Origin of the sequence: Hymenobacter artigasi, assembly GCF_012275535.1 — a bacterium.
Lineage (GTDB): Bacteria > Bacteroidota > Bacteroidia > Cytophagales > Hymenobacteraceae > Hymenobacter > Hymenobacter artigasi.
Genome location: NZ_JAAVTK010000011.1, coordinates 1 through 115,343, shown reverse-complemented (window position 1 = coordinate 115,343; position 115,343 = coordinate 1). Strand labels below are relative to the sequence as shown.

86 protein-coding genes and 1 tRNA gene are annotated in these 115,343 nt (G+C 62.4%); 40 read left to right on the top strand and 47 right to left on the bottom strand.

Annotated elements, in window-relative coordinates:
• Nucleotides 1-140: 140 nt before the first annotated feature.
• Complete coding sequence (locus tag HBN54_RS16950) at nt 141-857, bottom strand: DUF421 domain-containing protein (RefSeq protein WP_168674412.1); 717 nt, start codon at nt 855-857, stop codon at nt 141-143.
• A 312-nt stretch (nt 858-1,169) separates the two neighbouring features.
• Between HBN54_RS16950 and HBN54_RS16945 the strand changes: the two genes are divergently transcribed.
• Both HBN54_RS16945 and HBN54_RS16940 read left to right on the top strand, forming a co-directional pair.
• Nucleotides 1,170-2,192: a transglutaminase-like domain-containing protein gene (locus HBN54_RS16945; RefSeq protein WP_317170241.1), complete on the top strand. Its 1,023-nt coding sequence runs from the start codon at nt 1,170-1,172 to the stop codon at nt 2,190-2,192.
• A 331-nt stretch (nt 2,193-2,523) separates the two neighbouring features.
• Nucleotides 2,524-6,771, top strand: a complete 4,248-nt coding sequence (locus HBN54_RS16940; RefSeq protein ID WP_168674411.1) for a beta strand repeat-containing protein — start codon at nt 2,524-2,526, stop codon at nt 6,769-6,771.
• A 106-nt stretch (nt 6,772-6,877) separates the two neighbouring features.
• Here HBN54_RS16940 and HBN54_RS16935 read toward each other — a convergent pair whose 3' ends face one another.
• From HBN54_RS16935 to gloA2, 4 genes are all read right to left on the bottom strand, one after another.
• Nucleotides 6,878-7,906: an NADP-dependent oxidoreductase gene (locus tag HBN54_RS16935; protein ID WP_168674410.1), complete on the bottom strand. Its 1,029-nt coding sequence runs from the start codon at nt 7,904-7,906 to the stop codon at nt 6,878-6,880.
• Nucleotides 7,907-8,151: 245 nt separating this feature from the next.
• Nucleotides 8,152-9,117 carry an aldo/keto reductase gene (locus HBN54_RS16930; RefSeq protein WP_168674409.1) on the bottom strand — a complete coding sequence of 322 codons (966 nt, stop codon included), beginning with the start codon at nt 9,115-9,117 and terminating at the stop codon, nt 8,152-8,154.
• A 30-nt stretch (nt 9,118-9,147) separates the two neighbouring features.
• Nucleotides 9,148-10,512, bottom strand: a complete 1,365-nt coding sequence (locus HBN54_RS16925; RefSeq protein ID WP_168674408.1) for an alpha-amylase family glycosyl hydrolase — start codon at nt 10,510-10,512, stop codon at nt 9,148-9,150.
• Between the two features lie 92 nt (nt 10,513-10,604).
• A complete protein-coding gene (gloA2, locus tag HBN54_RS16920; RefSeq protein ID WP_168674407.1) occupies nt 10,605-10,994 on the bottom strand; it encodes an SMU1112c/YaeR family gloxylase I-like metalloprotein in 390 nt (129 codons plus the stop codon).
• Between the two features lie 168 nt (nt 10,995-11,162).
• Here gloA2 and HBN54_RS16915 point away from each other — a divergent pair, with 168 nt between their 5' ends.
• From HBN54_RS16915 to HBN54_RS16905, 3 genes are all read left to right on the top strand, one after another.
• Nucleotides 11,163-12,197 carry a YncE family protein gene (locus HBN54_RS16915; protein WP_317170240.1) on the top strand — a complete coding sequence of 345 codons (1,035 nt, stop codon included), beginning with the start codon at nt 11,163-11,165 and terminating at the stop codon, nt 12,195-12,197.
• A 190-nt stretch (nt 12,198-12,387) separates the two neighbouring features.
• Nucleotides 12,388-13,131, top strand: a complete 744-nt coding sequence (locus tag HBN54_RS16910; protein WP_168674406.1) for a phosphatase PAP2 family protein — start codon at nt 12,388-12,390, stop codon at nt 13,129-13,131.
• A 211-nt stretch (nt 13,132-13,342) separates the two neighbouring features.
• Nucleotides 13,343-13,981, top strand: coding sequence for a phosphatase PAP2 family protein (locus HBN54_RS16905; RefSeq protein WP_168674405.1), 639 nt, complete (start codon nt 13,343-13,345; stop codon nt 13,979-13,981).
• Between the two features lie 15 nt (nt 13,982-13,996).
• Here HBN54_RS16905 and HBN54_RS16900 read toward each other — a convergent pair whose 3' ends face one another.
• Nucleotides 13,997-14,536 carry a GNAT family N-acetyltransferase gene (locus HBN54_RS16900; RefSeq protein ID WP_168674404.1) on the bottom strand — a complete coding sequence of 180 codons (540 nt, stop codon included), beginning with the start codon at nt 14,534-14,536 and terminating at the stop codon, nt 13,997-13,999.
• Between the two features lie 349 nt (nt 14,537-14,885).
• Here HBN54_RS16900 and HBN54_RS16895 point away from each other — a divergent pair, with 349 nt between their 5' ends.
• The 3 genes from HBN54_RS16895 (at nt 14,886) to HBN54_RS16885 (ending at nt 17,020) form a co-directional block, all read left to right on the top strand.
• Complete coding sequence (locus tag HBN54_RS16895; RefSeq protein WP_168674403.1) at nt 14,886-15,956, top strand: NYN domain-containing protein; 1,071 nt, start codon at nt 14,886-14,888, stop codon at nt 15,954-15,956.
• Nucleotides 15,957-16,109: 153 nt separating this feature from the next.
• A complete protein-coding gene (locus HBN54_RS16890) occupies nt 16,110-16,460 on the top strand; it encodes a hypothetical protein (RefSeq protein ID WP_168674402.1) in 351 nt (116 codons plus the stop codon).
• Between the two features lie 188 nt (nt 16,461-16,648).
• On the top strand, nt 16,649-17,020 hold the full coding sequence (locus HBN54_RS16885; protein ID WP_168674401.1) for a hypothetical protein: 372 nt from the start codon (nt 16,649-16,651) through the stop codon (nt 17,018-17,020).
• 157 nt (nt 17,021-17,177) lie between these two features.
• Here HBN54_RS16885 and ggt read toward each other — a convergent pair whose 3' ends face one another.
• Nucleotides 17,178-18,932, bottom strand: a complete 1,755-nt coding sequence (ggt, locus tag HBN54_RS16880) for a gamma-glutamyltransferase (protein ID WP_235955571.1) — start codon at nt 18,930-18,932, stop codon at nt 17,178-17,180.
• 143 nt (nt 18,933-19,075) lie between these two features.
• On the opposite strand from ggt, the gene HBN54_RS16875 reads away from it, so the two are divergent.
• A complete protein-coding gene (locus HBN54_RS16875) occupies nt 19,076-21,124 on the top strand; it encodes an alpha amylase C-terminal domain-containing protein (protein ID WP_168674400.1) in 2,049 nt (682 codons plus the stop codon).
• A gap of 31 nt (nt 21,125-21,155) precedes the next feature.
• Here HBN54_RS16875 and HBN54_RS16870 read toward each other — a convergent pair whose 3' ends face one another.
• Nucleotides 21,156-23,183, bottom strand: coding sequence for a multicopper oxidase domain-containing protein (locus tag HBN54_RS16870; RefSeq protein WP_168674399.1), 2,028 nt, complete (start codon nt 23,181-23,183; stop codon nt 21,156-21,158).
• 850 nt (nt 23,184-24,033) lie between these two features.
• On the opposite strand from HBN54_RS16870, the gene HBN54_RS16865 reads away from it, so the two are divergent.
• Nucleotides 24,034-24,429 (top strand): hypothetical protein, encoded by a 396-nt coding sequence (locus HBN54_RS16865; protein WP_168674398.1) that lies wholly within the window; start codon nt 24,034-24,036, stop codon nt 24,427-24,429.
• 201 nt (nt 24,430-24,630) lie between these two features.
• On the opposite strand, the gene HBN54_RS16860 is transcribed toward HBN54_RS16865, so the two are convergent.
• From HBN54_RS16860 to HBN54_RS16850, 3 genes are all read right to left on the bottom strand, one after another.
• Nucleotides 24,631-26,517, bottom strand: coding sequence for an alpha-amylase family glycosyl hydrolase (locus tag HBN54_RS16860; protein ID WP_168674397.1), 1,887 nt, complete (start codon nt 26,515-26,517; stop codon nt 24,631-24,633).
• Between the two features lie 190 nt (nt 26,518-26,707).
• A complete protein-coding gene (locus tag HBN54_RS16855) occupies nt 26,708-27,178 on the bottom strand; it encodes a YdeI/OmpD-associated family protein (protein WP_168674396.1) in 471 nt (156 codons plus the stop codon).
• A gap of 78 nt (nt 27,179-27,256) precedes the next feature.
• Nucleotides 27,257-28,603, bottom strand: coding sequence for a glycosyltransferase family 4 protein (locus tag HBN54_RS16850; RefSeq protein WP_168674395.1), 1,347 nt, complete (start codon nt 28,601-28,603; stop codon nt 27,257-27,259).
• A gap of 225 nt (nt 28,604-28,828) precedes the next feature.
• On the opposite strand from HBN54_RS16850, the gene HBN54_RS16845 reads away from it, so the two are divergent.
• Nucleotides 28,829-31,303, top strand: a complete 2,475-nt coding sequence (locus HBN54_RS16845) for a glycoside hydrolase family 31 protein (protein ID WP_210428092.1) — start codon at nt 28,829-28,831, stop codon at nt 31,301-31,303.
• Nucleotides 31,304-31,496: 193 nt separating this feature from the next.
• On the top strand, nt 31,497-31,844 hold the full coding sequence (locus HBN54_RS16840) for a hypothetical protein (protein ID WP_168674394.1): 348 nt from the start codon (nt 31,497-31,499) through the stop codon (nt 31,842-31,844).
• Nucleotides 31,845-31,924: 80 nt separating this feature from the next.
• Here HBN54_RS16840 and HBN54_RS23875 read toward each other — a convergent pair whose 3' ends face one another.
• Nucleotides 31,925-32,050, bottom strand: coding sequence for a hypothetical protein (locus HBN54_RS23875; protein ID WP_262888288.1), 126 nt, complete (start codon nt 32,048-32,050; stop codon nt 31,925-31,927).
• A 179-nt stretch (nt 32,051-32,229) separates the two neighbouring features.
• On the opposite strand from HBN54_RS23875, the gene HBN54_RS16835 reads away from it, so the two are divergent.
• The 6 genes from HBN54_RS16835 to HBN54_RS16810 all read left to right on the top strand — a co-directional run bounded on the left by HBN54_RS16835 (nt 32,230) and on the right by HBN54_RS16810 (nt 36,766).
• Entirely contained in the window at nt 32,230-32,610 is a 381-nt protein-coding gene (locus HBN54_RS16835) for a RidA family protein (protein ID WP_168674393.1), read from the top strand.
• 327 nt (nt 32,611-32,937) lie between these two features.
• The gene (locus tag HBN54_RS16830) at nt 32,938-33,294 is read left to right on the top strand and encodes a hypothetical protein (RefSeq protein WP_168674392.1); all 357 of its coding nucleotides are present in this window, start codon (nt 32,938-32,940) and stop codon (nt 33,292-33,294) included.
• Between the two features lie 356 nt (nt 33,295-33,650).
• The gene (gene merTP / locus HBN54_RS16825) at nt 33,651-34,271 is read left to right on the top strand and encodes a mercuric transport protein MerTP (RefSeq protein ID WP_168674391.1); all 621 of its coding nucleotides are present in this window, start codon (nt 33,651-33,653) and stop codon (nt 34,269-34,271) included.
• Between the two features lie 10 nt (nt 34,272-34,281).
• Complete coding sequence (locus tag HBN54_RS16820; RefSeq protein ID WP_168674390.1) at nt 34,282-34,512, top strand: GDCCVxC domain-containing (seleno)protein; 231 nt, start codon at nt 34,282-34,284, stop codon at nt 34,510-34,512.
• 312 nt (nt 34,513-34,824) lie between these two features.
• Nucleotides 34,825-35,376 carry an REP-associated tyrosine transposase gene (locus HBN54_RS16815; protein ID WP_168674389.1) on the top strand — a complete coding sequence of 184 codons (552 nt, stop codon included), beginning with the start codon at nt 34,825-34,827 and terminating at the stop codon, nt 35,374-35,376.
• Nucleotides 35,377-35,650: 274 nt separating this feature from the next.
• Nucleotides 35,651-36,766, top strand: a complete 1,116-nt coding sequence (locus HBN54_RS16810; protein WP_168674388.1) for a mandelate racemase/muconate lactonizing enzyme family protein — start codon at nt 35,651-35,653, stop codon at nt 36,764-36,766.
• Between the two features lie 775 nt (nt 36,767-37,541).
• Here the strand turns inward: HBN54_RS16810 and HBN54_RS16800 are convergent.
• Both HBN54_RS16800 and HBN54_RS16795 read right to left on the bottom strand, forming a co-directional pair.
• Nucleotides 37,542-39,992, bottom strand: coding sequence for a reprolysin-like metallopeptidase (locus tag HBN54_RS16800; RefSeq protein WP_168674386.1), 2,451 nt, complete (start codon nt 39,990-39,992; stop codon nt 37,542-37,544).
• Nucleotides 39,993-40,328: 336 nt separating this feature from the next.
• Entirely contained in the window at nt 40,329-40,745 is a 417-nt protein-coding gene (locus HBN54_RS16795; RefSeq protein WP_168674385.1) for a thiol-disulfide oxidoreductase DCC family protein, read from the bottom strand.
• A 122-nt stretch (nt 40,746-40,867) separates the two neighbouring features.
• On the opposite strand from HBN54_RS16795, the gene HBN54_RS16790 reads away from it, so the two are divergent.
• Nucleotides 40,868-42,463, top strand: coding sequence for an HTTM domain-containing protein (locus HBN54_RS16790; RefSeq protein ID WP_168674384.1), 1,596 nt, complete (start codon nt 40,868-40,870; stop codon nt 42,461-42,463).
• Nucleotides 42,464-42,481: 18 nt separating this feature from the next.
• On the opposite strand, the gene HBN54_RS16785 is transcribed toward HBN54_RS16790, so the two are convergent.
• Nucleotides 42,482-43,642: an esterase/lipase family protein gene (locus HBN54_RS16785; RefSeq protein WP_168674383.1), complete on the bottom strand. Its 1,161-nt coding sequence runs from the start codon at nt 43,640-43,642 to the stop codon at nt 42,482-42,484.
• A gap of 127 nt (nt 43,643-43,769) precedes the next feature.
• On the opposite strand from HBN54_RS16785, the gene HBN54_RS16780 reads away from it, so the two are divergent.
• The gene (locus HBN54_RS16780; RefSeq protein WP_168674382.1) at nt 43,770-44,108 is read left to right on the top strand and encodes a hypothetical protein; all 339 of its coding nucleotides are present in this window, start codon (nt 43,770-43,772) and stop codon (nt 44,106-44,108) included.
• Between the two features lie 80 nt (nt 44,109-44,188).
• Here the strand turns inward: HBN54_RS16780 and HBN54_RS16775 are convergent, their stop codons facing one another.
• Together HBN54_RS16775 and HBN54_RS16770 are read right to left on the bottom strand one after the other, a co-directional pair.
• A complete protein-coding gene (locus tag HBN54_RS16775; RefSeq protein ID WP_168674381.1) occupies nt 44,189-44,827 on the bottom strand; it encodes a flavin reductase family protein in 639 nt (212 codons plus the stop codon).
• Between the two features lie 73 nt (nt 44,828-44,900).
• Nucleotides 44,901-45,308: a MauE/DoxX family redox-associated membrane protein gene (locus tag HBN54_RS16770; protein WP_168674380.1), complete on the bottom strand. Its 408-nt coding sequence runs from the start codon at nt 45,306-45,308 to the stop codon at nt 44,901-44,903.
• 91 nt (nt 45,309-45,399) lie between these two features.
• Between HBN54_RS16770 and HBN54_RS16765 the strand changes: the two genes are divergently transcribed.
• Nucleotides 45,400-45,888 (top strand): hypothetical protein, encoded by a 489-nt coding sequence (locus tag HBN54_RS16765; protein WP_168674379.1) that lies wholly within the window; start codon nt 45,400-45,402, stop codon nt 45,886-45,888.
• Here HBN54_RS16765 and HBN54_RS16760 read toward each other — a convergent pair.
• The 15 genes from HBN54_RS16760 to HBN54_RS16690 all read right to left on the bottom strand — a co-directional run bounded on the left by HBN54_RS16760 (nt 45,872) and on the right by HBN54_RS16690 (nt 64,521).
• Entirely contained in the window at nt 45,872-47,359 is a 1,488-nt protein-coding gene (locus HBN54_RS16760) for a M28 family peptidase (RefSeq protein WP_168674378.1), read from the bottom strand. The genes HBN54_RS16765 and HBN54_RS16760 overlap by 17 nt on opposite strands.
• 86 nt (nt 47,360-47,445) lie before the next feature.
• Entirely contained in the window at nt 47,446-48,816 is a 1,371-nt protein-coding gene (locus HBN54_RS16755; protein WP_235955570.1) for a POT-type proton-dependent oligopeptide transporter, read from the bottom strand.
• Between the two features lie 146 nt (nt 48,817-48,962).
• A complete protein-coding gene (locus HBN54_RS16750) occupies nt 48,963-51,302 on the bottom strand; it encodes a S9 family peptidase (protein ID WP_168674377.1) in 2,340 nt (779 codons plus the stop codon).
• A gap of 185 nt (nt 51,303-51,487) precedes the next feature.
• Complete coding sequence (locus HBN54_RS16745; protein WP_168674376.1) at nt 51,488-53,755, bottom strand: M3 family metallopeptidase; 2,268 nt, start codon at nt 53,753-53,755, stop codon at nt 51,488-51,490.
• An 84-nt stretch (nt 53,756-53,839) separates the two neighbouring features.
• The gene (locus HBN54_RS16740) at nt 53,840-54,943 is read right to left on the bottom strand and encodes a hypothetical protein (protein WP_168674375.1); all 1,104 of its coding nucleotides are present in this window, start codon (nt 54,941-54,943) and stop codon (nt 53,840-53,842) included.
• Nucleotides 54,944-54,985: 42 nt separating this feature from the next.
• Complete coding sequence (locus tag HBN54_RS16735; protein ID WP_210428091.1) at nt 54,986-56,743, bottom strand: DUF885 domain-containing protein; 1,758 nt, start codon at nt 56,741-56,743, stop codon at nt 54,986-54,988.
• A gap of 233 nt (nt 56,744-56,976) precedes the next feature.
• Nucleotides 56,977-58,788 carry a DUF885 domain-containing protein gene (locus tag HBN54_RS16730; RefSeq protein WP_168674373.1) on the bottom strand — a complete coding sequence of 604 codons (1,812 nt, stop codon included), beginning with the start codon at nt 58,786-58,788 and terminating at the stop codon, nt 56,977-56,979.
• A gap of 250 nt (nt 58,789-59,038) precedes the next feature.
• Entirely contained in the window at nt 59,039-59,584 is a 546-nt protein-coding gene (locus HBN54_RS16725) for a hypothetical protein (protein ID WP_168674372.1), read from the bottom strand.
• A gap of 72 nt (nt 59,585-59,656) precedes the next feature.
• On the bottom strand, nt 59,657-60,505 hold the full coding sequence (locus HBN54_RS16720; protein ID WP_168674371.1) for a hypothetical protein: 849 nt from the start codon (nt 60,503-60,505) through the stop codon (nt 59,657-59,659).
• Between the two features lie 92 nt (nt 60,506-60,597).
• Nucleotides 60,598-60,801: a hypothetical protein gene (locus HBN54_RS16715; RefSeq protein ID WP_168674370.1), complete on the bottom strand. Its 204-nt coding sequence runs from the start codon at nt 60,799-60,801 to the stop codon at nt 60,598-60,600.
• Between the two features lie 72 nt (nt 60,802-60,873).
• On the bottom strand, nt 60,874-61,017 hold the full coding sequence (locus tag HBN54_RS16710) for a hypothetical protein (RefSeq protein WP_168674369.1): 144 nt from the start codon (nt 61,015-61,017) through the stop codon (nt 60,874-60,876).
• Nucleotides 61,018-61,086: 69 nt separating this feature from the next.
• Nucleotides 61,087-62,430 (bottom strand): sensor histidine kinase, encoded by a 1,344-nt coding sequence (locus tag HBN54_RS16705; RefSeq protein WP_168674368.1) that lies wholly within the window; start codon nt 62,428-62,430, stop codon nt 61,087-61,089.
• Between the two features lie 251 nt (nt 62,431-62,681).
• A complete protein-coding gene (locus tag HBN54_RS16700; RefSeq protein WP_168674367.1) occupies nt 62,682-63,356 on the bottom strand; it encodes a response regulator transcription factor in 675 nt (224 codons plus the stop codon).
• Nucleotides 63,357-63,381: 25 nt separating this feature from the next.
• Complete coding sequence (locus HBN54_RS16695) at nt 63,382-63,705, bottom strand: hypothetical protein (protein ID WP_168674366.1); 324 nt, start codon at nt 63,703-63,705, stop codon at nt 63,382-63,384.
• 261 nt (nt 63,706-63,966) lie between these two features.
• Complete coding sequence (locus HBN54_RS16690) at nt 63,967-64,521, bottom strand: T9SS type A sorting domain-containing protein (RefSeq protein ID WP_168674365.1); 555 nt, start codon at nt 64,519-64,521, stop codon at nt 63,967-63,969.
• A gap of 1,255 nt (nt 64,522-65,776) precedes the next feature.
• Here HBN54_RS16690 and HBN54_RS16685 point away from each other — a divergent pair.
• Together HBN54_RS16685 and HBN54_RS16680 are read left to right on the top strand one after the other, a co-directional pair.
• Complete coding sequence (locus tag HBN54_RS16685; RefSeq protein WP_168674364.1) at nt 65,777-68,926, top strand: glycoside hydrolase family 3 N-terminal domain-containing protein; 3,150 nt, start codon at nt 65,777-65,779, stop codon at nt 68,924-68,926.
• 201 nt (nt 68,927-69,127) lie between these two features.
• Nucleotides 69,128-70,753, top strand: a complete 1,626-nt coding sequence (locus tag HBN54_RS16680) for a 3-(methylthio)propionyl-CoA ligase (RefSeq protein WP_168674363.1) — start codon at nt 69,128-69,130, stop codon at nt 70,751-70,753.
• 97 nt (nt 70,754-70,850) lie between these two features.
• On the opposite strand, the gene HBN54_RS16675 is transcribed toward HBN54_RS16680, so the two are convergent.
• The 6 genes from HBN54_RS16675 to HBN54_RS16650 form a co-directional block, all read right to left on the bottom strand.
• The gene (locus HBN54_RS16675; RefSeq protein ID WP_168674362.1) at nt 70,851-71,564 is read right to left on the bottom strand and encodes a hypothetical protein; all 714 of its coding nucleotides are present in this window, start codon (nt 71,562-71,564) and stop codon (nt 70,851-70,853) included.
• A 78-nt stretch (nt 71,565-71,642) separates the two neighbouring features.
• A complete protein-coding gene (gene proC, locus HBN54_RS16670) occupies nt 71,643-72,443 on the bottom strand; it encodes a pyrroline-5-carboxylate reductase (protein ID WP_168674361.1) in 801 nt (266 codons plus the stop codon).
• 190 nt (nt 72,444-72,633) lie between these two features.
• On the bottom strand, nt 72,634-73,815 hold the full coding sequence (locus HBN54_RS16665; protein WP_168674360.1) for an acyltransferase family protein: 1,182 nt from the start codon (nt 73,813-73,815) through the stop codon (nt 72,634-72,636).
• A gap of 192 nt (nt 73,816-74,007) precedes the next feature.
• A complete protein-coding gene (nagB, locus tag HBN54_RS16660; RefSeq protein ID WP_168674359.1) occupies nt 74,008-75,927 on the bottom strand; it encodes a glucosamine-6-phosphate deaminase in 1,920 nt (639 codons plus the stop codon).
• A 188-nt stretch (nt 75,928-76,115) separates the two neighbouring features.
• Nucleotides 76,116-77,438 carry a RagB/SusD family nutrient uptake outer membrane protein gene (locus HBN54_RS16655; protein ID WP_168674358.1) on the bottom strand — a complete coding sequence of 441 codons (1,323 nt, stop codon included), beginning with the start codon at nt 77,436-77,438 and terminating at the stop codon, nt 76,116-76,118.
• Between the two features lie 179 nt (nt 77,439-77,617).
• Nucleotides 77,618-80,866, bottom strand: a complete 3,249-nt coding sequence (locus tag HBN54_RS16650) for a SusC/RagA family TonB-linked outer membrane protein (protein WP_168674357.1) — start codon at nt 80,864-80,866, stop codon at nt 77,618-77,620.
• Between the two features lie 476 nt (nt 80,867-81,342).
• On the opposite strand from HBN54_RS16650, the gene HBN54_RS16645 reads away from it, so the two are divergent.
• From HBN54_RS16645 to HBN54_RS16635, 3 genes are all read left to right on the top strand, one after another.
• On the top strand, nt 81,343-84,471 hold the full coding sequence (locus HBN54_RS16645; protein ID WP_168674356.1) for a SusC/RagA family TonB-linked outer membrane protein: 3,129 nt from the start codon (nt 81,343-81,345) through the stop codon (nt 84,469-84,471).
• Between the two features lie 137 nt (nt 84,472-84,608).
• Nucleotides 84,609-86,156 carry a SusD/RagB family nutrient-binding outer membrane lipoprotein gene (locus HBN54_RS16640; protein WP_168674355.1) on the top strand — a complete coding sequence of 516 codons (1,548 nt, stop codon included), beginning with the start codon at nt 84,609-84,611 and terminating at the stop codon, nt 86,154-86,156.
• 136 nt (nt 86,157-86,292) lie between these two features.
• The gene (locus tag HBN54_RS16635) at nt 86,293-87,564 is read left to right on the top strand and encodes a hypothetical protein (RefSeq protein WP_168674354.1); all 1,272 of its coding nucleotides are present in this window, start codon (nt 86,293-86,295) and stop codon (nt 87,562-87,564) included.
• 199 nt (nt 87,565-87,763) lie between these two features.
• Here the strand turns inward: HBN54_RS16635 and HBN54_RS16630 are convergent, their stop codons facing one another.
• Both HBN54_RS16630 and HBN54_RS16625 read right to left on the bottom strand, forming a co-directional pair.
• Complete coding sequence (locus tag HBN54_RS16630) at nt 87,764-89,575, bottom strand: glycoside hydrolase family 10 protein (RefSeq protein ID WP_235955569.1); 1,812 nt, start codon at nt 89,573-89,575, stop codon at nt 87,764-87,766.
• Between the two features lie 210 nt (nt 89,576-89,785).
• Nucleotides 89,786-90,088, bottom strand: coding sequence for a hypothetical protein (locus HBN54_RS16625; RefSeq protein WP_168674353.1), 303 nt, complete (start codon nt 90,086-90,088; stop codon nt 89,786-89,788).
• Between the two features lie 151 nt (nt 90,089-90,239).
• Here HBN54_RS16625 and HBN54_RS16620 point away from each other — a divergent pair, with 151 nt between their 5' ends.
• The 4 genes from HBN54_RS16620 to HBN54_RS16605 all read left to right on the top strand — a co-directional run bounded on the left by HBN54_RS16620 (nt 90,240) and on the right by HBN54_RS16605 (nt 93,698).
• Nucleotides 90,240-91,088, top strand: a complete 849-nt coding sequence (locus HBN54_RS16620; RefSeq protein ID WP_168674352.1) for a hypothetical protein — start codon at nt 90,240-90,242, stop codon at nt 91,086-91,088.
• A gap of 74 nt (nt 91,089-91,162) precedes the next feature.
• The gene (locus tag HBN54_RS16615; RefSeq protein ID WP_168674351.1) at nt 91,163-92,050 is read left to right on the top strand and encodes a rhomboid family intramembrane serine protease; all 888 of its coding nucleotides are present in this window, start codon (nt 91,163-91,165) and stop codon (nt 92,048-92,050) included.
• A 194-nt stretch (nt 92,051-92,244) separates the two neighbouring features.
• Nucleotides 92,245-93,258, top strand: a complete 1,014-nt coding sequence (locus HBN54_RS16610) for a zinc-binding dehydrogenase (protein WP_168674350.1) — start codon at nt 92,245-92,247, stop codon at nt 93,256-93,258.
• Nucleotides 93,259-93,419: 161 nt separating this feature from the next.
• Complete coding sequence (locus HBN54_RS16605; protein WP_168674349.1) at nt 93,420-93,698, top strand: hypothetical protein; 279 nt, start codon at nt 93,420-93,422, stop codon at nt 93,696-93,698.
• Between the two features lie 53 nt (nt 93,699-93,751).
• Here HBN54_RS16605 and HBN54_RS16600 read toward each other — a convergent pair whose 3' ends face one another.
• Both HBN54_RS16600 and rfaD read right to left on the bottom strand, forming a co-directional pair.
• Complete coding sequence (locus tag HBN54_RS16600) at nt 93,752-95,119, bottom strand: FAD/NAD(P)-binding protein (RefSeq protein WP_168674348.1); 1,368 nt, start codon at nt 95,117-95,119, stop codon at nt 93,752-93,754.
• 159 nt (nt 95,120-95,278) lie between these two features.
• On the bottom strand, nt 95,279-96,247 hold the full coding sequence (gene rfaD / locus HBN54_RS16595) for an ADP-glyceromanno-heptose 6-epimerase (protein WP_168674347.1): 969 nt from the start codon (nt 96,245-96,247) through the stop codon (nt 95,279-95,281).
• Nucleotides 96,248-96,325: 78 nt separating this feature from the next.
• Between rfaD and HBN54_RS16590 the strand changes: the two genes are divergently transcribed.
• The 5 genes from HBN54_RS16590 (at nt 96,326) to HBN54_RS16570 (ending at nt 104,535) form a co-directional block, all read left to right on the top strand.
• Nucleotides 96,326-97,204 (top strand): ABC transporter substrate-binding protein, encoded by an 879-nt coding sequence (locus HBN54_RS16590; protein ID WP_168674346.1) that lies wholly within the window; start codon nt 96,326-96,328, stop codon nt 97,202-97,204.
• Nucleotides 97,205-97,284: 80 nt separating this feature from the next.
• Nucleotides 97,285-98,286, top strand: a complete 1,002-nt coding sequence (locus tag HBN54_RS16585; RefSeq protein WP_235955568.1) for a FecCD family ABC transporter permease — start codon at nt 97,285-97,287, stop codon at nt 98,284-98,286.
• A 148-nt stretch (nt 98,287-98,434) separates the two neighbouring features.
• Nucleotides 98,435-98,851: a 6-pyruvoyl trahydropterin synthase family protein gene (locus HBN54_RS16580; protein WP_168674344.1), complete on the top strand. Its 417-nt coding sequence runs from the start codon at nt 98,435-98,437 to the stop codon at nt 98,849-98,851.
• A 105-nt stretch (nt 98,852-98,956) separates the two neighbouring features.
• Nucleotides 98,957-100,069: a lipid-A-disaccharide synthase gene (gene lpxB, locus HBN54_RS16575; protein ID WP_168674343.1), complete on the top strand. Its 1,113-nt coding sequence runs from the start codon at nt 98,957-98,959 to the stop codon at nt 100,067-100,069.
• A gap of 218 nt (nt 100,070-100,287) precedes the next feature.
• The gene (locus HBN54_RS16570) at nt 100,288-104,535 is read left to right on the top strand and encodes an IPT/TIG domain-containing protein (RefSeq protein ID WP_168674342.1); all 4,248 of its coding nucleotides are present in this window, start codon (nt 100,288-100,290) and stop codon (nt 104,533-104,535) included.
• Nucleotides 104,536-104,683: 148 nt separating this feature from the next.
• Here the strand turns inward: HBN54_RS16570 and HBN54_RS16565 are convergent, their stop codons facing one another.
• The 5 genes from HBN54_RS16565 to HBN54_RS16545 all read right to left on the bottom strand — a co-directional run bounded on the left by HBN54_RS16565 (nt 104,684) and on the right by HBN54_RS16545 (nt 109,129).
• Nucleotides 104,684-105,157, bottom strand: coding sequence for a hypothetical protein (locus HBN54_RS16565; RefSeq protein WP_168674341.1), 474 nt, complete (start codon nt 105,155-105,157; stop codon nt 104,684-104,686).
• A 102-nt stretch (nt 105,158-105,259) separates the two neighbouring features.
• The gene (gene clpX / locus HBN54_RS16560) at nt 105,260-106,483 is read right to left on the bottom strand and encodes an ATP-dependent Clp protease ATP-binding subunit ClpX (protein ID WP_168674340.1); all 1,224 of its coding nucleotides are present in this window, start codon (nt 106,481-106,483) and stop codon (nt 105,260-105,262) included.
• 261 nt (nt 106,484-106,744) lie between these two features.
• Nucleotides 106,745-107,461, bottom strand: a complete 717-nt coding sequence (locus HBN54_RS16555) for a ClpP family protease (RefSeq protein WP_168674339.1) — start codon at nt 107,459-107,461, stop codon at nt 106,745-106,747.
• A 175-nt stretch (nt 107,462-107,636) separates the two neighbouring features.
• Nucleotides 107,637-108,959 (bottom strand): trigger factor, encoded by a 1,323-nt coding sequence (gene tig, locus HBN54_RS16550; RefSeq protein ID WP_168674338.1) that lies wholly within the window; start codon nt 108,957-108,959, stop codon nt 107,637-107,639.
• An 88-nt stretch (nt 108,960-109,047) separates the two neighbouring features.
• A tRNA-Leu gene (locus tag HBN54_RS16545) sits at nt 109,048-109,129 on the bottom strand.
• Between the two features lie 204 nt (nt 109,130-109,333).
• Between HBN54_RS16545 and HBN54_RS16540 the strand changes: the two genes are divergently transcribed.
• From HBN54_RS16540 to HBN54_RS16520, 5 genes are all read left to right on the top strand, one after another.
• A complete protein-coding gene (locus tag HBN54_RS16540) occupies nt 109,334-111,532 on the top strand; it encodes a RelA/SpoT family protein (RefSeq protein WP_168674337.1) in 2,199 nt (732 codons plus the stop codon).
• Between the two features lie 3 nt (nt 111,533-111,535).
• Nucleotides 111,536-111,868, top strand: a complete 333-nt coding sequence (locus HBN54_RS23620; RefSeq protein WP_168674336.1) for a CHY zinc finger protein — start codon at nt 111,536-111,538, stop codon at nt 111,866-111,868.
• Between the two features lie 70 nt (nt 111,869-111,938).
• The gene (locus HBN54_RS16530; RefSeq protein WP_168674335.1) at nt 111,939-112,538 is read left to right on the top strand and encodes a Fur family transcriptional regulator; all 600 of its coding nucleotides are present in this window, start codon (nt 111,939-111,941) and stop codon (nt 112,536-112,538) included.
• Nucleotides 112,535-112,885 (top strand): STAS domain-containing protein, encoded by a 351-nt coding sequence (locus HBN54_RS16525; protein WP_168674334.1) that lies wholly within the window; start codon nt 112,535-112,537, stop codon nt 112,883-112,885. Before HBN54_RS16530 ends, HBN54_RS16525 begins: the two co-directional genes overlap by 4 nt.
• Before the next feature lie 233 nt (nt 112,886-113,118).
• Nucleotides 113,119-114,387 carry an adenylosuccinate synthase gene (locus tag HBN54_RS16520; protein ID WP_168674333.1) on the top strand — a complete coding sequence of 423 codons (1,269 nt, stop codon included), beginning with the start codon at nt 113,119-113,121 and terminating at the stop codon, nt 114,385-114,387.
• Nucleotides 114,388-115,343: the final 956 nt, after the last annotated feature.

Sequence of the window (115,343 nt, the reverse complement as noted above, 5' to 3'; positions counted from 1 at the left end):
AACCGTATACGTCTGCTCCGGTCCGACCGCCCCAGGTGGTCTGACCGGTTGAAGCACCACCGATAGTCGTTCTCACAAAAACCGGTCAGACCGCCTGGGGCGGTCTGACCGGCAGGCCCGCTTCAACGGGCTGCTTAACCTCACGCCTCCCTTTTGGCCGTGCACACCGGCACCCACTCCGCGCCCTGGCACACCGGGCAGGTGGCGGCCTGGCCCCGCGCCAGCTCCTGTACGTGGCCGCACTTGCCGCAGGCGTGCGCGCCGGCCGCTGCCACGCGGTGCTGCGATTGGGCCAGCAGCTCGGGCCAGATGGGCAGGCCGGGCGCGGCCTCATCGGGAGCGAAGAAATAGGCGCTGAGGTTGCCGGTCGCTTCCATGTAGGCGCGGCGTACCTGGCCGAGGTGCTCCACCTGCTGCTGGCGCAGCTCGCCGAATAATTCCTTCTGCGTCAGGTTCAGGCTGTCGAGGTTTTTCATGTTGATGCGGCCTTCTTCGATGAGCAGCACGGGCTTGCCCTCCAGCCAGTCGCCGAAGACCGGGAACCACTCGGTGAGGCGATTGAATAGCCAGTACAGGGCACTAACTACCGCAAACACGATGATGACGGGCAGCAGCGGCGTGTCGTGGTAAAACATGGTGTCGCCCGCCGCCGAGCCCAGCGCCAGAATAATGCTCAGCTCGAAGATGGACAGCTGCCGCACGCCGCGCCGGCCCGTCACGCGGAGCGTGGCCAGCAGCAGCAGGTACGTCACCACACACCGAAACACGACTTCAAACAGGAAAGTAGGCGGCGCGTCGGCCGTCCAGAGGATGCGCTGCCAGTCGAAAGGCGTGATGGATTTGGCGAGGAAGAGCATGGAAACGCAGAAGACATGAAACCGTGCTGGTACGCACGGTCCGGCCCGTGGTTGGCCGCGCCGTACCTTTGCCTTACTGCTGGGGTCTGGTCGGCCCCGACTGGCGGGTGCTTATGTAAGCGTCGCGTCGGCGGGCATCGCACGCAGCGGTGGCCGCCGAGAGTAGGTTTCTGGTTTCGCGCTCCTCGTTGCGGGGTTTTAATTCGTTGTCGACTGCCCACGAATTAAAACCCGGTAACCAGTAGCCAGTAACGAGAAACCGGCTTCCAGCTTGGCCGACGCCCGCCAGCAGCGACCTGTTGCCTTGTTGCCGTGAACGTTTCGTTGTTGATTTCCCCCGCCATCTGGGCGGGGCTGCTGGGTGCGGCCGCGCACCTGCCGGGCCTGGGTGCCGATGGCCATAAGGTGGCCGAGCCTCGCTCCCGCACCTTCGTGCTCACCAGCACCGCCACCGTGCCCGTGCCCCCGGCCGGCACCAAAACCCTGGATTTGTGGCTGCCCGTGCCCCACACCGATGCCTCGCAGGACGTGCGCGACCTCAAAATTGAGTCGCCGGTGCCATATAAAATCGAGCAGGGCGAATATGGTACCCAGATGCTGCACCTGCGCGCCGCCACCGTGCCCACGGCCCCGCTGGTGGTGAAGCTCACCGCCCAGATTACGCGCCGCGAGCACCTCAACCTGCGCGCCAACGCCCCCACGGCCAAAGTAGCCAAAGAAAAAACCGACCCCAACCTGGCCCGCTGGCTCGCCCCCGACCGCCTCGTACCCCTCGACCCCACCATCCATCAGCAGGCCGAAGAAGTGGTGGCCAAAGCCGGAGCCAAAACGCCGCTCGAAAAAGCCCGCGCCATCTACGAGCACGTGGTGAGCACCGTGACCTACGACAAAACCGGCCAGGGCTGGGGGCGCGGCGACATCTACTACGCCTGCGACGCCCGGCACGGCAACTGCACCGATTTCCACGCCATCGTCATCGGCTACTGCCGCAGCCTGGGTATTCCGGCGCGCTTCAGCATTGGGCTGCCGCTGCCGGCCGAGCGGGGCCACGGCGAAATCAAAGGCTACCACTGCTGGGCCGAGTTCTTCACGCCAGAAACCGGCTGGGTGCCCGTCGATGCCTCCGAAGCCGCCAAAAACCCCGACAAGCGCGCCTACTTCTTCGGGGCCCACGACGAAAACCGCGTCGAGTTCACCCGGGGCCGCGATGTGCAGCTGACGCCCCGGCAGGCCGGCCCGCCCCTCAACTACTTCGTGTACCCCTACGCCGAAGCCGACGGCCAGCCGCTGGAAGTGGCCCGGAAATACGAGTTTTCGGATATCACGGCGCAGTAGCCGGCATTGGTACTGAAAAGTATGACTGTCGGGCTGTGCATAATAATCAGGCTGCCTGACCCCTGCGCGATAAGAATAATACAGCCCGTCGGCGCTCCCTGAGCATCGGTGGGCTGTTGCGTTGGGGGAAAATAGGGCCGGGGAAGATGAAGGGGAAATGAGCGGAAAATGAATGAGTTAAGAAGGTTAATGCCGGCTTAAACTTTCGTGGCGGCGGGGCATCGAAGGCGGGACCGGCGGTTTGACGGGCTTATCATGCGGCCCTCATGTAGGGGTGCTAACTAGCCGGCCATTGCGCCATCGTTCTGTCCATTTTCTTACATCATTCTCCATGAAAAACCGTTTACTATTTTACTTGCTGCTGCTGGTCAGCATCATCGGGGCCCGCGCGGGCCAGGCGGCTACCATCACTACTTCGGTGCTGAACGGGCCGAACTTCTGCCAGAGTGCCGTGGTGCGCGTGAGCTACACGGTGAGTGGCAGCCTCGACCCGACTAATGTGTTCACGGCCCAGCTTTCGGACGAAACGGGCTCTTTTGCCGCGCCGGTCGCTATTGGGTCGCTGTCGGGCACGGCGGGCGGCACCATCAACGGTGCGCTGCCGGTGGGCGTGGTCACGGGCTCGGGCTACCGCGTGCGGGTAGTGGCCTCCAGCCCGGCCACCATCGGCCCGGACAATGGCCAGGACCTCACCATCACCAACATTGGCACCGTGACGGCGGGCAGCAACTCGCCCTTGTGCGTGGGCGGCAACCTGCTGCTCACGGCTACGACCGTGCCGGGGGCCAGCTACTCCTGGACCGGCCCGTCCGGCTTCACCTCGCTGCTGCAGAATCCCACGCTCTCGAACGTGGCCGTGAACCGCTCGGGCACCTACACCGTGACGGCCAGCGCCAACGGCTGCTCGGCCACCTCATCGGTGAGCGTGACCGTGAACGCACTGCCCAACGCCAGCGTAACGCCGCAGGCCGTGGCCATCTGCGCCGGCCAGTCCGTTACGCTGAATGCCAGCGGTGGTGCCAGCTACTCGTGGAGCCCGGCCGCCGGCCTGAGCAGCACCACCGTGGCCAGCCCCACGGCCACGCCCACGGCCTCGACCATTTACACCGTAACGGTAACCAACGCCGCCGGCTGCGCCAGCACCTCTCAAACCACGGTGACGGTGCGTGCCACGCCGTCGCTCACCGTGTCGCCGAGCCAGACCATCTGCGCCGGTAGCTCAACCACGCTCACGGCCTCGGGTGCACAGAACTACACTTGGAGCCCCAGCACCGGCCTCAACAACCCCCGCGTGGCCAACCCCATCGCCTCGCCTGCCGTCACGACTACCTACACCCTCACCGGCGACAATGGCACCTGCTCGGCCACGGCCACCGTGACCATTACCGTGGAGCCGCTGCCCGCCCCCAGCGCCGGCCCCGACCGGGTGTTGTGCTCGGGGCAGAATGCCCAATTGGGCACCGCGCCGGTGGCCGGCCTTACTTACAGCTGGTCGCCCAGCACGGGCCTGAGCAGCCCCTCGTCGGCGCAGCCCACCCTCACGGGCACCAACACCGGCACCGCCCCGCGCGTTACGGTGTACACCCTCACGGCCGTTTCGGCCAATGGCTGCGTGGGCAGCTCCACGGTGCGTGTGACGGTGAACCCGGTGGTAACGGTGAATGCCGGCACGGCCCAGACGTTCTGCTCGGGCGGCTCGGCCCCCTTGGGCGGCTCGGCGGCCGTGGCCGGCTACACCTATAGCTGGAGCCCCGCCACCGGCCTGGCCAATGCCAGCGCCGCCCAAACCACGGTTTCGCTCACCAACGCGACCGGCGCGGCCATCACCACTACCTATACCCTCACCGCCTCCAGCAACGGCTGCTCGAACACCAGCACCGTGGCCGTGACGGTGAATCCGGCCACTTCGGCCGCCTTCACTTACAACGCGTCGTCGTACTGCCAGAGCAGCGCCAACCCTACGCCTACCATCAGCGGCAACGCCGGGGGCACGTTTACTGCTCCCAGCGGATTGACTATAAACGCCGCCACCGGCCAGCTTAACCTGGCCGCCAGCACGGCCGGCACCTATGCCGTGACCTACAGCGTGGGCGGGCCCTGCCCCAGCACCAGCACCCAGCAGGTAACGGTGGCCACGCCCGGCGCGGCCGGCTTCAACTACGCCAGCGCGGCCTACTGCGCCAGCGGAGCCAACCCCACGGCCACGCTCGTGGCCGGCGCGGCGGCGGGTGCCTTCACAGCTTTGCCCACGGGCCTGAGCCTGAACGCCAGCACCGGGGCCATCAACCTGGCGGCCAGCCAGCCCGGTACCTACACCGTGACCAACACCGTATCTGCCAATGGTGCCTGCCAGGCGGCCTCGGCTACTACGCAGGTGAGCATCAGCGCGGTGCCGGCGGCGGCATTGGCTGTGAGCGGCTCCACCACCTTCTGCCAGGGCAATAGCGTGACGCTGACGGCTAACGGCGGCGGTACCGGGGCTACGTATCAATTTCTGCTGAACGGCCAGGCTATTGCCGGGGCTGTTTCGGCCACTTATGCGGCCACGCAGGGCGGCTCCTACAGCGTGGTCATCACCAATCCCGGCAACTGCACGGCCACCTCGGCCGGCACCACCCTCACGGTGAACCCCGTGGCCACGCCCACGCTGGCCTACGGCGCCACGAGCTACTGCCAGAACGGCGGCAACAACCCCGGCCCGACGGTTTCCATCGCCGGCGGTACGTACGCTTCGACCACCGGCCTGAGCCTGAACGCCGCCACCGGCGCGATTAATCTGGCTGCCAGCGCGCCCGGCACCTACACCGTGAGCTACTCGGCGGGCAGCCCCTGCCCGGGCACGGCCACGGCCAGCATCACCATCAACGCGGCCCCGAGCGCGGCATTTGCCTACGCCTCGTCCACGTTCTGCGCTAGCGGCGGCAGCGCCTCGCCCACGCTTGCGGGTACCTCGGGCGGCACGTTTGCGGCCCCCGCCGGCCTGAGCCTGAACACGACCACCGGGGCAATTGACCCCGCTTCCAGCACGGCCGGCACCTACACCGTAACCTACACCGTGGGCAGCACCTGCACGGCGGTGGCCACCACTGCGGTCACCATCACCACGGCCCCGGCGGCGGCATTCAGCTACCCCGTCACCAGCTACTGCGCGGCGGCGCAGGGCAACGTAGCCCCGGTATTTAGCGGCGGAGCCAGTGCCGGTACGTTCTCCTCCACCACCGGCCTGAGCCTGAACCCGGCTTCCGGCGTGGTGAATCTGGCGGCCAGCCAAGCGGGCACCTACACCGTCACCAACACCATTCCGGCGTCGGGCTCGTGCGCGGCCACCACGGCTACGGCCCCGATTACCATCAGCGCCGCGCCGGTGGCTACACTTGTAGCCGGCGGCCCAACGGCCATCTGCCAGGGCAGCGCGGTGCTGCTCACGGCTGGCGGCGGCGGGGCCGGGGCTACGTATCAGTTCCTGCTCAATGGCCAGCCCATTGCCGGGGCCACTACGGCTACGTATTCGGCCAGCGCGGCCGGCAGCTACGCCGTGGTTGTCTCCAGCGGCAGCGGCTGCGCCGCCACCTCGCCCGCCACGGCCGTGACGGTGAACCCGGCTACCTCGGCCACGTTTAGCTACGCAGCCACCGGCTATTGCCTTAGCAGCGCTACCGCCACGCCCAGCATCGCGGGCACCACGGGCGGCACCTTTGCTTCGACGGCCGGCCTGAGCCTGAACGCCGGCACGGGCACCATTGACCCGGCCAGCTCCACGCCCGGTACCTACATCGTGACGTACAGCGTGGGTGGCAGCTGCCCCAGCAGCAGCACGGCCACCATCACGATTTCGGCCCCGGCCTCGGCGGCCTTTAGCTACGCCAGCGCCTCGCTGTGCGCCACTGGCACTGCTACTCCGGCGCTTGCCACCGGGGCCAGCGCCGGCACGTTCTCCGCTACTACCGGCCTGAGCCTGAATGCCGGCACGGGGGCCATCAACCTGGCGGCCAGCACGCCCGGCACCTACACCGTGACCAACACGGTGAGCAGCGCCGGAGCCTGTGGCGGGGCCACGTCCACGGCCACGCTGACCATCAACCCGCTGCCCACGCGCCCAACGCTCACGGCTCAGTACAACGGCCCCACCACCACGCTCACCAGCAGCGCGGCCACCGGCAACCAGTTCTACTTCAATGGCGTGGCCATTGCCGGAGCCACCGGCCTTACCTATGTGGTGAATTCGACGGCCCAGCTGGGTTCCTATACCGTTACCACCACCTCGGCGCAGGGCTGCACCTCGCTGCCGTCGGTTGCGCTCGTGGTCACGGCCACGGCCCGGCAACTGGCCGCCGCTGCGCTGCAAGTGTACCCCAACCCCACGCCCGACGGCAAACTGACCATCGAGCTGAGCGGCACCCACCAGCCGACGCAGCTCACGGTGCTTAACGCCGTAGGGCAGGTGGTGTACCGCGCCGTGCTGCCCGCCACCGCGGCCGCTCAGCAGCCCATCGACCTGAGCGCCCTGCCCAGCGGAGTGTATCTGCTGCGCGCTACCTCGGCCGACGGCACGGCTACGCGCCGCTTCGTGCGCGAGTAGTTCGGAGTTACCAAACGCCAAAAAGCCCCGTCAGCAGCTGCTGACGGGGCTTTTTGGCGTTTATTAAATACGTGCGCATGACGCTCAGGCTTTTAGCCTAACGCCCCTACGGCACCAGTACCAGCTTGCCGAAATTCTCGCCCGAGAACAGCTTCAGCAGCGCCGGGAGGAAATTTTCGACGCCGTGCTCAACCTGGATTTTGGGCGAGTGCAGCTTTCCTTCTTTAATCCAGCCGGCCATTTCGCGGGCGGCGAGGCCGTAGTTGGCGGCGTTGTCGAACACCACAATGCCTTCCATGCGGGCGCGGTTCATCAGCAGCGAGAGGTAGTTGGCGGGGCCACGTACGCCGGTGGTGCTGTTGTATTGCGAGATGGCCCCGCAGATGATGATGCGCGCCTTCAGCCGGATTTGCTCCAGCACGAGGTCCAGAATTTCGCCCCCCACGTTGTCGAAATACACGTCGATTCCTTGCGGGGCGGCGGCGCGCAGGGCCTGGCGCACGTTGTCGGTTTTGTAGTTGATGCAGGCATCGAAGCCGAGCGTCTGCACGCAGTAGTCGCACTTTTCCTGGTCACCGGCAATGCCGACTACGCGGCAGCCTTTGAGCCTGGCAATCTGGCCCACCACGCTGCCCACGGCCCCGGCCGCGCCGGATACCACCACGGTTTCGCCCGCCTTGGGCTGGCCGGTGTCGAGCAGGCCGAAGTAGGCCGTCATACCCGGCATGCCGAGGGTGGCCAGATAGGCTTCGAGGGGCACTATGCCGGGGTCAACTTTCACGAGGTAGTCGGGGCTGCGCGGGTCGGTGGCCCCGGCTCCCACCACGGCGTACTGCTGCACCCCGAGATTGCCGGTCACGTAGTCGCCCACCGCGAAGGCGGGGTTCTTCGACTCGGCTACCTGCCCGGCCACGCCGGCCCGAAACACGTCGCCAATAGCAATGGGCTTGATGTAGCTGCGGCCCTCGTTCATCCAGCCGCGCATGGCGGGGTCGAGGGAAATAAAGCTGATTTTGACCAGTACCTGGACGTCTTCCAGCGCGGGCACATCGATGGTTTCAATATCGAAATTGGCCGGCTGCGGCAGCCCCACGGGGCGCGAGGCGAGTTTGACGCGGGTGTTGGAGAGGGGCATGTTTTCCAGGGTATGAGGGTGGGAGGGTATGGGGGTAGGAGGGGTGCAAGTTGGGCCGGTCAGGGCTTAACCTAGGTTAGGAAATGGAATTAGGGAGAACAAAAAAGAACGTCATGCCGAGCGCAGCCGAGGCATCTCGCGTGCAATAGTAAACCCAATCGATTGGATTACTACCACCCGCGAGATGCCTCGGCTGCGCTCGGCATGACGTTCTATTGAGCCGTACAACAGGCGCTTATGTCAACCTACTTTGCTGCCGGCACCGCCTGCGCCGTTTCCAGCGTTTCCAAATCTTCGGCCGTGAGGCGCAGCTCGGTGGCTTCGAGCAGCTCCGTGACCTGGCCCACGCTGGTGGCGCTGGCGATGGGCGCCGTCACGGCCGGGGCCTGCATCAGCCAGGCCAGCGCCACCTGGGCGAGGGTGGCCTGTTGGCGGTCGGCCACGGCATCGAGGGCGGTGAGCAGGGCCAGGCCCTTGTCGTTGAGATATTTCTGGCCCACGCCGGCCCCGCGCTGGCTCTTTTGCAGGTCGGCCTGGTCGCGGTACTTGCCGGTGAGGAAGCCGGCGGCAAGGCCGTAGTAAGGAATCGCGCCGATGTTTTCCTGCAGTAGGAGCGGGGCCAGATTCTGCTCGAAATCGGCCCGGTCGTACAGGTTGTAGAGGTTTTGCAACGTCTCGTAGCGCGGGAAGCCGTGTTTGGCACTCGCGTCCAGCGATTCCTGCAGGCGGGCGGCGGTGAAGTTGGATGCGCCGATAACGCGCACCTTGCCCTCCTTCACCAGCTGGGCGTAGGCTTCGAGGGTTTCCTCCACGGGTGTGGTCGGGTCGTCCTTGTGCGACTGGTACAGGTCGATGTAATCGGTTTGCAGGCGCTGGAGCGAGCCTTCCACGGCGCGCAGGATGTAGTCCTTCTTCAGGCCTTTGTTGTCGGCATTCACCTCCCAGCCCACTTTGGTGGCGATGATGACATCATCGCGCCGGCCGCGCTGCCGCAGCCACTTGCCGATGATGGTTTCGGACTCGCCGCCGACGTGGCCGGGCACCCACACGGAATAAGCGTCGGCCGTGTCGATGGCATTGCCGCCGTTGGCCACGAAAGCATCGAGCACGGCGAAGGAAGTGGCCTCGTCAATAGTCCAGCCGAAGACGTTGCTGCCCAGCATGAGGGGCGAAATTTGGAGGCCGGAGCGGCCGAGTTCACGGGTTTGCATAGGAGATATTATTGTGAAAGACGAGCTTTGCTAACCGATAATCAACGGCGAAGGTTGGCTGGCAGCGGGCTCAGCCACCAACACCCGCCACCCGTGCGCCGGCACTACAAGCGGCTGGCCGGGGCTCAGCATCATGGCTTCATGGCTGAATAAATCCCGCCACTGGCCGGCCACGGCGGGCACCGCCCGGGCCTCGGCGGCAATGTTCACAGCGCAGAGCACGGCCGCGCCGGCTTTGGAGCGGGTGAAGGCGTAAGTATCGGCTGGGCCGGGCAGGCGGCGGAGCTGGCTGGTGGGGTCGCCGTTGGCCAGGGCCGCATGGGTTTTCCTGAGCTGAAACAGGCGCGTGTAGAAGTCCTGGAGCGGGAAATCTCCCCACTCGATGGTATCGCGGTCGAAGAACTCCAGCCGGCGGTTCAGGCCTGCTTCCTGGCCCGAATACAGCATGGGCATGCCCGGCAGCAGGGCGGTGAGCACGGCGAAGGGCTGCGCCAGCGGCCCCAGGCGCTCGTACTCGGTGCCGTCCCAGCTGTTCACGTCGTGGTTGCTGGTGAAGTGCATGAGGTACACCCTGGGCGGATATTTCTCGCGCTCGGCGGCCAGGTACGTATCAATTTCGGCCAGGGTGGCGTGGCCCTCGGCAATGCGGTCGAGCAGGTAGTGCAGTCGCAGTCCGAAAGTCATGTCAAAGGCTTTTTCGAGCAGCCGCGTATCGGAGTCGAATTCCTCCCAGCTCAGCCCGCCCGAGGGGTAGAGCTCGTCCCACTCAGCCAGCATGAATACGGGCTTGATGGCATCGAGCACGGGCCGGGCCTCGTCCCAGAAATCGGTGGGTACCAGGCCGGCCACATCGCAGCGGTAGCCGTCGATGTCGGTTTCCCGAATCCACCAGGCCAGGGCCTCGGTCATGTAGCGGCGCATGGCGCGGTTGGTGTAGTCGAGGGCTACCACGTCGGTCCAGTCGGGCACGGGCGGCACCAGCTGGCCGGCGGCGTCGTGCTGGTACCAGTCGGGATGCGTGCTGATGAGGGCATTGTCGCGGCTGGTGTGGTTGGCCACCCAGTCGAGTAGCACCTTCATTCCCAGCGCGTGGGCCGTCTGTACCAGGTGGCGCAGGTCGTCGAGCGTGCCAAACTCCGGGCTCACAGCGAAGTAGTCGCGCACGGCATATGGCGAGCCCAGCGCGCCCTTGCGTCCGACCTCGCCGATGGGGTGCACCGGCATCAGCCACACAATGCCGATGCCCATTTTTTGCAGGCGCGGCAGGTGGGTTTCAAAGGACCGAAAAGTGCCTTCGGGCGTGAAATTGCGAACGTTGACTTCGTAGATGGTGGCGTGGGCCGCCCATTCGGGGTGGGCCACCGTGAAGCGGGCGGCAAGCGGGTGGTCGGGCATTGGAGACGAGAAGCGGTGGAATGTTCCGCTACGCGCCCCCAGCGGCCACGGTTATGCTGAACTGGGTGGAAACGCGCCGCGACGAGTCGAAGCTAGCCCTCGTAAAACTCCAGCGGCAGGCCGTCGGGGTCCGAAAAAAACGTAAACCGGCGGCCGGTGAGCTCATCCACGCGCACCGGCTCGCAGGGCACCCCGTGCGCCGCCAGGTGGCGGATGGCGGCGGCCACGTCGGGCACGGCGAAGGCGAGGTGGCGCAGGCCGGCGGCTTCGGGGTAGCTGGGGCGGGGCGGCGGGGCGGGGAAGGAAAACAACTCCAGCACATACTGACCGCCGATGGCTAAATCCAGCTTGTGCGAGTCGCGCGCCGCCCGGTAGGTTTCGGCCACGATTTCGAGCCCGAGAATTTCGGTGTAGAAGCGTTTCGAGGCCGCGTAATCGGAACAGATAACGGCGACGTGGTGCAGGCCAAGCAGGGGCAGCATGGGCAAAGTTGGGTTGATGGGGCCGGTAATATCTGCAATTGCGGCGGGTTGAGGCGCTCACCTAACTCGGTCCGACCGTTGAACTACGGTTGCGGCCACGCACTTCAGCCCAGCTACAGAATCGGCGGCGACCTTCGCGGCATCGGTTTCATTCTAAGCCCTTCCCCCGTGAAAAACCTGTTGCTGGCCGCGCCCCTGGCCTTGGCCTTTTTCGGCCCCGCCGCCCACGCCCAAACCGCCCCCGCCGCGCCCTACCATCTGCTCAATACCATCAGCATTGGTGGCGAGGGCGGCTGGGACTATCTCAAAGTGGACCCCGCCGGCGAGCGCCTCTACGTGTCGCATGGCACGCGGGTGGAGGTGGTCGACTTGAAGACCCGCAAGCTCATCGGCACCATTATGGATACGCCCGGCGTGCATGGCATTGAGGTGGTGCCGGGCACCAATCGCGGCTACATTACCTGCGGCCGCAACAACACCTGCGTGGTGTTCGATGTGAAGACCCTGAAGCCCATCGGCGCGCCCATTCCCACCGGTCCCAAGCCCGATGCGCTGCTGTATGATGCCTACTCGAAGCGGATATTCATTTTCAGCAACGATGGCGGCAAAAGCACCGTGCTCGACGCCAAAACCGGAGCCATCGTGGGCACCGCCGAGCTGGGCGGCGACGTGGAAGAAGGTGTGAGCGACGGCCACGGCACCATCTTCGTCAACATCGAGAACAAAAGCGAAATCGTGGCCTTCGACGCCAAAACCCTGGCCGTGCGCCACCACTACCCGCTGGCCCCCGGCGAAGAGCCCACCGGCCTGGCCTACGACGCCAAAACCAACCGCCTCTTCAGCGGCTGTGCCAACGAGAAGCTGGTGGTAACGGACAGCAAAACCGGCAAGCAAATCGCCGTGCTGCCCACCGCCAAGGGCACCGACGGCGCGGGCTTCGACCCCGCCACCCGCAACATCATCACCTCCAACGGCTCGGGCACCTTCACGGTCCTGCACGAGGATGCGCCCGGCAAGTACGCGGTAGTGGGCAGCGTGCCCACCGCGCGCGGGGCCCGCACCATGAGCATCGACCCGAAAACCGGCCACATCTATACCGTGACGGCCGATTACGGCTCCACGCCGGCCCCCACCACCGAGAACCCGCGCCCCCGGCCCAGCATTGTACCCGGCACGTTCCGGGTGCTGGAGTTTGGCCGGTAAGATGAGGAATATGGGATTAAAAGAACGTCATGCTGAACGTAGCCGAAGCATCTCGCGTGCCACCACTAATCCTTTTCCTGGCGATTGGATTGCTTGCGACGTGCGGGATGCTTCGTCTGTGCTCAGCATGACGTTCTTTTTTTCGTTGCGCCCGTAACTCAGTATTCAACACAACGGACCTCACTACCTCATGCCCAAATCTTTCTGGTCCCGCCTGCGCCATGCCCTGCGAGCACACAAGATGGTGCTGCTGGCCCTGCTGGCCGGGCTGGTGATGCCTTGGGTGGTGTTTGTGAACGTGGCCGAGGACATCTGGGAGTCCGGCGGCTTTATCGGCGATAAGCAGATTCTGGCGTTTCTGCACGCCCACGCCACCCCGGCACTCGATGGGCTGGCGCTGGCCCTCACCGCCGCCGGCGACCCCCTGCCCATGGGCGTACTGGCCGTGCTCATCACCGGGGGGCTGGCCGTGTGGGGCGTGCGCCGGCAGGCGTGGTTTTTTGGCCTGTCGGTGGGCGGGGCCATGGCCCTGAATCTGCTGGTGAAAGTGCTGTTTGCCCGGCCCCGGCCCGCGCTCTGGCAAAGCCTGAAGCCGGCGTTTTACTACAGCTTCCCGAGCGGGCACGCCATGGGGGCGGCGGCCATGGCCACGGCCCTGGGGTTTCTGCTGTGGCAGTGGCGCGGCCGGTGGCCGGCCTCGGTGCTGGGGGCGCTGTTTGCCCTGGCCGTGGGTTGGAGCCGGGTGTACCTGGGCGTGCATTTCCCGTCCGACGTGCTGGCGGGCTGGACCGGCGCCGTGGGCTGGGTGGCGGGGCTACACATGCTGTTTTCGCCCGATTTCCACCGGCTGCGGCAGTTCTGGCGCGAAACCCTGCACCACCGTTTCCCCAATCTGGTGTCGCCGCCGGATGAAACGCAAAGCGCCCCGGCCTAACAACTTTACCATTAATCGAATCTGGAGTCGTTGCGCCGGTCTGACCGCCCTAGGCGGTCTGACCGGTTGAAGTATGCACGGTTTTGCCCGTACGACAACCGGTCAGACCGCCTGGGGTGGTCAGACCGGCGCAACGACTCCCGATTTCGATTAACCACAAGGGCCTGCCCGCGTTGTTACTTGCCGGTGTATTTTATCGGTTGCCTGCTTCATGATTGCATTCCCGCGCTCCGTTCCAACCACGCCAGCCCCAGCCGCCTTGCGGCTCACTGCGCTGGTTGCGGCCGTCACCTTTGGCTGGCTGGCCTTTGCCGTGCTGCGCTTCGGCGGGTTGCCCTGGGATGCGCCCGTGCTGGAATTCTGGCACCGCCACGCTACCTCGGGGTTGGATAATGCGGCCGTTTTGCTCACCATCATCGGCAATACCTGGCCAATGGTGGGCCTCGGGGTGCTGGTATTTCTGGGGCTGCTGTGGCGGCGGCAGGGGCGGGCGGCGGCGCTGTTTTTCCTCTCGGTGGGTGGTTCGATGATGCTCACGCAGGTGATTAAGCCGCTGGTGGCGCGGCCCCGGCCGGCGCTCTGGGCCAGCATCCGGCCCGAGCACACGTTCAGCTTCCCCAGCGGGCACGCCATGGATACGGCAGCCATCGCCACGGCGCTGGTGCTGCTGGTGTGGGGCTGCCGGGGGCGCGGGTGGGTGTGGCTGATGCCGTTGTTTGCGCTGGCCGTGGGCTGGGCGCGCATGTACCTGGGCGTGCACAACCCGTCGGATGTGCTGGCCGGCTGGGCGGCGGCCGTGGCCTGGGTGGCGGCGGTGCATTGGGTGGCGCAGCGCCGGCCGCGCAAGTAACTTAATGGCTTGTTCTTAAGTTTGGTATGGCGCGTCGGCCTCGAACCACACGCAGGGCAAGCCTTCAACCAAAAATTCTTCCGGCTCCTCGCGCAGGCCAATTTTGGTGAGAATGCGGCGCGAAGCCACGTTGTGCGCGCCGGCGTAGGCGCAGATGCGGGGCAGGTGCAGCACGTCGAACCCGTAGTCGAGCCAGGCCCGGGCCGCCTCGAAGCCGTAGCCCTGCCCCCAGAAGCGCGGCAGAAACCGGTAGCCCAGGTCGTAAAAATCGTGCCGGCCGTTGATGGGGCCGGCCACCAGCTTCAGCCCGGCCCAGCCCATAAACTCGCCGGTTTCGCGCAGCACCACGGCCCAGCGCCCGATGCCGACGGCAGCGTACTGGGCTTCGATGTAGGCAATGGTCTGGGCGCTTTGGGCCAGCGTGCTCACCATTTGCCCGCCAATGCCGCCGAGGTAGCGGTGCACGGCCGGGTCGGAGTCGAGGGCGAACATCCCGGCCGTATCGGCAGGGGTGAGGGGGCGGAAGTGCAGGCGGGCGCTATCGAAAGGCAGCATTGGAAAGGAGTAGTAGCACATGCTTTAGCTTGTGCATCGTGAGCGCAAAGGTACTGTGCTAAATCAACCACCCGCACCGGCTGGTGCGGGTGGCTCTGTACCCGCCGGGCAGCGGGCCGGATTCACCCCCAATGCCGGGCCCGTTGCCAAAGCAGCGGCAAGGCATCGTACCTTCATCCATCTAAAGTGAAAGCCGAGCCGGCAAAATACGGTTCAGGTTATAAGTCCGTCAGGCGGATGTTCCCGGTAGCCACAGCCGGAGCATTTGCTGTTCGGGTGCGTATTGTTCAACTATTCTGGTCTGCCCTCAGCACTGTTTTTTCGTGATAAGACACCGTATTGCTGCACCATGTTGCCCAAACCGACCGTTTCCCCCTACGCCGCCGTTTTCATCGATTTTGAAAACGTCTATTACTTCCTCAAAAACCACTTTCACGACCCGCCCGACCTTAATGATATCTGCCTCGATATCATCCGCACCCTGCGCGAGCAGCTGAGCGCCAAGGGCCTCGACAGCCTCATCAGCTACGCCTACGCCGACTTCGAGCGCCTGGCTACCGCCCCGCAGGGGGCTCTCTACCTGATGGGCGTGAGCACGCGCAACGTGCTGGGCACCGACCATAAGAATGCCGCCGATATGCAGCTCTGCATCGACGCGCTGGAGGTGATGTACACCCGGCCCGATATCGGCACGTTCGTGCTCGTGGCCGGCGACCGCGATTACATTCCCGTGCTCCAGCACCTGCGTCGGCAAGCCCGGCAGGTGCTGGTGGCCGGCTTCCGCGAGTCCGTATCCGGCGATTTGCTCCAGAATATCGGGTCCGCGCAGTTCATCGACGCCCGCGATTTGCTGGCGCCCGAGCGCGTGGAGCAGCTCGAAAAGCGCCGCACCGACCGCCAGCGCACCCTGGAGGAAAGCCGCCGCCTGCGCGAGCAGGGCATGACCGGCGTGCCTTCGGCCGCCGCCCTGGCCGCCCGCGCCGACAGCGCGGGCGAAGCTGCCGTCGTGCCCTTGCCCAAAGTAGCGCCCGTGCCGTCGGCCAGCGCCCCGCGCCCCGTTTTGCCGGTGCCGGCCCGGCCATTCGTATCGCGCGACGAGGTATCTGAATTTGCCCCCGCCCGCCGCCTGGCCACCGACACCGAGCGCCGCACGCTGGCCTTCATGCTGGCCGAGTTTCAGAAGCTCGAAGCCAAGCAGCAGCGCCGCGTGACGGAGCTGTGGCTGGGCCCGTTCATGCGTCTGCTCACCGACGAGCTGCCCGAGCTGCCCGACTACGAGCGCCGCGACCAGCTCAACAAGCTGCGCGATGCCGGCACCATCCGCATTGAGAAGCGCGAGGGTGAGCCGCACCCGTTTTCCGTCATCGTGGTCAACTACAGCCACCCCGACGTGCAGGAGCTGCACCCCGGCGAGGAGTAGCATCGGGCGGCTGCTCAACTCCTTTTGGCCTGAAATGTTTGTTATTAAATCATGTATAAATAAATGCCAAAATTTTGTTCGTCAATAAGTTAACATCCTTGCGGGCGATGGGTTAGTAGGGCATCAATTCACCTAACTAACCTTCTTTTTCCCATGGACAACACCCCATCGCAAAGCAGCCAGGGCACCAGCCAGCTCGACGCTACCCTCAATGCCCTGCAAGGCGGCCTGGCCGCCGCCGCTGGTGCCGCCGGCCCCAATATTGCCGGCTGGATTAAAACCCTGCAAGGCAATACGCAACTCTCGGGCATCAGCTCGGAGCTGCAAAACCTGCATGATTCGTTGCAGAGTGGCGCTTCCGATACCGGAGCCCTGGCCCAAAGCCTGAGCACCCTCGGCGAGCACACCACCAAAGCAGCCGCGCAAGCCACCCCCGATGCCCAGGACAAACTGCGCCAGCTCGGCCAGGCCCTGAGCACGGCCGCCAGCCAACTGAAGGGCTAACCCAACGGCCCCGACAAGCAAACGGGCACTCCGGAGATTCCTCCGGAGTGCCCGTTTGCTTGTCGGGGCTGCCGCCGCTGAATAGCAGTTTGCCTGTTTGGCTGCGTATCTTCGCGGCTGATAGCAGGCCGGTCGGATGTTCCATTCGTGGCCTCGTTGCCGTACCAACCCATCTCTAAATTTGCCCCATGAGCTTTTTCACTGAAGCAGAATCCAGCATTCGCCTGCTGTTCGACACCAACAACGCCGGCTTCCAGGTAGACCCCAGCAAAGGCATCAGCCACCTCGAAAACTGGATTCAGCACCTGCGCAGCATCGACCAGCCGGCCACCCGCCTCATGGTAACCGAACTTGAAACCCTGCGCAACCACATCAGCAGCAACAACGCTGCCGGCATGTCCCAGGCCTTCCAGAACCTCGGCGAGATGACGGCCCAGGCCGCCCTCACTACCCACAACTTTAGCGGCGAAGGCGACAAAGCCCGCGAGCTCAGCCAGAAGCTGATTTCGGTGGCCGGCAACCTGCGCCACATCGCCGGCTCGCAGGTAGCGCAGCACTAAGCTGCGGCTGGAGTTGGGTCGAAGAATCCCAACAAAGAAGAACGTCATGCCGAGCGTAGCCGAGGCATCTCGCGGGTGGTAGTAACTCAATCGATTGGTTTACTACCACCCGCGAGATGCCTCGGCTACGCTCGGCATGACGTTCTTTTGCTAACTGCTAATATCCCAGCGCGGTATCGTCGCCGCGCGGGTCGGCGCCGCCTTCCAGGATGCCTTCGGGCAGGATGTGGATGATGTCGAGCCGGCCCCAGGGCAGGCGCGGGTTGAGGTGGTAGCCGCGGGCGCGCAGCGTATCCTGGGCCACGGGCAGCAGGGCCCCGGCTTCTACGTCGATGATATCGGGCAGCCACTGATGGTGCAGGCGCGGCGCGGTGACCACCTGCTGGGCATTCAGGCCGTAATCAACAATGCCAATGATGCTTTGCAACACGCTGGTAATGATGGTACTGCCGCCGGGCGTGCCGGTCACCAGCGCCACCTTGCCGTTGCGGGTGAGGATGGTGGGCGTCATGCTGCTGAGCATGCGCTTGCCGGGCGCGATGGCGTTGGCGGTGCCGCCCACCAGGCCGTAGGCGTTGGGCACGCCGGCCTTGGCCGAGAAGTCGTCCATCTCATTATTTAGCAAAAAGCCGGCCCCGGGCACCACTACTTTGCTGCCGTAGGCCCCGTTGAGGGTGGTGGTGCAGCTCACGGCATTGCCGAAGGCATCGACGATGCTGTAGTGGGTGGTTTCGTCGCTTTCGTAGCCGGGCAGCTTGGCCCCGGCCGCCACGGCGGCGCTGGCAGTGGCGCGGCCCTTGGGGCGCATGGAGGCGGCCCGCTGGCGGTTATAGTCCACATCGAGCAGCTTTTGCACGGGTACAAAGCCGAAATCCGGGTCGCCAAGGTAGGTGGCACGGTCGGCGTACACGCGCCGCTCAGCTTCGGTGATGTAGTGCACAGCCAGGGGTGTGTGGTAGCCGGCCTGGGCCAGGTCCACGGGCTCCAGCATTTGCAGCATTTGCAGCAGGGCCACGCCGCCCGAACTAGGCGGCGGCATGGTAATCACGTCGTAGTCACGGTAGTGGCCGCGCAGGGGCTCGCGCCACTTGGCCTTATAGTTGTCGAGGTCGGCCTGATTGACGAGGCCACCGCCGCGCTTCATCTCGCTGAGCAGCAGGCGGGCGGTTTCGCCCTTGTAGAAGCCGGCACGGCCCTGGTCGCGCACGCGGGTGAGGGTGCGGGCCAGCTCGGGCAGGCGCAGGGTGTCGCCGGCCTGCCACTCGCCGCCGCCGGGGCGCAGGTAGGCCGGGGAGCTGCCGGGGTTGTATTTCTGGAAATCGGCGCGGTTGCGGTTGAGGCCGGCCGCCTCTTTGGCCGTAAGCGGGAAACCCCGCGTGGCCAGCGCCACGGCCGGCTGCACCAGCGTGGGCCACGAAAGCTTGCCCAGCTGCTTGTGCAGCGTCGCCATGCCGGCCACGGTGCCGGGCGTGCCCACGGCCAGCGGGCCGGCGGTGCTCAGGTCGGGCACCACATTGCCCTGCTTATCGAGGTACATATCGCGCGTGGCGCCGGCGGGGGCCGTTTCGCGGAAATCGAGCGAGCCGGCCGAGCCGTTGCGGTCGCGGTAGAGCAGGAAGCCGCCGCCGCCGATGTTGCCGGCCACGGGCAGGGCCACGGCCAGCGCAAACTGCACGGCCACGGCCGCATCGTAGGCGTTGCCGCCGCGCTGGAGAATCTGGGTGCCGATTTTGGAGGCTTCGGGGTGGGCCGAAACCACCATGGCGTAGCGGGCCAGCCGGGGCGCGGCGGCCTTGGGCGGCGGCGTACCCAGCGACCCCTCGAAGGCCCGCGAGGTTGACGTGACCGGTCGCTCGGCCGAGCAGGCCAGCAGCAGCGCCAGCGGAATGGTCAGGAGACGGTATCTCATCATTGGGCAAAATAACGCCATGTTTCAGCGGATTGCTATTGCCGGACCGAAATTGCCTGCCAGCACGTATAATTTGCCGCCGAGCCGCCGCCGCTGCTGGACCGGCAGTTGCGGCGCGTTACTTTTGGCCCAAACCTTCCCGCATCATGGCTACGTCGAAATCCACTGCATCCGCCGCTTCCAGGGCCCGCCGCCCGGCCCCGCTCGCCCTCGTGAAAAACGACGCCTGGCTCGCGCCCTACGAGCCCGTGCTGCGCCAGCGTCAGGCCCGCCTACAGGCCCGCCTGGCCGAAATCGAACAATACCACGGCTCTTTAGCAAACTACGCCACCGCCCACCAGCAGCTGGGCCTGAACCACGACGCTGGGCGCGGCGGCTGGGTGTACCGCGAGTGGGCTCCCGGGGCCGATTACCTGTCGCTGGTTGGCGATTTCAACGGCTGGGACCGGGGGAGTAATCCGCTGCAAAAGCTCGATTTTGGGGTGTGGGAATTGTTTTTGCCCGATGCCGAGTATGACCAGCGCCTGGCCCACGGCAGCCGCTACAAGGTGCACGTAGCAGCCAATGGCCAGGGCAAAGACCGCCTGCCCGCCACCCTGCGCCGCGCCGTGCAGGACGACGAAACCAAGGATTTCGCCGGCCAAATCTGGCGGCTCGAAACCGAATTCCGCTGGACCGACCAGAAGTTCCGGCCCGCCACGGCTGTTAAAGAGCCGCTGATTTACGAGGCCCACGTAGGCATGGCCACTGAGGAAGGCCGGGTGGGCACCTACCGCGAATTTGCTGAGAACATTCTGCCCCGCATTGAGGCCGACGGCTACAACACCGTGCAGTTGATGGCCGTGATGGAGCACCCGTACTACGGCTCGTTCGGTTACCACGTGGCCAATTTATTTGCCGCCAGCTCCCGTTTCGGCACCCCCGAGGACCTGAAGTTTCTCATCGACGAAGCCCACCGGCGCGGCATTGCCGTGCTGCTCGACATTGTGCACTCGCACGCCGTGAAAAACGAGGCCGAGGGCCTGGCCGATTTCGACGGCTCGGGCAACCTCTACTTCCACAAGGGCGAGCGCGGCAACCACCCCGGCTGGGACAGCAAGCTCTTCGACTACGGCCGCCCCGAGGTGCAGCAGTTCCTGCTCAGCAACCTGCGCTTCTGGCTCGAAGAATTCCACTTCGACGGCTTCCGCTTCGATGGCGTGACCAGCATGCTCTACCATCATCACGGCGAGGGCGTGGCCTTTGTGGGCTACGACAATTATTTCGGCCCGGCCGCCGATGAGGACGCCATCCTGTATTTGCAGCTGGCCACCACACTGGCCCACGAATTCAAGAAAGGTGCTTTGCTGATTGCCGAGGACATGAGCGGCCTGCCCGGCCTGTGCCGCCCCATCAAGGAGGGCGGCGTGGGCTTCGATTACCGCCTGGCCATGGGCATTCCGGACTACTGGATTAAGCTGCTCAAGCACACGCCCGATGAAAGCTGGCCCCTCGGCGACCTCTGGCACACCCTCACCAACCGCCGCGCCGGCGAGAAAACCATTGCCTACGCCGAAAGTCACGACCAGGCCCTGGTAGGCGACAAAACCCTCGCCCACTGGCTGTTCGATGCCGGCATCTACGCCCACATGCACGCGACCGACGGCGACCCCGGCGCGGCGCGGGCGCTGGCGCTGCATAAAATTATCCGGCTGCTCACGCTGGCGGCCGGCGGTGAGGGCTACCTAAACTTCATCGGCAACGAGTTCGGCCACCCCGAGTGGGTCGATTTCCCCCGCGAGGGCAACGGCTGGAGCTACCAGTTTGCCCGCCGCCAATGGAGCCTGGGCGACAATCCGGAATTGAAATTCCACCAGCTAGGCGCGTTTGACAAGGCGATGGTGCATCTGGCCAAAGCCGGCCACCTGCTGGCAGCCGGCCCGGCCGTTTTACTAAAGCACGACGACGAAAATCAAGTGCTGGCCTTCGAGCGTGGCGGCTTGGTATTCATTGTGAACCTGCACGTCGAAAAAAGCCTGACGGATTACCGCTTCTGGGTGACGGAGGAAGGCAAATACCGCGTGGTGCTGTCGTCCGACAACAGCCGGTTCGGCGGCTTCGACCGGCCTGATGAGGCGTTTGAGTACGAAACGTTCGAGCACCAGCTCAGCCTGTACCTGCCGAGCCGGGTGGCGCTGGTGCTGTCACGGGCGTAGGGCATCGCAACGTTGGATGTCAGGGCGGGCCTTATCTGACCAAGGCCAGGCGTTGGCGGTAGCGCTTGTTGTTGATGGCCACCTCGCACACGTATAGGCCGCTGTTCAGGTCGGCGGCGTCAATTTCGAGTTGGTGGGTTCCCGTGGGCAGGTGTTGGGCGGGCAGCTGCAGCACCACGCGGCCAATACCATCCAGCAGGTGCACATTCACGGCCGCGGGTTCGGTCACGGTCAGCTCCAAGGTGGCAGTGGTGGCAAAAGGATTGGGGTATAGCGCGAACGAGCCATTGTCAAAGGCCACCGCCGACGTCGCGCCAGGCAGCTGCTTTTGGGCGTACGCAGCAGGCATTTTGCCCACGTAGAACGGCCGCATCATGTCGTGGTCTTCGTGCGAGAGAATGTGGCAGTGCCAGGCGTACAGGCCTTTCCGGTCGAAGGTGGCCACCAGGCGGGTTACCTGGCCCGGCGCAATCGGGTACGTGTCCTTCAGCCCGGCCTGGCCTGGTTCGGGCGGCAACAGGGGGCCGGTGAACTGCACGTTGGAGAGGGCCGCCGTATGCGGGTCTACCGTGCCCGTAAACGTTCTCGAGCCCAGTACGCGGAAGGAAACCAGGTGCAGGTGAACGGGGTGCGCGTCCTCCGTAAGGTTGTAGATTTCCCAAATCTCGGTGCTGTTCAGTGCCGGGTTTTCCGTAATGGGGTCATGGTGCTCCATTGCTCCCTGCTGCATGGTGCCCAGCATGGGCAGCAGCCGGCCATACTCGTCTTCGCCTTCCACCAGAATTAGCTTGCGAACGGTGGTAGTCGTGGGCACCGGCGGCAGCGGCTTGTGAAAGGAGGCTGGCAGGGGCGTGAGCGGGTAGGCCGCATTGAGCGGCACATCCACCCGGAAGGCCATTATCTGGGCCTCGCTGTCGTGGGGGCCTACCGGGTCGCCATCGGGATAAGGCGTAGCCGCGTCGTTGGTGATGAGGATGGTGCGGCCCCGGAGCGCGGCATTGGAAAAGTCGATGACCACGTCCTTCCGCTCGCCGGGCGCAAGCAGCAGCTCGGGCTGGGCCACGGGCTGTGGCAGCAGCCCGCAGTCGGAGCCAACCTGCCACATGGTTAGGTCCTGGGTTAGGCGCAGGTTGTAGAAGCGCGAGTCGGAGGCGTTGAGCAGGCGGAAGCGGTACTGCCGCGGCTCTACGCGCAAAACGGGCCAGGCCTTGCCATTTACCAGAATGATGTTGCCGAAAAACTCCGGCAGCACGCTCGGGTTTGGGGCATTGGCAACTTCGGGCTCGGAGGGGTAGAACAGCTGGCCATCGGCCGTGAACAGGCGGTCCTGAATGGCCAGGCCAATGTCGTAGCGGCTATCGGGCAGGTGCCTGCTTTGGCGGAGGCCGTTCTCGGTGCCATCGGTGAGCAGGTAAAAGCCCGCCAGGCCGGCGTACACGTTCAGCCGCGTGATGCCCATGGTGTGGTCGTGGTACCACAGGGTCGCGGCCTCCTGGCTGTTGTCGTACGTATAAGGTATGTTTTCGCCCTTTTTGTATTCGGGCCCTTTGTTTTGCGCGTACGGCGTGTACCAGGCATCGGGCAACCCATCGCTGTCCGATTCGGTGTGCCCGCCGTGCAGGTGCGTTGCAATGGGCACCCCCGGCGTGGGCATGTGGGTCCAGGCAATGGAGTGGTCGACGGGCAGCAGGTGGGGCAGCGGCGCACCGGTAGGGCCTACCAGGCGGTTCAGCCAACGTACCTGAATGGATTGGTCTTTTTGGGCGAGAATAGTAGGGCCCGGGTATTGGCCGTTGTAGCCCCACACGGTCGTCAGCAAGGGGTTGCCGGCTGCACTTTTCAGGCCCAGGTCTTGCCGGAACTGAGAAACCGTCATGGTGATGGACCGGTTCTTATTGGCCGTCGCATCAATGACCGATGGAATGGGCAGCGGGCTTACAAACCTGGGTACCGCATTGGGATTTAGCAGTTGCTGCGCCTGAAGCGAAACACTCGCAAGCAGGCACGTAGCCAGCAGTGCCCTGGTCAGGCAGCTGGCTACGAGGCGGAAAGGTTTCATATTGCATTGAAAAATAGGTGAGGAGTGCGTAGGTAATGACCGAAAAATCCAGGCCTGAGCCTGTGCTGGAAAACAACTTATAAGGGCAGGGCAGGAAAGCGGGAGGTGCCAGCCATCGTTTGGCCCGGCCTGGAAGGTCCGGGTGCGGGCACTGCTTTCCCTGTTCAGGCCGTGCGCTTTGCCCCGCGCCGGGTGCGGACGTAAGCCGGCCGGAGTGCGCCTGCCCCGCCGCCACGAAAGGGGATGGCCGGAACTTCCCAGCCCCGGTACTGGGGTGGGCACGGTTAAAACATCACGTGCACAAGTTGAATCAAGCCAATAAAAACCGACTGTCAGTAAAAAAGCCAATTGCTTGCTCTCGGTTGGGGGAGCGGCCGGGGTGGAGCAGGCGCCTTTTGAGCAGCGCGTTGCCAATCTGCGGGGCCAAGGCCACCGTCACATCCCGGTCGGGCGGCGTAATTTGGCCGGTGGCTACGTTCTGCCTACCGCAAGCCCGGGCAGAACTGTCGGTACGGGTGCATGCCCATAGCAAGAGACGGCAGACCGCTTCCATGGCAAATAGCAAAAGGGTTGGATTTGCAATTAGTAAATATACAAATATATAATTTATATTATATTAAACTAAGGTTGATTATACTGGTGTGGGCCCCTGCCGTCGGACAACAGCCGTTTCGGTGGCTTCGACCGGCCCGATGAGGGGTTTGAGTACGAAACGTTCGAGCACCAGCTCAGCCTGTACCTGCCGAGCCGGGTGGCGCTGGTGCTGGCGCGGGGGTAGTTGTAGTTAGCGGAAGGTGTTTACCAATATCACCCTTTTCGTGAACGGTTTCTGTCGCAGTACCTTTCCCTCATGGCCCGCTTAAACGACATTACGCTCTACGACGAATTCCATCCAGCGGAAGGGCAGCGCCAGTTTCAGCAGCGAGCCAATTACATCAGCGGGCTGTACCTGCAGTGTTTGCACGGCTACAAGCCACCCAAAACCACGCGCATTAGCATCACCTTGGTGCCAGACCAACAGCTTCCCTATCCGAGCATGGCAGGCTCCGTGGCGTGCATCTACCAGCAGGTGCATACGCCGACCTACGATGCCTTGCCGGACCCGACCAAGTTGCGCTACTTGTTGGACCGCTTGCACGAGGCCATAACGCACCTGTGCCAGGCGTTTCCGTGGGATGCAGCGGTGTTCGCACAAGCCTACCAGCAGGTGCAGGAACTCCACCTAGAATTACACGAGGTATCGTAAGCGCAGAATAACCCTGCTTTAAGTGAACAATAGCAGCGGCCCGATACCAGAAGATTTCAAGCTGCTGCCGTGCCGGGCGAGTTTACGAAACCCGTCTACGAATCAACGTTTACGAAACGCCCGCTAGGGATGAGTTTCGTAAACTCTCCCGGACCTTTTCGGCGGGCGCTTCTACCGGTAAACAACAGGCGAAACAAGCCGCTACTTCCCCAGCTCCAGCACCATGGCCGTTTTGGCGGGTAGCTGTAGCGTGGCCAGGCTGCTCAGGCTTTCGCCGGTCAGCACATTGCGTGCTTTTGTGAACCCGGCCATGCGCTCCGAGAAGCGGGCGGTGGGCAGGGTGGCGGGCTTGTCAGTGGTGTTCGAAGCGACCATCACCGTGCCGCTGGCATCGTAGCGAAAGTACACGTAGAGGCCCTCCTGCGGCAGGTACTGCATCAGCTTGCCCGAGTGCAGGGCGGGGTGGTCGCGGCGGTAGGTGGCCAGCTTTTTTACGAAATCGAAGGCCTCGTTTTCGCGGGCGGTGCGGCCGGCGGGGGTGAACTTGTTTTCCGCATCGCCGGGCCAGCCGCCGGGAAAATCCTTGCGTACCTCGGCATCGGTGGGGTCCTTGAAGTTCTTCATCAGGATTTCGGTGCCGTAGTACATGCTCGGGATGCCACGGGTGGTGAGCAGCCAGGTCAGGCCCATCTTGTAGCGGTCGAGGTCGTCGCCGATGACGGACAGGTACCGGTCGTGGTCGAAGTTGTCGAGGAAGGTGACGAGCTTGCTGGGGTTCTCGTACACGGCATCCTGGGCCAGGGTCTGGTAGAGGTGTTGCGCGCCGCCGTCCCAACCGGTGGCGGCGGGCGTGCCCACTTCTTTCAGCGCAGCCAGCAGGCCGCCTTCGAGCACGAAATCGAGCCCGCCGGGTTGGTTCGACTTGAAGGGAAAATCAATCTTGTTGCGGGTGTAGTAGGCCTGGTCGATGACGTTGTTCACCGACGACTCGCCGAAGATGTGCAGGCGTGGGTATTCGGCCAGCAGCGCCGCGTTGCAGCGGTTCATGAAGGGCTGGTCGTTATACATATAAGTGTCGATGCGGTAGGCGTCGATGCCGAAGTTCTCCACGTTCCAAAGGGCATTTTCAATCAGGTAGTTGGCCACGTAGGGGTTCTGCTGATTGAGGTCGGGCAGGAAGGGCACGAACCAGCCGTCGAGGGTTACGCGCTTGTCGCTGGCGGCGGCGTGCGGGTCGGTAATGGGCTGGTACTTGTAGGTGGTGTTGGTGTAGGTGGGCCACTGGTGCAGCCAGCTTTTCATGGGCAGGTCCTGCAAAATCCAGTGGGTGTTGCCCACGTGGTTGTACACGGCATCCTGCACCACTTTGAGGCCGGCGGCGTGGGCCTGCTGCACGTAGGTTTTGTAGCCCGCGTTGCCGCCGAAGCGCCGGTCCACGTTGTACTGGTCGGTAAAGCCGAAGCCGTGGTAGGAGGCGCGCATGGTGCCGCCTTCGTTGGTGAGGGGCTGGTCGTTTTCCGTCACCGGGGTCAGCCACACGGCCGTGGCACCCAGCTCCTTGATGTAAGGAAAGTGCTGGGCCACGCCGGCCAAATCGCCGCCGTGGCGGAAAAAGGGATTGGCGCGGTCGAGGTTGGTGTCGCGCATGTCGGCGAACTTGTCGTTGCTCGGGTCGCCGTTGGCGAAGCGGTCAATCATGGCCTCGTAGATGAAATCCGCATCGGTCACGCCCTGACCTTTGGGCGACTTGTCGCGGGCCCGGATTTCCCAGGTCTGCGTCACCGTCTGGCTGCCTTTTTTGCCGATAATCTGTACCCGGCCGGGCTTGGCCGTGGGGCTGATAACGAGGTCGAGAAAAGCGTAGTTGGGATTTTCAACGGTGTTGGTTTTCACCAGCTTCACGCCGGGGTAGCTGATGCTGTAGGCCAGCGTGCCTGCGCCGGGACCGTGCACGAGCACCTGCACGCTGGGGTTTTTCATGCCCACCCACCAGTTGGTGGGGTTCACGCGGTCGATGGCGGCAGTTTGGGCATTGGAGAGGTACGGCAGCAGGGCCAGCAGCGGCAGCAGCAGGAAGCGGCTTTTCATATCGAGAGTTGGTGGGAAACTGACGGAGGAAATGGGCAGGAATTTAACCAGATTAAGCACATGACGCGGGTCGCCTCACCCCCGGCCCCTCTCCTGCGGAGAGGGGAGCCTGAAGACTTCGCCCGGTTGCTGACGACTGGCACCCCTCTCCGCGGGAGAGGGGCCGGGGGTGAGGTGACCCGCGAACAAGTCATGGGCGCTTGCGGCCCTGGCCCAGCAATTCTATGGTTTCGGCCAGGCGGTGGGCGCGGGTTTCGGGGCGCTTGGCGCCTTCAAGCCAGCGCACGAAATCGCGCTGGTGGGTGTAGGCCAGCTTAGCGAAGTAGGCAGCGGCCTGGGGGTTTTTGGCTAGCTGTTCGGCGAGGTCGGTGGGGGCTTCCATCTTGCGCTCCACCACATCACGCGAGAGGGTGACGCGCACCGTGTCGCCGATGGTTTTATCCACCGCTTTGCGAATTTGCTTGAGGACGTGCAGGGCGTGGTGGCCGTCGCCGAGGGGCGTGATGCTGCCCTGGTAGGGGTAGCCGTCGAAGGTGACCTGCACGGGCACCCGGCCGCGCGTACCGAATACCTCGGGCACCGAAAAAGGAATAACGACGAACACGCCGCCATCGCCATCGCCGGCTTCCAATACGGCTTCAAATTCGTGTTCAGGCTGCATACGGGGCGGAGTTTGGGGTTGAAAAAGGGCTTGTTTCAGCAAAGTAAGCCATTCCCCTCCGAAGCCGCTGCTGCGGACTCAGCCTGCTGCCACTTCGCCCAGCACGCGTTGCACGGCGGCATCGTCGGTGGCCGCCACTACGCGCACCTTGCCGGCGGCGTCCTCATACAGGGCCAGCAGGCGGTGGTGCAGGGCCTCATCGGGCACCAGCACGAGGCGGGCGCGGCGCATGGCCATGCGCTCCATTTCGAGCTGGTAGCCGTGCTCGGCGGGGTTGGGCAGGTCGAGGGCCAGGCTGGCGAGGTAGAGCACCAGCGGCCGGCCCGAGCTGTTGCGGATTTCGAGCGCCGCCAGCCACGCCGGCCAGTTGGGGGCGTAAATCACCCCAAAATCGGCGGTGCGGCCCCGTACCAGCTGCGCCGCCTGCCGGGCATATTGAATCATGCGGAAGTTCAGGCCGTCGAGGCGGGGGATGAGCACGGTGGGTGCCGGGCGGGGCGCGGCGAGGGAAGCGGTTTCCGGCGCTTCATCAGCCGCCGCCGGAGCGTCAGGCACGAGGTCGTCTTCCGGCGCCGACAGGTCGGCGGCTTCGGCCGCGCCGATTTCAGCCGTGGTTTCCTCAAAAACGGCCGGATGCTGCACGGCTGGCAGGTCCGGGTCGGGGTCGAAATTCAGGTCGCCGGCCTGCGGGCGCTGCCGGGGCCGGATGGTAGCCCCGGCCGACCCGAAACCGGGCACTGCCGCCGTTGGTACCGCGCCAGTGGCCTGCGCTGCCACCAGCGGCCGGGGCGGGGCGGGCGGTGGCGGCGGGAAAAATGCCCCCGAACCCGCCCCCAGATACGGGGCGGCCGGCAAATGCCACTGGCCCGCCAGCGCGGGCGCATGAATGCCGACAGGCCACTGGCTGCGGCCGGGAGCAGCGGCCAGCATGCGGCCCGAAGGAGCCAAAGGCTTCGCTGAAGCGCCCGGGACAGTCGGCGCGGCTGCTTCCGGAGCATCGGCGGCGGCCAAATCGGTGAGGCCAATAATGCGCGACTGTTGTGCCGGTGCGCTCGTTTTGCTCTGCGCTGCCAATGTGGGCAGCAGCTGTATGCCCGGCCGGTTTACGGCCGCTTCCAGTGCATCGACAGCGGCTTCTGAAGCGGGCAAAACAGCTGCGGCGCTATCCGTAAAAGTCTGTTCTTGAATGGGGTAATGTGCGGAGGTAGCTGCCGCTTCCGCGGCTTTCGGCGCGTTGCTGGCGGCGTTTTCCACCGGGGCTTCGCTGGCCGGCAGATGCGGGTACACGGCCAGCACCGGCTGCCGGGTGGCCAGCTGGTACACCAGCGGCAGGGTGGGGGGCAGGGCCGCGCCGCCGAGCACGGCCACGGTGGGGTCGGCGTCGTCCCAGGCCAGCAGCAAAACGGAAAATTCGGGCGGAGTCATGGGCAAAGCGGGGAAGGAAATTCATTCGGCCAGCCACTGGAGGGAGGACGCTTGGCCGTGAATTAACTCCCAATGCTACGGCAACGGGCCCGCATTTGCCGAAAAAACCCGTTTGTGCGGCGCAGAAAAAAGTAACTTGCGTGCTTCACTAATGCCTTGCCGGCCCGGCCGGTCTTTTTTTAACCGGTTTCATCCCGGTTTTTGCCTTCTGCTTAGAATTACTTTATGGATACCACGATTCAGGAAAATAACTACATGGTAAACGACCTGGCGGCGCAAAGCCACCAGGAACATTATCCCGGCGAAATTATCCGGGCCGACGAGCTCGACGGCCACCGCTTCCTCTTTAACTGCCAGAACGGCGTGCGGCTCTTATTGCACGTCCTCAGCGACAAGATTATCCGCTTCCGCTACCTCACCGACGGCCCGCTGAACCCGGACTTTTCCTACGCCGTGCCCGCCGATGCCACCACCCGGCTGGCCCCGGCCACGGTCGAATTCCGCGAAAAGCCCGACCACTACCGCATCACCACCGAGCGCCTCATCTGCATTGTGCAGAAGGAAAACCTGAAGGCGCGCGTGCTCGACCGCTCCGGCACCATCCTGAGCGACGACGAGAAGGGCTTCCACTGGGAGTACGACTACGACACCGGCAACGACATCGTGAAGATGAGCAAGCAGGTACCCGCCGGCGTGCACTACTACGGCCTCGGCGACAAGCCCGACAACATGAACCTGCGCGGCAAGCGTTTCACCAACTGGGGCAGTGATACTTACGGCTACGTGAAGGGCTCCGACCCCCTCTACAAGAACATCCCGTTCTACCACGTGCTGCACCAGAAAATCGCCCACGGCATTTTCTTCGATAACACCTTCAAGGCCAACTTCGACTTTGCGGCCGAGCGCGCCGACGTGACCAGCTTCTGGGCGCAGGGCGGCGAGCTGAACTACTACTTCATCTACGGCCCCACGCTCATGGAGGTGACCCAGGACTACACCCTGCTCACCTGCCCGCCCGAGCTGCCGCCCCTCTGGACGCTGGGCTACCACCAGTGCAAGTGGAGCTACTACCCGGAGGCCAACGTGAAGGAAATCGCTTCGGGGCTGCGCGACCGCAAGATTCCCTGCGATGCGCTCTACCTCGACATCGACTACATGGAGGGCTACCGCTGCTTCACCTGGAGCAAGGCGCACTTCCCCGAGCCCAAGCGCATGGTGCAGGAGCTGGCCGCTGACGGCTTCAAAACCATCGTCATCATCGACCCCGGCATCAAGATTGACCCCGAATACCCGGTGTATAAAGAGGGCGTGGCCAACGACTACTTCTGCCGCCGCGCCGATGGCCCGCTGATGAAAGGCTCCGTGTGGCCCGGCCTCTGCAACTTCCCCGATTTCACCGCGCCCCGGGTGCGCGAGTGGTGGGCGGGGTTGTTTCAGGAGTTGATTCAGGACATTGGCGTGAAAGGCGTGTGGAACGACATGAACGAGCCGGCGGTGTTCGAGAAAGGCACCTTCCCGCCCGATGTGCGCTTCGACTACGACGGCCACTCGGCCTCGCACGCCAAGGCCCACAACATCTACGGCATGCAGATGGCCCGCGCCACCAACGACGGCGTGAAGCGGTTCAGCTTCCCCAACCGGCCCTTCACCATCACGCGCAGCACCTACAGCGGCGGCCAGCGCTACTCCTCGGGCTGGACCGGCGACAACATCGCCAGCTGGGAGCACCTCTGGCTGGCCAACATCCAGTGCCAGCGCTTGAGCATCTCGGGCTTCAGCTTTATCGGCTCGGATATCGGCGGCTTCATCGACACGCCCACCGGCGAGCTTTACGCCCGCTGGATTGCCCTGGGGGCTTTCCACCCATTCTTCCGCACCCATAGCTCCGGCGACCACGGCGACCAGGAGCCCTGGAGCTTCGGCGACGAGGTGACCGACTTGGCCCGTCACTTCATCGAGTTGCGCTACCGCCTGCTGCCCTACATGTACACCGCCTTCTGGCAGTACGCCACCCACGGCACGCCCATGCTGCGCCCGCTCACCTTCCTCGACCAGAACGACACCGAAACCTACCTGCGCATGGCCGAATTCGGCCTCGGCGATAACCTGCTCGTCTGCCCCATCACCCAGCCCGGCGCCGACGGCCGCTGGATGTACCTGCCCCGCGGCGACTGGTTCTACTACTGGACCGACACGCCCCAGGCCGGCGGCAGCGAAGTGTGGGCGGCGGCCGACCTCACCCGCATTCCGCTCTTCATCAAGGCCGGCGCGGTGGTGCCCATGCAGCCGGTGATGCAGTACGTGGGCGAAACCCCCGTCACCGAGCTCACCCTGCACGTGTACTACAAAAATGGCACCGCCGAGAGCGTCCTCTACGACGACGGCGGCGAAGGCTACGCCTATACGGAAGGCCAGAAAACCGTGCGCCGCTTCACCGTCACCGGCTCCGCCACCGACCTCGTCCTCACCCAGGCCATCGAAGGCGACTACGCGCCCAGCTACGCCACCTACCGCGTGGTACTGCACGGCGTGGCCGGCACCATCGAAGTGACGGCCGACGGCCAGGTTGCGGAAGTGACAGAAGCTACTTTGGAAACGGGGCTGACGCTGCCGAGTCTTGTGGTGCCCGTCGGCTTCGGCGAGGTGCGCGTGAACGTGGTGCCGGCGGGAGCAGGGAAGGGGGAGGTACCGGTTGTTTAACCAATGGCGCTGCCAATAGACGTGTACCTATTCTGCCTAAAGCCTTCGCGGGCACATACAGATGAATCAAAGAATATGGTCTTTGCTGGTAATCTCAAGCTGCTTATTAATAACGGTGGCTTGCAACTGGATATATAAGACGGTTAGCTTACAATTGCCTGACCGCTACCAAGGGTGGATTTGGGTTGTACCCGTGCCTGATTCTCTCACTTCCGCTGTACACCTAACAGGAGAAGTTTACTTGGTCAGCGATGAAGGGGTAGTTTACCTGCCTGCTTCGGTGATGAAAGGAGTCAGCCGGTATAGCATCTGCCAGCACGGACAAGACTTAGAACCGCTGATGCAGTATTCTGGCGTTTCGATAGACAATGTAGCTAGTGGTGACCGCCGCTATGTCCAGTTTTATTTGCCACCACCAGCGAACCGAAACATCGTAACCAAAGAATACTGGCGGGAACAGATGAGTAGTATTGAGGAGCAGAAGCGGGATAGAATGAAGCAATTAATGACCTCTGGAAACCTAAGATTTTACTTTCAATAGCTTTCATTAATTAGGATAAAACCAAAACAGGGCACCCCACGGGGTGCCCTGTTTCGTTCCCGCCCACCCGGCCGCTCCGCCTAGGGCGGCCCCAGGGCGGCGGGCGGTGCGGCCGTGTCCGTCACCACGTAGTCCTGGTACTTGCGGGCGTCGGTGGTGGCGTAACGGGCCTGGCCGCTGCCGTTGCTTATCTTCGGAATGGCCATGCCGCTGAAATAACGTAACTATACATGGCCCGCACTTAGCCTCGCAAGCGCCCCGCTTCGGCAGGTTTCCCGAAGGGGTGGAGCGTCCAAAGCGCTGGTTCCCGAAACCCGCCGACGCGCCGGGGAGGCACCCGAGGCAACTTATCCGACCTGAACCTCTCGCTTTAGCAACCAATCATATGACCGCCAAGCAAAACTTCAGCACCGCGAACGTGCCCCGCTCGACCGACGTATTTCCGCACGCCGTGGTCGCCAACAACCTCATCTTTGTGTCGGGCACCACCGGCATCACCCCCGGCACTGGGCAGTTGAGCGCGAGCTTTGAGGAGCAAGCCCGGCAAGCCTTCCGAAACATCAAAACCATTCTGGAGGAAATGGACAGCAGCCTGGATAAAATTGTGAAAACAACGGTGTTTATGGTGTCAGGAAATGATTTCAGCATTCTGAACAAGGTCTACCAGGAGGTTTTCCCAGACAATGCGCCCGCCCGCAGTACGCCCCAGGTAATGCCTTTCCCAGCCGGAATCCTGATTTCAGTCGAGTGCATTGCGCTCGTGTAACATTCAGCGCCCTTCCTGCTGGCGCGCGTCTGCGATGCGCTGCCCACTGACTTCGAGCCTGTGGCTCGGGCATTGAGCGGCAGCACCAAACGTAACCATAACCCGAGCCACAGGCTCGAACCCAGTGGGCAGCGCGTCGCAGACGCACGCCAGCAGGAAGGGGCGGGGAAGGGGGAGGTTGCGTAAACTTCTTGAAATATTAAATCCAAATAATAAAAGGCTTTTTAAGTATAGTGGATGCCAGTTGGTACCTGAATAAAGAATTCGACGTGCAACTTTCAGGCTGTTTCGCAAGTCAACGAGATAGAACGCCTTACCTCTTTTTTTATGGACTCGAAACCCACTCGATTTGCTTATTGGCTGCTCGGCAGCCTGTGCGCTATGGCAGCCGTGAGTTGCAACTCCGAAAAACAAGACCCTGACCCCAATTTGGTGGCGGTGCGCTACGCCCAAACCCAATGTGCCGACCGTTGGGGCCAAGCTCAGGGCACCCAACAACTCATAACTGTGGCCCAAACCTACTTGGCCCAGCAGGGCCTAACGCTGCATCAGCCTTCTGCTAGCGTCAAAAATGCTGGCATGGTTTGCAATGCTTGTTCCTGCACCACGGGCTTGGTACTGGAGGGAACGGTGCAATCCGCCGATTTGCCGGCCGTACTCGCCTTAGGCTTTAACAAACAATAATTAGCCTTGGCTAGTACGCTTCAGCAAAGGTCAGCCACCCCCAAAGAGCCAAAACAGGGCACCCCACGGGGTGCCCTGTTTCGTTCCCGCCCACCCAGCCGCTCTGCCTGGGGCGGCACCGGGACGGCGGGCGGGGTGGGCGTGTCCGTCACCACGTAGTCCGTGTGCTGGCGGGCGTCGGTGGTGGCGTAGCGGGCCCGCCCGGCCGCTGCAGCGTTTTACCTTCTGTGCATCCGGGCTGCTGACAAGCTACCTTAGAAATCGACTTGACCCTGCCCGACCGCGTGGAGTCAAATACCTGCCGGTGTAGCAGCTACTTTTGATTCTTCGCACCGCTCCCAACCTGACTCTCACCCATGGACAATGCCCCCGCTCGACCGTCCAGGTCACTGTTTGGAGCCGGTCTGCTGGCCGCGCTGGCTTCCTCGCTTTGTTGCATCACCCCGCTGCTGGCCGTAGTGGGCGGGCTTGGGGGCGCTGCCGGTGCCTTCGCCTGGCTCGAACCATACCGCCTATACCTAGTGGCCCTGACCGTGGCCGTGCTCGGCTTAGCCTGGTACCGCCAGCTGCGCCCCGCCCCGGCCACCGATTGCTGCACCGTGCCCGCCCAACGCTCCGTCCTGCAGTCTACCGGCTTTCTGGCTGCCATCACCGGGCTCGCTGCCGTGCTGCTGGCCTTCCCCTACTACGGAGCCATGTTTTATCCCGTGCCTCCGCCCAACGCCTCCATTGCCACTACCAACGGCACCGTCCCCGCCTGGCAAACCCGCACCTACCGCATCCAGGGCATGACCTGCGAAGCCTGCGCCCATCACGTCGAGCAGGCGGTGCAGCAAGTGCCCGGCGTGCAATCGGTAGCCGTATCTTACGACCAAGCCACCGCCCAAGTACGTTTCGATGCTGCCCTCGTGCCGCCCGCCAGGGTCGAAAGCGCCATTAACAGCACCGGCTACCACGTTTCAAACCCTCCTCGCTAACCTCTTCCCCATGGCCCCGACTCAGCCGGTTACCCTCACTTCGGTGCTCACTTGCCCTGTCTGCCAGCACGCGCAGGCCGAGCAGATGCCCACCGACGCCTGCCAGTGGTTCTACGAATGCACCAGCTGCCACACGCTCCTCAAACCATTGGCCGGCGACTGCTGCGTATACTGCTCCTATGGCTCCGTACCCTGCCCGCCCATCCAGGAGCAAGGAAAAGGTGCCTGCGGCTGCTGTTAATTGATTTCAAAAAAGGGCACCCTACGGGGTACCCCACGGGGTGCCCTGCTGGCGCGCGTCTGTGACGCGCTGCCGCCTGGGTTCGAGCCTGTGGCTCGGGGGCTGGTTGCGTTCGGTTCCGTTGTCCCCTGCTGGCGCGCGTCTGTGACGCGCTGCCCACTGGATGCGAGCCTGTGGCTCGGGCATTGAACAGCGGCACCGGACGGCACAATACACCGAGCCACAGGCTCGCATCCAGTGGGCAGCGCGTCGCAGACGCGCGCCAGCAATGTGCTTAACTTTCGCCAAACTCAACGACTAGCCAATAGCCATATGTCTGATAAATACACGCCGCATAACCCCGATGGCCTGTATTTCCTGACCTTGACCGCCGTGGATTGGGTCGATGTGTTCACCCGCAAAGAATTCAAGCAAGTCATTGTCGATTCATTGCGCTATTGTCAGCAGCACAAAGGGCTGGAACTCTACGGCTGGTGCCTGATGCCATCACACCTGCACCTGCTGGCCCGGGCCGCCGAAGGGTTCAAGTTGGGCCCGATTATCCGCGACTTCAAAAAGTTTACCACCAAAACCATTGTGCGCCTCGCGCAGGAGGGACCGGAAAGCCGGCAGGAGTGGCTGCTTTACCGGTTTGAGTATGCCGCCAAATTCCTGCGCCGACTGGAAGCCCATAAGATGTGGCAGGATGGCAGCCACGCGATGGAGTGCTACACCTTAGCGTTTACCCGCCAGAAGCTACAATACATTCATCAGAATCCGGTGCAGGACTGGAGGGTTGCGGAAGCCGAACATTATTTGTTTAGTTCGGCTGGCGCGTATGCTGGCGTGCCGGGAATGCTCGATGTTTTATTTATCGACCGATAAGCCGGTAGGTTTCACCCTGCTGGCCCCTGCTGGCCCCTGCTGGCGCGCGTCTGCGATGCGCTGCCGTCTGGCATCGAGCCTGTGGCTCGGGGTATTGTGCCGTCCGCTGCCGCCGTTCAATGCCCGAGCCGCAGGCTCGATGCCAGACGGCAGCGCGTCGCAGACGCGCGCCAGCAGGGGGGGACTCTCCACCGCCAGCAGGCCCAGCAGGGAAACTCCGAAAGCGCAATCCCGCAGGGTTGCTTTATCCCGCCCCGGCCCCGTCATTTGCCCCATGCCCGGCACCACCATCCAAGCCATCAGTATCTACAAGCTGCTTGTGCCGTTGCGCGAGCCGTTCGTCATCTCCCTCGGCCCGCTGCTGGCGGTGGAGAATATCATCGTGGTCCTGCGCACGGCCGATGGCCACGTCGGCTACGGCGAGTGCAGCCCCTTTCTCACCATCAGCGGCGAGAGTGTGGACACCTGCTTCATCGTGGGGCAATATTTTGCCCCCGCGCTCATGGGCCGCGATGCGCTGGACCTGGTCGGTAATTTGGCCGAGCTGGACCGCATCATTTACGGCAACAGCAGCATCAAAAGTGCCTTCGATATTGCCCTGCACGACATCGCGGCCCAGCATGCGGGCCTGCCGCTCTATGAATTCCTTGGTGGGAAGAACAACAAAGTTCTCACCACCGACATGACCGTGAGCCTCGGCCCACCCGCCAAAATGCAGGCCGATGCCGTACGCTTTCAGCGGGAGGGCTTCCCGGCCATCAAGGTGAAGCTGGGCGGGAATTTGGAAGAGGATGTGGCCCGGATTCGCGCCATCCGGGCGGGCATCGGCCCCACGCACCCGCTGCGCATCGATGCCAACCAGGGCTGGGCGACGGCCGATAACGCCATTGCCGTGCTTCAGGCGCTGGCCGGGTTCAACATCGAGCATTGCGAGGAGCCCATTCTGCGCCAGCATTTCATGGAACTGAGTCGGGTGCGGGCGGCCTCGCCCATTCCCATCATGGCCGACGAAAGCTGTAGCGACGAGCACGATGCGGCCCGCCTCATCCAGCTGCAAGCCTGCCAGATGCTGAATATCAAGCTGGGCAAGTCGTCGGGCTTCCATCGGGCCAAAAAAATAGCGCAGCTGGGCCAGGGCGCTGGCCTCACGCTGCAAGTGGGCGGCTTCCTCGAATCGCGCCTCGGCATGACGGCCGCCGCCCACTTGGCCCTGAGCAACCCGGCCATCCAGCACTGCGATTTCGATACCCCACTCATGTTCACGGCCGACCCCGTGGTGGGCGGTTTCCGCTACCGCCCAGGCGGCGTAATTGAGATGCCCACCGGCCCCGGTCTGGGCGCGAGTATCGACGCAGCCTGGCTGCGTCGCGCCGAGCAGGTGCATTTTTGATAAGCCAGCCCCGCTCCCGGTTTATTTCAACTATTCCCCAGGCTGTGTTACCTCGGCCAGTGGGGTCAGGCAACCCTACTGCCTAGCACGTTGAACGAAATAAGCGCCGCGTTAAGCCGCCTGCTGAAATAGTTTATATAGATACTTGGGGATTTTCAGAAACAATCCCCGGCGGGCGTGGCTTGAGATAGGTGTGCTATTTGCAATGACGTAACTGGCAATAAATCATCATTTTTCAAATAGGCATGCTAAGAAAATTCAAACTGTCAGAATTGGTTATTCTGTTTCTAGTCGTGTTTTTGATATTCGTGTCGGAGTACTACTACGTGGTTTTGAAGGACCATGACCGGGCGCTGTTTATTGGGTTATGGCCCCCAACCATGTTGCTGTTTCTGGTCTACTTCAACTTGAAAAAACAACAATAACATGGATAACGCCGACATTTTTCTGTTTACCCTATTGGTGGTTCCCGCGTTTATTGTTTTTGCATTCCTTACCATCCGGGAGTTTGCGCACGCTGGCGAGAGCGACTTCAAACCCGATTCTGATAAGCGGCTCAAGTAGCTACCTGGCCGCGCCGATGGAATAGAAAAAAGCAGGCCGTGCCTGCCAAGCCGCGCAGCAGTAGTCTAATCCTGCGTGGTACGACAACTGAAAAGTCGTCGTACCACTATCGGTAATGACCACGGTAACAGCAGGGACGTGTTTAGTGGTGCGACGACCAAAAAGTCGTCGCACCATTTCGTTTCAGTTAATAGCATTGACTGAAAGCCAATTAGTTAACCATGAGGCGCACGGCGGTGCCGTTGCCGCGCACCACGTACAGGCCCGGCGCAAGGGCCGCCAGCTCCAGCCGAAGCGCACCACTGCCGGCTTGCGTAGCCGACAGGCGCACCCGGCCGGCCAAATCCAGTACCTGCACCAGCTGGCCGGCCACAAGGCCCGTTACCGTGACCGTGCCAGCGGCCGGATTGGGCCACACCTGCAGCTGGGCCGTCGCGCTGGCGGGCACGGGCACGGTGCGTACCGGCGACAGGCTTTCGGGGCCGTTGTTGTCCACCTGGCGCAAGCGGTAGTACACCGTGGGGCCGGGGTAAGTGGCCAGGGCCACATCATCGAACTGATAGCTGCGGGGCGTGCTGCTGCTGCCCGTGCCGGGTACCCAGCTCAGGCGGCGGAAAATCGTGCCATCGGCAGAAGTCTCGATGGCAAAGCCGGAGTTATTTTTCTCCGAAGCGGTGTGCCAGTTCAGGTGCGCCGTGGGGCCGTGGGCTTCGGCCGTGAAGGCCGTCAGCTCCACGGGCAAGGGGCCTGCCAGGGTGATGTTGGCATTATTGATGGCAAAAAATACGTTGTTCAGCCCCTGAATTTTGATGCGACCCTGGGTGGTGTTCACATTGGGGAGTTGCACCGATTGGGTGCCATCGTTGGGCGTGCTGGCCAGCAGCACGGTAGGGAAGGTCAGGCCCCCATCAGTCGAGAAAAGCACCTGCACATTGGGGCAGCTCACCGGAGCCTGGTCGGTGCCCAACACGCTCCAGATGAGCGTATAGGGGCTGCCGGGAGCCGCCGTGAGAGCCGCGGCGGGGGCCGTTACGGCAAAGGGTCCGGCCGAGGCCACGGCCAGGGTCACGTTGGCCCCCGTCACGCCGCTGCGGTTGTCGCGCGCCGTGAGGCGGAAATTGAGGGTGCGAGCCACCTGGGGCAGTATTTCGCCCAGCGAGGCCGTGTTGGCCAGCAGCGATGCCAGGTTGGGAAACGTGCGCACCGGGCTGGCCACGGGCGCAAAGCTGCGGAACAGCGGCGGGCCCGAGGCATCGGTGGCCGCACCGGCCAGGCCGCTGGCATTGCCGATGTCCAGCTCTTCCCAGGAATAGGTGAGGGCGTCGCCGTTGGGGTCGGTGCCGCTGCCGGCGAGGGTGAAGGGAGTGCCCAGCGGAATGGTGTAGGTGTTGCTGGCCGGCACGCTCAGGCTGGGCGGCTGGTTACCGGTGGCCGTGAAGCTGCCGCAGTTCAGGCTGGGCACGATGGCACTCAGGCTGCCGGCGTGAAAATAGTTGATGCCGGCGCCCACGTTGTCGGGAGCGCAGCGCGAGTCGTACGACATAATGGTGTTGCCCGCACCAGGCTCGAAGGCTAGCGTGGGGCTGCGGTTGTTGTTGCCACAGTTGCCCTGTTCGCCATTAAATGTATGCGCGGAGCCGAGCTGGTGGCCTATTTCGTGCGTCGTCACCGTGGTCATAAGCGCGGCCGAGCTGCCGGTGGAAGCGCCACTGGCTTTGTATGTGTTGAGACATGCCACTTTCAAGTAGGCGATGCCCGAGTAGCCGCCGCTCAGGTACCCCAGCACATGCCCAAGGTCGTAGTTGCCCGTTCCGATGGCGTTGTCCACCACGGTCTGGTTGTTGTTGGCCAGGCTCACTACGTCGCCGTTGTTATAGGGGTCAGTAGCGGCGTTGGTGAAAATGAGCTGGTCGTTGTTGCTCACCAGCTGCAGGCGCACGGCCAGGTCGCGCTCATACACCGCGTTCAGGGAGTTCACCAGTGTTACCATGCTGGCCAGGGTATTGGCCACGGTGTTGCCTCCCAGCTGCTGGGTGTACTCGCCGGTGGCGGCCATGGCCAGCCGCAGCACGCGCAATTGGCTGCCATATGGCGCGGGTGGGGTGGGCGCGGTGCCCCCAGCGGGCCGTTGCACCCGGCCGGGCACCGGCAAGGCTCCGCAGGCAAACTCCGGCAGCGCGTCGGGGTGGCTCTGGTAGCGGTTGGCGGTACCGGGGTCGGCTTCGATAACGATGGTGCTGGTGAGATTAAGCACCTGGGCGTGCATTCCGGCGGGTGAGGTTTCGAGGCGCACTGAGGCGGTGGGCTCGTCGAGCCCGTGCCCGGCGTAGGTGGCCAGCTGCGGATAGCGGGCCGCCAGCGCGGGGGCCATCACCGGCACTTTGGTGAGGGCGAAGCGGTGCAGTGTGCCGTCGGGGTAGGGCAGTTCCAGGGTGACGGCGGCGGCGGGGCTGGTTTCGGAAGGCGCACTGGCCAGGCGGGCATCCAGCTGCGCGGCATCGAGGGTAAACCAGCTGCCGGAGGTTTTGGGGGCCACGCCGCCATTGCGGGCGGCCGGGGCTGGCTGCCACAGTGGGGCCGGGGTTTGAGCGCTGCCCACCCGGGGGCATAGCAATAGCGCAGAAATCAGCGCAAAATAAATCTTGCCGTATCGAAAATCCATATTAATCAAGCGCAGGCCGGGTATTATGCGATAGCTGTACAGTACAAAACCACTATTGCGGGTTAGTCCTGCCAAATGAGGAGTAATATGGTGCAAAATACAAGTCGGGAAGTGAAATGACGCTGTATTTGCATAGCAGGTACGGCATTTTTTCGCTCACTGATACGCACTAGGCAGGTTATTGGCCGGCTCACTGTCAAGGCGCCTATTTGCAAATAAATATATATTATATAATATATTTATTTATTGAAAAAAGTCAAAACACTTCCTCGTTCAGGGCCGCCCTGCCAGGCCAATGGCAGCATTGTGGTTGCGGGTATATTGGCTGGGTTCGCCTCATAAAAACCGCGTTTTCAGGGCCGGCGTGGGCAGCATGCAGCTTTCCTGCCGGCCAAACCAGCGGTAGCGGTGGCGGGCCACGAAGCGGTAGGCGGCATCGCGCCAGGCGGCAGGCAGCACCCGGCCCAGGCCTGCCACCCGCCACACGCCGCCCAGGCCCTCGGCAATGCGCAGCACGGCGGCCGAATGCGAGTACAACTGCCCGCCGCTCAGCAGCAGCACCGATTCGGGGTCGGCGACGACGGCGGCCGGCGTGAGGCCGTGGGCCAGCAGCAGGGCCCGGCCGGCGTCGCTTTGCAGGGCCGCGAAGCGGAAATGGCCCGCTGGGTCGCGGCGGATAACGAATTGCACAAAGCCGTTGCAGAGGTTGCACACGCCGTCGAACAGGATGGTATCGGGAACAGAATCGGGCATGGCGTCGGCGAAAGATGCAGTGGTGGCTGCTATACTAAACGGGCGGTCCGGGCCAATGTTAACGCAACCCGGCAACTGCCCGTTAAGTAGCGGCCGGCCTGCTACCGGCCAGCCCACTTGCCATGAGCCAAGCCCTGACGCCCGCGCCAATCCTTACGCATGCCGAGCCATTGGCTCACGTGCCCGGCCCTACGGGTTTCTGGGGAGTGCTGCGCCGGCCGTTTGTGCTCGATTTGCGGGCGCTGGCGCTGCTGCGCATGGCCACGGCGGCCGTGATGCTGCTCGATTTGGCCATCCGCAGTACCGACCTGGAGGCGCACTATGCCAATATGGGCGTGCTACCGCTGGCGACCCTGCACGCGCAGGTGTGGTCGGCCTATCAGTTTTCGCTGCACGCGGCCAGTGGGCTGTGGCAGGCGCAGGCGGCGCTGTTTTTGCTGGCGGCGGGGCTGGCGGGGGCGCTGCTGCTGGGCTACCACACGCGGCTGGCCACGGTGGCCTCGTGGGTGTTGCTGGTGTCGGTGCAAAACCGTAACCCGCTCATCGGGCAGGGGGGCGATGATTTGCTGCGCATGCTGCTCTTCTGGGGCATGTTTCTGCCTTGGGGCCGGGTGTGGAGCCGGGATGCTCGCACCCGGCCGGCTCCGGCCCGGCTCGACTATTTCAGTGCCGCTACGGTGGCCTACGTGGTGCAAATCGCGCTGCTGTATTGGTGCACGGCACTGCTCAAAAACGGCCCCGAATGGACCCAGACCGGCACCGCACTCTACTACGCCTTCAGCCTCGACCAGCTGCTGTTGCCCGGCGGGCGGCTGCTCTACCCGCACCCGGACTTGCTGCGCGGCCTCACCTTCGCCACCTATTACATGGAGCTGCTGTTGCCGTTTGCGCTGTTTCTGCCGGTGGGGGTGAGGTGGTGGCGGTGGCTGGTGGTGGGCGTGCTGTTCGGCTTTCACCTCGGCATTAGTGTCACGCTGTACGTGGGGCTGTTTTTTCTGATAAACATGGCCTCGCTGCTGGGCCTGCTGCCGCCCGGGCTGCTAAACTGGCTCGCGGGTCGGGCAGCTCCGCACGCGGCGCGGGCCGCCGGCTGGCGCATGCGGCTGCCGGCCTGGCACTTGCCGTGGCGCCTGCGCCTGGAGCGTACCCGCGAGCCCTCGGCCGGCAGCCGGCGGCTGGTGCGTGCCGGGCGCGAAGCCTTCGTGGCTGTGGTGCTGGCCTACGTGTGCTGGTGGAACCTCGACGATGTGGCCGTGCTGCGCCCCACCGGCAGCCTGATGGTGGCCCCGGCGCGCTGGTTCGGGTTGCTGTTTCGGGTCGACCAGCACTGGGGCATGTTTGCGCCCGTGGTGTTCAAGGATGATGGCTGGTACATCTTCGACGGCACCACCGCCGCTGGCCGCCACCTCGACCTGAACCGGGCCGGCGCGCCCACCCGCTACTCCAAGCCCGCTGCGGTCGTGTCGCTGTTCAAAAATGACCGGTGGCGCAAATACTCCGAGAATTACCTCTTCGTGAGCAATGCCTGGATGCGGCCCTACTATTGCAACTACCTGCTGCGCATCTGGCACGAAAACCCGGCCCACCCGCCGCTCACGCACCTGTCCATCGTGTACATGAAGGAAGTTTCGTTGCCCGATTATCAGGTGGCGAAACCTGTGCGCGAGGTGCTGTGCGAGTGCGAAACGGAGTTAGGGGAGGAGCTTGAAGTAGATTAAGTTAGAACGTCATGCTCATCAGGCCCACTGCTTGAGGTACTGAAACACCTCCGGATGCGTGAGCAGGCCGCCGTGGTGCTGCTGGTTGAACACGGCCGTGCGGACGCTGGCCCCGGCGGGCATAGCGGCTTCATCGCCGAAGGTGGCGTGGCCCCGGGCGCTGCCGTGGCCCACCAGACCATCGCCGAAATACTCGCGCAGGGCCGAGGGCCGGGTGGCGCGCAGCCAGGAACCCATCAGGATATGATATTGCACGCCGGGCAGCGGTGGTACGGGCGTGCGCGGCGGCGTAAGGTCGTTGGCGTGGGCATTCTGCCAGTCCTCATCCACCAGAATGGAGTAGCGCAAGTCCTTGATGCCGTTGCTGCGCTGGTTGAGGGCCTTACTAAGAAAGCGGGTGGGAAACAGGTTGATGCGCTCCAGCAGCCGCGCCGTGAAGTGCGAGTTCTGCTCCAGCCACGAGCCGTCGTTGGGCGTGCCGATGAGGAAAATGGAGCGCAGATGCGCCAGCCAGGGGGCGTTATGAGTTGAGAGTTGAGAGTTAGGAGTTAAAAGTTGATTTTCTCTCGACTCTACTGATTCTGTTGCATCAACTCTTAACTCTTCACTTTTAACTCTTAACTCACTTCCATAATGCCCTGCCGAGCGGATAATCAGCCCGCCCATGCTGTGGCCCACCAGCACGAGCTCGCCGATGGCGTCGGGCCAGGTATTCACCAGCTCGGTGAGGAGGCGGTTGAGCTCGCGGCCGTTTTCGGAGAGGTGCAGGCCGGAGTTGAAGCGCAGGTAGAGGGCGCGGCTGTGGGTTTCTTCGGCCAGGCGCGGGCCGTAGCGGCGGCTGCCGGCCGGGTCCTGAAACCCGGTTTGCCAGATGAGCTCATCGCCCATCAGGCCGTGGATGTAAACCACCGTTTTCTGGCGCGGCTCGATGAGGTGCAGGTCGGCCACGGCCACGTCCTGCCCGCCCCGCCGGAAGCTCATCCGGATGGCGCGCGGGTCGAAGCGGGCCGCCAGCTGGTCGCCAAGCGCCCCATTGAGCACGGGTAGGAAAAAATGCTGGTGCGCCTGGCCCACGCGCACCGCATAGGCGGCCCCGCGCACGGGCAGCATTGCAGCCCGCCCCACGGCCTCCAGGGCACGGCGGAAGCGGGAGGGCGGCTTGGGGTCAGAATCGGACATGGGCTGGCGGGAACACGCGGCGGCAAGATGGAGTATAACCCGAAAGTAGCGCCGCCGTCGGTATTGCGTTGGCCTTCCGCCCGAAATCAACGTACTTTGCACTACTTAATTCCAAGCACTACATTTCATGAAGCTTTCTCACCGTCCCGCCCTGGCCCTGTTGCTGGGCACCGCTTTGGCGGCCTCGCTCTCATCCTGCGAATACCACTGGAGCCCCGGCAAAAACCCGCAATTCAAACACGGTTTCACCAACGCCCCCGGCTGGCATAAATCGGACGTGGACCGCGACAGCATCAACAACCAGCAGCGCGTAGAGCCCGCCACGGGCACCGGCTCGGCCGTAGCCATCAAAAAAGGCTCCGTGAAGGAAAAGTTGGACTCGGCTCCGGCCGGTGCCAGCGCTACCTCGCCCCAAAATGCCAGCGGCCAGATGGGTTCGGTAGACCAGACCCAGCCAAAAAACTAGTTTTCGGCGATTGCCCGAAATGCAAAAAAAGCCCGCTGCCATTATGGTAGCGGGCTTTTTGCGTTGAATTGCGGGTGGAGCTAAGCCGGGCGCTCGGCCACCGGCAACTGCCCCACGCGGGCGTAGCCGAAGCGCACGGGCGGCAGCACGGCGTGGTAGCCATCGAGGCCCGAGATGGCGGCCGTGCCGGCGGCGGCCAGGTCCAGCGTGCCATCGGGGCGCAGCAACTCGTCGCGCATATAAACGTGTTCCACGGTGCCCACCAGCAGCACGGTGCCGTTGCTAATGTGGTGCTCCTCCAGCAGCCGCAGGCCGATGCTGACGGCACTTTCGGCCACGTAGGGCGCAGAGAAGCCGTCGCGGTATTCGGCCGTGAAGCCGCAAGCATCAAACTCCGAAACCGTGTCCGGGAAGTTGGCCGAGGTGTAGTGGGCCTGGACGGCCAGGGCCTCGGGTACGTGGTTGAGGGTGTAGCAGCCGCTGCTTTTGAGGTTGGCGTAGGTGTGGCGCGGCACGGTGGTGGGGCGCGTGATGATGCCCAGCAAGGCCGGGTCGGAGCCCAAGTGCAGGGCCGAGCTGAACACGGCCAGGTTGGTCATGCCATCGGGCGCAGCGGTGCCCACCAGGTTGGCCGACTTGAAGCCCGGCAGGCCGTTGACGAGGTTGAGGCGGTAGACTTTTTCGAAGCCGGCAATGTCGGCGGCAGTGAGGTGGCGCATAACGGGGAGTGGGAATTGGGAAATGGGGAGCGGGAACAAGACCCATTTAATCGCACAAATGTTCAGGTGATTTTCAGTGGGCCGCCGGGCGGTCCAGGCACAGGCGGTTGTGCTGGCAATGCAGAATCAGTGCGAAAATAAACAGGCCGTAAAGCATCTGCGTGCCCACCGTGTCCCACTGCTCCAGTAGGCTGCTGCCAAAAACCAGGCTGGCCATCATCAGCATAGCCGCTGCCAGCGCCGGGCGCGTGAACAGGCCCAGCAACAGCAGCCCGCCGATTGCGCCTTCCGCAAAGGGCAACACCGTGGCGAAGATTCCCACCAGCGGCGTGGGCAGCGGCGTAGCCGCAAACTGTTTCAGCAGGCCCGTCTTGAAGCCGGCCAGCTTGGGCAGGCGCACCAGAAAGTGCGTCAGGAAATTTACGCCCAGCAACAGGCGGCCCAGCACGAAGGCCAGCTCAGGATTGGTCAGTTTTAGCATGGTTTTCCATACGGCCCAAAAGGCAAGAAGGTGGGCATGGCGAAATTTTGCTGGCACCAACCAGTCAGACACCGCCTGCTACATTTGGCCAATGGACTGCACCTGCTCCCAATTTCTGCCGCTGGCCCTCGACCGCCGCAGCATCAATAAGCGCATCAAGGCTACGGCCGCAATTCTGAAGCCGCTGACGCTGCTGGCAGAACATCCGGCGCTAAGGCTGAAATTATTCCAGTGCCCGCACTGTGCCCAATACTGGCAAACCGGCTGGGAATGGAACCTTGGGGGAACTGAGTACGCGTACCACGTGCCCATCATTGAGGTGGGTACGTGGCAGCAGGAACCCTACCTACAGCCCGCCGCGTGGATGATTTACGGCGCTATGATGGAACCTTACTACGCCAAAAACACGTTTGAGCCCAGCGACAAGCCCTGCCCGGTGCCCGGGTGCCCGCACCGGGCCATCCGGTTCAGCGGGGTTTGCGAGCAGCACCACGTCGAGCAACTGCAGCAGTTCGGGATGCTGCCGAAGCGGCCCGTTGGCCGGCTGTTTCCCCCTTATGGCCCTACCGTTCCAGCTTGAAGCCGGGCTCCCGCGCGGGCGGCGCGGTGCGGTTGGCCACGGCCCAGCCGGTGAGGTACATCCACTGCGTCATGCGCGTAAGCTTGGCGTAGTCGATGCGGCTGGGCTCGTCGCGCGGCGTGTGGTAATCTACGTGCAGCAGCGAAGTGTACATAATGGACGGGATGCCCAGGCGGGCGTAGGGCAGGTGGTCGGAGCGGAAATACCAGCCCTCGGGGTGAGTAGGCTTGTCCCACTCGGTATCGAGCTTGAATTTGGGGCCGGCTTGGTTGGCCGACAGCGCGGTTTTTACGAGGTCGGAAGAATTCATGTGGGGCGGCGTGCTGCCCAGCAGGGCGGCGCTGTCGGCCACGTTGCGGCCCATCATTTCGGCGTTGAGCACGGCCACGATGCTGGACTGGGGCACCGTGGGGTGGGCCGAGAAGTAGGTGGAGCCAATCAGCCCGCGTTCTTCCGAGCCCTGGTACACGAACAGGGCCGAGCGCCGGCCCGGCTGCTGCTTAAACGCCCGCATGATGGCCAGCAGGGCCGCGCAGCCGGTGGCATTGTCGTCGGCCCCGTTATAAATCGAGTCGCCGGCGATGGGCGCACGCACGCCGTCGTGGTCCTGGTGGGTGCTGAAGAGGACGTATTCCTTCTTCAATTGCGCGTCGGTGCCGGGCATCTTGGCCACGATGTTCACTGAGGGGTACTGGAAGCTTTCCACTTTCAGCTCAGTCGTAAACTGCTGGCCGGCCTGCTGCACCCAGCTGGCGGCGCTGGCCGGCAGCCATATCACGGGCGGGGTATTCACCACTTTGGTGCTGGTTGCGCCGGGCAGGCTGTAGCGCCCGCGCTCAAACACATGGCCCCAATGGTCGTAGAGGGCCTGCGAGGCCGCATCCGAAACAAATACTACCGCCACCGCGCCGGCTTTCACAAGCTCGCCGGCCTGCCCGGCAAACTTGCCAAACACGTAGCGCCGGTAGCTGATGCCATCGGTGGGAGCACCCGCAATCTGCACGGCCACGGCCTTGCCCTTCACATCAACTTTGGCAATCTCCGCCGCCGAGCCGGTGCCCACGTACACGAGCGGGGCCGTGATGCTGGCGTTGGTGGGGGCCGTCACGGCGCCGTCTTCGTTGAGCTTAATCTCATGGGTGCCAATGCGCAGGGTGCTGGCTTTGCTCAGGCGGGTGCGCTGCAAGTTGAACCACTGAAAATAGGTGCCGTCGTCGCCGGCGGGCAGCATGCCGGTGGCCCGAATCTGGTCGGCGAGCCACACGGAGGCTTTCAGCTCATCGAGGGTGCCGCCCTCACGGCCCCGGAAATGGTCGCCGGCCAGCGCAAACAGGTCGCGCTTGATGTCGGCTTCATGGATGGCGCTTTCGGCGTTCTGGGGCTTGGGGGCAGGCTTCTTTTGGGCTGAAGCAGCCACGGGAGCGGCCAGGGCTAAGCCGGCCAGCATCAGGGAACGGATGTTATGGAGCATGTAAGACGAAATATGAGAAAAAGCAGACAAGTAGCCGTGAAGATAGGGGCGTAGTCGGTTCATGCTACCCCTGGCCGGTGTTCCGGTTAGGCCCCGACGTATGTTTTCTCGGGCAGCCGCGCCGCCACCAGCGCAAACAGCGTCACGTTCACGGCCATCAGCCCGGCCGTAAACCAGTAGAAGTTGGCCCCGTGCAGGCCGGCCAGCCAGCCGCCCCGCGCAATGCTGCCATTCACCAGGCTCAGCCCGAAGTTGGCCGCCGCAATGGTGAGCACCCACAGCGACGTGGTGAGGCTTTTCAGCGAGCGCGTGGCGTGGGTGTAGGCATATTCAAGCCCCGTGATGGCTACCATGATAACGCCGCCCACCAGCACGCAGTAGGCCAGAATCTGCCACCAGGCCGAGGGGTGGCCGCCGGCATCTACCCGCGTTTGAATAGCGCCCACGATGAGCACGCCCAGCGTGGCAATGACCATGCCCGCGCCCATGCGGCGCAGCGGGGTAGGCTGCAGCCCGCGCCGGGCCAGCGCCGGATATAGCTTATACGTGAACAGTGGGTTCAGCCCGATGCCGAAGATGATGCCCGATAGCTGCAGCTGCTCGGCCAGAGGCCGAAAGCCCGGCCACAACTCGCGGTTCAGGTGCGTGGCCTGCAACACCCATTCCGAGGAGCTTTGCTCGTTCAGTATCCAGAGCACCGGCACGAAGGCGAATACCACGCCCACGCGGCGCAGGGCGGCCCGGTCTTCGCCGGCGCCCAGCACCTTGCGCAGGCCGGCGCGCAGGCCAGTGGGCGGTACCCGCACGTAGCGCCGCCGCCCGGCCCAGAAGGTGAGGGCCGCCGTGGCCATCAGCAGGCCCGGCACACCGAAAGCCACAGCCGGCCCGAAATGCTGATAGAGCAGCGGCGTGAGAATGGTGGCCAGCGCCGCCCCCACATCAATGCTCATCTGAAACCAGCCGTAGGCCTTGGGCAGCAGCACCGCGTTGGCTGGCGTGAACTGGTCGCCGAGGTTGGCCGTCACGCTCGACTTGATGCCGCCCATGCCCATGGCCACCACCAGCAGCCCCAGCCGAAAGCCGCTCAAATCATTGTTGAAAGCCGAAAGCAACACGTGCCCACCGCAGTACAGAATCGACAAATAAAGAATGACGCGATACTTACCCAGTACCCAGTCGGCCAGCAGCGCGCCCACCACCGGCAGGGCATAGCCGAGGGCTGAAAACGAGTGCACCAGCGCGTTGGCCTGCGCCTCGGCCCCGGCCGTGAGGGCCGCGCTGTGCGTGGGGTTGAAAAACTGCGCCACCAGAAACGTGGGCAGTATCGTCATCATGCCATAGTAGCTGAACCGCTCGGCCACCTCGCTACCGATGATGAACGGCAGGGCGCGCGGGAAGCGTACCGGCGCGGCCGTAATGGAAGATGCAGGAGCGTCGGCAGCGGTGGAAGGCATCATGAGGCAAGGCCAAAAAACAGGGAACGTCATGCCGAGCGGAGCCGAGGCATCTCGCGTGCAATAGTAAACCTAATCGATTGGATTACTACTACACGCGAGATGCCCCGGCTCTGCTCGGCATGACGTTCCTTTTACTATCCGTTAGTCTACTGCACCACGTTGCGCGGGTCGGGCCGGGGCTTCATCTCATAGTCGTGCGGGGGCTGCAGGCCGGCCAGGTTCTGCACGAAGTAGTCCCAGCGGCGGCGCGTCATGTAGGGCGAGTAGGTGCCATAGCCGTGGGCGGCGTTCGGGAATACCACCAAGTCGTAGCTCTTGTTGGCTTTGGTGAGGGCTTCCACCACCAGCAGGGTGTTGGCGGGCGGCACGTTGTTGTCCATCAGCCCGTGGGCCAGCATAAGCTTGCCTTTCAGGTTCTTGGCGAACGTGGCGTTGGCCTGGTTGTCGTAGCTGGTAGTGCCGTCGGCGTTGGTTTTCATCAGGCCGATGTAGCGCTCGGCCCAGTCGTCCTCGTAGTTACGGTTTTCGTGGTTGCCTGATTCGGAGATGCCGACTTTGAAGAAATCCGGGTAGCGGAACATGGCCGCCGCCGTGGCGTAGCCGCCGCCCGAGTGTCCCCAGATGCCAGCCCGGTCCAGGTCGATGTACGAATACTTTTGCGCCAGCTGGCGCATGCCGGTCACCTGGTCCGAGAGGGTGTTTTCGGCCATGTTGCCGTAGCAGGCATCGTGGTAGCTCTTGGAGCGCAAGGGGTTGCAGCTGCCTTCAATCACGACCACCACGAAGCCCAGCTCGGCCAGCGCCTGGTTATCGCCCCGCGCCGCTGCAAACGACCAACTGCCCACGCCGCCGCCCTGCGGCCCCGGGTAGATGTAGTTGATAATCGGGTACTTCTTGCTGGGGTCCAGGTTGGTGGGCGTGAACATGAGGCCGTACAGGTCAATCTGGCCATCCTGGGCCTTCACCGTGATGGGCGTGGGTGCCTTCCAGCCGGTGGCGGTGAGGCGGGAAATGTCGGCTTTCTCCAGCGTCTCAAGCAGCTTGCCATCGGCCCCACGCAGCACCGTCACGCCCGGCTTGTCGGGTTGCGAATAGGTGTCCACGAAATAGCGGCCCGAGGGCGAAAGCATCACCTGGTGGTTGCCGGCTTCGGGCGTGAGCAGCGTGAGGTTTTTGCCATCGAGCCCTACGCGGTAGAGGTGGGTGAAGTAGGGGTTGCCCGGCTCGCGGCCATCGGCCAGGAAGTACAGCTGGCGCTTCTGCTCATCCACGCGCAGCAGCTGCGTCACCACAAAATCACCCTTCGTAATCTGGTTCTTCACCTTGCCGCTGCCGGCATCATACAGGTAAAGGTGGCCCCAGTTGTCGCGCTCCGAATACCAGACTACTTCCTTCGTTTTGGGCAGGTAGCGCCAGTTGATGTCCCCCTGGCCCGATTCGTACTGCGTGGCCACGGTTTCGGAAAACACGTCGCGCACTGCGCCGGTGGTAGCATCGGCCACGCGCAGCTTCTCCTCCTTGTGGTCGCGCGAGGTCGATACGAAGGCCAGCTGGCTGCCGTCGGGGCTCCAGTCCACGTCGTCGAAGGTGCCGCTGCTCGAAATGTCATCGGACAGCGAGCCCCGGTGCTGGTCGGGGGCCATCTGCAAGCGCACCACTTTCGGGTTGTTCACTTCCACAATCACCCGCTCGATGGTGGTCACGTCCTTGTCGCCGGGCAGCGGGTACTTCCACGATTTGAGGGTGGGATGGCCCACGTTGGTGCTTACCAAGTACATGTCGCCCACGGCGCGCTGGTCCTGCCGGAAGGTGGCAATTTTGCGCGAGTCGGGCGACCAGCGCAGCACCGGCTTGTCGCTGGTGGTCCAGCCGGCGTTGTCGGTGGCGTAGCCGTAGTCTTTGGCGCCGTCGGTGGTGAGCTGGGTGCTTTGGTTGGTTTTGGTGTCGCGCACCCACAGGTTGTAGTCCTTGATGTAGGCAGCCAGCTGGCCGTTGGGCGACTCTATCTCGTTCTCGGCGTTGGCGTCTGGCTTGGCGGCGGGCGTGGCCTCGGGGCTTAGCTGGCCGCTCGCTACGTTATACTTCCAGCTTTTGCCATTGGCCGCGAAGGAAATGGTCTTTTCATCGGGCGAAAACGCAAAGGTGCGGAACGGCAGCCGGGCCGCTTCGTAGGTTTTGCCGGTAGCCGAGGAAAGCGCGGCGGCCAGTTTGGCCTGGTTGAAGGCGGCAGTGCGGGTTTTGCGGGCCGGGTCTACGAGGATGAACTCGCTGCCATTCGCCGTGAGCACCCGGTACCAGAACCGGTCGCCCGCGAGCCAGTTGGGCTGGCCGGCGCTGTGGTCCACCAGCGGCTGGGTGTTGTAGCTCAGGAAACGTTCGGCGCGGGCGTAGTCCTCGGCCGTGCGGGTGGGCAACTGCTGGGCCACCGCCACGGCCGAAACGAAAAAGGTCGCGGCCGTGAGCAGGGCCGGTACATACTTGTGCATAGGCTTTATTAGGAGCAGGCTAAAAGTTGAAATCATCAGGCGCGAAAGGTCGGCGTTTGGCCGGGGTAGGTTGCTTTAGTTGCGAAGCAGGAGGCAGGCCCTGCACTCTACAATGGACAGCAAAGTGGCAAAAAGAAAGCCCCAATAACGGGGCTTTCCTGTGATAAGCACTGACCGACGCTCGGCTACTTATGTTGAACCGGCATCCTGGGCGGCACATCCGCCGGCTTGCCGGGGCCCGGCTTGCCGCCGGCTTTGGCTTCGGCCATCGGAAAGCCCCGCTGCTTCATGAGCGCGTCAATCTTCGGGTCACGACCCCGGAAGGCGCGGTAGCCGGCGGCCGGGTCCACGGTGTTGCCCACGGTGAAGACGTTTTTGCGCAGGCGGGCGGCCACGGCCTTATCATACGGCCCGCCGGCTTCGGTGAAGGCGCTGAAAGCATCGGCCGCCAGCACCACCGACCACAGGTAGGAGTAGTACCCCGCCGAGTAGCCATCCGAAGAGAAAACGTGCGAAAACTGCGGCGTGCGGTGGCGCATCACCAGCTCGGAGGGCATGCCCAAGCTGGCCAGGGTTTCGCGCTCAAACTTGTCAGGGTCAATCTTCTGTCCGCCGGCCAGGTGCAGTTTCATGTCGATGAGGGCGCTGGCCAGAAACTCGGTGGTAGCAAAGCCTTCGTTGAAGGAGCTGGCCTTGTCGATACGGGCCACCAGCGCCGCCGGAATGGGCTGGCCGGTCTGGTAGTGCAGCGCAAATTTATTGAGCACCTCGGGCGTAGCCAGCCAGTTTTCCAGCAGCTGCGACGGGAATTCCACGTAGTCGCGCACCACGTTGGTACCCGAAAGGGTGGGGTAGGTCACGTTGCTCGACAGCCCGTGCAGGGCGTGGCCGAACTCGTGGAACAGCGTGGTGGCATCGGTCCAGGAAATGAGCACCGGCTCGCCGGGCGTGCCCTTCACGAAGTTCGAGTTGTTCGATACGATGGTGGTTACGGCCTTGCCGTCCATGCGCTCTTGGTTGCGGTAGGCGTTCATCCACGCGCCCGAGTTTTTGCCTGGCCGGGCGTAGGGGTCGAAGTACCAGAGGCCGATTTGCTTGCCGGTGGTTTTGTCGTTCACCTGCCACACCTTCACGTCGGGGTGGTAAACGGGCACATCAGTCACGGGCACGAAGGCGAAGTTGAACAGCTCGCCGGCCACCCAGAACATGCCCTCGCGCATTTTATCCAGCTGCAGGTACTGCTTCACCTCGTTCTGGTCGAGGTCGTAGCGGGCCTTGCGCACCTTCTCGGCGTAGTAGCGGTAGTCCCAGGGCTCTATTTTGAAGTTGGCGGGGGCGCCTTCTTTTTTGGCCAGGGCCAGCATGTCGGCCACTTCTTCGTGCTCGCGGGCCACGGCGGGCTTCCACACCTGCTCCATGAGCTGCATGGCGGCTTCCGGGGTTTTGGCCATCGTGTTGTCGAGGCGCAGGTGGGCATGGGTGGCGTAGCCCAGCAGCTTGGCCCGCTCGGCCCGCAGCTGCAGAATCTGGGTGATGAGGGCGTTGTTGTCGTGGGCACCGCCGTTGTCGCCCCGGTTCGTGAACATGCGCCAAGCCTTCTCGCGCAGCCCGCGCTGGTCCGAGTACGTCAGGAACGGGTCGATACTGGAGCGGGTATTGGTAATCACGCCCACCGCCGCAATCTTGCGGGTGCCGGCCGTGGTTTTGGCCGCGTCGCGCAGCGAAACCGGCAGCCCGCCCAGGTCCTTGTCGGTTTTCAGCACCAGCACCGAGTCGGCCTCATCGGCCAGCACGTTCTGTGAGAAATTGGTGAACAGCCCCGCCAGCTGCTGATTGATGGCCGAAACCCGGGCCTTGGCGGTGGCATTCAGCTTCGCGCCCGCCCGCACAAACTGCTTGTAGTCCACTTCCACCAGCCGCTGCTGCTCCGGCGTCAGCTTCTTGGTAGCGGGCGCGTTATACACGGCCTCGATGCGCTTAAACAGGGCCGCGTTCTGCGTAATCTGGTCGCTGAACGCGGCCAGCTTGGGCGCCATCTCAGTTTCCACGGCACTGAAAGCGGCATCGTTCAGCGTGCCGCTCCAGATGTCATATATCGCCGATACGCGGGTCAGGGTCTGGCCGCTGCGCTCCATCGCGGCAATGGTGTTCTCAAACGTGGGGGCCGCCGGGTTGTTGGCAATGGCGTTGATTTCGGCCAGGTTCTCCGCCATCGCGGCTTCGAGCGCGGGCTTGAAATCGGCCACCTTCACTTTATCAAAAGCCGGCACGCCGCCGTGGCCCCCCGCCCAGGGCGCCAGCAGCGCCGGCTGGTTGGCGCGGGCCGAAGTCGGCGTGGCGCTGGAAGCAGTAGTTTGGGCCATGCCAGGGGTGGGAAGCAGGGTGAAAGCCAGGCCGAGCGTGGCCAGAAAACCAGTCAGCCGGCGGCTGGCAGCAAAGGGAAGTTGACGCATATAGGGAATGGAGACGCGAATTATAGGTTGGAACGAAGCCGGGCCGGAAGGGCCGGTATTGGGGTAAGATACTTGCCAGCAAGGCTATTGCGCCGACTCCTGTTTGCGAAAGGGGAAAACGTAGCCGACTTTGAATACCAGCTCTACATCAATGCTGGCCTTATTGCCCGGCTCCTCAATCTGATTGAAGGGACTGACTTGCTTGGCGGTGAAGTTGGTGGCCCGGTGCTCGTTGAGCATGTCGTACTGCGTGACCACAAACCGGCCGCCCAGCCCCAGGCCACCTTCCAACAGCCAGTTCGACCCAACATGCCACACCGAGCCTATTTTTAGGTCGATTCCCGAAATGTCTTTGCTCACAAAATTGCGGTCGTAAGTGTAATAAGCTGCGTTGCGATAGTAGTTGTTGCCGTAGCGGGTGTAGCGCTCGGGCGTGAAAAACGCCTGCACGGAGAAGTAGGTTTCCTGGTGGGGGTTTTTGGCGCGTGCGGGCAGATAGCGGCGTAGCTCCAGCTTGAATTTCTGGTAATGGTAGTCGTAGCGGTCCGCGAGCAGTCCGAGCGTGGTGATGCGCAGGGCGGTAAACTGCTGGCCGTAGCTGGCCTCCAGGCCGATGCGGGAACTGGGGCGGTACTCCAGCCCCACCAGGAGCGTGCTGGCGCTGGGGTCCTGGGTAGCCAGGGGCGAGAATTTTACGGCCAGAGCCGGCGCCAGACTGACCTGGCGGCTGGGCTTCAGCTTATTGGCTGGCCCCGTGGCCCCGTCGGGAGGCACCACCGTGACCACGGCAATACTGGAAGCAACTACCACAAGATTAGTGGTTTGCACCACGGCCCGAAAGCGCGTGGTGGTTAGTAAATCCGAGAACGTATAGCTGCGGCCCGGGCCACCTACGTCCACAAAGCCCTGGCCGGTATCGGCCTGGTACCGTAATATGGTGCCGTAAAATCCCTGCAAAATCAACGTGCCGGAGTTGGTTCCCGCCGTTACGGTGGTGGCGGCGGGGCTCAGGGTGCCGCCCGCCGCAACGATGTCCTGGGCCCGGCCTACGAAGGCCACCCCCAACAACAGGGCCAGGAGCAAGCCTGCCTGCCTCCATCGTAAACCAGTAGTAGTTGGGGCTTGGGGTTCGCGGTTGTTGAGCGCACGCGGAAGGGGCAGCGAGGAGTAACCAGTAGGGGCAAACATTAGGGAAAGGTAGTGTGGTGGCAGTAGTAGAATAAGGCCCGCTTAGCGCTGCCGGGCCGCCCAGGCGTCCATGCGGCGCTCCAGCACCGCCAGGGGCATCGAGCCGCCGGCCAGAATCTCATCGTGAAAAGCCTTCAGGCTGAACGTTTTGCCCAGCTGCTTTTCGTAGCGGCTGCGCAGCTCGCGGATTTTGAGCTGGCCGGTTTTGTAGGCCAGCGCCTGGCCGGGCATGGCCAGGTAGCGCTCTATCTCGGCCGTGGCGGACTGCTCCGAAATGGGCTCGTTGGCCATCATGTAGTCGATGGCCTGCTCGCGGCTCATGCCTTTGGCGTGCATGCCCACATCCACCACCAGGCGCAGGGCGCGGTGCATCTCATCGCCCAGCGCGCCAATGCGCTGGTAGGGGTCGGTGTAGAGGCCCAGCTCCTTGCCCAGGCTTTCGCAATACAGCGCCCAGCCCTCGCTGAAAGCGGGGTAGGAGGCGAAGCGCCGAAACTTGGGCAGGCTGGTGTTTTCCTGCTGCAACGACAGCTGGTAGTGATGCCCGGGAATGGCTTCGTGCAGAAACAGCGACTCCATGCCCGAGGTCACGTTGAACTTGGTAGCATCGAGAATGGGCACGTAGAAAATGCCGGGCCGAGTGCCGTCCGGCGTGCCCCGGTTGTACTCGGCCGAGGCCGTGGCGGCGCGGAACGCCTCCGTCTGCCGAATCTCAAACGGCGACTTCGGCGCGTGCCCAAACAGCTTGGGCAGGTTGGGCGCAGTGCGGGCCTGGATGCCGCGAAAGGCGTTCAGCACCTCGTCCGGCGTTTTGTAGGGCATGAACCTGGGGTTGGAGCCCAGGTAGCTGAAGAAGCCCGGCAGGCTGCCCTTGAAGCCCACCTGCTTTTTCACGGCCTCCATCTCGGCCCTAATGCGCTTCACCTCGGCCAGACCGGTCTGGTAGATGGCGTCGGGCAGGCGGTCGGTGGTCGTCATCAGCCGCACGTCGTAGCGGTACATTTCGGCTCCGCCGGGCACGTCGCCCAGGCCGGTGCTGCTGCGGGCCTGGGGCAGGTATTCCGTTTGCAGGAAGTCGGCCAGTTTGCGGTACGTCGGCACCACCTCGGTGAGAATGGCCTGCTGGTAGGCGGCGGTAAGCCGGGTTTTGTCGGCCTCCGAAAAGCTGGCCGGCAGGTGGGCAATGGGACCATAAAACAAGCTTTTGGCGGCATCGGTCGTGACCTGGGCTTGCAGCTGGGGCACCATTTTGAGCACCAGCACGCGGGGCAGCACCACGGCCGCCTTCATGCCCTGCCGGAAATTGCCAATGGCCGAGTCGGCCCACACCGGAAATTTGCCCACCCGGGCCAGCCAGTTGTCGTAGTCCTTCACCGTTTTGAACGGCTGGGCGCCCGTGCCCGCGCCCAGCTGCCCAAGCGAATTGGGCAGGCTGTAGAACTGGGCAAAGGGCATCATCCAGGTATCAAACCGCAGGCCTTCGAGGCGGCTGCGCATCTCATACTGAAAGATGTCGTAGCTGAGCTTGTCGTCGGTCGAGAGCCGGGCGCGGTCAATGTTCAGCAAATCATTCAGATACCGGCGGTAGAAGCGGACCTGCTGCTGGCGGAAGGCGTGGGTCTGGTCGTTGGGCAGGCGGTCGTTGTAGCGGTTATCGCCCTGCGCCGTGGCCATCAGCGGAAACAGCCGGGCGCGGTCTTCCCAATAGGAATTGAATAAACCGGCTAAAAGCGTGGCAGAAGCAGAGCCGCCGGTAAGTGGGGTTTGGGAGCCGGCCGGGTGCGCCAAAAGGCACCACATCGCCAGTAAGGCAACAAAAAATCTGTTCATCAACCAGTAAGTAAGCCGGCAAGCTACACAAATGGCTGTAAATAGTCCAGTTTTTGTTGGGAGCCATGGGCTTAAATAGCACGGTCATGCCGAGCGCAGTGAAACATCTTGACCGCTCAACCCAATCCAATCAATAGGATTAGTAGTGGCGGGCAAGATGCTTCGCTGCGCTCGGCATGACCGTGCTTTTTATTTCCTATTCCCTACTGCTTTGCCGCCCAGGCGTCCATCTTGGTTTCGAGCACGGCCAGTGGCATCACGCCATCCTTCAGCAATTCATCGTGGAAATTGCTGAGGGAGAACTTGCTGCCCAGCTGCTTCTCGTAGCGGGCGCGCAGCTCCTGGATTTTCAGCTGGCCAATTTTGTAGGCCAGTGCCTGGCCCGGAATGGCCATGTAGCGCTCGATGGCCGAGGTGTCGTCCTCCTTGCTGGCGGGCATGTTGTCGAGCATGTACTCGATGGCCTGCTCGCGGGTGAGCTGGCCGGTGTGCAGGCCGGTATCCACCACCAGGCGCACGGCGCGCAGCATCTCATCGTTCAGCGCGCCCACGTACTGGTAGGGGTCTTTGTAGAGGCCGAGCTCCTTGCCCAGGCTTTCGGTGTAGAGGGCCCAGCCCTCCGTCATGGCGCCGTAGCCGGCAAACTGGCGGAACTTGGGCAGGCTGGTGTTTTCCTGCTGCAAGGAAATCTGGTAGTGGTGCCCCGGAATGGCCTCGTGCAGAAACAGCGACTCCATGCCCTGCGTCACGTTGTACTCGGCGGGCTTGGGCAGCGGCACGTAGAAAATGCCCGGCCGGGTGCCGTCCGGCGAGCCCTGGTTGTACTCGGCCGAGGCGGATGCCTCGCGGAACGCCTCGGTGCGGCGGATTTCAAACGGCGACTTGGGCACGCGGCCGAACATCTTTTTCAGGTTCGGGTCGATGGTTTCCTGAATCTTGCGGAAGCCGGCCAGCACTTCCTCGGCCGTTTTGAAGGGCATGGCCTTAGGGTCGGTTTTGAGGCTCTCGAAGAACTGCCGCAGCGTGCCTTTGAAGCCCAGCTGGGTTTTCATGCGCTCCATCTCGGCGCGCAGGCGGGCCACTTCGCGCAGGCCCAGGGCGTGGATTTCGGCCGGGGTTTTCTCCGTCGTGGTCCAGTAGCTGGCGTAGTAGCGGTACATCTCCGGGCCGCCGGGAATGGCGTTGATGCCGCTGGTGGGGCGCGATTTGGGCAGGTATTCGTTGGCCAGGAAATTGCCCAGCTTCTGGTATGTCGGCACTACTTCGGTCAGAATGGCCTTCTTGTAGTCCTCGGTCAGGCGCTTTTTATCGGCATCGGAAAAGTCCTTCGGGAAGCTGTTAATGGGACCGTAGAACAGCGACTTGGTGGGGTCGGTTACCACCATCGTTTTGTCGCGCATCTGCGGAATCATCTTCTCCACCAGGGATTTGGGCAGCACCACGCCGGCTTTCATGCCGCGCCGGAAATTGCCGATGGCCGAATCGGCCCACACCGTGAAGCCGCGCACCCGGCCCAGCCAGTTGTCGTAGTCCTTCACCGTCTTGAACGGCTGGTTGCCCTGCCCCGAGCCAAACTGCCCCATCGAAATAGGCAGCCCCCAGAACTGCTGAAACGGCATCATCCAGGTGTTCAGCTTCAGGCCTTCTACGCGCTGCTTCAGGTCGTACTGAAAAATGTCGTAGCTGATTTTATCGTTCTCATCCAGCCCGGCGCGGTCAAACTTGCTCAGCCGCGTCAGGTAGTCCTGGTAAAAGGTGCGCAGCGTGTCCCGAAACGCCTGGGTCTGGTCGTTGGGAAGCTGGTCGTTGAAGCGGTTGTCGCCCTGGGCCGTGGCCGAGAGCGGGTCGAGGCGCGACTGCTGCTCCCAGAAGCTGGCAAACAGGCCACTGATGCCTTTGGTCGAGTCAGCCGCCGCGCCGTTGGCGCTGGTGGTGGCAGTTTCGGTGGTCTTGGTCTGGTTGCAGGCCGTGGTGAGGGCGGCCGCCACGAGGCCGGCCAAAGCGAGTTTTTTCATGAAGCGAATGGGAATGTGCCGCAAGCTACACACTCCCCTCCTTACCAAGGAGGGGACATTTCAGCGAAGCTGAAATTGGGGTGGTCGGGGCATTGAACGGCTTGCGTAAGGGAAGTGCCCTTGCCTTTCAGCTACCGACCATTATTTCCATTCAGTTCAACAGCCTCCAACGCCCACCCTGCGGTGCCACCACCCCTATTTTCGCGTCGCGAAAATGTCCCCTCCTTGGTAAGGAGGGGAGTTGGCCGTTCTATCGGCGCACTGCCAGGCGCGCTACGGCCAGGCGGCCCAGCTCCGGCGCAATGCGCTCGCGCGAATAGTTTTTTACGCGGCGCGGCATGCTGATAACCAGGGTGCGGGTGGGCAATTGCACGTAAAGGTCGCCGTGGCTGTCATCATAGTAGGCCTCGTGGCCCAGGCCGCTGACGGGAGAAATGCTCCGCTTCAAATCGTTGCCGGCCTGCGCAATCTGGAAGGCGGCGGCCGGGCGGAACGACACCATCACCACGGCGTCGGGGCTGGCGGGCTGGTCGGCTTCCACAAAGCGGCAGGCGTCGCCCTGGGCCTGCTGCAGCACGGGGCTGCCCGTGAGGCTGGCCACCTCGCCGGGCGTGAGCAGGCCGCAGGCCTCGGTGGGCAGCGTGGCGGTGGTATCCGTTTGCACGGTGGTGGAGAGGCCGTTGCCGCCGCTGGCCTGCTCCAGCGGGGCCTGGCCGCTGCACGCGCCCAGCAGTACCGTGCCGGCCAGTGCCAACAACCGGCCGGCGGGCCCGATGGAATGAATAGAACTTCGCATAAAACGAGCAGTGAAAGTCAGTTACGTGAAATACCGTCTACGTTGGCAGGCCGAAAAAAGGCATTGCCAGTGCTACAGCGTGAGGGTGAGTCCGGCCGTCCAGATGGACAGCGCCCGCGAGTCCACATCATCGGCGGGCAGGTTCACGGGCACCACGTAGCGCCAGCCGGCCGATACGGCCAGCTTGCCCACGGTGTAGGTCACGGGCACGCCAAATTCGTAATCGACGAGGCTGAACCGGCGCACGTTGCGGTTTTTGGCGGCGGCAGAAGCCGGGCCGTTGCGCTTATTCAGGGCCGCCTCGGTGAAGGACTGCGTACCGGCCGCGAAGCTTACCACCGGCTCAACGCTGAAATAGTCGTGCTGGCCAAAGCCGCGCTTGGTTTCGAAGGAGCGGGAATTCTCCAGCACCAGAAAGGCGTCGCCCTTGGCGGTGCTTTTGCCGAAGAGGTAGGTGGCGCTCAGCCGCGAGTAAAACGCGCCCCAATCCTGCCCCAGGCCAGCATCGAAGGCATTGTTCACGCCCGATTTCACCAGCTCGCTGCCCGTGGGGAAAAAGAACCGCGAATAGCTGAGCGATACATCCAGGGTTTTGCCCAGGTCGTGGTCCCAGCCCACGGTCAGGTCGGTTTCGTCGAGGGCATTGGCAGTGTTCAGCAGGTTATACAGCTCAACCGAGCCGTACAAGCCGCTTTTGGCCGAATAGGTGAGCATGGCGGCCGTGTAGGGAAACGCCACCGCCTGCGAGCGCCCAAAGTACGTGGAGTTGCTGCCGTAGCTGAGTGCCGCGCTCAGTGAGCGGTGCGGGGCATCGGTGGTATCGGCGGGGGCCGAGGCCGGAAAATGCAAGGCAGCCTGCGCCGCCAGCGGGCCAGCGGCCAGCAAAGCGGCGGCGGCGAATGAGCGGAAAAAAGAACCCAAGGAGAAAAATAGAAGCAAGTGAAAGCGGGAAGGTAAATAACCGAAAAAAGCCCCTTCGCGCAGCGAAGGGGCTTTGGCCGTGAGGCGAAAACCTAACGGGTGCCGTGCATGCCCTTGAGGCCGCCCTTGTGGTTACCATGGTGGCTGCCCTTATGACTGCCCTGGTGGTTTCCCTGGTGGCTGCTAGTATGGGTGGGGTTCGGCGTAGCCGGGGTAGCGGGGGTGGCAGGCGTAGCCTGGGCCATAGCGGCGAAGGTGCAAAGCGCGGCAACGGCCGACATCAGGTACTTTTTCATGGAAATCAAAAAAATGAATGGGAGGAATTGGGTAATGAGCTGGCCGGGCGTTGCAGCGCCCGCCAGGTTGGTTTACTTGGTTTTGTGGTGGCCGCCGTGGTGGCCGTGGTGCCCGCCATGATGGCCGCCGTGGTGGCCACCGGTGTGAGGAGTAGCTTGGGCCAGGGCAGCAAACGTGCACAGCATGGCAACGGCGGAAAGCATTAGCTTTTTCATGGGGAAATGGGTTTGGGGTTGATGATGGCTCAAACCTACTTTTCCAACATGATGCGAACATGATAAGCCCTACGTTGCCTCGGCCAGGCCCGGAGCGGGGGCCGGAAAACCGAGCAGAAACGACGTGCCCAGCCCCTCAATGGAATTGACTTCGAGGCTGATGCCGTGCAGGTCGGCAATGGTGCGGGCAATGCTCAGGCCCAGGCCGTAGCTGTCGGGGTCGGCCGTGGCCCCCTTGTCGAAGCGCAGAAAAAGGCGCGGCAGCTGCTCGCGGGCAACGCCCACGCCGGTGTCGCGCACTTCGAGCCCGTAGCCGCCGGCGGGCGTGGGCCGGCCCCGCACGTCGATGCGCCCGCCCGCCCGGTTGTACTTGATGGCGTTGCTCAGCAGGTTGTAGAGCAGCGTGAAGAGCAGGCTGCGGTTGGCGTGCAGCACGGTGAAATCGGGCGTCAGGTCCTGGTGCAGGGTCAGGCCGAGCACGGCCAGGCGGTCCTGCACTTCGTCGCACACCTCGGCCACCAGCGGGGCGAGTGGCACGGTTTCGGCGCGGGCAAACTGGTCGTTTTCAATCTTCGAAATCATCAGCAGCGACCTGATGATGGTGCGCAGGCGGTGCACCGTGCGCTGCGACTCCACCACGCGCAGCTGGTTTTCATCCGACAGCGACTCGTCGGCCAGCATGTTGTCGAAGCGGTATTGCAGGGCGGCCAGCGGCGTAAGCAGCTCGTGCGAGGCATCGGCGATGAACTTGCGCTCCTTCGTGAACGAGGCCTGGATGGTGGTCATCATCTCGCGCAGGCTCTCGTCGAGGTAGCGAAAGTCGTCGGTGCTGGTTTCGATGGGCGCGAAGTTGAACGCGGCCGGGTGGTGGGCATTTTTGAGCCGCTGCCGGATAATGGTGTAGAACGGCTCCAGCAGGTAGCGGAAGAAGGCCACGTCGGCCAGCGTGGTCAGGGCTACGGCCACCAGCAGCATGTACAGCGCGTAGTGACGGAAATTGCGCTCCGTTTCGCCAATGCTGCCCGTGCTGCGCCCGATTTCGAGCAGGTAGTTCTGGCCATCCTGGGCGAAGGCGTAGCTCAGCACCCGGTATTCCACAATCTCATCCTCCACGGCCCGCTTCGAGTCCTCAATCTCGTTGATGCCCGGCCCGGGCGGAATGGCCTCCAGCGAGATAAACTCCTCCTTGAGCAGGTTGTAGCTGCCATAGGAAGACTGCTCGGCAGTGATGAAGGCCGAAATGCCGTTGCGGCGCAGCAGGCGCAGCACTTTTTCCTTTTTCTGGGCCAGGCGCTGGTCGGTAGTCAGCCGGGCCAGGTGGCTCATGGCCAGCGGCAGCGCCCCCGCCAGCACCAGCAGAATAACCACCCGCGACACGGCATTGAACAGGGAAAACTTGGTGCTAAGCTTCATGAAGGGGGTAGGAGGGTATGGGGGTAGGAGGGTAGGAGGGTATGGGGGTAGGAAGTTCTTTAGAGCGGTTTTCAGGTTCGTGTACACGTAGCGCGAACTACAAAGTTCGCGCTACTGCCTGCTGGCCTCCTAAGCTGTACATAAACCCGAAAACTGCTCTAATTGGTCAGGCACCAGGCACCGAGCACCAGGCACCAGGCACCCGGTACCGAGCACCGAGCACCGAGCACCAAGCACCAACAACCAGAATCCTACACCCGCACCCGGTACCCGATGCCGCGCACGGTTTCGAGCCACTCCACGTCGGCGTGCAGGCCCAGCTTTTTGCGCAGATTTTTGATGTGGGCGTCGATGTAGTTCGAATCGAAGCCCGACTCGGGCAGGTTGCCCCAGATGTGCTCGGTGAGCTGCAAGCGGGTCATTACCCGGTTTTTGTGCAGCACGAGGTAGCTCAGTACGTCGAACTCCTTCACCGATAAGCTCACCTCCTGCCCGCCAAACAGCAGCCGGCGGGCCTGCAAATCGAGGTCAAACGCGCCCACCGCCGCCAGCGGCTTGTGCAGTCCGAAGCGCCGCCGCGTGATGGCGTGCATGCGGGCCAGCAGCTCGGGCAGCGAAAAGGGCTTGGCCAGGTAGTCGTCGGCGCCCAGCTCCAGACCGTTGATGCGGTCCTCCACGGCCCCGCGGGCGGTGAGGATAATGACGGCCGCCGCGAGCTCCTGCTGCTTGGCCTCGGCCAGCAGGGCCAGGCCATCGCCGTCGGGCAGGCCCAGGTCGAGCAGGACAAAATCGAAGGGCGTATCGGCCAGCTGGGCACGGGCTTCGCGGGCGGTGCGGGCCACTGTGCAGGCAAAGCCCTGCTGATAGAGAAAAATGCCCAGCTCGCGGGCCAGGGTGCGTTCGTCTTCGACGATGAGAACGGTCATGCGGCGCGAAAAAGCGGGCGGTGAATCAGTGTTGGCGGCCGTGGCCGTGGCCCGGGCCGTGAGTGTGGGCGTGGTGGGCTGCTCGCCCCGCCCGGCGGCTATGGTTGGGATGGTTCGGGCCGTCGGCAGGGTCGGTGGGCTGGCCGTCATCGTCCACGCGCTGGGGCTTGGGCTGGTGGCCGCTAAGCGGCACGGCCTTCACCGGCGGCTCGGGAGCCGGGGCGGGCGTAGGTACCGGCCCGGTTTGTACCGGCGGGATAAAGAAACCGCCCCGTAGCGGACGCGCCGCCGTGGCCGTTGCCCCCGACAGCAACCCCAGGCTCAGTATAAAAAAAAGTGTGCGTTTCATAGCAAATGCAGTAAGACATAATAAAGCAGGCGTGCCGTATACCTGAGCAAATTACAGCCGCCAGCGCCGTGACAACCCGACAAGCGGCAAACGTGTCCATACATGGAGGCACCCGGCAGTAGCAACCGCCAAACCTACTACCCGGGCATGATGCGAACATGATAAGCTGTCTGATAGAAAAAGCCCCGCCTCTACACACGGTAGGGGCGGGGCTTTGGGATAAGTGCGGACCAGAAGCGTGGCAATGGCCCACGGCCGGCATTACTCGCGCATCAGGCGCTGGGTGTGGTTGCCGGTCGCGCCGCTCAGCTCCAGAAAGAAGGGGCCTTTGGGCAGGTTGCTGATTTCGAGGCGGTCATTGTCAGTGGCTTTGCCGCTGAGCAAGGTCTGGCCCAGGGCATTGAAAATACGGTACTGCACTGCTCCCACGCCGGCGGGCAGGATGAGCTGGTTGGCGCTGGGGTTGGGGTAGAACGCTACTTTGGTGCTGGCTTCGGTTTGCACGGCCACCACCGGCGAAAAGCTGAAGGTGCCATCGGTGTCTACCTGCCGCAGGCGGTAGTACGAGGTGCCGGCGAGCGGGCGGCTATCCAGAAAGGAGTAGTCGTGCGCCATGGTGGTGTTGCCCTGGCCTTTCACCGTGCCCAGCGTTTCGAACACTTCGCCCGTGGCGCTGCGCTGAATCTCAAAACGGTCGCTGTTTTTTTCGGTGGCCGTGGCCCAAGTCAGGCTCACGCCGGCTGCTTTGGCCGCAGCATCGAAGCGGGTGAGCTCAACGGGCAGTGGGGAACCCGAGGCGATAGTGACGTTGTCCAAAACAATGATATTTCTTTTCGAACTGGTAAGGGTCATCGCGACGCCTACAATAGTTCTTTCACTAAAACTTGGGAGTGTGAGAGTAACCCCTGATATTCTTGCAGCAGATAAGGAGACAGTTTGATTGTTTGCACCAGTTATTGTGGCAGGTAAAGGGGTACCGGAAGCATCGCCTGCAACAAAACGTAACCCATTTCCAGTATTCGTAGAGCTTATCGTGACAGTAGCTGTGGCTGCAGCTTTTGTCACAGCGTTAGTTAAAGTTATAGTTGCAACGATGGTACTACCGTTTCCAAAACCATCATTGTATGCTGGATTGGGTGAGTCATATCCAAGGCCCCCAACTTGAAAAGTAATAGTGTTTCCAGTAGACCCCTTTTGAAAAATCTGAGGGTCGAAAGTTATTGTAGTAGCATCGCCAGGAGAATTGTTGCCAGTATTTATTACTCCCAAGGTTCCAAAATTGCCGGCAGCAGCACTCGTTGTAGAATTATTGAAATAATTCGCAGTTGTACTAGCTGTAAAACCGAGCTCGCTTCCAGTAGCTGGGCTTGTGAATGCTGCATTAAAAGTTTGTGTTTTGGAACTGACTTGAGCTTTTGCACCAAACGAAATAGTTAGTAAGCTTAATGCGCAGAGAAAGATGGATTTCCGCTGGTTGCGGGTTGCAGTTGCAAAAGGTAAAAGATTGTTCATGGGTAAAAGAAGGGTTTATGAAATCGACTTTTAAAGAGAAGGGCGGGCTTGAAAAAGATAGAGCGAGTATAGTTGACAGCCTAGCTAACTACTTACCACAATCATGTCACCAAATAAATCCAGTTGACGAGTGCGGCATTAGTCAATTTTAACAGGGTAAAACGATGTAATATAGAATCGAACTGTGTGTATTTAATACTGGACGAAAGGAAATATATATGCAGTCATAAAATCAAAGGTACTTAAAAATTTGATTTACAGAAGATTAATGTTGAGATAAATTCAAAAGGTCAATATTTTCTCTTTTGTTAAATGCTGATGAGCAGGAGTTGATTGAGGGTGGTTACGGGAAAAAACTAGTGGAAAGAGTGCTCCAACTGCTATAGGTTTTCAAGGGATAATTCTACTTTGTGTAATTGTCCGGCTGCTGTTTACCAGGCTCATAATGGCTTGATGTAGTTGCCGGGTTCGCATGGGGAGGTAGGGCAGGCGCGTAATCTTGCTGAAAACGCAAAGCGCCCGTAAGCGCTACTTTCGCATAAACTATATCTTCCCACCCTTGCCATTTCTCCGGATTTTCCTGCTGCTGTCATTGCTGGCAGCCCCATTGTTATCTCCGGCCCAGCGCCGGCCGGTCGGCCCGGTGCGCCGCCCCACGCTACCTCGCGTAGAAGCCGCCCGCCGCGCCGCTGCTCAGGCCGCCCTTCAGCAAAAAAAGCTGGCGGCCGGTGCCCCCGCGTTTACGCGTTACCTGCACTCGCCCTGGGTCGATAGCCTGATGCGCGTGCTCACACCCGACCAGCGGGCCGCGCAGATGTTCATGGTGGCTGCGTATTCTAACCGCAAGCGCATTGATGAGGACTCGATTTCGACGCTCATTCAGCAGTACGGTATTGGCGGGCTGATATTTTTCCAGGGTGGGCCGGGCCGGCAGGCGCGCCTGCTGAACCGCTACCAGCGCCAGGCCAAAGTGCCCCTGCTGGTGGCCCTGGACGGCGAATGGGGCGTGGGCATGCGCCTCGATAGCGTAGTAAAATTCCCCTACCAAATGAGCCTGGGCGGCGAAACCGACACCACCCTGCTCTACGACATGGGCCGCGAGGTGGCCCGGCAGTTCAAGCGCCTGGGCATGCACGTCAACTTCGCGCCAGTGGTCGATGTGAATAACAACCCGGCCAACCCCGTCATCGGCTTCCGCAGCTGGGGCGAAAACCCCGCCGCCGTGGCCCGCGACGGCCGCCAGTATATGCGCGGCATGCAGGACGCCGGTATTCTGGCCGTGGCCAAGCACTTTCCCGGCCACGGCGACGTGGACGCCGACTCTCATCTGGCGCTGCCCACCGTGCGCGTGGACCGCCGCCGCCTCGATACACTGGAGCTGCCGCCCTTCCGCAGCCTCATGGCCGGCGGGCTGGGCGGCGTGATGGTGGCTCACCTCAACGTGCCGGCCCTGGACACGGTGCTGGGCCCCAGCACGCTCTCACGGCCCATCATCACGGGCGTGCTGCGCGAGGAAATGGGCTTTAAGGGCCTGATTTTCACCGATGCCATGAACATGCGCGGCGTTATCAGCATGTTTCCGCCCGGCGAGGCCGATGTGCGCGCCATCATGGCCGGCAACGACATTCTGGAGTTCAGCAAGAACATTCCGCTGGCCCTCAGAATGGTGCGCATTGCGGTGGACAGCGGCCGGATTTCGCAAAAGGAAATTGACGAGCACTGCCGCCGCGTGCTGGCCCTCAAGCAGTGGTCGGGCCTGAACCACTACCGGCCCATCGACACCAAAAACCTATACGAAGACCTCAACGGCCCGCACGCCCAGTACCTCAGCCACCGCCTCACTGAGCTGAGTATCACACTGCTGCGCAACCAAAAGAGCCTGCTGCCGCTCCAGCGCCTCGACACGTTGCGCATTGCCACGTTGGTGCTGGGCGGCTCCCCGCGCGACACCACCGACTTCCAGAAAGCCGTGGCCGACTACGCGCCGGCCGCGCATTTCCACCTCCCGGCCATGCCCTCGCTCGACCAGCTAGCCCAGCTGCGGGCAGCCCTCAAGCCCTACAACCTCGTGCTGGTGGCGCTGCAAAACCTGGGCCGGCTGCCGGCCACCAGCTTCGGTATCACGCCCGAGGAGAATACCCTGCTTCGTGAACTGATGGACCGCAAACAGGCGCTGGTAATCAGCGTATTTGGCTCAGCCTATGCCGTAGATAAGGTGCGCGACCTGGACCGCGCCGCCGCCGTGGTGCTGGCGTACCAGGAAAGCGCCAATGCCCAAAACCTGGCCGCACAGGCCATTTTTGGCGGTATCGCGGCCACGGGCCAGCTGCCGGTTACCGTGAGCAGCAAGTATCCGCTGGGCTTTGGCCTACGCACGGCCGCGGGCTACCGCCTGCGCTACGCCAACCCCGAGGACGTGAACATGGACGGTCGCCTAGAAGCCCGGGTGGATAGCCTGGTGGGGCGGGCGCTGGCGGCCCAGGCCTTTCCGGGGGCGCAGGTAGTTATTGCCCGGCGTGGCACGGTGGTGCTCCGTAAAAGCTATGGCAACCAGACATATGCGGGCTTCGCCGGCCTGGAAGGTGGCGAGCAGCCGGTGACGTTGAAAGCCAAAAAAGCCGCCAGAAAAGCCGCGAGAATGGAGAAAAAACGTACGCTTGCATCCTCGTCTTCATCGCTGACGAGCCCGCGCCCCGTGCAGAACGACGACCTCTACGACCTGGCCTCCATGACCAAGCTGCTGGCCTCCACGCCCGCGCTGCTCCGGCTCGAAGGCGACCAGAAGTTCAGCCCCGACAGCACCCTGGGCAACTACTTCTCCTTCCTGCGCGGCACCAACAAAGCCCCGCTGAAAATGCGCGATGTGCTGGCCCACCAGGCTGGGTTGCAGGCCTGGATTCCGTTCTGGAAAACCTTCGTGAAGCGAAACGGCGACCTGCGCCGCCGGTTTTTTCACACCGATTCGTCGGCCCGGTTTCCGCTGCCGGCGGCGCGGGGGCTGTGGGCGCGGCGCGACATGCCAACGCGCATTTACCAGGCCATCGGGGCCTCGCTGCTGAATGCCAAGCCGGGCTACGTGTATTCTGACCTGTCGTTTGTGCTGTATCCGGCCCTGGTGCAGGCCCGCACGGGGCTGTCGTTCGATGCCTTCTTGCAGCGCGAAGTGTACGGTGCGCTGGGCGCCAGCACGCTGGGCTTCCGGCCCCTGAACCGCTTTCCGCTGCGCCGCATCGCGCCCACGGAAGTGGATTCGGCGTTCCGGCGGCAGCTGCTGCACGGCACGGTGCACGATGAGGGCGCTGCCCTGCTGGGCGGCCTCTCCGGCCACGCCGGCCTCTTCGGCGATGCCAACGACGTGGCCAAGCTGGCCCAGACCTATGCCTGGGGCGGCCGCTACGGCGGCCAGCAACTCTTCGACAAAACCGTGCTGGCCGACTGGACCCGCTGCCAGTTCTGCCCCGACAACCGCCGCGCCCTGGCCTTCGACCGCCCCGCCGCCAACCCGACTGTGAACTCGGCCAAAAGCGCCTCCCAAAGCAGCTATGGCCACACCGGCTTCACGGGTACCTACTTCTGGGTCGAGCCCGAGAAGGACTTGGTGGTGGTGCTGCTCACCAACCGCGTGCACCCCACGCGGCGCAACAATAAGCTGGGGGATTTGGGCGTGCGCTCGGCGTTGCTGCAGCTAGCCATTGAGGCGGCGCGGTAGCAACCTCACCCCCTGACCCCCTCTCCAAAAAAGAGGGGGGACCGGCTCGAGAGGACGATTACTCAACGGGTTTTGTCAGTAGCATTTCCGGTGCCCCCTCTTTTTTGGAGAGGGGGTCAGGGGGTGAGGTGAACGCGGAGAGCGAAATACCGCTCAATCTGCTACCTTACGGCCCTACATTCATTCCCACCCCGTACCCCTATGTTAGGACTGATGATGGCCGAGCCGCTTCGCGTGGCTACAATTATTGAGCACGCCGCCAAGTGGCATGCGGATACCGAAATCGTGTCGCGCCTGCCCGAGGGCGGCATCCACCGCTACACCTACGCCGATGCCAACCACCGCAGCAAGCAGCTGGCCCAGGCTCTGCTGAAGCTCGGTGTTGAAAATGGTGACCGGGTGGGCACCCTGGCCTGGAATACGCACCGCCATTTTGAGCTGTACTACGGCGTGGCCGGCATTGGAGCGGTGTGCCACACCATCAATCCGCGCCTGTTTCCGGAGCAGCTCGTCTACATTATCAACCACGCCGAGGACCGGCTCCTGTTCTTCGACCTCACCTTCCTGCCCCTCGTCGAGCGCCTGGCTGCCGTGTGCCCCACCGTGGAAAAATGGGTGCTGATGGCCGGCCCCGAGCACCTGCCCGCAGCGTCGGAAATGCCCGGCCTGTGCAGCTACGAGGACTTACTAGCCGCCGAAAGCGGCGACTATGAGTGGCCCAGCTTCGATGAAAACACGGCCTGCTCGCTCTGCTACACCTCCGGCACCACCGACCAGCCCAAGGGCGTGCTGTACTCGCACCGCTCCACGCTGCTACACGCTTTCGGCATCTCGCTGCCCGATGCCCTCGGCTGCTCGGCGCTGGATGTGATTATGCCCGTGGTGCCCATGTTCCACGTCAACGCCTGGGGCCTGCCCTATGCCGCGCCGCTCAACGGCTCGAAACTGGTGCTGCCCGGCGCGGGCATGGACAGCGCCAGTCTGTTTGAGCTGATGGAGAGCGAGGGCGTGACGTTCTCGGCCGGGGTGCCCACCATCTGGCTGGCGCTGCTGCAATTTATGCGCGAAGGCCAGCGCCATTTCACCACCCTGAAGCGCACGGTGGTGGGCGGGGCCTCCTGCCCGCCGGCCCTCATGAAAGCCTTTGAGGACGAGCTGGGCGTGACCGTGCTCCACGCCTGGGGCATGACCGAAACCAGCCCGCTGGGCACCGGTGCGCGCCTCAAGGCTAAGCACGCCGACCTCAGTCCGGCCGATAGCCTGGCCATTCGCAGCAAGCAGGGCCGGGCGGTGTTCGGCATCGATATGAAGATTGTGGGCGACGACGGCCACGCGCTGCCGCACGACGGCGTGGCCTTTGGCGACCTGCTGGTGCGCGGCCCGTGGGTAGTGCGCGACTACTTCCGCGCCCACACGCCCGGCGAGCTCACCGCCGACGGCTGGTTCCGCACCGGCGACGTGGCCACCATCGACCCCGACGGCTACATGCAAATCACCGACCGCTCGAAGGACGTCATCAAGTCCGGCGGCGAGTGGATTTCCAGCATCGACCTGGAGAATCTGGCCGTGGCCCACCCCGCCGTGGCCGAGGCCGCTGTCATCGGCGTGCCCAGCGCCAAATGGAGCGAGCGGCCGCTGCTCATTGTGGTGCGCCGCATCGGCATGGAATTATCGGCTGAGGAAATGCTGAATTTCTTCCGGGGCCGGGTGGCCAAGTTCTGCGAGCCCGATGCCGTGGAGTTTGTTGATTCCCTGCCCCACACGGCCACCGGCAAGCTGCTCAAAACCCAGCTGCGCAAGGATTTCGCGGGGTATTCGGTAGCGTAAATGCCGCTTCGTTCCAGGCCGGCTTAGCTCAAAACGAAACCGCCGGAAGTCGGGGCCTACCAGCCCCGGTTGCCGGCGGTTTCGTTTACTGGGTTGGCTATAGGGTATCGTAGTATTTCAGCAGCTTCACAATATCGGTTTCAGCGCTTAGGTCGAGTTTTTCGCGGGTGATGTAGGCTTGCAGGGCGGGGGCTTTGGCTTTGCCCAGCACCGCAAGCACGGCCTTGGGGCTCAGGCGAATGGGCTCAATGGTGTTCTCGGTGTTTTTAAGGTAAAAAACACTGGTTTCAACCCAGTGGTCACTGCTGCGGCCGGCCAGCGAAGGGCCGTTATTGGCGTGAAAAAGTGTTCGGCTACGCTTTCGCAACAGGGCGGAGCGGCCGGCATCGTACCGCACCTCAAAAAAGGCCGTGCGCAGCGGCAGCTCCCGGATGTGAGCATCGAGGTAGCGACGGTACAAGCAGCGGGTGCCACGGAGCGAGTCGCCGAGTGAGAATTCGGTTATCGCACTGGTATTCAATTCCAACGAGTCGCCGTTGGGGCGGCGCCACAGCAGGCGGTCGCCGTGCAGGTCATACTTCAGCCAGGGCTGGGGCACGGTGCCAGCAGTCATTTTCACAGTGCCGCGCGTCCAATAAGGCAGCAAAAATGAGCTGCCCGACACGGGTATGTCTCCTAGCTGGCCCTTGCCTTTGGCCAACTCACGGTTCAATACGTCGGCATTGGTAGGGGCGGTGGCACTGATGGCACTCTGGGCGCGGGCGGCCGGGACGGCCAAGCCCAGGAGTAAGGAGCAAAGTAGCAGGCGCATAACCAGGAAAGGAAAAAGGTGAAAAGGAATGCTAATGTAGCAAAGTGTCCGGGGTGGTAATCCAGCGCCGCAACTTTTTTATTTCCCCAGCTCCTCGGCCCGGTCCCGCGCCGCGCCGGCCCCGGCCATCAGCCCCTCGCGCACGGCACCCGCGCCGAAGGCTCCCAGCGCGGCCTCGGTGGTGCCGCCCTTGGAGGCCACTTTGGCAATCCAGTCCTCGCAGCTCAGGCCCGATTGGGAATAGAGCTCTACCGCGCCGCGAAACGTCTGGCTTACCAGCAGCTCGGCCTCGGCTCCGCTGAAACCCATTTGGGCGGCGGCGGCCATCAGGGCTTCCATGCAGTAGTACACGTAGGCCGGGCCGCTGCCCGAAATAGCCGTACTGGCGTCGATGGCGCTTTCGTTTTCAACGTAAACCGTCTTGCCGGTGGTGCTCAGCAGGTTTTGTACCTGCACCAGCTCGGCGCGGCTCACCTCGTCGGTGCTGGTGAAGGCCGTCATGCCCATACCAATCTGGGCGGGCAGGTTGGGCATGGCCCGAATGATTTTGGGCGTGCCCAGGGCCTCGCGCAAGGTATCAATCCGCACGCCGGCCATAATGCTCAGGATGAGCTGCTGGGGCTGTACCAGGCCCTTTAGCGCCGCAAACAGCGCCGGCGAGTCCTGCGGCTTCACGGCCAGAATAAGGATATCGGCCCCCGGCACGCACTCGGCCGGCGAGCCCCAGACCGTGCCGATTTCGTGCGCGGCCAGGGCCGGCACGCGCTCGGGCGAGCGGGCCAGCAGGCGCAAATCGAGCCGCGAGGTGATGTGGGCGCGCACGAAGCTGCGGGCGTAAGTGAGGCCCATGTTGCCGCCGCCGATGATGAGGATTTTCATGCTGATGAATTCTTGCTAAACACCGCAAGAACGTCATGCCGGCTGGCATCATCTGTCATCCTGAGCATTCTGCGTTTGAAGCAGAGACGAAGGACCTTATCACGCTCGGGCGAATCGTGTCAACGTGATAAGGTCCTTCGTCTCTGCTTCAAACGCAGAATGCTCAGGATGACAAGCGAATTATTCACCCTCACACCTTCAGCACCACGCCCTTCTTATACATCCAGCTCAGAATAAAATACCAGATAACGATGAGCGTGGCCGCGCCTACCAGCGAAGCCGTGCGCGGGTCGGCGAAGTAGGGGGCGATGCCCCATTCGTAGAGCCACTCCTTCAAACCGCCGGTTTTGCCGCCGGGCAGGGCCAGCTGGAACAGCCCGAACGTGCGCGACAGCAGCGCCGAGAGGCAGAACACGAGAATGGCATTAACGCCGTAGACCAGCGTCGGGCGCGTCCAGGCGCGGTAGCCCTGCACGTCACAAATCCAGTAGAGCGCCGCCAGGCCAGCCATGGCCAGCCCGCCGGTGTAGAGCACGTAGGGGCTGCTCCACAGCGCTTTGTTGATGGGAAACCACGGGGCCCAGCACAGGCCGAGCAGGATGAGGCCGCCGCCGGCCACGAACAGCCAGGCCACTTTGGCGGCCGGTTCCGGGCCTTGGCGCCGCAGCCATTGGGCCGTGAGGCTGCCGAGCAGGCCGGTAGCCAGGGCCGGCAGGGTGCCGAGCAGGCCTTCGGGGTCCCAGGTTTTGCTTTGTTTCCAGAGGTGGGCTTCGGTGAAGATGGTGCGGTCGAGCCAGGCTCCGAGGTTGGTGGTGGGCTCCAGGTTGGCGGGGCCGAAGCCGGGCACGGGCACCAGCTGCATCAGCACCGCGTAGCCGATGAGGAAACTGACAATCAGCCAGATTTGGGTGCGCCAGCTGGTCTTCAGAAAAATGATGCTGCATCCCAAAAACACCAGCGCAATGCGCGCCAACACGCCCATAATCCGCACGGTGCTGAAGTCGAATTTCGGGTAGAGTGACAGCAGCAGGCCCAGGCCAAACAGCACGGCCGCCCGGCGCAGCACCCGCAGCAGCACCGCGCCCTGTGGCCCGCCCTGGCGCTTTATGCCATCCAAGGCATACACCAGACTCACGCCCACGATGAACAGGAAAAACGGGAAAATGAGGTCCGTGGGCGTGCAGCCGTTCCATTCGGCGTGCTCGAAGGGCGGGTAGATGTGGCCCCAGTCGCCGGGGTTGTTCACCAGAATCATGGCCATCACGGTGATTCCCCGAAACACGTCGAGGCTGATGAGGCGGCCGGGCTGGGAGGCCTCGGCCAGGGGCAGGGTGCCGGTGGTTTCGAGTGCGGCCTGGGTGGTGCGTTGCATGGGCGGGCGGGTGGGGATGGGGATGGAAAAACTCCCCTCCTTACCAAGGAGGGAATGTTGACGCGTCAGCGGCAACTGGGGTGGTTGTGGCGTTGGAATCGTTGAAGTAAATCGTTGGGTTGTTATTCAACGCCCACAACCACCCCAGTTGCCGCTAGCGCGGCAACATCCCCTCCTTGGTAAGGAGGGGAGTTAAAACTCCCAGCGCACAAACGCCTCAATCCCCTCATACTCCGGCAGGCCCAGCTCATCGTACAACTTAGCCGTGGTCCGGTTGCGGGCCTCGGCGCGCTGCCAGAACTCGCGCTGGTCGGCCCCGGGGAATAGCGGCCGGTCCTTTTGGCTTTGGTGCTTGAAAATGGCGCGGCGCTTGCGCGTGAGCTCCGAGGGCGAGAGGGGCACGGCCATCTCAATCTGGTCGATGTCCCATTCCTGCCAGGCCCCGCGATACAGCCACACCCAGCAGTCGTCGAGCCAGGCGGTGTCGGAGGCTTTGAGGCGGTGAATAGACTCGAAAATGGCCGCCAAGCACACGCGGTGCGTGCCGTGCGGGTCCGAAAGGTCGCCGGCCGCGTAAATCTGCTGGGGCTGAACGCGGTTCAGCAGCTCCATGGTGAGGCGGATATCCTCGTCGCCGAGCGGCTTTTTGCGCACCCGGCCAGTTTCGTAAAATGGCAAATCCTGGAAGTGTACGTTGGCATCGGGGATGCCGGCCAGGCGGCAGGCGCTTTTGGCCTCGCCCCGCCGGATAAGGCCCTTGATTTGCTGCACTTCGTCGGAGTCGACCTGGCCGGGCTGCTTGTTTTTGAGGAAATCGGCTACGCGGTGGTAGAGGTTGTCGGCCGGCACATCGGCGGGCAGATGAAAGGCTTCGTCGTAATCAGCCACGAAATCGGCGAAGCGAATGGCCTCGTCATCAAACACGGCAATGTTGCCGGAGGTCTGGTACGCAACGTGCACCTCGTGGCCCTGGTCGACTAATCGCAGCAGGGTGCCGCCCATCGAAATAACGTCATCATCCGGGTGCGGGCTGAAGATGAGCACACGCTTGGGGAACGGTTCGGCGCGCTCCGGCCGGTAGGTGTCGTCGGCGTTGGGCTTGCCGCCGGGCCAGCCGGTGATGGTGTGCTGGAGCTCGTTAAAAACCCGGATGTTGATGTCGTAGGCCGGGCCGGACTGCGCCAGTAGCTCCGACAAGCCGTTTTCGTTGTAGTCCTCCTCGGTCAGTTTCAGGATGGGCTTGGTCACGGTGCGGGCCAGCCAGGTGATGGCCTTGCGCACCAGGGCGGCATCGTGCCAGTTGCAGGGCAGGCCCAGCAGCCAGGGCGTTTTGCGCGGGGTGAGCTCGGCACCGGCGGCCTCGTCCAGCACCACCTGCACGGCGGGGTGGCGCTGCAGATAGGTGGCCGGCACGGAGTCGCTTACCTCGCCTTCCACCATGCGCTTCACCACGGCGGCCTTGCCCTCGCCCCAGGCCATGAGCACTATTTTTTGGGCTTCGAGAATGGTGCCCACGCCCATGGTGAGGGCGCGGCGCGGTACATTTTCTTCGCCATAAAAGTCCGAAGCTGCATCAGTGCGTGTGACGTGGTCCAGGGTAATGAGGCGGGTGCGGGAAACCGGGCCGGAGCCGGGCTCATTGAACCCGATGTGGCCGGTGCGCCCGATGCCCAGCAGCTGTAAATCAATGCCGCCCGCTTCCCGAATCTGCTCCTCGTAGCGCCGGCAGAACTCGGCCACCTGCTCGGGCGGGACGGTCCCGTCGGGGATGTGTACGTTCTCCGGTTTTATATCAACATGGTCAAATAAATACTCCCGCATAAAGCGCACGTAGCTCTGCAAAGAGTCGGGCTGCATGGGGTAATATTCATCGAGGTTGAAGCTGATGACGTTCTGGAAGCTCAGGCCATCTTCGCGGTGCAGGCGCACCAGCTCCTCGTAAACCCGCGTGGGCGAGGAGCCGGTGGCGAGGCCGAGCACGCAGGGCTGGCCCTCGGCAGCGCGGGCGCGGATGAGTTCGGCAATCTGGCCGGCGACGGCGGCCGAAGCCAGCTCGGAATCAGCATAAACCGTGGTGGCGATGGGGGTGGGGTGGGAATTGGGCAGGTTCATGGAGTGGAAGGTAATGCGGAGCGAGCGACTGTCAACTTAAGCAGTCAACCATAAATAGTCGGATAAAATGAAACGTCATGCTGAGCGTAGTCGAAGCATCTCTACCGCAATAGTAAATCTGATTACTGGCGCGGTAGAGATGCTTCGACTACGCTCAGCATGACGTTCATTTAAATTTTCAAACACGCTTAAATCGCCGGGTCGGCGGGGGTGGAGGGGTTGTTTTCGCGCTCCGTGCGGGGGTAGGGGAAGAAATTGCGGTTGCGCTCGGCCCCGGTGGCGCCCGGACCGGGGCGGCCGAAGCGGCGGCTGTCGGCCAGGCGGAAGCCTTGGAAGGCCAGCTCCACGTAGCGGTTGCGAAGGATGTCGAGGAGCACGTCGGCGGGGGTGAGGGGGCCGGCGTAGGCGGGCAGGGCCGCGCCGGGCAGCGCCAGCAGCAGGCCGGTGCTGGTGGTAGCGGCGGCGGCCGTGCTGGTCCGCACCTTGTTCAGTTCCGTCACGGCATTGGGTACGTCGTTTTTGCGGGCGTAAGCCTCAGCCCGAATCAGGAGCATCTCGTTGGGCACGTACACCGGGATGGGGGCGCTGTTGGCGGTGTAGAAGCCCGTGCCCAGGTTCTGAGTGGTGGTGGGCGGCGGGGTGGTGCGCAGCAGGAAGGGCAGGCGCTTGTCACCGGTTTCGGGAGCGAGGATGCCGGTGAGGCCCAGGCTGGTGTTGGTGGGCTCGAACACGTTCTTGTTGCCGAACGACGTTTCAAACAGCGGATTGCGGGTGTTGTCGTCGAAGTTGAACACCGAGCGTTTGGTGAGGTCCACACGGCCGGCGGCGGCCAGGGCTTTGTCGTAGTCGCCGGCCTCCAGGCTGTAGCGGGCAATGAGGGCCTGCAGCGTGTTCGGCAAGTCGAGGCCAGGCACAATCTTGGCGTTGAAATCGGCCGAAACCGGCGTGGCGGCCAGCAGTGTGGCGGCCGCTTCGAGCTGGGCCACGGCATTGCGCAGGGCATCAGCGCGGGGCACAAACGGCGCGCTTTCCTGCGTAACCAGCGGAATCTGCTCGAAATACTGCGCCAGCGTGCCAATGCTCAGCGCCCGGAAAATGCTGGCGTAGGCCACGATGCCGCTGCGGGTGCCCGCGTCCGGGGCGTTGCCCACGTTGGCCAGCACCAGGTCGGCGTTGGATTTCACCAGGTTGGCCTGGGTCCAGATGTTGCGCACCAAGCCGTTGCTGTTGGTGAGGCTGCCGGCCCCGAGGCTGAGGTTGTATTCCTCGATATTGCCCACGTTGAGGATGCTGAGCTCGCGGGTGCTCAGCCCGCCGGCTGCCACCGTATTATAGAGCACGCTGAGAAAGCCGCCCGTGCTATAGCGCGCCTGCAAGCCGTTGCAGAGCGTAATCAGGCCATCGGAGGACGTGACTACCTGCTGCTGGCTGGCGGTACTCGGGTTTAGGTATTCTTTGTTGCAGCTGCCCAGCGTGAGGGCCAGGGCTGCGAGGGTGAGTATTTTTTTCATGAGGATGAGTTGCGGGAAGGTGGTATGGAACTGCGCCCGTCTGTCATCCTGAGCGGAGCGAAGGACCTTATCACGGTTGCTGTCGATTGGAATTACTGCAAATCGTTCAGCGGTTATAAGGTCCTTCGCTGCGCTCAGGATGACAGACGAGCGCGGCGTGACAGACGGTGCGGGTGCTATCAAAACGTAGCCGCCAACTTTACCTGATAAGTGCGCGGAATCGGCACGTTGCCAAAGTCAATAGCGCGCAGCAAGTCCGACGCGCCGCCGGCGCTGGTTTCGGGGTCGAAGCCGTTGTATTTGTCCCACGAATACAGGTTGCGACCAACCAGCGACAGGTTCAGCGAAGTGATGAACTTCGTGAACGTGGGCAGGCTATAGCTCAGCGCCACCTCGCGCAGCTTCACGTAGGAGCCATCGTCAATCCGGAATTCCTGGGTGTTGTAGATGGCGAAAATGGAGCCGCGTGGGATGCTGCCGCGCAGCTCCTGCTCGGCCAAATCGCCGAGGCCCACGCCCTGGCGGGTGCGCTTGTCGGCGTTGAACACGCTCACGCCCTGCACGGCATCGAGGAGCAGGTGCAGGCCCAGCTTTTTGTAGGTGAAGTTGGTGTTGAAGGAGCCCGTCCACTTCGGGTTGGGGTTGCCGATAACCACGTTGGCGATGGTAGAGCCGGAGCCGTACAGCGGCTGGCCGTCGCTGTTGCGGGCCGGCGTGAAACCCACCGCACCCACGGCCTGGCCCACGGTGCGCTCGTCCTGCGCGAAGCCCTGGGGCGTGAGCAGCAGCGAGCCATCGGGGTTGCGGGCGTAGCCCGAGCCGTAGAACACGCCCGCCGGTTGGCCTTCCAGCAAATACACCGGCGCGCCGGCCACGTTGTCTACCGAAATGGCCTGCACGCTGCCGTTCGAGCCGGGCAGGCTCAGCACCTTGTTGCGGTTGCGGCTGAAAATGAAGGCCACGTCCCAGGTGAAATCGGTGGTTTTCACGGGCGTGCCGCCCAGCGATACTTCCAGGCCCCGGTTTTCCATCGAGCCCACGTTGTTTACGATGCTGGAGCCGCCCGAGCTCGGGGCCAGGTTGCGGCGCACCACCAGGTCGGTGATTTTCTGGTAGTAGGCCGTGACGCCCAGCGTGATGCGGTCACTCAAAAAGGCCAGGTCGGCCCCGCCTTCCAGCTCGGCCATGCGCTCGGGCTTCACGGCGGGGTTGGCCAGGGTGGTGCCCGGCGTGATGGTGTTCTTGCCCAGAAAGCCCACCGGACTGAACTGGTAGAACCGGTCGTAGGCCCCTATGCCCGTCAGGTTGCCGGCCTCGCCGTAGCTGGCGCGCAGCTTCAGGCTGTTGAAGGCATTGGCGTAGGCGCTGTTCTGCCAGAAGTTGAAATCCGACACCACCAGCGAGCCGCTCACCTTGGGGTACACCTGGTTGGTTTCGGTGTTCGAGAACTTCGACGACCGGTCGCGCCGCACCGCGCCCGTGAGAAACGCCAGGTTGCGGAAGCCGATGGTGGCCTGCCCGTAGTAGCCGCTCAGGTTGTAGCGGTCGAGGTTGTAGGCCGAAACCACCGTGGTGCTGCTCGCCCCCGACACCGTGGTGATGAACGGGGCCAGGTTCTGGCCCTGCGTGGTGGTATAGTCCTGCTGCGCATACTGGTAGCTGTAGCCAGCTAGCAGGTTCAGCTTCAGGTTTTCGCTGAACTGGTACTCGTAGCCCAGGTTGATATCGGAGTTCAACTGGATGACGGCGTTGTTGCCGTTAGCCGCGAAGCCGCCGGGGTAGCGGGCGGCGGGCAGGCCGGCTGCCGCCTGGTAGGGGTAGGGCCGGATGTAGCTCTGGCCCACCTGCGAGTAGGCGTCCACGCCCAGCACGTAGTCGGCCGAAAATCCTTTGAACGGGGTCAGGTTCACCTGCACGTCGCTCACGGTGCGGTTCACGCTCTGCGTAAATTTCATGTCCTCGATGGTCGAGAGCGGGTTTACGCGGCTGGGTTCCACGGCCATCAGGTCGCCTTTGATGTCGCGCTGGGTGATGTCGTAGATGTTGTTGGTGATGTTGATGGCGTTAATTGGGCTGTAGAACACGTTGCCGTTGGCTTTCTCGTTCGAGAAGCTGTTCACGTAGCTCAGGCCCGCCGACACCTTGGCCCAGTCCGTGAGGCGCTGGTCGACCCGCGCCCGCAGGTTGTAGCGCGTGAAATCGGTGCCCTTGATGATGCCCTCATTCTTCAAATAATTGGCCGACACGTAATACTGCGTGCGTTCCGAGCCGCCCGAAACCGACACCGCGTTATCGGTGCCGTAGCCCGTCCGGAAAATCTGGTCGAAGTAGTTGTAGCGTGTCACGTCCACCAGGTTCGATGCCAGCGGCGTGGTCACGCTGGCACGGGTGATGGGCACCGTGGTCAGGAAAGTATTGGCCGGGTTAGATGCAATGCCCGCTGCTGAACCAATCGTATAGAGTCGGAAAGTATTCGTAATCGGAGCGCGGGTAATAGGGTCGATGGTGGTAAAAAGATTCGCCCCAAACTGCTTGCCATACGTATTCACCGGCACCGATTTGCGCAGCTCGTTCATGGTAAAGCTGGTGGACACCGAAACCCGCGCCGCGCCGCTCTGCCCGCGCTTGGTGGTGATGAGCACCACGCCGTTGGCCGCGCGCGAGCCGTACTGGGCCGCCGCCGCCGCCCCGTTGATGATGTTGAGGCTGGCAATGTCGTTGGGGTTGAGGTCGGCCAGGCGGTTCTGGCCCGCGTTGGCTACGCCAATATCATTGCTCAGGGCCAGCTGCGATACGTTGGTGCTGGCATTGCTCACAATCACGCCGTCAATCACATACAGCGGGTCGGAGGAGCCTTGCAGCGAGTGCACCCCGCGCAGCCGCACCGAGAGCGAGCCGGCCGGGTCGCCCGAGTTCTGGGTAATCTGCGCGCCGGCCACCTTGCCCTGCAAGGAGTTCAGCAGTCCGCCCGAGCCGCTCTGGGCCAAATCCTCGGCCCGAATGGTGCTGATGGCGTTGCCCAGCTCCCGCTTGGGCGCGCTGATAGTGGAGCCCACCACCACCACTTCGTCCAGCTTCTGGCGCGCTTCGGCCAGCGACACATCGGTGGTCACCGTCGGGCTAGCGCCCAGCGTGAGGGCCTGCGACACGGCCGCGTAGCCAATCAGCGACACGGTGAGGGTGTAGCCGCCCGGCGCGATACTGGCGTCCAGCAGGTAGCGGCCATCGGCCCCGGTGGAGGCTCCGAGCGTGGTGCCATTGAGCAGGACGGTGGCCCCGGGCAGGCCCTGGCCGCCGGCATCGGTCACGCGGCCTTGCAGGGTGTAGCGCTGCGCCGTTTGTGCGCCGGCCGAAAGAGTTGCCAGCAAAAGCAGCAGTAACCCTGCCCACCGGAGGCTTGGGCTACTAAACAAGTAAGGGTTTCGCATGGGAAAAAGGGGTTAGGTGGGGGTGAGGGATGAGGCGCTAAATATCGCAAAAAGTTTATGCCCTCCTAATGCGGGTTGGTTTGCGCCCGCCGGCCACGAGCGTATTGCTGAGCCCCGGCTGGGCAGCTCGGCCGCCGCTGGGCTGCCCGCCGCACAGTTGGGCTTGATAGCCAGCGGAAAGCAATGACTGCTATTGGGATAATGAATGTTGAAAAATAAATAATCATAAAATCAAATTTGTCGATTATTGCTAATCGGCCGGTGTGGTTCCGGCTGAATGTTACCCGAATATTTCGCACATTTGAAAGGTTCTTTCCCGGTTTTCCCCGTTTCATTCCGCCATTATGGATTGCACCGCTTTTTGTTGTTGCCGATTTCTGCCCTTGCCCAAGGCCGGAACCTGAGCGCGCGCCGCGCCGGGCTCCGGCTTTTTTATTGACTCTCACCCCCAATTTCTCACCCTAATCCCACTTTTCATGAAGAAAACATACTGGCTATTGCTACTACTGCTGGGCCTGCTGCTGGCCACGCCCGGCCGGGCCCAGACGGCCCGAACCGTGACGGGCATCGTCACTTCGGGCACCGACCAAAGCCCGCTGCCCGGCGTGACCGTGCTCGTGAAGGGCACCACCACCGGCAGCACCACCGGCTCCGACGGCCGCTACACCGTGCAGGCCGCGCCGGGCGCAGTTATCGTGTTCAGCTTCATCGGATTCAGCTCACAGGAGCGCTCCGTAGGTGCCGATGGCACCGTGGACGTGGCCCTGAAAGAAAGCACCACTGGCCTCAGCGAAGTGGTGGTGACGGCCTACAACATCAAGCAGGAAAAGCGCACGCTGGTAACGGCCGTGCAGGAAGTGAGCAGCAAGGACATCATCGACTCGCGCCAGACCAACGTGGTGAACGCCCTGCAGGGCAAGGTGGCGGGCGTGGATATCACCTCCTCGGGCGGGGCACCGGGCGAGGGCGCGGCCATCGTTATCCGGGGCGGCACCTCGCTCGACGGCAACAACCAGCCGCTGTTCGTCATCGACGGGATGATTATGGACAACGGCTCGTTTCAGGAAAGCACGGCCCCTGGTGGCGGCTCGGCCTTCAACGGCCTGCTGGGCCGCTCGGTGGGCGCCAGTAACCGCGCCGGCGACCTTAACCCCGAGGACATTGCCAGCATCACGGTGCTGAAAGGGCCGGCGGCCGCCGCCCTCTACGGCCTGCGGGCTTCCAGCGGCGCGGTGGTCATCACCACCAAAAAAGGGGCTGCGGGGGCTACCACGCTCAATTTCCGCACCCAAGTGTCGGTAGATGAGGTGAACCGCCTGCCCAAGCTGCAGGACCAGTATGGCCAGGGCTCCAACGGCGTGTTTGACGGCACGACGCGGGTGTCGTTTGGGCCGCGCTTCGCGGCCGGGCAGCCGGTGTACGACAACCTGGGCAGCTTCTTCCGCAAGGGCTACACCTACCAGAACTTCCTGAACATGTCGGGCGGTTCGGACAAGGCCACCTTCTTCGTGTCGGCCTCCAATCTGCAGCAGTCGGGCATTGTGCCGAACTCGACCTACGACAAAACCACGGTGCGGCTGTCGGGCACGGCGGCCATTACCCCCAAACTCAACGTGTCGGGCTCGGCCCAATACCTCACCTCGGGCGGTAAGCGGCCCGTTCAGGGGCCGGGCCTGTTCGGGTCGTCGGGCGGCTACATGCTGAGTTTGCTGAACTGGCCGCGCGGCGATGATGCCCGCAACTACCTCAACCCCGACGGCAGCCGCCGCCGCCTGCTGGCCCTGGGCAACGGCACCGACGCCGACGCCGACAACCCATACTGGACGGTGTACAACAACCCCCAGACCGAGCGCGTGAACCGCTTCATCGGCAACGTGCAGCTGAGCTATAAGCTGTTCCCCTTCCTGACCCTGAGCCATAATCTGGGCACCGACCTCTACACCGCGCGCAATACGTCGGTGCGGGCCGTGGGCACCTCGCTGGTGGGCAACCAGAACGGCGGCATTGCCGAAACCGTGGACCAGTTCCGCTCGCTCACGGCCACCACGCTGGCCACGTTTACGCACGATTTCAGCACCAATTTCGGCGGCTCGCTCATCCTGGGCAATACCATTGAGGAGAACAAGGACCAGGCGGTGGACTACATCGGCCTGATTTTCCAGAACCCCAACTTCACCGGCCTCAACAACACGGTGAACCGGGGAGCCCTGCAGCGCGACAACACCCGCCACGTCATCGGCAACTTTGCGCAGCTCAACGGTACGCTGTTCAACCAGCTGTTCATCCAGCTCCAGGGCCGCTACGACCAGTCGTCGACCCTGCCGCGGCCCGACCAGAACAAGGTGTACGGCAAGGGCTTTCTGTACGGCTCGGCCGGCCTGGGCTACGAGTTTACCAAAGCCCTGGGCCTCGACCAAAGCAACATCCTGAACTACGGCAAGCTGCGCGGCTCCATTGCCGAGGTGGGCAAGGACACCAACCCCTACCGCGTGGAGTCGGCCCTGACGCAGAATACTTACATCGGCGGCGGCTTCCGCAACGACTTTTTCGGCTCGAACCCCAACCTCAAGCCCGAGCGCACCCGCACCTACGAGGCCGGCGTGGCGCTGCAGTTCTTCAAGAATCGCCTGAGCCTGGACCTCAACTATTACTACTCGCGCACCACGGACCAGATTATCGCGCCCCGCGTGAGCCAGGCCGCCGGCTTCATCCTGCAGTACATCAACGGCGGCATCGTGACCAACGAGGGCCAGGAAATTACCCTCACCGGCACGCCCGTGAAAACCAAGGACTTCACCTGGGACATCGTGGCCAACTTCTACCACAACACCAACCGCGTGGAGCAGCTGCCCGTGCCGCTCACGGTGGTGTTTCAGTCCGATGCCTTCATCACCGACGTGCACGAGGGTGGGGCCTTCCCCGGCCGGGCCATCACGGGCGTGGGCGCCACCGATTTTGTGCGCGTCACGGACCCCACCAGCCAGTATTACAACCAGGTCATCATCGGCGCGACGGGCTACCCCAGCGTGAACACCACCTTCGCGTACGCCGGCAACCGCGCCCCGCGCTTCACCACCCAGCTCACCAACACGTTTACCTACAAAGGCTTGTCGCTGACTTCGCTGTTTGATTTCCGGGTGGGCGGCGTGGTCATCAACGGCAACGACTGGTACCAGACGGGCATTGGCACTTCCACCCGCACCGCCGACCGCTACAAGCAGGTGGTGTTTGATGGCGTGACGCTGGGCCCCGACGGCAAGTACACGCCCAACACCAAATCGGCGGAGCTGACCCAGGCCTACTACACCAGCATTCTGGGCCGCGTGGGCACGGCCTTCATCGAGGACGGCTCGTGGGCCCGCTTGCGCTACCTCACCCTGAGCTACGCACTGCCCAGCAGCCTGCTGAGCAACAGCAAGTTCATCAAGGGCCTGGAGCTGAGCGTGACCGGCCGCAACCTGGTGCTGCTCACCAAGTACAGCGGCACCGACCCCGAAACGTCGGCGGCCGGAGCCGGCGTGCGCGGCGGCGGCTCCAACGGCTTCGACTACGGCAACGTGCCCGCCACCCGTGGCGTGGACATGGGCCTGCGGGTCAATTTTTAATCGTTGCTCCGGTCCGACCGCCCTAGGCGGTCCGACCGGTTGAAGCGCCACCGATTTTGCCCTGACGACAACCGGTCGGACCGCCTAGGGCGGTCGGACCGGGGCAGCCAACTCTTTCCTCCTTGACTATTAACCTCATGAACCGATATATAATAGGCTTAGGCCTCTTACTCAGCCTTCCGGCCCTCACCGCGTGCGAGAAGTTTCTCGACGTGAACAACAACCCCAACAACCCGGTCGAATCCACGCCCAACTTCCTGCTGCCGGGCATCATTTCCAATGGCATCCAAACGCAGATGTTCACGGCCCTGCGTACGCCCTACATCACGCAGTACGTGGTGAGCCGCACCGTCAACAGCAGCGGCAACGACCAGTACTTTCTCACCAACGCCAACAGCACCAACACCTTCAACTACTCCTACTTTCAGTCGGGCGGCAACATTCCGGTGATGCAGAAGGCGGCCGTGGCCGAGGGCTCGCCCTACTACGTGGGGGCCGGCAAGATTATGCAAGCCATGATTCTGGCCCACGCCACCGACATGCTGGGCAACATTCCCTACACGGAAGCCTACCAGGGCGGGGCCAACTTCACGCCCAAGTACGACTCGCAGCAGCAGATTTATACCACTATCAACCAACTCTGCGACGAGGGCTTGGTGGAAATGATGAAGCCGGCCAGCGCCAACTTTCGCCCCCTCTACAGCACCTCGCCCAGCGAAAGCGGCGACATTCTGTACAAGGGCAACGTGGACAAGTGGCAGCGCCTGGCCTACGCCCTCAAGGCCCGTCAGGCTCAGCACCTCACCAAAAAGGGCAGCTACGACCCCGCCGCCGTGCTCGCCCTGTGCGACAACGCCTTCAAAACCTCGGCCGACGACGCCCAGATTCAGTTTCAGGTGGCCGTATCCCCGCTCTCTAACACCACCAACATCTTCGGGCCGACACGGGCCAACTTCGGTACAGCTACGTTTTCGCTCAACATCATCAAGTACTTGAACGGGACCACGTTTCCGGGCGTGGTGGACCCGCGCTACGGCGTGATGGTGCCCGCCACCAGTACCGGCGCGGCCCCCGGCGCGGGCTCGGGCGGCAACTTCACGCCCGGCACCACCAATATCACCGACTTCTACGGCGGTTGGTATGCTCGCGACTTAGGCTACTACGAAGCCATCACCTTTCACGAAGTCAAGTTTATTGAGGCTGAGGCGGCGTTCCGGGTCGGCAACAAAACCCGCGCCTTGGCGGCGCTCAAGGACGGCATCCGGGCCCATATCCGCAAGATGAGCGGCGGCGGTACCTACTCGCCGCCGCTGGTGACGTTCCCGGCCATTAGCACGGCCCAGATTGAGGCTTACGTGGCCAGCGCCGCCGTGCCCCAGACCGAGGCCGCCCTCACTTTGCGTTCCATTATGGAGCAGAAGTACATCGCCATGTTCCTGAACCCGGACTCGTGGTCGGACCTGCGCCGCCTGGATTTCGACCCCGCCATCTACGTCAACTTTCAGTACCCCGTGTACTCGGGCGGCGGCACCGGCCCGTTGGCCGGCAAGTACCCCCGCCGCCTGCTGCCCGGCGCCACCGAAGTCACAGTGAACCCCAACGCCGTGGCCGCCAACTACGCCGAAGTGAGCGCCACCTCCGACCAGGACTACATCACCAAGCCCCTGTGGTTTGACCAGCAGTAAGTAGAGTTAAGAGTTAAAAGTTAAGAGTTGAAGCCACTGAATGAAAAGTGCATAGGTGTCCATTCACCTACCCAAACTCTTAACTCTCAACTCCTAACTCTTAACTCATCCCCATTCCTCCCAACCGACTTTCCTCATGAACTATATACCCACTGCCCGCGCCGCCTGGGGCGGGCTCCTGGCCCTGGCCCTGCTGGCCACCGGCTGCAAGAAAGAGCTCGATGATTATTACACCGAGCAGGGTCCGCAGTACCCCACGGTGCTGAGCAACGCCCTGGGCAATGCTACCAAGTACGCCACCGGCGAAACAGTGACGTTTGAGCTGCAGTTTGCCCAGCAGACCAGCCCCATCAAGCAGATTGTTATCCTGCAAAAAGTGGAGCCCGGCCGCGACTCCACCATCGTGCAAACCATCCCATACGCCCCGGCCTTTTCCCGGCGCAAAAACGCCGATACGCTGGTGGTGAATTACGTGGTGCCGGCCGGGCCCAACAAGGCCCTGGTGCGCGTCGATGCCCGGGTGGACAGCCAGAACGGACAGACGAAGGCCCGCACGTTCTACTTCCGCCTGGCCGAGGCCACGCCTACCATCGTCATCAATTCGGGCCCCACCAACGTCACGCTGCCCACCGCCACCGCCACGCCCGCCCCCGGCGACGTGGTTCGCTACAACCTGACCCTGAATGCGGGCGGCATCAGCACGGCCGCGGTGCCGCCGGCTACCACGGCCATCCCGGCCGGCATTCTGTACAAGGACCTCGACAGCTTGGTTACTTACGCCAAAGTAGGCACCGCCGCCGAGCGCCGTGTGGTGCGTACCAAACTCACGGCCAGCGGGGCCGAGCTCACCACCAACGTGGATGTACCGCTGCCCGCCGGCAGCGCCGGCCAGCCCGTGGCCATTCGCTTCGAGGTGAAGGTGCGCACGCCCGCCCGCACCGCCACCGTGACGGCCCCGGCCACCATTACGCCCGTGGCGGCCACGCCCTTTAGCGCCACGGTACGCACGGCCGCGCTCACCTACACCGGCACCACCGGGGGCGACCTGGCGGCCTACGACCTGACCACCTTCGCGCCCGTGGCCGCCGCCGGGCCTGCCACCAGCAAGGACCTGCTCATCAGCAGCACGGCTGCTAACGCGGTGCAGTTTCGCACCCTGAGCACGGGCACCCGGCTGGTGCGCGCCACGGCAGCGGCCTACACGTCGGCCACGCTCACCAGTGCCCGGCAGGCCTACACCGCCGCTGCCTCCACCGCCCAAGTCACCACCCTGGACAACATTGTGCCGGGCGATATCATCATCCTCAAGCTGCGCGGGCTCGACCAGTACGCCGTGGTACAGGTAGCCGGCATCAACCGCATTTCGGCTACTGATGTTACGGTAAGCCTCAACATTAAGGCGATGTAAATATCAGACTATCAATATTATTTGGTAGGCGTGCTCAGGCTGTTGTTTCGTTTTAAGCCCCGGTTGAGTGGTACTCGTTCAACGAGGGCCACCCAACCGGGGCTTTGCCGTGCTGGCTTGGCGGTTTTACTATCCGAGCCAGCTGATTTTCTGCAAACCTTTCGCCGCTACGCGGCTATTCCGCAGCACGGGTTATCTACTACCCCCCACCAAACAGTCGCGCAAAGAAGCCCTTTTTCTTAGCCGGCTTCTCCTTGATTTTTATTTTGGAAAACTGGGTCGAAGCCTCGGGCTTATCAGCCGGGGCATTGAGGCGGATGGTGGGGCGCGGGGTGGCCGGCGCGGGCTGCGTGGCCACGGCCGGGGCGGCCGGGCGCGCGCCGCCGGGGGCCTGTCCAATGGCCAGCTCCGCCGGTTGCTGGCCAGTGGTGATGACGCGCATGGGCCGGCTTTCGTTGTGCAGGCGGTCCACGGCGGTCACGTAGTAGGCGTAGGCCTGGCCGGGTACGGCGGTGGTGTCCACGTAGGTGGCGGGAAAGCCGGGGGCGGGGCGGGGCAGCGCCAGGATGTGGCGCGGGTCGTTGGGCGTGCTGGCCTCGGTGGGCTCGAAGCGGTAGAGCACGTAGTAGGTGGCCGCGTCGCCGTCGGCGGCGGGCGGGCCGCTCTGCCAGTTCAGGGTCACGTAATGGCTGAGGCGGCGCAGGGTGAGGTTGGCCACGGGGAGGGGCGGGGTGGCATCTTTCCAGGGCATGGTGGGCACCAGGGCGGGGTAGCGAAACAGGTCCTGGCGCAGCGAATCGGTGGTGTGGAGCGGGTTGGTGAGCACCGATTTGGCCGAGAAAAATACGCTGCCAATGGCCTCGCCGTCGGTGGCGCGGTTAGTCCGAATCTGGCGGGGCAGCTCGCGCGGGTTGCGCCAGGTGGTGTCGGAGCGGGTGCTTTCCAGCATCCGGTAGGTGCCGTGGCCAATGTATAGATGGCGGTCGAAGTGGTTTTTGGCCCACCAGTCCACCAGCACGGGGTAGGGGCAGAGGCGGAAATTGGTGCTCCAGTATAGCTGCGGCACCACGTAGTCAATCCAGCCCTTTTCCAGCCACAGCCGCGTATCGGCATACAAATTCGAATAGGACGGCTGCCCGGCCCGCGTGTCGGAGCCCTGCGGGAAGTCCTTCGACTTGTTCATCCAGACCCCAAAGGGCGAGATGCCGAATTTCACCCAGCGCTTGGCACTCTGAATGCTGTCGTGCAGGTCGTGGATGAGGATATTGACGTTTTGCCGCCGCCAGTCGGCCACCTTCTTCAGGCTGTCGGGGTTGAAGTCGCGGAAAGCGGCTTCGTCGTGAAACACCTGCCCGGCCTCGGGATACGGGTAGAAATAATCGTCGAAATGCACTGCGTCGATGTCGTAGCGCCGCACCACGTCCAGAATCACGCGGGTGATGTGGTTGCGCACCGCCGGCAAGCCAGGGTTGTATAAGAGCTGCCCGCTGTAGCGCAGAAACCACTCCGGGTGCTTGCGGTAGGGGTGGGTGGCGGCCAGCCGGCGCGTCACCGAATCCATGGTGGCGCGGTAGGGGTTGAACCAAGCGTGGAACTCCATGCCGCGCCGATGTGCCTCGGTGATGAGGAAGGGCAGGGGGTCGTCGCCATCGGCGGGGGCCTTGCCTTGCACGCCGGTCAGCCACTTGCTCCAGGGCTCCAGGTCCGACTTATAAAAGGCATCCGACGCGGGCCGGATTTGCACAAACACCGCGTTGAGGCCAGCGCGCTGGCCGGCATCGAGTAGGCGGCGGTATTCGCGGCGGTACTGCTCGGGGGCTTCGCCGCGCTGGTTGGGCCAGTCGATGTTGGCCACGGTGGCCACCCACATGCCGCGCAATTCGCGCTTAGGCGGCGGCGGGGTTTCAACGGAGTCGGCCGCCGACTGGGCCAGCGCGGGAATCAGGCCGCTGAGGCCACTCAGCAACATTATCAATACTAAAAACCGACCAGCGGCAAGGAAACAACGCATCAAGAAATAATCAGCAGCGGGAATAATTGCCGCAAATTACGCTATTAAAGCGGGTAGGCTGTTGTCTGCTTGATGCAAGAACGGTCATGCCGAGCGGAGCCGAGGCAGCTCGCGTACAGCAGTAAATCTTTCCTTGCGATTGAATTACTACCACACGCGAACTGCCTCGGCTTCGCTCGGCATGACCGTTCTATTTTGCTATTTCCAGCCTTACGAGCCCGTGAGCTCGGTATCGGTCATGGGCTGGTCGGGGGTGTCGGGGCGGGTGTCGGGGCCGCCTTCAAGGCCGTTGGTCTGGCTGGCATCGCCATAGTCGCCGCGAATACCGGCCCCGTCGCCCATGTTTTCCTGGGTGCTGCTGGGGATGGTGGTACCCGTGCTGGGCTGCTCGGCGGGGGCTTTGTCGGGCGTGGGGTTCACGGTCGCATCCTGCTCCGAAGCCTGGTCGGGCGTGCTGGTAGTGGGGGCGAAGTCGGGCCGTGGGTCGGTGGGATTCTGCGTGGGGTCGGGCATGGTGAATGGGAATGTGAAGGTTGAAGGAGGCACGGTAGCGGCCTCGCAGCTGGGTTTACGGCCGGCGGCCCGCACGGTTGGGCGCGGCCAATTGCGCGGTGTTTGCCATCTTGCCGCCGGCTTCCCTCTTAAACCCGTTTTCCCGCTGGCCGTGACCAATTCCACCACCGACTTCTACCACCAGAAAACCGACGATGAGCTCCTGTTCTTCGTCGAAAACCCCGACCACTACCAACCCGACCTTGTGGCCGAAGCCCGCAGCGAGCTGCGCCGCCGGGGCGTGGCCCTGCCCCAGCCCGAGCTGCTTGCGCCGACCGCCGTGCCCGCACCGCCCGCGCGCGGCCTGGCTACCGGCCCCCTGGCGCTGGCCGTGGCCGTGGTGCTGGCCCTGAGCCTGGGTGGGCTTTACTTCATCAAGCAAAAAAATGCCGCTCCGACGGTGGCCGTAGTCGAAGCCAAACCCAAAGCGCCGCCCCGCCTCACGGAGGTGGCCACCTCCACCATCCCCGATTTTGGGCCGGCCGTGACGGCCAGCGTGCAGCGGCAGGTACAGCGCATTCCGGCCGCCGAGCGCGCCGCTGCGGCCCAGGAAGCCATGCCCCTGCGCCAGTACCGCGAGCTGGCCAAACGCTTCTGGACGGCCGAAACCCAAACCGAATTCGTGATGAACCAGGCCCGCCGGGGTCAGCTCGATGCCGCCTTGCCGGGCCATATTCAGGCGGTGGGGGCCACCTGGGAGCAGTGGAATAAGGCCCTGCGCTACAGCTATAAGTTCGGCCCCACCATGGCCGCTCACCTCGACATTATGACCCGTGTGGCCCAACAGCAGCAGGAAGGCCTGGGCGACCTGCAGATTGTGGCCAATAACCCCCAGAGCTACGAAAACGACCAAACCCGCAAGCGCGCCGCCGATGTGAGCGACCTGCTCTCGGGCCTGCTGCCGAAATCGCCGGTCACGGGCCAGCCGTATAATACCATCGTGCGCCGGGTGCGGCTGTAGGCACCCCATTCCCAACATCTGGCAAATTGGCCGGTTGGGCAAGGTGGCGCACTCCTTGCCGCGTCCGGTTTTCCATGGAATCATCGCCCCCCGACCACGCTCCCGGCTCCACGGCCGCGCTTGCCGCCCAGCTTTTCGCCCAAAAGCCCGAGGCCGAGCTGCTGTACCTGGCCCAGAACGCCATTCGCTACCCGCCCGCCGTGGGGGCCGCCGCCGTGGCCGAGCTCAACCGGCGCGGCCTGCTGCCCGATACCGCGCGCCCCGCGCCACCCCCGCCGCCCGCCGAAACCGAGGCCGAAACCTGGCCGCAGCTGCTGGGGCAATTGCTGCGCGGGCTGCTCATTCCCTCGCGCCGCTTCCTGGCCACGCCGCTGCTCATCGATGCCTGCCTGCTGGTGTTCGGCCTGATGGTGCTCAGCGGCGTATCGGCCTCCGACCCCACCGGGCAGCAGCTTGTGCGCTGGGGCTCCAACGCCACCGATTTCACGCTGCACGGCCAGCCCTGGCGGCTGCTCACCTACATGTTTGTGCACGCCGGCCTCTCACATTTGCTGCTGAATATCCTCTCGCTCTGGCTGCTGGGCCTGCTGATTGAAGACCGGGTGGGGCCGCTGCGCCTGCTGCTGGTGTACCTAGCCTGCGGGGTGGGTGGCGGCTTGGCCAGCCTATGGTGGAACGCAAATATTAACTCGGTAGGAGCTAGCGGGTCCATTTTCGGCCTCTACGGCCTGCTGTTGGCCCTCCTGCTTGGCAAAAAGCTGGTGCTCGATAAGTCTGACCGCCGCGCCATGCTGGGCCTGGTCCTGTACTTGGTGCTCAGCAACCTGCTTTCCGGCCTCACCGGCAATATCGATAATGCCGCCCACCTTGGCGGGCTGGCCACGGGCTTGCTCATCGCCGGCCCGCTGGCCTTCATCGGGTTGAAGGGCGGGGAGCATGTCGGGGGCAGCGTAGCTAAATAGACCGTCATGCAGAACTAGAAATGCAGTGCTAGGACGTCATGCAGAGCGCAGCGAAGCATCTTTACCGCGCAAGTAACTCATTTGCTATTGCGGTAAAGATGCTTCGCTACGCTCTGCATGACGGTCTTTAACTCAACCCTCAACCCTCAACCCTCAACCCTCAACCCTCAACCCTCAACCCTCAATCCTCAACCATGCAAGCTCTCCAGCTCGATGCCATCAACCAGCCCGCCGTCCTCCGCGACGTGGCCATGCCCACGCCCGGCCCCGGCGAAATCCTGGTGAAACTGTACGCCGCTGCCCTCAATCACCGCGATGTATTCATTCAGCAGGGCAAGTATGCCGGCATCAAGCTGCCCTGCACCCTCGGGGCCGATGGAGCCGGCGAAGTAGCCGCCCACGGCCCCGACGTGCCCGCGGATGCCCCGGCCGTGGGGGCCCGCGTGCTCATCAACCCCGGTTTGCGCTGGGGCGATAACCCGCGTGTGCAGGCCAAAGATTTTGTGGTGCTCGGCATGCCCGACCCCGGCACGTTTGCCGAATACATTGCCCTGCCCGCCCAGTACATCCGGCCGCTGCCGCCGCACCTCAGCTTTGCGGAGGGCGCGGCCCTGCCGCTGGCGGGCCTCACGGCCTATCGGGCGGCCTTTACCCGCGCCCAGGTGCAGCCCGGCGAGCGCGTGCTGGTGACCGGCGTGGGCGGCGGCGTGGCCATCACGGCCGTGCAGCTGTGCGTGGCCCGCGGGGCCGAAGTGTGGGTAACGTCCAGTTCCGAAGAAAAAATAGACCGCGCCAAGGCGGTGGGGGCCAAAGGTGGCATCAGCTACAACGCTGACAACTGGGTGAAAACCCTCATCCAGCAAGCCGGGGGCGCGTTCGATGTCATCATCGACAGTGCCGGTGGGGCCGCCTTTGGGGCGCTGCTCGACGCCGCCGCGCAGGGTGGCCGCATCGTGTTTTTTGGGGGTACGCTGGGCAATATCACGGATATCCCGCCCGCCAAGGTGTTCTGGAAGCAGCTCAGCCTGCTGGGCTCCACGATGGGCAACGCCCAGGATTTTGAGGCCATGCTGGCCCTCGTGACCGAGAAAAAGATTGTGCCCATGGTCGATGAGGTGTTCACCCTGGCCAATGGCGAAGCGGCCCTACGCCACCTCGACGCGGGCGCGCAATTCGGCAAAGTAGTGCTGGAAATCGCCCAGGAATAGCGTTGAATAATTGTGCAAAGCGCCGCTGAAACACCTTGCGTTTCGGCGGCGCTTTTGCTTGCGATAAAAGCGGTATAATCCTGCTTTTATGGAATGAAAACGACGTTTTCAGGGTTTATAAAGTACGCTGTCAGACGACTTAAAAACAGCTGGTTGTTACCATGAAATCCGCCGCTGAATACCTCGAAAATCAAATGTTTGAAGCCCGCCGCCCGCGCCGCGAATTGCAGCCCGTGGTAGCCTATTCGGCTGCCCTGCAAGCCATCGAGCAGGCTGTGGCCGATGCCGAGAAATACCGCTACCTGCTGATGCGCGCCCTGCGCCACCACGACCTCGATACGGCCACAGTGCCGGCAGTGGCTTCCGCCGCCCCATCCTTCTTCGCCGATGAAGCCACGGTGCTGCCACTCTACCCCGGCCAGAAGCGTATGGCCGCCTAGCCGTTAGTCAAGTTAAATTCAAAGCCCCCGAAATGCTATTTCGAGGGGTTTTTTTATTGCGCCAGATGCGCCGCCAGTGCCGCCGCCTGCTGCCGCAATTCCGGCACGGCCGTCGATTCAAAATAAGCCGGCCGACGGCTGGGCCCGAGCGTGAACAGGCTCGGCGAAGCCCCGCCATCAGCCCCCAGCAGGGCACCGTGGACATCGGTGAGCAGGCCCAGGTGCAACGGGTCGGGGGTGAGGTCGCCGGCCGTGCGCAGGCTCACCACCAGCGGGTCGGTGATGCGGGCGTAGTTCAGCAGCGGGCCCGCGCAGCTGATGACGTGGTCGGCGGTGCGCCAGCAGGTATTCAGGCCATGCGTTCGCATGCCCACGCGCAGCTGCTGGCCGTCCGGCAGTATTTCGCGCACCGTGCCAATGTGCAGCTGCACCAGCCCGGCGGCTGTGAGGGCGGCCACCGCCTCCGCATTCCGGGGCGGACTGCGATGCCGCGCCACGGCCCAAAAACTTGCCAGGTGCTGCAAAAACCGGCGCTGCTCTGCCAGCGGCCACGCGGCCCAGATGCGGCCCAAATCGGGCCGGAGCGAATCGAGCACCGGCCGCCAGTCGAGGCCCTGCGCGGCGGCGGCTTTCAGGTGCCGCTTATACACGGCCACCACGCCCGTTACGGTGGTTTCGGCGGCCAGCTCGGGGTAGAAGCTGGGATAGGTAGCCGTGGCCGGGCCGTGGGCCGAGGGCCAGCGGCCGTGCCGGGCCACCACGGTAATGGGGGCGCGGTGGCCATCCTGGCGCAGGGCCAGCAGCACATCTACCGCCGTCAGGCCCGAGCCAATGAGCAGCACGTCCTCATCGGGGCCGATGCGGCGCAGGTTGCCCACGGCCCATGGGTCGGCGTGGTAGCCGGGGTGGTGCAGGTAGCGCTGGTCGGGGCCGGTGGGCGGCGGGGGCGGGAAGTTGCCCAGCGCCAGCACCACAGTATCGCTGCTGATGGTGGTGCCGTCGGCCAGTAGCACGGCGCGGCGGCCATCGGGGAGGAGCGGGGCGGCCACGGCGCGGGTGTGGTGCCAGTGCACGGCGGCCGTGGCCAATTCCTTCGCCAGCTCATCGCGCAGGTAGCGGCCATAAGCGGCGCGGGAGGCAAATTCGGGAACGCCGACGGCGCTTTCGGGCTGGGTTTTCAGCCAGTCGGCAAAGTGGTTTGGCTCGTCCGGGTACAGGCTCAGGCCGCCGGAGCGCACGTTGAGCAGGTATTCGGGGCGGCGGGCGGTGTAGGCCAGGCCGGGGCCGGGCACCTCGCGCGGCTCAATAATATGGATTTCGGCCGCTGCCAATGCCAGCTGCCGCCGCAGCTGCAGCACCAGCGCCGTGCCCGCGAAGCCGCCGCCCACAACGGTAATAACAGGACGAGCAAGTTTGGGCACGGGCGGAGAGGAATTAAACTGAGGAGAACAAAAAGAACCGTCATGCTGAGCGCAGCCGAAGCATCTCTCCCGCAATAGTAAACCCAATCGAATGGATTACTACTGCGGGAGAGATGTTTTGGCTGCGCTCAGTATGACGTTCTCAAAAAAAAGTCCGCGCTACATGTACCGGCCCGGCACGAGGTAATTCTGCACGTAATCGGCAATACCGTCTTCCAGGCGCGTAAACGGTTGGTCGTAGCCGATGCTCTGGAGCTTGCTCATGTCGGCCTCGGTGAAGTACTGGTATTTGTCGCGGATATCCTCCGGCGTGTCCCGGAACTGGATGTCGGCCGTACGGCCCAGGGCATTGAAGGTATTCATTGCCAAATCCAGGAAGGTGCGGGCCTGGCCGCTGCCCAGGTTGTAGATGCCGGAGTGCAAGCGGTGGTTGAGCAGGAAAAAGCATACTTCCACCACGTCCTTCACGTACACGAAATCGCGCATCTGGCCGCCGTCGGTGTAGTCGGGGTTGTGCGATTTGAACAGCATCATCGAGCCCGACTGCTGAATCTGATTGAAGGCGTGCATGATGACCGAGGCCATGCGGCCCTTGTGGTACTCGTTGGGGCCGTACACGTTGAAGAACTTCAGGCCCGCCCAGAAATACGGCTTCTCTTCCTGTGCCAACGCCCAGTTGTCGAAGTCGTTCTTGGATTCGCCGTAGGGGTTCAGCGGACGGTAGAGGGGGAACAGTGCCTCATCCTTATCGGTGTAGCCGAGGATGCCATCGCCGTAGGTGGCGGCCGACGAAGCGTACACCAACGGTAGGTTATACTTCACGCAGGCCAGCCACATCTGCTTGGAATAGTTCAGGTTGAGCACGTCGAACACAGCCGGGTCCATTTCGGCGGTATCGGTGCGGGCCCCGAGGTGGAAAATGAATTCCACCTGCTCGTGATTGGCATCGAGCCAGTCGAAAAACGTTTCGCGGTCCACGTACTCGCGCAGCTTCTTGCCTTCGATGTTGGGCAGCTTCTTTGCGATGGAAAAGTTATCCACCACAACGATGTCGTTGAAATTGGCGGCGTTGAGGCGGGAAACTAGGCAGCTGGCAATGAAGCCGGCCGCGCCGGTGACTACTATCATGGGAGCGGAAATTGAAGCGAGGTGGGCAAAGGTATACCGGCGCGCGGGGCCGTGGGGCTGCCCGCCTACCTTTGCGCCATGCGTGTTCTGTTGCTGCTTTTACCCCTGGCCCTGCTGCTGGGTTGCCAATCCGAGGCCGGAAAAACGGGCACCGTGCAAGTGCACGACGGCCTGGGCCGCGCCCTCACCCTGCCTGCCTACCCGCGCCGCGTGCTGGCCCTGGCCCCCAGCATGACCGAAATCCTGTTCGCCGTGGCCGATACCGCCACCATCGTGGGCCGCGTGCCGCAGGATGATTTCCCCGCCGCCGTCTACCGCAAGCCCGTGGTGAACAACTACCCGCTCGATATGGAAAAGCTGGTGTTGCTGAAGCCTGACGTGGTTTTCACCATCGAAGGCATTACCTCCGTCGATGATGCCAAACGCCTCCAGGACCTGGGCATTCCGGTCTATTTCCAGCGCTACCGTACGGTTGAGGACGTATTTAAAGGCATTGATGAAGTGGGCCGGCTGCTGGGCCGCGAAGCGCAGAGCAAGCACCTCACCGATTCACTCAGATTGGTCCTGCAAGCCCTCAGCTCACCAACCCATCAATCCGCCAATCCGCCAAAAGTGCTGGCTATTACCTGGCTCGACCCCATTTACAGCTACGGCCAGAACACGCTGTTTACTGATGAGATTCGCCTGGCCGGCGGCCAGAATGCCGTCACCGAAACCTTCCCGCAGCCCTACCCGGCCCTCACCCGCGAGTACGTGCTCAAGCTGAACCCCGACGTGCTGCTCGGCGGCAGCTTCGGGAAGCTGGACAGCACCTTTTTCAAAAACTACCCCGAGCTCAAGCGCATCAAGGCCTACCAGAACCGGCGGGTGTATGCCATCACCGGCAACCTGCTGGAGCGGCCGGGCCCCCGGGTGCTGGAGTCGGTGCGCGAGCTGCGTGGGTTAATTAAAAATTGAGAATTAAAAAGTAAAAATGGTCGGCCGACCAACGCGCTATGTCCCTCATTTTTAATTTTTAATTGAAGTCATCCCGCCCCTTGCTTTGGCTGCTAATCGGCCTGCTGCTCACGCTGGCCCTCCTCGTGCTGGGCCTGCGCGTGGGCAGCTACGATACCTCGTATGCTTTCATTCTGAAGACTTTCCGGCACTACAACCCCGCCGACCCGGCCCAACTCGTGCTGGTGCAGCTGCGGCTGCCGCGCCTGCTGCTGGCGCTGCTGGCCGGCGCCAGCCTGGCCGTGAGCGGCTACCTCCTCCAAACCCTGGTCACCAACCCGCTGGCCGACCCCTACTTGCTAGGCACGGCCTCGGGGGCTTCGCTGGGGGCCATTGCGACGTATGTGCTGGTGCCCTCGCTCACGTTTATGGGCGTGTATTTGCCGCCGCTGGCCGCACTGGCCGGGGCGTTTGGGGCCACGCTGCTGGTGGTGGCGCTGGGCACCCGGCGCGGCAAGATTCTGCCGGCCCCGCTGCTGCTGGCGGGCGTGGCCGTGGGGGCGCTGGCGGCGGCGCTGGGCAGCCTGCTCACCTTCCTGGCCTCGCCTGAGGGCAGCTTGCGGAGCGTGGTATTTTGGGCATTTGGCAGCTTCGAGCGGGCGGGGTGGGAGGTGCTGCCGTATCCGGCGGCGGCGCTGGGCATCAGCCTGTTGCTGCTGGCTTTCCTGCAAAAAGACCTCAACCTGCTGCTGCTGGGCGAGGAGCGGGCCGCCGCTCTGGGCCTGCCCGTGGCCCGGCGGCGCTGGCTGCTGGTGCTGCTGGCGGCCGGCCTCACGGGCGGGGTGGTGGCGCTGTGCGGGCCGGTGGGCTTTGTGGGCCTGCTCATTCCGCATCTCACGCGGGGGCTGCTGGGCACCACGGGCCGCTACAATCTGGTGGTGTGCGCGGTGCTGGGCGGGGCGTTTTTGCTAGCCTGCGACCTGCTGGCCCGGTTGCTCTACCCGCCGGCCGGGCTGCCGGTGGGCTTGGTCACGGCCCTGTTCGGGGTACCCTTCTTCGTATATTTGCTGCGAAGAAAGGGACTTGGGAACTTGGGAACTTAGGGACTTGGGGGCTTCGGGGCTTCGGGATTTGGTTTTGGAATAGCAGGCTCAATCAGTAGCCGATTATCTCAGCCAAGCCCCGTCGGCCCAAGCCCCCTGGTTCTCAGGCTTCCAAGTCCCCAAGTCCCCAAGTCCCTAAGTCCCCAAAATGATATATATCAGCCGCCAGGAACATTTCAACGCCGCCCACAAGCTCAACAACCCCAAATGGAGCGAGGAGCGCAACCGCGAAGTGTTCGGCCCCTGTGCCAATACCAATTGGCACGGCCACAACTACGACCTCATCGTGACGGTGAAGGGCGACCCCGACCCCGAAACCGGCTTTGTGGTCGATTTGAAGGCCTTGTCCGACCTGCTGCGCATCCACATCACCGACCAGGTCGACCACAAAAACCTCAACCTCGACGTGCCCTTCATGGCTGGCCAGATGGCCAGCACCGAGAATCTGGCCATTGCCTTCTGGCAAATTATCGAGCGCGAGCTGCCCGCCATCACCTTGGCCCGCCTGCACTGCGTAAAACTCTACGAAACGCCGCGCAACTTCGTGGAGTACTACGGGGCTTAATTATAAATTTTGAATTATGAATTATAAATTATGAAGCGCTGATTTTCAGAAGAATAAATCCGGTGTAATTCATGATTCATAATTTATAATTTGTAATTCCAACAAATGAAATACTACTTAATAGCCGGCGAACGGTCGGGCGATTTTCACGCTGCCAACCTCATGCACGAGCTGCGCCAGCAGGATGCCGAGGCGCAGTTCCGCTACTGGGGCGGCGACATGATGCAGGCCGAAGGCGGCGAGCTGGTGCGCCACTACCAGGACCTGGCCATTATGGGCTTTCTGGAAGCGGCTACCAGCATTCTCAAGTTTCGCGGCTACCTCAAGCAGTGCCAGCAGGACTTGCTGGTCTACAAGCCCGATGTCCTGATTCTGGTGGACTACGCCGGTTTCAATCTGCGCATGGCCAAAATTGCCAAAGACAACGGCATCAAGGTGTTCTACTACATCTCGCCCAAAATATGGGCCTGGAACCAGGGCCGCGTCGAGCAGGTGAAGGCCCGGGTAGACAAGATGTTCGTCATCCTGCCTTTCGAAACAGAGTTCTACCAGAAATTCAACTATCCCGTCGACTACGCCGGCAATCCCACGGCCGATGCCGTGGCCGAATTTGAGCCCACCACCGACTTCTACGAGCGCAACCGCCTGGAGCCCGACAAGCCCATTATTGCCGTGCTGCCGGGCTCGCGCAAGCAGGAAATCGAGGAGATGCTGCACGAGATGATTGCCATTCTGCCGGGTTTTCAGGAGTACCAGTTCGTGGTGGCCGGCGTCACCAACCTCGACGCTAATTACTACAAGCACTTCCACCGCAACGGCATCCGGTTCGTATTCGACCAGACCTTCGACCTGCTCAGCCACGCCACGGCGGCCCTCGTCACCAGCGGCACGGCCACGCTCGAAACCGCTCTCTTCGACGTGCCCCAGATTGTGTGCTACCGCACCAGCTCGCTGAGCTACGCCATCGGCAAGATGGTTATTAAGGTGCCCTACATTTCGCTGGTGAACCTCATTGCCGGCCGCGAGGTGGTGCGCGAGCTGATTCAGGGCGACTTCACGGCCCGCAACCTGCTCGATGAGCTGCGCACCCTGCTCACCGATGCCCCCTACCTGGCCCGCATGAAAGCCGGCTACGCCGAGCTGCGCGAAAAGCTGGGCCAGCACCAGGCCGCCAAAAAAACCGCCGAGCTGATGGTTGGCTACCTGCGCGGCAACTAGCCAACCGCCGAGCTGTTGGCAGCTGACTAAACAAAAAAGCTTCTGGTATTTCCAGAGGCTTTTTTTGCGTTTGGTTGATGCAGGTGGAAGCTTTAGGATTGAACGTCGTCACTTAGAGGAGGAATTGCAGACTAAATCAATCGGTTAGCTGATAGATTTTCTCATTGAATCAGGGGTAATTGCTTAGATTTACTCCCTTCATACCAACCCCTCTTTTAATGAAACAACATTACTTTCGCAGGCCGAATACCCAACGGCTCGCAACTGCTGCCGCTGGTAGTGGCCGTGGCCGGATAGGCACCCTGCTGCTGGCCCTGGGCTTCACCCTGGGGGCTCAGGCCCAACAGGCTACCCCCCAATTTTTCCAGGCCGATGCCGAAGCCCGCAGTGCGGCGGCAGCCTCGCCACTGTCGGCGGCCCTGTTTCACTCCCAGCCCCTCACGCTGGACGTGAACGGCCTGCGGGCAGCCCTGGCCACGGCCCCGCTCGAAACCCGCCCCGATGCCGCCCCGCTGGTGCTGGCGTTGCCGTTGCCCAACGGCAGCACCGGCCGTTTCGCGCTGCGCGAAGCCCCCATCATGGCCCCCGCGCTGGCCGCGCAGTTTCCGGCCATCAAGACCTACGCCGGCGTGGGCCTGGATGATGCCTCCGCCTCGCTGCGCCTCGACTTGTCGCCCCAGGGCTTTCATGCCCAGGTGCTGACCGGAGCCGGCAAAAGCTTCTACATCGACCCCGTTACCCGGACCGATACCCGGCACTATCTCGCCTTTTACAAGACGGATATGAACCGGGCTGCCGCCGCCGCAGGTCCCATTCCCAGCTGCGATTTTCAGCCAACTCCCGCTGACAAGCAAGCGGCTGCCACTCGCCTGGCCGGGGCTGCTGCGGGCAATGGTGCCACGGCATTTTCTACCGGTCCGCAGCTGCGTACCTACCGCCTGGCCCTGGCCAACACGCCCGAATACGCGCTTACGAAGGGCAACACCACCGCCGGCGTAATTGCCGGCGAAGTAGCCACTGTGAACCGCGTGGTGGGCGTGTACGAGAAGGAGCTGGCGGTCCGCATGGTACTAGTGGCCAATAATAGCCAGCTGGTATTTCTGAGTGGTACCGGCACGCAGCCGCCCACGGCCTACACGAATAGCAGCGGCAGCGCCATGCTGTCGCAAAACCAGTCCAACGTTGATGCCATCATTGGCAATGCCAACTACGACATCGGCCACGTGGTGAGCACCGGTGGCGGTGGCGTAGCCGGGCTGGGAGTGGTGTGCGGCGCGCGCAAGGCGCAGGGCGTCACGGGTTCGCCCAGCCCCGTGGGCGATGCCTTCGATATCGACTACGTAGCCCACGAGATGGGCCACCAGTTTTCCGGCAACCATCCCTTCAACGGCAACGCGGGCAGCTGCGCCGGCGGCAACCGCAACGCCACCACGGCCTGGGAGCCCGGCTCGGGCACAACCATCATGGCGTATGCCGGCATCTGCACCTCAACCAACAACCTGCAGCCCAACTCAGACCCCACTTTCCACACGGGTAACTACCAGGAGATGCGCGTCTTTATTGATGGCACGACGTGCAGCACCGCCACGGCTACCGGCAACACCGCGCCTACGGTGACGGCCCCGGCCGGCGGCAAAACCCTGCCCATCGGCACGCCTTTCAAACTGACGGCCACGGCCACCGACGCCGAAAACGATGCCCTGACCTACATGTGGGAAGAGCTGGACCTCGGTGCCCAGCAGGCGCCCAACGATGCCCAGGTAGCCGCCCAGAACGTGCCCCTGTTCCGCTCCTTCGTGCCCCTGGTCAGCGGCACCCGCTACTTCCCGCGCCTGTCCGACCTGCTGAACAACACCACCGTCATCGGCGAGCGCCTGCCCACCGTGACGCGCACGCTGGCATTCCGCTGCACAGTCCGCGACGAGCACAGCGGCCCCGCCGGGGTTATCGGCGGCGTCAACTACAGCTCGCTGGTGAGCCTGAGCGTGAGCAGCACCGCCGGCCCCTTCGTGGTGCAGGCCCCCAACACGGCCGTAACCTGGACGGGCGGCGCGGCCCAAACCGTAACCTGGGACGTGGCCGGCACCACCAATGCCCCCGTTAGCTGCGCCACGGTAAACATCCGCTTGAGCCTCGATGGCGGCCTGACCTACCCAACCGTACTGGCCGCCGCCGTGCCCAACAACGGTTCGGCCATCGTAATTGCCCCAAGCCCAACGGCTGACCAGACGCAGGCACGCATCATGGTAGAAGCCGCTGATAACTACTTCTTCGATATCTCGAACACCAACTTCACCATTACCACGCCGGCTCCCGGCCCCACTATTTCCAGCTTCACGCCCACCGGCGGCCTGGCTGGCACGGTGGTAACGGTGCTGGGCTCGAACTTCACCGGCGTTACGGCCGTGGCCTTCAATGGCACGGCTGCCGCCAGCTTCACGGTGGTTTCGGCTACGCAGCTCACGGCTATCGTGGCCGCCGGCACTACTACCGGCCCCATTACCATTACGGCCCCAACGGGCACGGCTACTTCGGCTACGCCGTTTGTGGTAGGCGCGCCGCCCGTTGTTATCAGCTTCACGCCCGCCACCGGCGCGGTGGGCACGGTGGTCACCATCACCGGCACCGATTTCACGCTGGCTTCGCAGGTGCGCTTCAACACCACCAGCGCAACGGCATTCACGGTGGTATCGAGCACCCAGATTACGGCCACCGTGCCAGCAGGTGCCACCACCGGCCCCATTGCCGTGACCACGCCCGTCGGCACCGGCGTTTCAACCACCAACTTCGTCGTGATTCCGGCGCCGGTTATCACGTCCTTCACGCCCACCAATGGCGTGGCGGGTACCGTGGTGGTTATCACGGGCCTCAACTTCACCGGCGCTACGCAGGTAACCTTCAACGGCACGGTAGCCCCCACCTTCACGGTGACGTCGGCTACCCAGATTTCGGTGACTGCGCCGGCCGGCGTCACCACTGGCTTCATCGCGGTTACGGCCCTGGGCGGCGTGGGTACTTCCACCACCGCCTTCACGGTACCTCCCGTTAATGATGCCTGCGCCAATGCCATTGCCCTCACCTGCGGCCAGTCCGTTACCGGCACCACCGTCGGCTCCACGGCCACCGGCGACCCCACGGGCAGCTGCACCGCCATCACTGTAGATGGTGCGGGCATATTCTACAGCATCGTGGGCACGGGTGCCAGCATCACGGTATCGACCTGCAATGCAGCTACCAATTTCGATTCCAAGCTGTTTGTGTACTCGGGTACTTGTGGAGCCTACACCTGCGTGGGTGCCAATGATGACGCTGCTAACTGCGCCGCCAACTCGCTGGCCTCAACGGTAACGTTTAACTCCGCCTTTGGTACCACTTACTACGTGTTTGTGAGCGGCTACCGGGGTTCGGGGGCAATTGCTGCGGGCAACTTCGTGCTCAGCACTACCTGCGTTACGCCGCCGCCCACCCCCACGCTCGTCAGCCTCACGCCCAATACCGGCCCCATTGCCTCGGGCGTGGTGCTGACCGGCACCAACTTCACCGCCGTTACGCGCGTGACGTTCAATGGCGTAGCCACGGCCAGCGTTGGCATCATTGATGCCCAGACCATTGCCGTGACCGTGCCCAACGGCGCCACTACCGGCAACGTAGTCGTGTACGCCGGCAATGGCATTGCCAGCAACGGCCTGCTGTTCACGGTAACCACCCCCGTGCCCACCATCAGCCGGATTGCGCCGCCCAGCGGCCCCACCGGTACCACGGTTACCCTCACGGGCAGCGGCTTCGGCGGTGCCACAAGCGTTACCTTCAATGGGGTTGCGGCCACCACGTTCAACGTGACCAGCGCCACCAGCATGACGGCCGTAGTGCCTGCCACCGCCACCACCGGCAACGTCATCGTGACCACCGGCGGCGGGGCCAGCAACGGCATCCTGTTCACGGTAGTGCCGCCGGCTCCCACCATTGCCAGCATGACGCCCTCCACCGGGGCCGTAGGCACTTATGTCACCCTCACCGGTACCAACCTGCTGGGCACTACCTCAATCACCCTGAATGGCGTGGTTGTCCCGGTTTTCACCGTCGTGAACGGTACCACCATCACCTTCTTCGTGCCCGCCGGTGCCACCACCGGCAACGTAGTCGTGACCACGGCCGGTGGCCCCAGCGCCACCACCAACGTCTACACCGTGACCATCGGCCTGGCTACTGCCAAAGTCAACCAGAGCGAATTCAGCGTGTGGCCCAACCCGGTAGCTGATAAATCCACCCTGCACGTCGCCCTCACGGCCCCGGCTGCCAAAGCCAGCGCCACCCTGCGCAACGTGCTGGGCCAGCTCGTAGCAACGCGCACCTTCAGCGGCAGCACCACCGAACTGCCCACCACCGGCCTGGCCACCGGCACCTACCTGCTCACCGTGCAAACGGACGGCAGCGCCCCCAGCATTCAGCGCGTGGTGGTGGAGTAAAGACGTAGGCCGGGAGCTTCCCGGCTGAGTATGAAAAAGGCCCGCCAATTGGCGGGCCTTTTTTTTTGTGGTGAAGGAGATGAACGGGTAATCAAAAGCACCCGCTTGCTCACCGTACTTAGAAATACACTACGCGACTGTTTCGATGTCAGGCTGAGATGCCAATGCCTGCTTGTGGTATGTTATCAATCATATCAACTATGACGGTATAGCCCCACTGCTGGGTATCTACTGGCTCAAACCAAAGCTCCCATTTCACAGGTTTACTGGTTAATTGTGGGATAGTGAGGCCGGCCAGCCGGTGGGTCATCTCAAAATCTATAATCGGAACATCAAGAGCCATGCGCTGAACTTCTGATTCAACAATAAGCCTGATTTTCGGCAACACTTCCGGGTATAATTCTTCGAACTGCTTAAAGAAGCTGCATTGTGCCAATAGCGAACCGGCGCCATCAGCATCAATCATGCACATTATTGTATTGCCTATCGGGGTAAACAAGACGCTCTTTGCGTACCAACAGACGCGGGAAGCACTGAAATCACACGATTCCTGGATGAGCCGGCCAAAAAAGCCGTCTTCTATAACAACCGGCTTGCGAAATAAAAAAGAGAAAATCCCCATATCGTCCGAAATAAGTCAACAAAAATGGGAAGCCCGGCCCAAACCGAACTTCCCATTCCCAGAGGCTGACTAATCAGCATTAAATGCTCACTAACAAAATCCCTACGCCGCCCGCATGTGCCGCAGCGGCGACTTCTCGAACTTGCTGCGGCAGTAGCTCAGGTTAATCTGCAGCTCGTCGGAGCCTTCTTCCGAAGGCATCTCGAACATGGCATCGGTCATAATGCTCTCGCAGATGGAGCGCAGACCGCGCGCGCCGAGGCGGTACTCGTCGGCCTTCTCCACAATGTATTCCAGCGCATCTTCCGTAAAGCTGAGCTCGATGTTTTCCATGCCGAACAAGCGCTTGTACTGGCGCACCAGCGAGTTCTTGGGCTCGGTCAGAATCAGGCGCAGAGTGCTGCGGTCTAGCGGGTTGAGGTGGGTGAGTACCGGCAGGCGGCCAATCAGTTCCGGAATCAGGCCGAAGCTCTTAATGTCCTGGGCCGATACGTAGCGCAGGAAGTTCTGCGTATCCACCTGCTCATCGAGGTTGGTTTTAGCAAAACCCATCGGCTTGGTATTCAAGCGACTCTTAATAATACGGTCGAGCCCCGAGAACGCGCCACCACAGATGAAGAGGATGTTCTCAGTGTTCACCGAAATCATCTTTTGCTCAGGGTGCTTGCGGCCACCCTGGGGCGGCACGTTGATATTGGTGCCTTCCAGCAGTTTCAGCAGCGCCTGCTGCACACCCTCGCCGCTCACGTCGCGCGTGATGCTGGGGTTGTCGCTCTTACGGGCAATTTTATCAATTTCGTCGATGTACACGATGCCGCGCTCGGCGGCTTCGAGGTTGTAGTCAGCCGCTTGCAGCAGGCGGGTGAGGATGCTTTCCACGTCTTCGCCCACGTAGCCGGCCTCGGTCAGCACGGTGGCATCGGCAATGCAGAAGGGTACTTGCAGAATCTTGGCCAGCATGCGGGCCAGGAAAGTTTTGCCGGTACCAGTTTCGCCCACCATGATGATGTTCGACTTCTCAATCTGCACTTCATCTTCCTGAGGCTTCTGCATCAGGCGCTTGTAGTGGTTGTACACGGCCACGGCCATTACCCGCTTGGCCTCGTCCTGGCCCACCACGTACTGGTCGAGGTGGTCCTTTATGGCTTTGGGTTTGATGAGGTTGAACTTGGGCTGCCGGCTGGCGTCCTGGGCTTTGGCTTCTTCGTCGAGAATGTGCTGGGCCTGGCCCACGCATTTTTCGCAAATGTGAGCATTGATACCCGAAATCATAACGGCGACTTCGCGCTTGCTCTTATTGCAAAAGGAACAGGATATTTCGGCCACGGAAAAAGGAATAGAATAGGGTGGGAGGGCAGGTTTTAAAACAAGCGGGCTCAAAGATACGACATGCCCAACGTCGGCGGCCAGAAAAATGGTGCCACTACATTCACCAGGGCCGGCTCGCAGCAACGCACGCTGCCCCCTGAAACCGGTGCTGCTCAAGGGCAAAGCCCGGCGCAACAAAAAAGCTCCCGTTGAACCAACAGGAGCTTTTTATCGCTAGGTGAATCTGCCGGAAGCCGGCAAATTCGCGAAAGTCAGCGGTTAGGCTTTCTTCTTTTCCAGTACCTCATCAATCAGGCCGTACTCTTTGGCCTCATCAGCCCGCATCCAGTAGTCGCGGTCCGAGTTGTCGTGAATTTCCTGGTAGGTTTTGCCGGTGTGCTGCGCCAGAATGTCATACAGCTCCTTCTTCAGCTTCAGGATTTCGCGGGCCGTAATTTCGATGTCCGACGACTGACCCTGTGCCCCGCCCGAAGGCTGGTGAATCATCACGCGGGCGTGGGGGAGGGCCGAACGCTTGTTTGGAGCGCCACCTGCCAGTAGCACGGCACCCATCGAAGCCGCCAGGCCGGTGCAAATCGTGGCCACGTCGGGGTTCACGTACTGCATCGTGTCGTAGATACCCAGGCCGGCATACACCGAGCCGCCGGGCGAGTTGATGTAGAGCAGGATGTCCTTCTTGGCATCGGCCGACTCCAGAAACAGCATTTGGGCCGTCAGAATGTTGGCGATGTAGTCGTCCACAGCCGTACCCAGAAACACGATGCGGTCCATAATCAAGCGCGAAAACACGTCAATTTCGCGGAAGTTCTGCGGCCGCTCCTCAATCACCGAGCGGGTCATGTTGGTGGGCAACATCATGCCGTTGCGCACCTGGCCTTCCATGTGGTTCAGGTACTGGTCCACGCCCAGGCCGCTCAGGCCCTGTCCTTTCACCGCAAACTTGCGAAACTCTTGTCTATTCAGTAATGGATTCATGGGAGAAAAATGTAGCGCCGCTTCCGCTGGCACAGGTGAGAATGTAGCGCATGCTTCAGCTTGCGCTGGTAAGGTTACTAAAGACGAACGAAGAAAGCGAATATTGGCAGGATGCCAATAAAAAAAGCCCCTACGTTTCCGTAAGGGCTTTTCCAAAAATCGGGTTGCGCAGGGATTAGCTGTGCAGAGTCCGGAATTCTTCGGCCGTTACGGGCTTGTCGGTAACAACAACTTTGCCGCGCAGGTTTTCGATTACTTTCTCTGCCAGAATGGCCTCGTACTCGCTCACGTAGTTCTTGCCGTTCTCCTGCTTGAGGAATTCGTTGGCGTAGCTGCGCATCGACTCGCGCATCTCGTCGGGCATGTTCGGCATGTTGAACTGGCCCATGATTTTGTCGAGCGTGCGGTCCACAATCTCGTCATTGCTCACTTTCAGGTCGGCATCTTCCACCACCTTGTTGCGAATCATGCTCCACTTCAGCTCCTTCTCGTAGTCGGCGTAGTGCTCCTCTACCTTCTCGGGCGTCAGTTTGCCTTCGTTGGCACGCACCAGCCACTTCTTGAAGAACTCCGTGGGCACCTTGATGGTGGTTTTCTCCACCAGCTGCTCCACGATGCTGTTGTTCATGGCACCGTCGCTCTCGCGGTCGTAGTTCGACTGGATGGTTTCGCGCACTTTGGCATCGAATTCCTCCTGGCTCGAAACCGTCTCGGGGCCGAATACTTTGTCGAACAGCTCCTGGTTCATTTCCGGGGCAGCCGTGCGGTTCACTTTCTCCACGCTCATCTCGTAGTCGCCGGTCGCCTCAGCGGCCTCCGTCTTACTCAGGCCGGTGAAGTTCGAAATCGAAGCCGCGTCGTTGCTGAAAGCCGCCTGCAGGTCAAACGTCACCACATCACCAGCCTTCTTGCCAATGAAGGGAGCCGAGTCGCCGGTCACCTTGCTGATGGGCAGCAGGATGGTGCGGCCCTCCGCTTCTTCACCCGCCTTCTTCAGCTTGCCGAAGAGGTAGTCGCCCGCCTCCGACTCGTCGGGGTTGGTCGTCTCACCGTACTGGCGGGCAATCTGCTCATTGGTCTGGGCCAGCGTTTCGTCGTCGAGGCTCACTTGGTGGCGCTCCACGGCGAGGTCGGCGGGCAGCTCGAAATCGGGCAGCAAGCCCAGCTCAAACTGGAAATCAAATTCCTTAGCGGTATCGAAATCCACCGTGTTCGGCAGGGGCAGGGGCTCACCCAGCAGTTTAATGCCGTTGTCCTTAATGTAAGAATCCACCGCCGTGTTGAGCACTTTGTTGAGCTCCTCGCCCATGATGCCCTTGCCGTACATCTTGCGCACCATGCCCACGGGCACCATGCCCGGCCGGAAACCCTTCACCTGGGCACGCTTGGTGTATTCCTTAATCTGCTTGTCGACGGCGGGCGCATAGTCGGCTTCGGTCAGGTGTACCGTCAGCAGCCCGGTCAGCTGCTCGTCGTTCTTGTCGAGAGTAATGTTCAAAACAGGGAGCCGACTGCTGCCGGCCAGATTGAAAGGTTGAAAAAAAAGCCTCCAGCCTATACGACTGAAGGCCTGTATCAAATAAAAGTGCGGATAGAGGGACTCGAACCCACACGCCTTGCGGCACCAGAACCTAAACCTGGCACGTCTACCAATTTCGCCATATCCGCATAGAGGGCGCCGCAGCCGTTTGCTACGGGCCCGCAAAGGTACTCGGGAAAGTGTTTGCGCGCAATGCCAATATGCGCCGGAGTTGCTTTGAATCTGTACGGGAGAACATAAGCATCGCCAAAGTGCCTTTTGCGCGTATCTGCAGCGTCTGCGGTGCATGGTTGTTACACCTTTTCCGCCCCGGCGTTGTTACTTTACCTATTATGCCTCCCGTTATCTCTCCCGAAGCCGAACGCCAGGAAATCCTGCGTCACTACCGCCGCCTGCTGCGCACCGCCAAGCCGTACCTGAAAGACGGCGACACCAAGCTCATCAAAAAAGCGTTTAATCAGAGCCTGGAGGCCCATAAGGAGATGCGCCGCAAGTCGGGCGAGCCGTATATTCTGCATCCGTTGGCCGTGGCCCAGATTGCGGTGGAGGAAATTGGCCTCGGTACTACCAGCATTGTCGCGGCGCTGCTGCACGATGTGGTGGAGGATACGCCCACCGAAATTTCCGACATCGAGCGCGAGTTTGGCCCCAAGGTGGCCCGCATTATCGACGGCCTCACCAAGATTTCGGGCGTATTCGAATACGGCACCAGCGAGCAGGCCGAGAACTTTCGCAAAATGCTGCTCACGCTGAGCGAGGATGTGCGCGTGATTCTCATCAAAATCGCCGACCGCTTGCACAACATGCGGACCCTGGATTCGATGCCGCGCCACAAGCAGCTGAAAATAGCCTCCGAGACGCTGTACCTGTACGCGCCGCTGGCCCATCGCCTCGGCCTCTATACTATAAAGAGTGAGCTGGAGGATTTGTACCTCAAGTTCACCGATACCGAGACGTACAACGAGCTTCGCGTCAAGGTGCGCCAGAGCCAGGCCGCCCGCAACCGCTTCATCAAAGAGTTTGTGCAGCCGATTGATGACGAGTTGAAGGCTCAGGGCTTCGAATACGAGATAAAGGGACGGCCCAAGAGCATCTACTCTATCTTGAAAAAGATGAAGAAGCAGAACATCACCTTCGATGAGGTGTATGACCTGTTTGCCGTTCGCGTGATTCTAGATGTGCCGCCGGAGCAGGAAAAAGCCGCCTGCTGGCAGGTGTATTCCATTGTGACGGACTTCTACCAACCCAACCCCGACCGTCTGCGCGACTGGGTTTCCACCCCCAAAGCCAACGGCTACGAAAGCCTGCACACCACCGTGATGTCACGCGCCGGCCAGTGGGTGGAGGTGCAGATTCGTTCGCGCCGCATGGATGACATCGCCGAAAAAGGCTACGCCGCGCACTGGAAATACAAGGATACTGGCAGCATTCAGCCCGAAAGCTCGCTCGAAGGCTGGGTGAACAAGGTGCGCGAGATGATGGAGTCGAATAACTCCAGCGCCCTCGAATTCATGGATGAGTTTCGCCAGAACCTGTTCGTGAAGGAGGTTTACGCCTTCACGCCCAAGGGCAAGCTGGTGATTTTGCCCGACAAAGCCACCGCGCTGGATTTCGCCTTCGATATCCACTCCCAAATCGGCATGCACTGCCTTGGGGCTAAGGTGAACCAAAAGCTGGAGCCGCTCAGCTACCAGCTGCACAACGGCGACCAGGTCGAAATCCTGACCTCGCACAAGCAGCGCCCCACGGCCGAATGGCTCAATTACGTCATCACGACCAAGGCGCGCTCCAAAATCAAGGATTTCCTGCGCGACGACAAGCGGGCCAAGGCCGAAGACGGTCGCTTTCTGCTCGAAAAGCGCCTGGAGCTCATCGAAGTGCCCTTCACGCAGGACAACTTCAACCGCCTGCTGGCTTATTTCAACGCGCCCAGCGCCCAGGAATTCTACTACCGCCTGGCTGTGGGCCAGATTGACGGCCGCGTCATCCGCGAGTCGCTCTTCACTTCCGAAAAGCCGTTGCCGGCCGTGCTCGAACCCAAAACCTTCGACAACGAGGTCCAAAAAATTCGGGGCGTGAAACCGGATATGCTCGTTGTGGGCGAGCACACCGACAAGTTCAACTACAGCATCGCCCGCTGCTGCAACCCCATTCCCGGCGACGACGTGTTCGGGTTCGAAACCGACCAGGGCCTCATCATCCACCGCACCAGCTGCCCCCGCGCCGTCGACCTCATGTCGAACTACGGCAATCGCATCGTGCGCGCCAAGTGGACCGAGCAGCTCGAACTGGCCTTTCTCGCCGGCGTCCGCCTTAAAGGTTCCGACCGCGTGGGCCTCGTCAACGATGTCACGCGCATCATCAGCACCAGCCTCAAGGTCAACATGCGCTCCATCACCATCACCGCCGATGATGGCTTCTTCGAAGGCCAGATTATGGTTTTCGTCAACGATACTGACCACTTGAACAAGCTCATCCAGCGCCTCAAAAAAGTCGATGGTGTGCTCCAGGTCGAGCGGTTCGACTCGTAAAAAGTGAAAAACACAGCGCCCATCACCATCCACGGCACCGCCGTGAACGAGCGTACCCAGTGCGCCCACTACCACTCCGAGCGCGACATCATCGCCATCCGGCACAAGTGCTGCGGCGAGTTCTACGCCTGCATCCAGTGCCACAACGAAGCCGCCAACCACAAGGCCGAAGTATGGCCCAAATCCGAATTCCAAGCCGAAGCCATCTACTGCGGCAATTGCCACCAAACCCTGAGCATCGCCAGCTACCTAAGCTGTAACAGCACCTGCCCGCACTGTCAGGCCGCCTTCAACCCCGGTTGCGCCAACCACTATCACCTCTATTTCGAGCAGTAGGCGCACCGGGGGACGCGTTCCATCAGAACAGCCGTACTTTTGTCCCACCGCATCACTCCTTATATATACAGTGAACAAACCCACCGCCGTCCCAACCCCGCCTAATCCCTCCGCCGATGCGGTTGGACAAAGCACGGGCGGCTCGTCCGAAACCGGCTACGCCGCCAAGCACACGCCCAGCGCCGCCTCCCAGGCCACCCTCAATACCGATAAGCTCGAAGAAGTCAAGAAGCTCTTCACTGCCCACCTCGAAAACAAAGGCCTCCGCAAAACCGGTGAGCGCTACGCCATTCTCGAAGAAATTTACGCCCGCTCCGGCCACTTCGATGTCGATGAGCTCTACGCCGGCATGAAAGAGCGTGGCCTGCAGGTCAGCCGCGCCACCGTCTATAATACGCTTGACTTATTGGTAGAGCAGGGCCTCGTCAGCAAGCACCAGTTCGGCCGCAACCTCGCTCAGTACGAAAAGAGCTACGGCTACCGTCAGCACGACCACGTCATTTGCACCGAATGCCATAAAGTGGTGGAATTCTGCGACCCCCGCATCCACGGCATCCAAACCATGGTCGGCGACCTGCTGAACTTCCATATCTTGCATCATTCTTTAAATCTGTACGGCATCTGCGGCGACTGCCGCGCCCAGGCTGCCGCTCGAAACCCCCACGCATGACCACCACCAGCACCGTCGACAACGGCATCCTGTTTGTGCGCCTCACCGGCGACCTCATCGGCAGCCCCGACACCGACCAACTTCTGCAATCCGTCAACACGCACCTCGGTGAAGAACTCAACCAGTGCGCCGTCGACCTCTCCGAAATCCGATACATCAACAGCACCGGCATCGGCGTCCTCGTCTCGCTCCTCACCAAATTCCGCAGCCGCGGCGGCGAGATGGTCCTTATCAATCCTGCCGAACACCCCAAAAAGATGCTGGCCATTACGAAGTTGAACAACATCTTCACCGTTTCGCCCGACGAAGCCACCGCCCGCCTACAGCTAACCCCGGCCGCCAATTAGGCGGCCGTTTTTTTGCCTAATTGGTTCATATTTCTCTGTCATCCTGAGCAAAGCGAACCGAAGGTCGGCGCAGCCAAGGACCTTATAGGAATCGAACGGTTTGCAGTAATTCAATCAACAAACCATTTTCATAAATAATAGCCTTCCTAAAAGCAATTTAACCCGTCAGGCTCCCCCTCCACCGGAGAGGGGCCGGGGGTGAGGCGCTCCGGTCAGGCGAAACCCAAACCACCATGCCAGTAGACGTATTAGTAGGCCTCCAATGGGGCGATGAAGGCAAAGGCAAAATCGTAGACGTATTAGCACCCACCTACGAGGCCGTCGCCCGTTTCCAGGGCGGCCCCAACGCCGGCCACACCCTCACCTTCGACGGCATCAAGCACGTCCTTCACCAGGTGCCAAGCGGCATCTTTCACCCCCACATCCTCAACATCGTCGGCAACGGCGTAGTCCTCGACCCCGTCGTATTCCGCCAGGAACTCCAGAAACTCACCGATAGGGGGGTAGACTGGTCCAAAAACCTCTACATCTCTAAGAAAGCCCAGCTCATCCTCCCTTCGCACCGCGCCCTCGACCGCATTAGCGAAGAAGCCCGCGGCAACACCAAAATCGGCAGTACTCTCAAAGGCATCGGCCCCACCTATTCCGATAAAATCGGCCGCGTGGGCCTTCGGGTCGGCCACATTCTCCTGCCCGATTTCGAGCAGCGTTATAAGGAAGCCGTGGCCCAGCACGCCGCCATCGCCGCCCACAATCACAAGGAGCTCGAAATCGAGTCCCTCGAAGCCGACTTCTTCTCCGCCGTCGAGTTCCTGCGCACCCTCCAGCTCACCGATACCGAATACCTCCTCAACGACCTCCTCGCCAAGGGCAAGCGTATCCTCGCCGAAGGCGCCCAGGGCTCCTTATTAGATATCGACTTCGGTTCCTACCCCTACGTCACCTCCTCCAGCACCATCGCCGCCGGCGCGTGCACTGGCCTCGGCATCGCCCCGCGCCACATCGATAAGGTGTACGGCATCACCAAAGCCTACTGCACCCGCGTGGGCAGTGGCCCATTCCCTACCGAGCTCCACGACGAAGTAGGCGAGCAAATCCGCCAGGCCGGCCGCGAATTCGGCTCCACCACCGGCCGCCCCCGCCGCACCGGCTGGATTGACCTGCCTGCCCTTCGCTACGCCATCATGCTCAACGGCGTCACCGAGCTCCACCTCATGAAAGCCGACGTCCTCGACGCCTTCACCGAAATCCGGGCCTGCACCCACTACCGCACCGCCACCGGCGAAAGCACTCCCCAACTACCCGACCCCGGCGAACTCACCACCGTCACCCCTGAGTACATCACCCTCCCCGGCTGGAACACCGACCTCACCCAAATCACCGACGCCGCCCAACTCCCCGCCAACCTAATTGCCTACCTCGATTTCCTCGAACGCGAGCTCCAGGTCCCCATCCGCATCGTCAGCGTCGGCCCCGACCGCATCAGCACCCTCCACCGCTAGCCCTACAAAACCGATAATTCAATTCGATTAAAGCCCGAACGAAGCCCCGCGACTTGCCTCTCCCATATAAGGAGAAAGCATTCGCGGGGCTTTTTCGCCTTCAAGAGCAGAAATTACCACCTCTAACAACAGTACCCATTTATCCCTACTCATCAACTCAAACCTCAATTGCTAAAATCATCAACTGCTGTGAAACGCAATGAATGCTACAATTGCTCCGCATTAGAAGGCAATATTTATCCCCGTAACTCAGCACCCAGCCATCTCAGTTGAAATTTTTCGCCGCATCAATCAGCCACTTACAACCCTATCCTACCTATTTCGTACACTACAGCTTGCTCCACCAAAATCTTCTTCTACCTTTGCAGTCCCAAAACGTCAAACGGACTACGGGGCACGCCAAAGACGCAAGTTGATGGCAGAAGTTGAAACCCCACGGAACTACTGCAACGACTAGCTTGTCTATTCCTCGCTAAGCTCACAAGCCTCGAAATTTATTTCTCGAATCCCTTGGAAAGCCGAAAAAAGCCACCGTACCTTTGCAACCCGCTTCAACCGGAAGCACTCAAACTTTAAAAGCAAATCGAAAATAAATTAAATTTTTTTCGCCTCAAACTTTGAAAGTAAGAAAATATTGCTACCTTTGCACTCCCAAAACGAACAAAGCACTGCAACTACAACGGTAACGGATTGAAAAGCAATCCACACTGATGTTTCAAATGGAAACATCACACGTTCTTTGAATGACGGAAATAGACAAAATAGTAAGTGTTCCACTTGCTGCTTCTTCCTCGGAAGAAACACAGTGAAACAAACCAAGCGAAACGAATTTGACCATAATGTCAATATGTGAGCAAGGTCAGCACTCGACATCAGCCATTCTTCGGGATGGTGTAGAACATTTTACAATGGAGAGTTTGATCTTGGCTCAGGATGAACGCTAGCGGCAGGCCTAA

What these genes read in the sequence shown, in the direction of transcription:
- HBN54_RS16910 (WP_168674406.1), top strand. Translation starts at nt 12,388, where the DNA reads ATGCCCAAATCTTTCTGGTCCCGCCTGCGCCATGCCCTGCGAGCACAC.
- HBN54_RS16705 (WP_168674368.1), bottom strand. Translation starts at nt 62,430, where the DNA reads ATGAAGCTTAGCACCAAGTTTTCCCTGTTCAATGCCGTGTCGCGGGTG.
- HBN54_RS16950 (WP_168674412.1), bottom strand. Translation starts at nt 857, where the DNA reads ATGCTCTTCCTCGCCAAATCCATCACGCCTTTCGACTGGCAGCGCATC.
- HBN54_RS16885 (WP_168674401.1), top strand. Translation starts at nt 16,649, where the DNA reads ATGAGCTTTTTCACTGAAGCAGAATCCAGCATTCGCCTGCTGTTCGAC.
- HBN54_RS16695 (WP_168674366.1), bottom strand. Translation starts at nt 63,705, where the DNA reads ATGAAACGCACACTTTTTTTTATACTGAGCCTGGGGTTGCTGTCGGGG.
- HBN54_RS16930 (WP_168674409.1), bottom strand. Translation starts at nt 9,117, where the DNA reads ATGCAAACCCGTGAACTCGGCCGCTCCGGCCTCCAAATTTCGCCCCTC.
- merTP (WP_168674391.1), top strand. Translation starts at nt 33,651, where the DNA reads ATGGACAATGCCCCCGCTCGACCGTCCAGGTCACTGTTTGGAGCCGGT.
- HBN54_RS16795 (WP_168674385.1), bottom strand. Translation starts at nt 40,745, where the DNA reads ATGCCCGATTCTGTTCCCGATACCATCCTGTTCGACGGCGTGTGCAAC.
- HBN54_RS16540 (WP_168674337.1), top strand. Translation starts at nt 109,334, where the DNA reads ATGCCTCCCGTTATCTCTCCCGAAGCCGAACGCCAGGAAATCCTGCGT.
- HBN54_RS16765 (WP_168674379.1), top strand. Translation starts at nt 45,400, where the DNA reads ATGGACTGCACCTGCTCCCAATTTCTGCCGCTGGCCCTCGACCGCCGC.
- HBN54_RS16730 (WP_168674373.1), bottom strand. Translation starts at nt 58,788, where the DNA reads ATGAAAAAACTCGCTTTGGCCGGCCTCGTGGCGGCCGCCCTCACCACG.
- HBN54_RS16850 (WP_168674395.1), bottom strand. Translation starts at nt 28,603, where the DNA reads ATGACTCCGCCCGAATTTTCCGTTTTGCTGCTGGCCTGGGACGACGCC.
- HBN54_RS16590 (WP_168674346.1), top strand. Translation starts at nt 96,326, where the DNA reads ATGCGTGTTCTGTTGCTGCTTTTACCCCTGGCCCTGCTGCTGGGTTGC.
- HBN54_RS16625 (WP_168674353.1), bottom strand. Translation starts at nt 90,088, where the DNA reads ATGCCCGACCCCACGCAGAATCCCACCGACCCACGGCCCGACTTCGCC.
- HBN54_RS16525 (WP_168674334.1), top strand. Translation starts at nt 112,535, where the DNA reads ATGACCACCACCAGCACCGTCGACAACGGCATCCTGTTTGTGCGCCTC.
- HBN54_RS16710 (WP_168674369.1), bottom strand. Translation starts at nt 61,017, where the DNA reads ATGAAAAAGCTAATGCTTTCCGCCGTTGCCATGCTGTGCACGTTTGCT.
- HBN54_RS16580 (WP_168674344.1), top strand. Translation starts at nt 98,435, where the DNA reads ATGATATATATCAGCCGCCAGGAACATTTCAACGCCGCCCACAAGCTC.
- HBN54_RS16845 (WP_210428092.1), top strand. Translation starts at nt 28,829, where the DNA reads ATGGATACCACGATTCAGGAAAATAACTACATGGTAAACGACCTGGCG.
- ggt (WP_235955571.1), bottom strand. Translation starts at nt 18,932, where the DNA reads ATGATGAGATACCGTCTCCTGACCATTCCGCTGGCGCTGCTGCTGGCC.
- HBN54_RS16820 (WP_168674390.1), top strand. Translation starts at nt 34,282, where the DNA reads ATGGCCCCGACTCAGCCGGTTACCCTCACTTCGGTGCTCACTTGCCCT.
- HBN54_RS16680 (WP_168674363.1), top strand. Translation starts at nt 69,128, where the DNA reads ATGTTAGGACTGATGATGGCCGAGCCGCTTCGCGTGGCTACAATTATT.
- HBN54_RS16760 (WP_168674378.1), bottom strand. Translation starts at nt 47,359, where the DNA reads ATGCTCCATAACATCCGTTCCCTGATGCTGGCCGGCTTAGCCCTGGCC.
- HBN54_RS16865 (WP_168674398.1), top strand. Translation starts at nt 24,034, where the DNA reads ATGGCCCGCTTAAACGACATTACGCTCTACGACGAATTCCATCCAGCG.
- HBN54_RS16610 (WP_168674350.1), top strand. Translation starts at nt 92,245, where the DNA reads ATGCAAGCTCTCCAGCTCGATGCCATCAACCAGCCCGCCGTCCTCCGC.
- HBN54_RS16800 (WP_168674386.1), bottom strand. Translation starts at nt 39,992, where the DNA reads ATGGATTTTCGATACGGCAAGATTTATTTTGCGCTGATTTCTGCGCTA.
- HBN54_RS16905 (WP_168674405.1), top strand. Translation starts at nt 13,343, where the DNA reads ATGATTGCATTCCCGCGCTCCGTTCCAACCACGCCAGCCCCAGCCGCC.
- HBN54_RS16655 (WP_168674358.1), bottom strand. Translation starts at nt 77,438, where the DNA reads ATGAAAAAAATACTCACCCTCGCAGCCCTGGCCCTCACGCTGGGCAGC.
- HBN54_RS16890 (WP_168674402.1), top strand. Translation starts at nt 16,110, where the DNA reads ATGGACAACACCCCATCGCAAAGCAGCCAGGGCACCAGCCAGCTCGAC.
- HBN54_RS16555 (WP_168674339.1), bottom strand. Translation starts at nt 107,461, where the DNA reads ATGAATCCATTACTGAATAGACAAGAGTTTCGCAAGTTTGCGGTGAAA.
- HBN54_RS16830 (WP_168674392.1), top strand. Translation starts at nt 32,938, where the DNA reads ATGGACTCGAAACCCACTCGATTTGCTTATTGGCTGCTCGGCAGCCTG.
- HBN54_RS16855 (WP_168674396.1), bottom strand. Translation starts at nt 27,178, where the DNA reads ATGCAGCCTGAACACGAATTTGAAGCCGTATTGGAAGCCGGCGATGGC.
- HBN54_RS16630 (WP_235955569.1), bottom strand. Translation starts at nt 89,575, where the DNA reads ATGCGTTGTTTCCTTGCCGCTGGTCGGTTTTTAGTATTGATAATGTTG.
- HBN54_RS16745 (WP_168674376.1), bottom strand. Translation starts at nt 53,755, where the DNA reads ATGCGTCAACTTCCCTTTGCTGCCAGCCGCCGGCTGACTGGTTTTCTG.
- HBN54_RS16725 (WP_168674372.1), bottom strand. Translation starts at nt 59,584, where the DNA reads ATGCGAAGTTCTATTCATTCCATCGGGCCCGCCGGCCGGTTGTTGGCA.
- HBN54_RS16715 (WP_168674370.1), bottom strand. Translation starts at nt 60,801, where the DNA reads ATGAAAAAGTACCTGATGTCGGCCGTTGCCGCGCTTTGCACCTTCGCC.
- HBN54_RS16785 (WP_168674383.1), bottom strand. Translation starts at nt 43,642, where the DNA reads ATGTCCGATTCTGACCCCAAGCCGCCCTCCCGCTTCCGCCGTGCCCTG.
- HBN54_RS16790 (WP_168674384.1), top strand. Translation starts at nt 40,868, where the DNA reads ATGAGCCAAGCCCTGACGCCCGCGCCAATCCTTACGCATGCCGAGCCA.
- HBN54_RS16735 (WP_210428091.1), bottom strand. Translation starts at nt 56,743, where the DNA reads ATGTGGTGCCTTTTGGCGCACCCGGCCGGCTCCCAAACCCCACTTACC.
- HBN54_RS16570 (WP_168674342.1), top strand. Translation starts at nt 100,288, where the DNA reads ATGAAACAACATTACTTTCGCAGGCCGAATACCCAACGGCTCGCAACT.
- HBN54_RS16520 (WP_168674333.1), top strand. Translation starts at nt 113,119, where the DNA reads ATGCCAGTAGACGTATTAGTAGGCCTCCAATGGGGCGATGAAGGCAAA.
- HBN54_RS16650 (WP_168674357.1), bottom strand. Translation starts at nt 80,866, where the DNA reads ATGCGAAACCCTTACTTGTTTAGTAGCCCAAGCCTCCGGTGGGCAGGG.
- HBN54_RS16870 (WP_168674399.1), bottom strand. Translation starts at nt 23,183, where the DNA reads ATGAAACCTTTCCGCCTCGTAGCCAGCTGCCTGACCAGGGCACTGCTG.
- HBN54_RS16940 (WP_168674411.1), top strand. Translation starts at nt 2,524, where the DNA reads ATGAAAAACCGTTTACTATTTTACTTGCTGCTGCTGGTCAGCATCATC.
- proC (WP_168674361.1), bottom strand. Translation starts at nt 72,443, where the DNA reads ATGAAAATCCTCATCATCGGCGGCGGCAACATGGGCCTCACTTACGCC.
- HBN54_RS16615 (WP_168674351.1), top strand. Translation starts at nt 91,163, where the DNA reads ATGGAATCATCGCCCCCCGACCACGCTCCCGGCTCCACGGCCGCGCTT.
- HBN54_RS16875 (WP_168674400.1), top strand. Translation starts at nt 19,076, where the DNA reads ATGGCTACGTCGAAATCCACTGCATCCGCCGCTTCCAGGGCCCGCCGC.
- HBN54_RS16895 (WP_168674403.1), top strand. Translation starts at nt 14,886, where the DNA reads ATGTTGCCCAAACCGACCGTTTCCCCCTACGCCGCCGTTTTCATCGAT.
- HBN54_RS16755 (WP_235955570.1), bottom strand. Translation starts at nt 48,816, where the DNA reads ATGATGCCTTCCACCGCTGCCGACGCTCCTGCATCTTCCATTACGGCC.
- lpxB (WP_168674343.1), top strand. Translation starts at nt 98,957, where the DNA reads ATGAAATACTACTTAATAGCCGGCGAACGGTCGGGCGATTTTCACGCT.
- HBN54_RS16565 (WP_168674341.1), bottom strand. Translation starts at nt 105,157, where the DNA reads ATGGGGATTTTCTCTTTTTTATTTCGCAAGCCGGTTGTTATAGAAGAC.
- gloA2 (WP_168674407.1), bottom strand. Translation starts at nt 10,994, where the DNA reads ATGCTGCCCCTGCTTGGCCTGCACCACGTCGCCGTTATCTGTTCCGAT.
- HBN54_RS16675 (WP_168674362.1), bottom strand. Translation starts at nt 71,564, where the DNA reads ATGCGCCTGCTACTTTGCTCCTTACTCCTGGGCTTGGCCGTCCCGGCC.
- HBN54_RS16645 (WP_168674356.1), top strand. Translation starts at nt 81,343, where the DNA reads ATGAAGAAAACATACTGGCTATTGCTACTACTGCTGGGCCTGCTGCTG.
- HBN54_RS16925 (WP_168674408.1), bottom strand. Translation starts at nt 10,512, where the DNA reads ATGCCCGACCACCCGCTTGCCGCCCGCTTCACGGTGGCCCACCCCGAA.
- HBN54_RS16775 (WP_168674381.1), bottom strand. Translation starts at nt 44,827, where the DNA reads ATGCGCCACCTCACTGCCGCCGACATTGCCGGCTTCGAAAAAGTCTAC.
- nagB (WP_168674359.1), bottom strand. Translation starts at nt 75,927, where the DNA reads ATGAACCTGCCCAATTCCCACCCCACCCCCATCGCCACCACGGTTTAT.
- HBN54_RS16770 (WP_168674380.1), bottom strand. Translation starts at nt 45,308, where the DNA reads ATGCTAAAACTGACCAATCCTGAGCTGGCCTTCGTGCTGGGCCGCCTG.
- rfaD (WP_168674347.1), bottom strand. Translation starts at nt 96,247, where the DNA reads ATGATAGTAGTCACCGGCGCGGCCGGCTTCATTGCCAGCTGCCTAGTT.
- HBN54_RS16635 (WP_168674354.1), top strand. Translation starts at nt 86,293, where the DNA reads ATGAACTATATACCCACTGCCCGCGCCGCCTGGGGCGGGCTCCTGGCC.
- HBN54_RS16605 (WP_168674349.1), top strand. Translation starts at nt 93,420, where the DNA reads ATGAAATCCGCCGCTGAATACCTCGAAAATCAAATGTTTGAAGCCCGC.
- HBN54_RS16835 (WP_168674393.1), top strand. Translation starts at nt 32,230, where the DNA reads ATGACCGCCAAGCAAAACTTCAGCACCGCGAACGTGCCCCGCTCGACC.
- HBN54_RS16935 (WP_168674410.1), bottom strand. Translation starts at nt 7,906, where the DNA reads ATGCCCCTCTCCAACACCCGCGTCAAACTCGCCTCGCGCCCCGTGGGG.
- HBN54_RS16815 (WP_168674389.1), top strand. Translation starts at nt 34,825, where the DNA reads ATGTCTGATAAATACACGCCGCATAACCCCGATGGCCTGTATTTCCTG.
- HBN54_RS16640 (WP_168674355.1), top strand. Translation starts at nt 84,609, where the DNA reads ATGAACCGATATATAATAGGCTTAGGCCTCTTACTCAGCCTTCCGGCC.
- HBN54_RS16700 (WP_168674367.1), bottom strand. Translation starts at nt 63,356, where the DNA reads ATGACCGTTCTCATCGTCGAAGACGAACGCACCCTGGCCCGCGAGCTG.
- HBN54_RS16860 (WP_168674397.1), bottom strand. Translation starts at nt 26,517, where the DNA reads ATGAAAAGCCGCTTCCTGCTGCTGCCGCTGCTGGCCCTGCTGCCGTAC.
- HBN54_RS16810 (WP_168674388.1), top strand. Translation starts at nt 35,651, where the DNA reads ATGCCCGGCACCACCATCCAAGCCATCAGTATCTACAAGCTGCTTGTG.
- HBN54_RS23875 (WP_262888288.1), bottom strand. Translation starts at nt 32,050, where the DNA reads ATGGCCATTCCGAAGATAAGCAACGGCAGCGGCCAGGCCCGTTACGCC.
- HBN54_RS16900 (WP_168674404.1), bottom strand. Translation starts at nt 14,536, where the DNA reads ATGCTGCCTTTCGATAGCGCCCGCCTGCACTTCCGCCCCCTCACCCCT.
- HBN54_RS16665 (WP_168674360.1), bottom strand. Translation starts at nt 73,815, where the DNA reads ATGCAACGCACCACCCAGGCCGCACTCGAAACCACCGGCACCCTGCCC.
- HBN54_RS16750 (WP_168674377.1), bottom strand. Translation starts at nt 51,302, where the DNA reads ATGCACAAGTATGTACCGGCCCTGCTCACGGCCGCGACCTTTTTCGTT.
- HBN54_RS16740 (WP_168674375.1), bottom strand. Translation starts at nt 54,943, where the DNA reads ATGTTTGCCCCTACTGGTTACTCCTCGCTGCCCCTTCCGCGTGCGCTC.
- HBN54_RS16780 (WP_168674382.1), top strand. Translation starts at nt 43,770, where the DNA reads ATGAAGCTTTCTCACCGTCCCGCCCTGGCCCTGTTGCTGGGCACCGCT.